Below are 110,746 nucleotides of genomic sequence, written 5' to 3' on the forward strand. Positions count from 1 at the left end.
CTGGGTTGATAGGCCGGAAATGTAAGCCCGGTAACGGGTTCAGTTGACCGGTACTAATAGGCCGAGGACTTGACTACCAAGCTGCTACGCGTCCACTGTGCAACTCTGAACGAGCGAACACCCGTGTTTTTGTGCCGGTGTTGTTTGATATGTTCATAGAGTTACGGCGGTCATGGCGGAGGGGAAACGCCCGGTTACATTCCGAACCCGGAAGCTAAGCCCTCCAGCGCCGATGGTACTGCACTCGTGAGGGTGTGGGAGAGTAGGACGCCGCCGGACAATCTTTCAGATAGGGCCACCCCCAACGGGGTGGCCCTATCTGCGTTCCCCTCTTCTGGTTGATCGACCCGGATTCCTGACCCGGGGCTACCCCGATGACGGTGGGCCGGGAACGGCGTGTCCAAGACGCCCAGGACCGGCAAGGTCACGCTCGATCCTGGTTGTAGTGGCCTCACCGCCGAGCGGAGACCCCTACAACCAGGATGTTGCACGGTCTGCGGATCGGCGACGCGGGGCTCGTAATCGACACGGAGCTCGTATCGGTTGCGTGTTGCGTGGCCGCACGTATCGGTTGATCGACTCGGGGTCACCGAACCGGCGGTATCCGCAGGCGCCAGACACCCCGATATCCAAGAACCCGAGTCGACCAAAAGACCCGCTGCGTTCGACCCGCGCTGTGCAGACCCGGACGATCCGGCCCGCGCCGCACGACCCGGGCAAGGCGCCAGGTCTGGGCCGGCGCGCGCCGGCACCGGGTCAGGTCTGGGCTGGCTCGCGCCGGCACCGGGTCAGGTCTGGACGGGGTCGCGCTGGCACCGGGTCAGGTCTGGACGGGGTCGCGCCGGCACCGGGTCAGGTCGATACTTCCGTGGTGACCTTCGGGACGTTGGAGCGCTCATGAGGCCGCCTGCCGGCGAGCCGGACGTTGCGTCGCGTACGTCGAATCAGCCCCGGCGTGGGCTGCAGGGCACGGCGCGGCTGGCAGCGGTCGCGCTGACCGTGTGGGCGGTCGTCGATGTGGTCCGCACCATCCTCATGGTGGGGCACTACGAGTCCCGCATCGAGATCGCCACCCATGGCAACGTCGACGTGGCGCCTGCCTTCTACGCGTACATGATCCTGAGCGAACCGTTCCCGTACGGATTCGTGCCGGCCGCGGCGGACTGGCTGTGGATACTCACCGCACTCGTCGCGGCGGCTGCCGTCGTCACCTGGCGGTACTACGCGCGGCGCACGGCGGAGTGGTTGGGAGATGCGGTGCGGTGGCCACCGGCCGGGACGATGTGGTCGTGGTTCGTGGCCGTTCTCGGCACCACCGTCCTCTACCTGCTCAGCTGGCTGTACCGCTGGGCAACCGCGGGTGACGGCAGGTTCCACGAGACGTCGTTGGACACCCGAACGGCGGCCTATCCGCTCTGGACCGCCGGGACGGTGCTTGTCGTGGTCACGGCGGTCCTGAGTGTTCGAGTCGTGCGGCGGACGGTCGAGGCTCAGGAGGGCTTCGGCCCGCAGACGTAGCGGGGCTCGGCGTCGTAGCGCCAGGTGAACTTCTCCCGCTTGAACACCGCGCCGCTCTTCTTGATGACCCGGAAGGCGTCCTGGGTGAAGCCGTTGATGCCGTTTGTCGCGATGCACGAGGGGCCGGGCTCCAGGTGGATCAGCTTCGGTGTGGTGATGTTGCGCCGCGGCCCGTACTCCGTCTTCACGCTGTCGTAGATCTTGGTGCTCCAGATCGACACGGTGATCGTGCTGGACGTGTACGACGTGTCGATGAGGACGCCGTACTCCGTGTTGTTGCGGAATTTGAAGTCCAGGTCCGGCCAGAAGATCGTCGACTCGATGACCGCCGGGTAGCGGTCGAACCAGTACGAGTGGGGCTTGTGCTCGACGTCCTCCAGTCCGGCGTAGTAGGTCGCGTTGAACAGCGTGGTGGTGAACTGTGAGGTGCCGCCGCCGACGCCCGGCACGAGCTTGCCGCCGAGGATGACCGGCGCGTCCCGGTAGCCCTGTGCGTAGCCGCGCTCGCCGGTGTGCCCGTTCAACGAGAACGTCTTGCCGGGCAGGACGACAGTGCCATCCACCTCCCTCGCGATTGTCGCGATGTTCTGGCTGCGCGACGAGGCCATGCCGCCGGTGAAACGGGTGGTGAAGGTGGACACCCGCTCCTTGATGCCCAGGCCGGCCAGCTTCTCCGCGGTCAGCTCCGGTGGCGTCGGCTTCAGCTCGCCGGTCACCTCGCGGCCGTCCGCCTTCGGGAGGACCGCCAGCAGGTTCTGACCCAGGGTCGCGGCGTCCAGTTGTTGCCCGGGTCGCCCGTCTTTGCTGGTGGGTCGGCCACCGACGATGGTCATCGTGGCGTCCTTCGGCGGCACCTCGATGGCGGCCAGGTTGTCGCCGAGCGCCGCCCGCAGTCGCTTGACGTCCACCGACGGGGTCAGCTTGCCGGCCTTGTCAGCGGTGAACCGCAGGCTCTTCGCGATGGCGGCGGGCGGGACCTGCACCGACCCCTTGTCGGTACGCAGGGTGACCGGTGCGGCGACCGCCGGCTTGGCCAGCTCGGTGACCAGCCGGTCCAGCTCCTCCGGGGTGGTCGCCGGGTGGCTCTCCACGAGCGGCACGGTGACCGGGGTGCCGGCCAGCCAGCCGGCGCGCACCACCTCGGCCGAGCGCTGCGGTTGCAGGGTCAACCCCGGCTTGGGCTGTACGACCTTCGGCGTGGTGCCCTGGTAGGTGATCGCCGGCATCGTCATTCCCTGGGCCTGGTCGCCGAGCACCTTACGGAGCGCGTCGTCCAACCGGTCCACGTCGACGGTGACCACCGGGTCGACCGTGCGGGAGCCGACCAGACGGCTGACCGGGTGCGCGTCGGCCGCGGCCGCTGCCGCGACTGTCGCCGGCACGTCGACGGCCAACCCCACCTCGGCCGGATTGATCTCGACGGTCCGCCCGTCGACAGTGATCTTCAACGGGCCGGCGAGAGCCGCCGCCCGCCGGTCCAGTTCGGCCCGCAACTCCCGGTCGGCGTCCGCGCGGCTCCGGCCGCCCAGCTCGGTGCCGAGCACGCTCGTGCCACGGGGAACGTCACCGGCGTACGCCCAGGCGCCGGCACCCGCCACCGCGGCGAGGACGCCACCGGTGACGCCTGCGGCGAGCAGCGTTCGTACGCGGCGGGGTCGGCTCGGGCCGCCCTCCGGCTCGCCCGGGGCGGGAGTCGTCACCGGTCCGTCGTCCGGCCAGGTGACAGCGGTGACCTGCACGGTGGGCCGGTCGTCGGCGGAGGGACTCGGTTCGCCGTACAGCGTCACTGCAACCTCGATCGCCAGGGTGCTGCGGGAGATACGCCTCCCGGAGGCACCTACGGTAACGAATGCCCGGCCCTGCCCATCCGGTGCTGCTACGCGTGTCGCTCGCGTGTCGTCGGAGCACGGGGGCGGTGCCGGCGGCGGACCGGAGACGTGGCACGGTGACCGGGTGGACACTGCGGAGCGGGTGTTGGCGTACGGCGGCGGTTGGTTGGACCGGGCGGGTCTTCTGCGTACCGATCCGGCCCGGTTGAGCGCACTGCTCGCCGAGTCGAGCACCGTGGTGTTGGCGTTGTGGCGCGACCGCTGTCTCGTCGACGCGGACGGGCCGGTCCGGCTCACCGCGGAGCGGGCGTCGCTCGTCCGGTCCGCCGCGGGTGAGACGGTCTTCCTGGGGCTCGACGGTGACGTCGCCGTGTTCGCCGTGGACCTGTCCGCACTCCCCGAACGAGCCGCCGTCGAGATGGCCGGTGCGGCACGTTCGGTCGACGTGCGGGCCCTGGTCGGGCGACTCGAACCGGGTGAGGCGGCCGTCCAGGCGTACGCCCGGGGTCTGCTGCACTGGCATCGGCAGCAGCGATACTGCGGGACGTGCGGGGCGCCGGCCGTCGCGGACGGCGGCGGGCACATGCGTACCTGCACCGGCGGTGAGTGTGGGCGTCTCCTCTTCCCCCGGATCGAACCGGCGATCATCGTGCTGGTCGAGGCACCCGGCACGCCGGACCGGTGCCTGCTGGCTCGGCACGCTGGCGCGGCCGAGGACGCGTTCTCGACACTTGCCGGCTTCGTGGAGATCGGCGAGAGCCTGGAGGACGCGGTCCGCCGGGAGATGGCCGAGGAGGCGGGCGTGACCGTCACCGACGTGACCTACCAGGGGTCGCAGGCCTGGCCGTTCCCCGCCGGCCTCATGGTGGGCTTCCGGGCCACCGCCACGTCCGACGAGGTACGCGTCGACGGTGAGGAGCTGCTGGAGGCGCGCTGGTTCACCCGGGCGGAGTTGCGGGACCGGGTGGCTTCCGGCCGTACGCTCGGGCGCGTCGACGCGATCGACCACCGCCTTCTCGAGGACTGGCTGGCCGCGTCCTGACCGGTGGGGCTGCGCGGGAAACCGCCCGCTTTACAGTCGTTACATTATTGTAATCCGACTATATGTCGTCACGCTCCGCAGTAGTTGCGGTCAATCGCCCGTACCTCCGTCGGTTTTGCCGTCTTTCGCCGGTAACTGCCGCGACCCTTCGTGACCTCGCGCTGGCGCTGGCCCGAGCTCCTGTTACTGCCGGGTAATCCGGGGGTTGTGACCTACGCCCCAACGGGTGCACCATCAACCCCGATCGTTACCCGCCGGTAACAGATGTCGGGCCCGCGCAGGGCCGCCAGACCGTCACCGGCGAGCCGCGCGCACCCACCTCGAGGAGGAACCCGTGCAGGATCGGTTGAACAATCAGGGTCGTACCCGGTGGCGGCGGTTCGCCGCCATGGCGGTGCCCGCCACCGCCGCCGCGGGCGCCATCCTGTTCGGAATGTCGACAGGCGCCATCGCGTCCGACATCACGGTCTCCGGTCAGACCTTCAAGATCGGCGCCGATCGCCTTGAGGGCGACGGCTTCAAGCAGTACGGCGGCATCGTCCGGGAGAAGGGCAAGGACGGAAAGGCCGGTCAGGTCCACCCGATCGCGCTCTCCGAGATCAGCAGCGCCGAGTTGTACAGCCTCTGCCAGTCCGTCCGCGCGGACCTGCCGGGCCTGCCGGTGGTGCTCACCATCAACGCCGGTGAGGGCAAGGAGCCCGCACGGGCCAAGGACCTGCTGATCGCCATGGACTCGCTGGACGGCAACGCGACCTTCACCAACATCAAGATCGGTCGGGACGCCACCGACCTGAACCCGACGGCGCAGGCCGGCTCGTTCGGCCAGAACTCCGACCACGTGACGATCACCAACCTGCAGCAGGTGTCCCGCTACACCACGGCGGCCACGTTCAACCTGGTCGGGCTTCGGCTGAAGGTGAACGTGGGCGAGGACGCCAAGGGCAAGGAGTGCTTCTGAGGTGAGCCGAGGCCCGCGGTGCGCCACCGCCGCGGGTCCGGCCCGTGTCCCTTTCCCCGCGTGGCCAGGAGGAGTACGTGACAACCGCGAACCCGTCCCACGCCCGGCCCGGTGGTCCGGCTCAGGCGTGGCGGCTCTTCCGCCGCTGGCGGCGCAGTCGGCCGTTCACCGGCGGCCTGCTCACCGCCCTGGCCGGGCTGGAGATGTTTGCGTCCACCCGGATGACCCTCAACGGCCTCAGCTTCCACAGTGGGGCGAGCGGCCTACTCTCGCTGCTGATCCCGGTCATCCTGGTCACCTGCGGTCTGCTGCTGTGGTTCACGCCGGCGCAGCGCCTGTTCTACTCGATCGTCGCGGCGGTCACCGCGGTCTACTCGCTGATCGGGCTCAACCTCGGCGGCTTCTTCGTCGGTCTGCTGCTCGGCATCGTCGGCAGTGCGCTGGCCTTCGCCTGGACACCGACCACGCCACAGGCAGGCGGTGAGCCTGCTGGCGTCGAGCCGGCTGGCGGTGCGGGGCCGATGGTCGAGCCGGCTGGTGTGGAGCGTTCGGGGGTCGAGTTGGCCGGTGTGGAGGGGTCGTTTGTCGAGCGGACTGGCGTCGACGGGGCTGCCTTTCCGACGGCCGCCCCGGCGTCCGACGGCGGCGAGCCGCCCGCGCGGCCGGGGCGAGCCGCCGATCCGCGCCGAGCGTTCGGCATCGTTCTGGTGGTGCTCGGCCTGGCCGCCGGTGTGCTTGCCGTCCAACCCCGAGTGGTGCGGGCCGCCCCGAGCCGGCTCGCCCCGACCGCCTGCCCCACCCCGTCCCGGGATGCCAGCCCGTCGCCCAGCCACAGCCCGGCCACGCCGGCCGCGAGCCCGGACCCGGCCGGCAACGTGGTCACCGACATCCTGGACGGAGTCGGCGATCTGCTCAGTGGCGGACGCCGTGCGGAGACCCCGACGCCGTCGACGAGCCCGGCCGGCACGCCCACCGCGGGACCGACCGGCACGCCGACGGACGGCAACTGTCCGCCGCCGGCCCCGGGAGAGCCGGGCACGGCGACCCCCGAAGGGCCGGGCGCACCAACCCCGGACCGGTCGGGTACGCCGACCCCCGCCGGGCCGGGCAGGGTGGAGCCGGGCAAGCCGCTGCCGCGCATCGCCGCCGATCCCACCCTGCCGACGGTGGCGCGGACGCCGTCCAAGCTCACCGGATCATCGGTCCGGATGACCGGGCTGCGGTTCGAAGGCGTCACCGATCTGCGTACCGTGACGGGCAACCTCAAGGTGCTGAAGTTCAGCATGCGTGAGGCGGTGACGGACGACTTCCTGCTCAGCGCCGACGGCCCCGCCGGGCGCAACCAGCGGTACGCGACGGACCGGCTGACCGTCAGCGGAAACGTGGCCTTCTACGCCACCAGGTTCGTCGGCCGGCTCATCGGCATCAAGATCACCCTGACGCCGGATCTGCCACTGCCCGACGGTCTGCCGGTCACCTCGCCCATCCCGATCACGTTCACCGACCCGGCCATCGACCTGGCGTACGTCACGAGTGACACGCTGACCGCCCGACCGGCGTTGGCGCTGACCCTCGGCTGAACCGCACCCGCCGTACGGTCGGGAGCGCCGGCGGTTGTCGTACCGCCGGCGCTCGGAACCGTCGCCAACTCGGAGCCGTCGTGACTCAGAGCCGTCGTCTCAGAGCCGAGCCAGCGCCTGACGCAGCGGGTCGAGGCCCAGGCTGCCCAGGTCCAGCGCCTGCCGGTGGAACTCCCGCAGGTTGAAATCCGCGCCCTTGCGGGCCTTGGCGTCCTCGCGGGCCTGGAGCCAGATCCGCTCACCCACCTTGTACGACGGCGCCTGCCCCGGCCAGCCGAGGTAGCGGTTCAGCTCGAAGCGCAGATTCTCGTCCGGCACCCGGCAGTGCGCCCGCATGAACTCCCAGCCCAGCTCGGGCGTCCACCGCTCGCCCGGGTGGAAGCCGAACGGATTGTCCTTGGGGATCTCCAGCTCCAGGTGCATCCCGATGTCGACGATCACCCGTGCGGCACGCATCGCCTGGCCGTCGAGCATGCCCAGTTTGTCGCCCGGATCATCCAGGTAGCCCAGCTCGTCCATCAGCCGCTCCGAGTAGAGCGCCCAGCCCTCGCCGTGCCCGGAGACCCAGCACAGCAGTCGCTGCCAGCGGTTGAGCAGGTCGGCCCGGACAGCGGTCTGCGCCACCTGGAGGTGATGACCGGGCACACCCTCGTGGAAGACGGTTGTCACCTCCCGCCAGGTGGAGAAGTCGGTGATGCTCTGCGGCACCGCCCACCACATCCGGCCCGGACGGGAGAAGTCCTCGCTGGGGCCGGTGTAGTAGATGGCGCCGTCGCTGGTCGGGGCGAGGCAGCACTCGATGCGGCGTACCTGCTCCGGGATGTCGAAGTGGGTGCCGTGCAGCTCGGCGATCGCCTTGTCGGCGAGGGCCTGCATCCAGTCCCGGAACGCCTCCTTGCCCTGGATGGTCCGGGCCGGGTCGGCGTCCAACCTGGCCACGGCCTCGTCGACGGTGGCACCGGAGCCGGCGATGCGCCCCGCGACGACACGCATCTCCGCCTCCAGGCGGGCCAACTCCGCGAAGCCCCAGGCGTACGTCTCGTCCAGGTCGATCTTGGCGCCGAGGAAGTACTGCGAGGCGAGCTCGTAGCGCTCCCGGCCGGCGGCCTGCTTGTCCCGCCCGTGCGGGGCCAACTCCGTCCGCAGGAACTGGCCGAACTCGGCGGTCGCCGCGGTCGCCGCCGCCGCGCCCCGCCGCAGCTCCGCGCCGAGCGAGCCCTCCGCGCCCAGCCGCTCGACCAGCCCGTGGAAGAAGTTGTCCTGGGTCGGGTCGACCCAGATGTCGCACTGCTTGGCCACCTCGACCAGCTGCACCTTCGAGCTGACCTGACCGGCGGCGAGGGCCTCCCGGAGGGTGACCTTGTAGTTCTCCAGCGCGCCGGCGAAGCCGTTGAGCCGGGCCGCGATGTTCGCCTGCTCGTCGCTGGTCGCGGTCGGCATCAGGTCGAACACCATGCGGATCTCGTGCAGCCCGCTCTCGATCACGCTGATGCCGCTCGTCGTCTCGCCGGCGTCGTACCGGGCCAGGTCCAGGCCGAGGCGTTCCTGCATGGACTCCTTGGCGATCCGCTCGGACTCGGTCTGCGGCTCGGTCACCTCAAGCTCGGCGAGCGTCCGGCGGGTGAGGTCGGCGCGCGCCTGGTAGCCCTCCGGTGAGAGGTCGTCGAGCTGGTCTTCATGGCCGGCAATGCCGACGAAGGTCGCGCCGGTGGGGCTCAACGGCGCCCACTCGGCCACGTAACGGTTGGCGATTTCATCGATTCGTCCCACGCTGCGACCCTACGTGACCGCCCCGCCTCCGTGTCGACGACGTTTGTCGTGTTCAGGCCACTGACGTGACGAGCGGCGCAAGGTCCGAAAGGCGCGCGACTTTGTCGGGGGGTTCCGGCAGAGTGTCAGGGGTGACTGCCGATACCACTCCTGACAAGGCGCCGGTTCGCGCCTGGTTGCCAGGCTTCGTCGCCCTCGCCGCGATCTGGGGTTCCAGCTTCCTGTTCATCAAGGTCGGGGTGGCCGAGTTGCACCCGGTCCAGCTCACCCTCTACCGGGTCGCCGCCGGCGCGTTGACCCTGCTCGTCGTCCTCGCCGTGCTGCGCGACCGGTTGCCCCGCGAGCCCCGGATCTGGGCGCACCTGACCGTCGTCGCCGCGTTCGGCGTGGCCGTGCCGTTCACCCTGTTCGGCTACGGCGAGCAGCGGGTCGAGTCGATGCTCGCCGGCATCTGGAACGCCACCACGCCCCTGATCGTGCTGCCGCTCGCGGTGCTGGTCTTCCGCACCGAGCGGCTGACCGTGCGGAGCGCGATCGGTCTCGGGCTCGGCTTCCTCGGGGTGCTTGTGGTGCTGGGGGTCTGGGAGGGCATCGGCGGAGCGCACTTCACCGGGCAGTTGATGTGCTTCGGCGCGGCCGCCTGCTACGGCGTCGCCATCCCGTACCAGAAGCGGTTCATCGCCGGTAGCGAGCACTCCGGCCTGTCGCTCTCCGCCGCCCAACTGCTGCTCGCCGCCGCGCAACTGGCAGTCGTCGCCCCGTTCGTCGCCGGCCTGCCGCCGCTGCCCACCGAGTTGTCGGCGGGTGTGGTCGCCAGCGTGCTGACCCTCGGCGCGCTCGGCACGGGGCTCGCCTTCGTCATCAACATGCGCAACATCCGGGTGGCCGGCGCGAGCACCGCGTCCACAGTCACGTACCTGATCCCAATCTTCGCGGTGCTGATCGGTGCCGTCGCGCTCGACGAGCGGCTCAACTGGCACCAGCCGGTCGGCGCGCTCATCGTGCTGCTGGGGGTCGCGGTCGCGCAGGGTGTGTTCGGGCGCCGGAAGGCCCGCCCGGTGGTCGGCGCCGCCGCTCCCGCTCCCGCCGCTCCCGTCGCCGAGCCCGCCCACCACTGAGGGGCGCCGGCCCGGCCCGGCTCGGCCCGAGACGTCGAGTCGGTCAGGACTTTTCGCGCGTCCAGGCGACCAGCTGGTCCGCCGGCCAGGTGTTGACCACCGAGTCGACGGGGACGCCGCAGAGGGCGGCCCGCTCGCAGCCGAACCGCTGCCAGTCGAGTTGGCCGGGCGCGTGCGCGTCGGTGTTGATGGCGAACCGGCAGCCAGCCTCCAGCGCTCGACGGATCAGGCGCTTCGGCGGATCCTGCCGCTCCGGCCGCGAGTTGATCTCGACGGCGGTGTCGTGCTCGGCGCAGGCGGCGAAGACGGCATCCGCGTCGAAGTCACTCTCCGCCCTGGTCCGGGCGCGGTGTCCCCGGTCGCCCGGACCGGTCACCCCGGCCGGGCGGGACGACACCATCCGGCCGGTGACGTGACCGAGGATGTCCAGGTGCGGGTTGGCGACCGCGGCCAACATGCGCCGGGTCATCTTCGGCCGCTCGTCCTTGAGGCCGCTGTGCACCGAGCCGACCACCACGTCCAGCCGGGCCAGTAGCTCGTCGTCCTGGTCGAGGGAGCCGTCGGCGAGGATGTCCACCTCGATGCCGGTGAGGATCCGGAACCCCTCCGGCAGCGCCGCGTTGACCTGCGCCACGTGGTCGAGCTGCCGACGCAGGCGGTCGGCGGTCAGCCCCCGGGCCACCGTCAGCCGCGGCGAGTGGTCGGTCAGCACCAGATATTCGTGGCCCAACTCGACAGCGGCCAGCGCCATCTCCTCGATCGGCGAGCCGCCGTCGGACCAGTCCGAGTGGGTGTGGCAGTCGCCCTTCAGGGCGGCGCGCAGCGCCGTGGCCTCGGCATCCAGGTCGCTGCCCTCGGTCGCCACCAGCCGGCGCAGGTAGACCGGCTCCTCCCCGGCCAGCGACTCCGCCACGCAGCGGGCCGTCACGTCGCCGACACCTACCAACTCGGTGAGCGTGCCGTTGCCGGCCCGCGCGGCCACCTCGGTCGCCGGCAGGCCCGCCAACGCCGTCGCCGCCGACCGGAACGCGCGTACCCGGTAGGTCGCCTCGTTGGCCCGCTCTAGCAGGAACGCGATGCGGCGCAGGTCGGCGATGGGGTCCCGGGCCTTCATCCCACCGAACCTAGTCGCTGCGGAACCGGTCAGGGAGCCTTCGGGCACCCGTTTTTGCGCTGCCACGTGACGACCTCGGCGGCCGGTTCACGATTGCCGCCGCCGCGCCAGGAATCCAGGTACCGCGCCGGCCAGAGCACGCCGCGCCGGATCCACCAGCCGTCCTTGCCCTTACACGGCGGCGAGATGCCGAAGTGCACGTGGCAGACGTTGTTGGCGTTGCCGGTGCGCCCCACCTTGCCGAGCTGCTGCCCGGCCCGGACCCGCACTCCGGCGTCGACGCCGCTGGACACGACGCTCAGGTGTGAACCGTAGTAACGCACGCCGTCGTCGCCGAGCAGGGAGACCGACAGGCCGCCGTTGTCCGGGCCCTGCGGTCCACCCTTGGTGTACCTGTCGACGCGACTGACCTCGAGCACCGTCCCGTCGGTCACGGCGACGAACGGTCCACCGCAGTTCGCGAAGAGATCCGTGGCGGGGTACGCGCCGTGGGTCGGGTGGTAGTCCACGTTGCCGGCGCGTACCGGAAAGACATGCCGCACCCCGGCGCGCGGTGCCGTCGCCGACGGGCTGGCCGGCGACGGCTTCGGGCGGGCCGGGACGGTCGCCGTCGGCGCGGCCGACGGCGACACCGGCTGGTCGCCGGTCTCCCAGACCGCCGACGGCGTCTGCGGGGCGCCGTCGGACGGCACCCCCGGCCGGGTGGTCGCGCAGCCGGCGGCCAGCACCGGGGCGAGAAGCAGCAGGATCGGGTACGCCGAACGCGCGCGGCGGCTGATCGTCGGCGAGGGCATCCGGTCATCCTGGCAGAACCGGTACCGTGAGCACGAGCGGCGCGCGTGAGGGAGGGCAGCGACGGTGACCATCGCCCGACCCGATCCTGGCCCGGACCCCGGTGTCGCCGCAGCGCAGGTGGCGCGTGTCCCGTCGGGGCTCTTCCCCGCCGGGCCCCCGTCCCGTCCCACCTACCGCGAGCCGCACCCGGTCACCGGTGGCGGCGTCGCGGCCGGCGGTGGCGCGGCGGCCACCTGGCTGCTGCTGTTCGGCCTGCTCGGCACCGATGTCACTAGCTACGCCTGGTGGACGGTGGTGGCGGGCCTGCTGGCGTGGCTGACCGCGTTGGTGCTGGTCCGCTTCGGCGACCGCGGGGTCGCCACCGGGGTGGCCATCGTCACGGCGGGTGGCTGGAGCATCGCCGCCGCCGTGGTGGCGGTCCGCTGGGCCACGAGTGGTGACTGGCCGCTGTGGTGATCGGGCGGTTGTCGACGACTGCGGCGTGTGCCCGGTTGGCTGCGTAGCGAACGCCGTCTTGACGTAGCCGCCGAGACTCGGCACGCTCGGGTCCATGGCCTGGACCACCCCGCGACAGGACCCCGATCGCAGTCGACGCCGCCTGCAGTTGCTCGCCGAGTTGGCGGGCGCCCGCGCGGTCCGTCAGCGCAGCCGACCCCAGCGGCAGCGCACCGAGCATCTGCGCCAGCTCATCGCTACCCGCCGTCGAGTAACCGGCTGATCCGACTTTGACACGAATGACCGGCCCTTCGGGGCGTTGACGAGTCGCCTGCCGACCCGACCGGCTAACGTGCACGCGTAACGAGTCGACGCTGTGTCGAGGGCTATTGGGGGGACCGTGTCGTACTTCGCTGCGGCCGTGGTGCGCGACGACAGTGGCTGGACCGCCGCCGAGGTCAGCCTGCGTGGCGCCACCGACATCGACGAGGTCGCCGAGCGGCTTCGTGACGTCGACCAGGAGGCCGACGTGTCGCTGCTCTTCGTCGAGGCCGATGACGCGTACCTGGTGATCCTGCGTCTCGACGAGGGCGAGGACCTGCGGGTGTTCGGTTCGGATTCCGCGTACGCCGAGGAGTCCCCGCTGGGCGCGCTGCTGGTCGGCGACCTGAAGACCTCGGTGACCGGGCTCGACGGCGACGAGGAGCCACGCCCGGTGACCACCGGTGACGAGGAGAGCGAGCAGCCCGTCGTCGACCCGGAGGCCGATCCGGTGGGTGAAGCCGATCTGCTGGCCAACCTGGGCATCTCCGCGCAGAAGCTGCTGACCCTGTGCACGCACGAGGGGATGCTGCCGGCGGATGTCACCGCCGAGATCTGCCAGGTGCTCGGCTGCGTCGACGAGGTCGAGGAGCTGCGTGAGGTCTGAGCCGGCCGACGCCACCGACCCGGCACTGGAAACGATCCGGCCGGGGCAGCCGACTCCCGGCGCGGTGGGGCGTGCCGGACCGGGCGCGCACGAGGGCCTGGCCGATCCGGGTGAGGTCGGCCGTCGGCAGCGACACGAGCTGTGGATGCGCCGTGCCCTGGAGGTCGCCGTCACCGGCGGCGCCGGTGCCGCCACAGGTGCCACGGATGTCGACGACGTGCCGGTGGGCGCGGTGCTCTACGCACCGGACGGGACCGAGCTGGCCATCGGGCGCAACGAGCGGGAGCTGACCGGCGATCCCACCGCTCACGCCGAGGTGCTGGCCCTGCGCCGGGGCGCCGAGCGGGCGGGCCAGTGGCGGCTGGACGGCTGCACCCTGGTGGTAACCCTGGAACCGTGCACCATGTGCGCGGGGGCGCTGGTGCTGGCCCGGGTCTCCACAGTCGTGTTCGGCGCGTGGGAGCCCAAGACCGGCGCGGCCGGTTCGCTCTGGGACGTGCTCCGCGACCGCCGGCTCAACCATCGACCCGAGGTCTACGGCGGCGTCCTGGAGGCCGAGACCGCGGCCGTCCTGCGCGCCTTCTTCCGCTGAGGACTCCCCGCCTGATCACTCCGGCGGTCCGGCCACGGGCAGCGTGACCGTGACGATCAGACCGCCCGCCGGGCGAGGTTGCGCGTCGGCTGTGCCACCGTGTGCGCGGGCCACCGCGCGGACGATGGACAACCCCAACCCGAAGCCCCGCGTACCGGCGACCCGCTCCCGCGACAGCCGGCGGAACGGCTGGAACATCGTCTCGATGTCGTAGCCGGCGATCGCCGGACCGGTGTTCGTCACCGTCAGGGTGGCCTGGCCGTCGATCAGGGCGGTGCGTACCTCGACCCAACCGTCGGCGGGCAGGTTGTGCCGCACCGCGTTCTCCACCAGGTTGACGGTGAGCCGTTCCACGAGCACCGGGTCACCGCTGATCGGGGCCGGTGCCAGCGACCGGCGCACCGGTACGTCGGGTGCCTGCTTCCCCACCTGGTCGATGACGTGCGCGCAGACCTCGGCCAGGTCGACGGGCGTACGCTCGGTCAGCTCGTTCTCGGAGTCGGCCAGGGTCAGCAGGCCGTCGATGAGCCGCTCGTGCCGCTCGTTGATCGCCAGCAACGACTCACCCAACCGGCGCGTCTCCGCCGACGCCTCGGGCCGGCTGACCGCCAGCTCCACCAGTGCCCTATTGAGTGCCAGCGGGGTACGCAGCTCGTGCGAGGCGTTCGCCACGAACCGGCGCTGTCCGTCGAAGGAGCGGTCCAACCGTTCCAGCATCTCGTCGAACGTGTCGGCGAGTTCGCGTACCTCGTCGGGCGGGCCGGTGAGCGCGATCCGCTCGTGCAGGCCCCGGCCGGCGGTGTCCGCACCGGCGATCCGCCGGGCCGTGTCGGTGACCTGGTGCAGCGGCTGCAACGCCCGGCCGGCGAGCAGCCAACCGAAGGCGATCGCCACCGCCGACACCACGATCAACGCGATGCCACCCTGGGTGAGCAGGGACTCCAGGGCGTTGCGCTTGGCCTCGTCCTGCGCGTCCTGCAACAGGGCGCGGACATTGTCGATGTTCTGCCCGCTGGGCGTCGTGGGGGCGGTCTTCGGCAGGTCGCTCAGTTTCACCCCGAACGGCTGGGGCATCCGCTGATCGACGAGCACGTACGTGACGGCCAGCAGGACCACGCCGGCCAGCAGGAAGAGCCCGCCGTAGATCAGGGTGAGTCGGGCACGGATGGTCAGGCGCTTCATCGGATCTGGTACCCCGCGCCGGGCACCGTCTCGATCACCGGCGGGTCGCCGAGCTTGCGGCGCAGCTTCATCACGGTGACCCGGACGACATTCGTGAACGGGTCGATGTGCTCGTCCCAGGCACGTTCCAGCAGATCCTCGGCGGAGACCACCGCGCCGTCGGCGCGCAGCAACTCGACGAGCACCGCGAACTCCTTGCGGGACAGCGCCACGTGCCGGTCGTCCCGGCGTACCTCGTGTCGGGCCGGGTCGAGCTGGATACCGGCGCGGCGCAGCGTCGGCGGGGCCGCCGGGCGGGCTCGCCGGGTCAGCGCGTGCACCCGCGCGGACAGCTCGACCAGGGCGAACGGCTTGGTCAGGTAGTCGTCGGCGCCGAGCGCCAACCCCGCCACCCGTTCCCGGACCGCTGCCGCCGCGGTCAGCATCAGGACCCGGGTCTCCCCGCCCGCGTCCACGATCGCCCGGCACACGTCGTCGCCGTGCACCACCGGCAGGTCCCGGTCCAGGACCACCACGGCGTACTCGTTGACGCCGAGCCGCTCCAGCGCCGCGTCACCGTCGTACGCCACGTCGACCGCGAACGACTCCCGCCGCAGCCACTCCGCGATGGCGTCCGCCAGCACGGTCTCGTCCTCGACAACCAGCACTCTCACCCCTCCATGGTCCTCGGGGTGCGGTAACGGCGGCATAACCGCCGACGGTAACGCCGGGGATACGCCCACTGCCGTGCACTGGGTGCCGACGTTCGACGAGTCGCGTCGGACCCACAGCGGAGGTGGACACCATGCGGCGACAGATGCTCGCGATACCCGTCCTGCTCGCCCTGGCGGTGGCCGGGTGCGGCGGGGGAGGCGACGACGGCGGCGGGGTGGCGACCGCCGGTGGGGCGACGACAAGCGCCACGGCAAGCGCCGCGCCGGTCAGCGATTCGGACAAACAGCTCGCCTTTGCCAGGTGCATGCGGGAGAACGGCGTGGACATGCCCGACCCGGAGGCGGGCGGCCGTCCCGGCTTCCGGTTCGGAGCGGACGTGGATCGGCAGAAGGTCCAGGCGGCCATGGAGAAGTGCCAGGACAAGCTGCCCAACGGTGGGCAGGGACCGCAGCTCAACCCCGAGCAGGCCGAGCAGATGCGCGCGCTCGCCAAGTGCATGCGGGAGAACGGGGTGCCGGACTTCCCCGACCCGGACGCCGACGGCAGGGTCCGCATCGGGCAGGGGGGCAACGCGATCGACATCAGCGACCCGGCCATGAAGGCCGCGATGGAGAAGTGCCGGCAGCACGCGCCACAGTTCGGGGGCGGCCGGTGACCGGCGTCTCCCGACGCGTGCGGCTGCGCGCCGCCGTCATCGGCGGCGTCGTCCTGCTGGTCGCCGCCGTGGGCGTGAGCGCCGCGGTGGGCGTCGGCGGCGGCGGAGACCGTGCCGAGGCCGGCGGCGCACCACCGGCCACCGCGACCGTCACCCGGCAGACCCTCGCCGACTCGGAGACCGCCGAGGGCGAGTTGGGGTACGGGGCGACGCGTACCGCCACGGCGAGGCTCAGCGGCACCATCACCGCGTTGCCGCCGACCGGGTCGACGGTACGGCGGGGCGGGGCGCTCTACTCGGTCGACAACGAGGAGGTGGTGCTCCTCTACGGCGGGTTGCCCGCGTACCGGACCCTCGCCCCCGGCGTGGAGGGTGCCGACGTCGCGCAGTTCGAGCGGAACCTCAGGGCATTGGGCCACACCGGTTTCACTGTCGACGACGAGTACACCGGGGCCACCGCCGACGCCGTCCGAGACTGGCAGGAGGACCTCGGTCAGGCCGAGACCGGTCGGGTCGAGCCGGGGCGGATCGTGTACGCCGACCGGGAGGTCCGGGTGGAGAGCCACCAGGCCGACGTCGGTGACCTCACCCAACCCGGCCAGGCGGTGCTCACCTACACCGGCACCAGCCGGGTGGTGAGCGTCGAGTTGGACGTGGACGACAAGCGGTTGGCCAAGCGCGACGCGACTGTCGGCGTGCGGCTGCCGGACGGCCGGACGGTGGCGGGCACGGTCAGCACCGTCGAAACCGTCATCCAGGCAGGTGCCGCCGGCGCGGACGGGCAGTCCGGCGACGCCGAGACCAAGATCGAGGTGACGGTCGCGGTCGCCGACCCGAAGGCCCTCGCCGGCTTCGACCAGGCCAGCGCCGACGTCGTGTTCACCGCCGCCGAGCGCCAGGGCGTCCTCACCGTGCCGGTGTCGGCGCTCCTCGCGCTCGCCGAGGGCGGGTACGGCGTCCAGATCGCCGAGGGGGAGGCGAGCCGGGTCGTCGCCGTGACCACGGGGCTGTTCGCCGGCGGCCGGGTGGAGGTCACCGGCGCGGACCTCACCGAGGGCACGACCGTGGTGGTGCCGAGATGACCGGCGAGGTGATCGTGCTCGACCGGGTCAGCAAACGGTACGCGGGAGACGTCGTCGCGTTGGACGACGTGTCGCTGCGGATCGGCCACGGCGAGCTGGTGGCGATCGTCGGCCCGTCCGGGTCGGGCAAGTCGACGATGCTGCACCTGATCGGCACCCTGGACCGGCCGTCGTCGGGAAGCGTGCTCATCGACGGGTACGACGCGGCGAAACTGACCGACCGGGAGTTGTCAGCCCTGCGGGCCACCCGGATCGGCTTCGTCTTCCAGCAGTTCCACCTGGCTCCCGGCGTCCCGATCGTGGACAACGTGGCCGACGGGTTGCTCTACTCCGGCGTACCCCTGCGTCGGCGGCGCGAACGCGCGGAGGCCGCGCTGGTCCGGGTTGGCCTGGGCCACCGACTCGGGCACCGGCCGCACGAGCTTTCCGGCGGGGAACGGCAGCGGGTGGCCGTGGCGCGGGCGGTGGTCGGCGAGCCGACGGTGCTGCTCGCCGACGAACCGACCGGCAACCTGGACTCGGCGTCCGGCGCCGGGGTGCTGGAGTTGCTGCACGAGCTGCACCGGTCCGGCACCACAGTCGTGGTGATCACCCACGACCGGGAGATCGCGGAGGGGCTGCCCCGGCAGGTGCGGATGCGCGACGGCGCGGTGCGGCACGACTCGGCCGGTACGCCGGGAGGGGTCCGCTGATGGCGACGTTGACCCCGGCCCGGCTGGGACCGGCGGACATCCTGCGGGTCGGCGGGGTGGGGCTGCGAACCCGTCCGCTGCGGGCGTTCCTCTCCGCGCTGGGCATCGCCATCGGGATCGCCGCGATGATCGCGGTCGTCGGGATCTCGTCGTCGTCCCGGGCGGAGCTGGACCGCGCGCTCGACGCGCTCGGCACCAACCTGCTCACCGTCGAGCCGGGCAACACCCTGTTCGGGGCGGACGCCCAACTGCCCGACGAGTCGATCGCCATGATCGGGCGGATCGGCCCGGTGACCGAGGTGTCCGCGACCGGGCAGGTCTCCGACGCCAAGGTCTACCGGTCGGATCGGATCCCGGCCGCGGAGACCGGTGGCATCGCCACCCGGGCCGCCCGGCTGGACCTGCTCGGCACCGTCGGGGCCGAGCTGGCGAGCGGCACCTGGCTCAACGAGGCGACCGCCCACTATCCGGCGGTGGTGCTCGGCGCCACCGCGGCGCAACGGCTCGGGATCATCGCGGCCGACCCGCAGGTGCAGGTGTGGCTGGGTGGGCGGACGTTCACGGTGGTCGGCATCCTCGCCGCCGCGCCACTGGCTCCGGAGCTGGACACCGCGGCGTTGGTCGGCTGGCCGGCGGCGACCGACTACCTGGGCTTCGACGGGCACCCCACGACCATCTACACCCGGGCGCGGGAGGCACAGGTCGAGGCGGTCCGCTCGGTGCTCGGCGCGACAGCCAACCCGGAGGCGCCCAACGAGGTCGAGGTGTCCCGTCCCTCGGACGCGCTCGCCGCCGCCCAGGCGACCGACGACGCGTTCACCGGGCTGCTGCTGGGCCTGGGCGCGGTCGCCCTGCTGGTCGGCGGGGTCGGCGTGGCGAACACCATGGTGATCTCGGTGCTGGAACGGCGGGCCGAGATCGGCCTGCGCCGCTCGCTCGGCGCGACCCGTGGCCAGGTACGGACCCAGTTCCTCGCCGAATCGCTGCTGCTCTCCGCGCTCGGCGGGGTCGGCGGGGTGGTGCTGGGCATCCTGGTCACCTCGGGGTACGCGTTCTCCCAGGGCTGGCCGACGGTGGTGCCGGCCTGGGCGATGCTCGGCGGGGTGGGCGCGACGGTGGTCATCGGCGGTTTCGCGGGCCTCTACCCGGCGGTACGCGCCGCCCGCCTCGCGCCGACGGAGGCGCTGGCCGCCGTCTGAGCTGCGCGCCTCGATGCGAAAGAGCGGGATGACGGATCGCGCCCCTCATCCCGCTCTTCGGGTCCTTCTCGTCCGAACGGTCAGGCGATGATGGTGTCGAGGGCGATCTCGACCATCTGGCTGAAGGTCTGCTCCCGCTCCTCGGAGGTGGTCTTCTCACCGGTCTTGATGTGGTCGCTGACGGTCAGCACGGTCAGCGCGCGGGCCTTGAACCGCGCGGCGATCGTGTAGAGCGCCGCCGACTCCATCTCCACCGCCAGCACGCCGTAGTCGGCGAGGGTGTCGTAGAGGTCCGGCCGGTCCGTGTAGAAGGCGTCCGCCGCGAGGATCGGCCCGACGTGCATGCTGATGCCGCGCCGCTCGGCCACCTCGACCGAGGTACGCAGCAGCCCGAAGTCGGCCACCGGCGCGTAGTCGATCAACCCGTCGAAGCGCATCCGGTTCATGTTCGAGTCGGTGGACGACCCGATCGCGGCCACCACGTCGCGCAACTGGAGGTCGGTGCTGAGGGCACCGCAGGAGCCGACCCGGATCAGCGTCTTCACGCCGTACTCGTTGATCAACTCGTGGGCGTAGATGGAGGCCGACGGCATGCCCATGCCGGAGCCCTGGACGGAAACCTCGACGCCGTTCCAGCGGCCGGTGAAGCCCAGCATGCCCCGAACCGTCGAGTAGCAGGTCGCGCCCTCGAGGTAGGTCTCCGCGATCCACTTGGCCCGCAGGGGGTCGCCCGGCATCAGGACCCGCTCGGCGATCTCGCCCGGCTTCGCGCCGATGTGCGTACTCATGACAAAGATCCTGCCAGGCCGGCGCGGGCGATACCGGTTCGGCGTCCGAACCGGCGGTCCTGTACCCTCGTCGGCGGTGGCGTGTCCGAGCGGCCTAAGGAGCACGCCTCGAAAGCGTGTGAGGGTTAACGCCCTCCGAGGGTTCAAATCCCTCCGCCACCGCTCATGGAATGCAGAAACGCCCGGTCGATCCGCGAGGATCGACCGGGCGTTTCTGCTTCCGGTCTCAATTCTGGTCTCGGTTGCCACTTGCCGGGCCTCTACGCACGTCGCTGCCGGATGAACCGATCCGCGTCAGCCCGGTCGGTTCGTGCGCCTCCGAATCGCTCTGGCCGAGGCAGCAGACAGGGCGAACGCGCTGCACGAGGTCCGCGAAACAAGCGGTGCCCGCCCAGGGGACTGGACGGGCACCGTAGTGCTTGGCCGAGCCTCAGCTAGGCCAGGTAGATCACTTGCCGGACTTGTTCTTGGTGGGGTCGACCAACTTGGATGGGCCGCCGTTCGGGGTCGGCGGGATCCGGTGCCCCTTCGGAACAGTCACCTCAGGACCGCCCTTGGTGGGCTTGTACTGGCCGCTCTTCGGGGCGGGCGTGCCAGGGTTCACAACGACCGGCTTGGGAGCCGGACGCCCGGCGGGCTTACTGCCCGCTCCAGACGGCTTTGCTGCCTTGCTTGCCAACGTGCGCTCCTTGTTGATCGAGCACGCCGGACGCCCCTGCGGAGGATCTCACTCCGCTGAAGTCTCGCGAAAGGCTTCATCCGATGCTAACGTCGCCGGTCTACTGCCACGTAGAAACGACGACCCGGTGGGGTGCCCGGAAACCCGGCACCTTGCTGGGTTTTCGTGCTGTCATGCTGCGGTCACGCTACTCGACGTCCTAGCCGGGAGCAAGGAGATCGGGTGGGGTGCGGACCCGCATATGTAGTGGCCAGATGGACCGACAATGGGCACATCTTGTGGATAGCGGTGTCGATGCCCTGTGGAGCGCGGGCGGTCGTGGGCGCGAGGGTTCTTCGAACGCATGTTCCAGTGGCGTGAACGGGCAGCTCAAGGTCATAAATGCGTCGATCAACCTCGATCGCCATGATCAAGCTCTCCTGTGGATATCGTGTGGATGGGTTGTGGATGACCCCTCACGACCTGCTGGTATCACAGACAGCGACGAGGGTAAAAGTTCACCCTTTCGGGTGACCTCCCGGCGTGTCGCCTGTCGACGAAGAGGGCTCGCCTGCTGGTGAAGCCGGCCTCTGGGACGCCCCACCGGGGCCGTTGTCGTCCACCACCATGTTCTGGCGGTCGTGAGTACCCCAGAGAAGTCCGCCGACCTGTTGAGCGATGTCGCGACGGACCTGTGCCGTGAGGTGCTGGTACCGGGCCGCCATGGCCGAGTTGGACCAGCCCATGATGCCCATCACCGCCCGCTCGGCCACGCCGAGAATGAGCAGCACCGTTGCGGCGGTGTGCCGGGCGTCATGCAACCGAGCGTCCCGTAGCCCGGCGAGCCGAAGCAGCCGCTTCCACTCGTCGTAGTCAGTCCGCGGATTGACCGGTCCGCCGGTCGGCGTGGCGAACAGCCAGTCGCCTCCCTCCCAGAGTTGGGCACCGGTCACGCGCTCCTGATCCTGCTCGCCCCGGTGCGTGCGTAGCAGCGACACCAACTCGTCGGGTAGCCCGATGCTGCGCCGGCCGGCCCGCGACTTGGTCTCCGCGGTAGCGGCCCGCACCTGGCGACGGTCGGGGCAGTGTCCGCCGTGCTTCCTACCGCACGGCGACTGGCACCCGTGTTTCCACCTCGGCCGTTGCCGGCCGCGCCGAACGGTCAGCGTCCCGGCGTCCAGGTCGACATCCGTCCAGCGCAGGCCGAGTGCTTCCCCCTGGCGCAGGCCGAGGGCGAGCGCGATAGCCCAACGCGCGCTGTTGCGCCGGCCGCGGGTGACGGCCATCAGCCGTTGCACCTCGGCGACTGAGTACGGCTCGATCTCGTTCTCCGGCAGACGTGGAGGCTTGGCGAGCGCGGCCGGGTTCTTCGCTAAGTGCCCCCGACGTACCGCCTCGTTGAGCGCAGTCCGGATCGTTCGGTGGGCCTGGTGGGCGGTTGCCGGGGCACTGCCATTCTCCTGCATTCGCCGGTAAAAGCGTTCCAGGTGCTCAGGCTCCAAGCGCTCGATTCGATGGGCACCGAGCCCGGGGATGAGGTGCCGGTTGACCGCCACCCGGTAGCCAGCAAGGGTGTTCTCTCGTACGGCCGGGCCGGCAATGTTCTCCACCCAGTGGGTCAGCCAGGTCTTCACCGTCCAGCGCTGGCCCGCCTTGCGGACGGAGCCGCTGTCCCGCTCCCGTTCCAAGAGTCGGACCTTCTTGATGACCGCAGCTTCCGTCTTGCCCCGGACGTGGCGGCGATCCGGCGATCCCTCGTCCTTTACCCCGACCGTGACCCGACCGTGCCACGAGCCATCCGCTCCCAGGTAGATGCTGGATGCGCCGTTCGGCTTGCGTCCCATTGGCTGTCTCCTTTCGTCAGGCTGCGCGGTCGAGGTCGGTCGGCTGGGCGAGCAGGTTCCGCACGTACTCGTCGAGGCAGAACGTCGGCACTCGGCGGAGACGGCCGATGGTGACGGTGCGAATCCGGCCGGTCTTGATGAGGGCGTACATGGTGGTGCGGCCGATCCCGAGTCGTTGGGCGGCTTCTTCGATGGTCAGGACGACGCGAGTTTCTGGCGTGGGCACGGCTTCTCCCCGTGGTTCCGATGGGTTGAGAGCGCCGGTGGTGGGCGTTCTCGTCGGGCGAGGGTCAGTTGCTAGGTGCGCAGGCGGATCGATGGCAGTCGTTAGAGCGGGCCGCTGAGTTCGCCGCAGGGCCAAGATTTCGAGCGGGCCGGGGTGACGGCATGCGCCGGTCCGGCTCAGGGGCTCTCAGCGGGCCGGTCTGCGCGGGTCGGTCGCGGTGGTCGGCGCTCGTTGCGGGAGGGGCTGAACCATCTCCGCATCTCCGCATCTCCGCAAACATGCCTGTGGGCTGGGAAAATGCTTGCGGAGATGGAGCGGGGCGGTGAGGGGTCATCTCCGCAGAGAGGTGGGATCTCCGCAGTTGGTTGCGGAGATGCGGAGATTGATGTTCCTCTTGGTTCTGATCTCCGCAGGGTGTTTTCCCTGGTAGAGGGGGGTTGGTGCGGCGTTGCGGAGATGCGGAGATGGTTCAGCGGGTTTTACCCCCCGTGCCGCTCCACCCAGAACACCGACCGGTCACCGCGGTCGTTTCGGCCGGCACGGACGACGTGCTCACCGCGCCACCGCCCGGCTTGCCCGGTGAGGAGTCGGCCGAGTTGCAGGGGGTTGGGTAGCCGGCCGTTGTGGGTGGTGATGAACTGCCCGTCCCACGGGTCGTTGACGTCGCTGCCCAGGTGCATGGGCTCGCCGTCTTGCCTGAGTTCGGCGGCGGTCATCGCACGGCCGCCGTGGCGGTCGTGCCAGCAGGTGAGGAACGCGCGCCAGCGCGTTTCGTCTTCATCGATCTCACGGATATCGGCGGCGTTGGTGAGGAACCCGTCGATGCCGTGGTGGGCGAGGAACCCACCGAGGGCTTGCGCCCACGGGGTGAACTGCCGCATCGACAACCCGCTTACCCGGGGTGCTCCCCGGCGGGTCCAGTCGAGCACCAGCACGAGCAGGTGCCACAGCACGGTGAGTTGGTTCGCGGGGTCGGTGATCCACTGGTCAAGCTGCGGGATGCCGAACCCGCGCTGGTCGCGCAGCTCGGGGCGGGGCATGTCCGGGTCGAGGCGCACCCGCACGGTGCGGGAGGCCATGTCCCCGCCAACCTGGAGGTTGTTGCCGGTGGCCATCCACAGCCGGTCGTTGACGGTGGCGACGTTGCGCGACGCCCCTAGCTGCCGGTCGGACCAGACGCCGGAGGTGACGAGCTGGGCGAGCACGGCGGAGTCGATGACGGTGCCCTCGGCCAGGTTGTCCCAGATGACCACGCCCACCTGCTCGGCCAGTACCGCCGTGATGGACTTGCGCAGTTCCTCATCGGAGTAGGCCCAGGTCATGACGCGCTGCCCGTAGAGCATCCCCGGTCCGGCCGTGAGGATCGTCTTACCGCTGGATGGCATGGTGGCGTCGATCAGCGCGAACGGGGTCAGGGATCGGGTGAAGTGCCGCAGGATCGGCGTGGCTAGCAGTGCCACGTAGTTGGCTCGGTCAGCGGCGCTGGCCCATGGGAAATCCCGCAGGAACCGGCCGAGCAGGAACGTCCGCGCCTCGTCGACCTGCTCCGGCGTCGGTTCATCCGGCACCGGGGGCAACGCCACCTTGGACGCCAGATAGAGGCCGGTCGCCGGGTCGTAGCCGGGTTGTTGGAGCAGGGTGCCGTCACGGCGCAGCACCGGGGCACCGATGATCCCGCGCAGCGGCGGCACGCCCGGCCACGTCTTCCCGGCCAGCACCGACGACAGAATGTCGCGAGGTGGGGTCACCTCGTCTTCGTAGACCTCGGGATCTCCGGTGTCGCTCTTGCGGGTCTTGAGCCGGTACACGTAGGCATGTTCCGCGAGCAGCCCGGCCAGGCCGGCGGGGTTGACCATGCTGGCCGACACCGGCAGCGGGGAGTCCTCGTCGGCGGCGGTGGCTAGGCCACCGGAGACGGCTTCCATGTGCACGAGAGAACCGGCCGATACGTAGGTGTCGGGTAGCAGCCCGCCGACCAGCGCGGCTTTGAGCACGCGGATCGTTTCGGGACCAGAGCCGATCTGCAACCGGGTGCTCATGCCGCCGCCCTCCCCACCCCGGCCAGGGTGCGCGGGTTGTTCGCCCCGGTCCGCAGACCGGACGCGATCGTGCGGGCGACTTCCCCGGCCGGCAGGCCGAGCGACAGCGCGGCGGGTTCCAGCACGGCGCTCACGTCGGCGTCGGTGAGCGCTCCCCCGGCGACGAGCTGCCCGAGCGCCACGGCTGAGGCGAACAGGGCGTGATTGCGCTGGCCCTCCGGGGTGGCGGTGAGGTGGGCGACTTGCCGGCGGATCGCTGCCGCGAGGTACGCGCCGCGCCGGTCCGGCGGCAGCGCCACCGGGGGCGGTCGGTGCGCGGGTCGTGGGACGGGTGCGAGCAGGCCGGCCACCCATGCGGGCAGTGGTGCCGGGTCGCAGTCCAGCGCCACCGCGTAGGGACGGCCGGCGGCGGTGCTTGCGGCGCCCACGACGTAGCCACCGTTAGCGCGGGTGTCGACCTTCCAGCCCAACCCGCCCCGGTCGCCGGTGGTGTTGCGCAGCTCCGGCCCGGCGGCGGGGTGGCGGTAGTAGAGGTGACTGCCGCCGCTGGCCGTGGTCACGGTGTACGTGGCGCCGATACCGCCGTGCCGGTTGGCGAGAGTGGCGAACACGTCCAGGCCGTCACACGCCCCGGCCCACTGCGGCGGCGGGATGTCGTCGGCGTGCTTGGGCACGTCGAGGTCGACCACAACCAGCCCGGACGGGCCGCAGGCAACGCCGATGCCGTAGGGGCGAGTCGACCACGCGCGGCGGATGCGGTCGGGGTCGGTGGTGGCGCGTTCCTCCCAGCCGACGTGACGGCCGGCGGCGCGGCAGCGCGGGTCGGTGCGGGGGCAGTGCTCGGCGGTGCAGCGGTTGGGAAACGCGGGCCGCTTGGCATGGTCCGGGTCGTCGGGCCGGTCGTCGGGACGCAGGGGAAAGACGTACCAGCCGCGCGCAGCGTGCGCGAGCGCGGCCGTCAACAGGTCAGGCATGGGGCATCTCCCAAAGGTTCGCGGGGATGGGTCAGGCCGGGCGGCGTGCGGCGCGGGCGGCAGCGAGGTCGATCAGCGCACCGCCGGAGGCGTCCGGGGTGCCGGCGGGCCGCCGCCGGTCGGCGGTGACGCTCAGACGCAGATAGAGCCGGTAGCGGCCGGCGTCGGCACTGGTCAGCGGCCGGCGGGTGCCGTGCTGCGTGAGGTGCCCGGCGTCGACCAGCGCGGCAGTGACGGCGTCCAGCTCGGCGGGCGTGCCGGTGAGCCACACCTCCAATCCGGACAACCTGGCGTCACGCGGGGATGGACCGTCGCGGCGCGCGGCGGGCATCAGGCGGCCCTCCGAGGTCGGGGGCGGCCCGCGATGGCGGCGCGGGTCACCGCTTCCCGCAGGTCACCCAACAGCCCTACCAACTGCCGCCGCGCCGCCAGCTCGGTCGGTGCGAGCGCGACCCTGACGCGCACCTCGGCGTGCTCGCGGCCGGCGGCGGTACGCACCCGCACGAGCACGGCGCGGGAGCGCCCGGCAACGTCGACCACGATCTCGCCGGATCGGTGTTCGCCGAGGCCGCAGCGGTGGTCTTTGCCGCACCACTCGGTGTGCCCGTCGCGGGGGCGGCGGCGGGTCATGGGTGGCCGTCGCGGTACTCGGCGCGGATGAAGTCGATCAGGCGTCGGCCGGCGCGGACGCGGATGCCGGTGCCGTCGCAGCGGCGGCAGTCGCGGCGGGTGCCGATCGTGGTGCGGTGGTAGCGGGCACCGTGGCAGCGTCGGCAGCGTCCCCACGGGGATGCGGCACACACCGCCAGGTAGCACGCTGCGTAACCGATGGTGGCGAGGCTAGCGAGCAGCAGGATGGGGGTCATGGAATGCCTCCACAGGCCGAAATATGGGTGCGGAGAGCCGACGCCGCTAGGAACTAGGGCGCTGGCCAGGATTGGGATTGGTTGCTAGCGGGGCCGCTAGGTCTAGCGGAGGGTGGTGCTAGACCTAGCGGCCGACCGCTGTCCGCCTTAGGCGGCTTTGTCGCCCCGGCGCTTGTTACGCTCCGCAACCGCGTCGGTGATGTCGGCGCGGTCGATGCCGCGCCGGTTCGCGCCCTTGCCGGTGGCCGGGTCGGTGCCCCACACCTGCCCGGTCGTGACGCCGTAGGGCTTGAGCGCGGCGGTGAGCTGATCCCGCGTCAGGTCCCCGTACGCCTCGCCGTTGAGGTCGGCCAGGCGCTCCGTCAGCGTCTCGGCCCACACCTTCGGCTCAGTCGAGGGAAGCACGGTCAGGATGTCGTCGAGCAGGGTGTCTCGCCGCGCCGCCGGGGTGGCCGGGGTCTGCCCAATCGCATGCCCGGTCAGGGTGCCGGCCGCTTCCCGCAGGGCGCGCGCCCGCTCGATGACCCTCTCAGCGGCCGGTCCGTCGACGTAGAACGTGCGCACGATCTGCGCGTCGTCGGCCGCGCCGACGAGGTAGCCGACGCCCTTGTCCTTCTTAGCGAACATCGTCGCCCGGATGCCGTTCTTGTACGCCGACGTCCCGAGGATCATGTCGTTCTCGATCTGCCCCATGACCCGCAGGCAGAACCGGGTACCCGCGTTCGCGCTGACCCCGGTAGGCAGGCTCTTGGCGTCCGGCCGCTGCGTGGCCACGACCAGGATCACGCCCAGCGCCCGGCCGAGCTTGATGATTTTCTCGGCCAGCTCTCCGGCTTCCTTGCCAAACTCCGGGTGGCTGAACAGCTCTTGCACCTCGTCCAGGGCCACCACCAGCCAGTGAAGGCCCAACTTCTTGCGCCGGGCCAGCTCCGGGGTGACCTTGTTGTCCGGGCACACCGCCTTGGGCAGGCCCTTGATGATCGCGGCACGGCGCTGGCACTCCTTGCGCAGCTCCCGCAACGCGATCAAGCCCTCTTCGGCGGTGTCGTCGTCCTGCCCCGACGCGTACCGCGCCGACACCTTCTCCAAGGGGTCGAGTCCGCCGGTGCCCTTGAAGTCGAAGCACCACAGCTCCGCGTACGGGTCGAGCGCGGCGGCCAGCATCGGAACCTGCGTCGCAGCCGTCTTCCCGTAGCCAGGAATCGACCCGATCAACACGTTGGTGTAGGGCAGCTCGAACGAGATGACCCGGCCGCGCGGGTCAGTGCCGAACGGCACTGGCCGACCGAGGTCGAACCCACCGGACGCCTTGAGCAGCGGCCAGACGGCCGGCTTGGTCGCGGCCATGTCCTGATCGCCCACCCAGAGCAGCAGCCGCCCGGGGTGCACCTCCGGCTGCCCCTCCGGCCACACGCACCCGAGGGGGCGGGTGAGGCCGGCGGCGAGCCGGTCGCGGCGCTCGATCACGTCCCCGGCCGTCACACCGGGGGGCAGGTCGATGTCCGCCCGCCAACCGGGGCCGTCACGCACGATCGGAGCGGTAAAGCCAATCGCCCGATGGCCCTGCTTCGCGATGGCCTGACTGATACCGGAGATGCCCAGCACGGCCAGGGCACGCACCACCACATCGGAGGTAAGCCGGGCGACCCGGGGCACCACCACGGCGGTATCCAACAACGGCTTGTCGGCCGGCTGCCCGAGCAGCCCGCACACCGTGACCAGCATCGCCAGCACCGCCCACCGCGCCCACAACGGAGCGAGCGCCACCGCGACCCCACCGGCCAGCATGACCGCGAGGGAGAACGTGACCACGATGCCGCGCCACCGCACCCGCCGATCCCGCTGCTTGGACAGCTTCAAGTACAGCTCCCCATCCTTGGCCGGGGAGGTGGCCTGCCGGTGCGGCTCACCCTCCCAGTCGAACAGCCACCGGGTAGCCCCAGACGCCAACCGCCAAGCGCCACCGGGGGCGCGGAACGCCAGCTTGCCGGCGTACTTCGGCAGCCGCGTCGCGTGGTAGCCGGTGGTGTGCAGCAGGTGCCCGACCGCCCAGCGCATCACATCGCGCAGCTCGGCGCGCGAACGCATCCACGCTGGCAGGATCGGACGCCGCTGGCCGGCGCGAACGCCGTCGAGGGTGAACCGCGGGGAGCGCTGCGCGTCTGGCGAGTCGACCAGCAGCGGCCCGCTGTCGTCGTCGGGGTCGGGGGTGCGGGCGGCGCGGGCCGCGTCGAGGTCGAGCACCTCGGCGTCCGGCGCGGCCGGGTCGGTCAGGTCACGCTCGGCGGCGCGCCAGTCGAAACGGTCGTCTCCGTTGGGGGAGGTCATGATGGGGGTTCCTCCATCTGATCCGTGAGGGTCGAGGGTTGAGGGCCGGCGGCGCGGCCGGGTTGTCGAGGCCTTGAGGCCGCGCCGCCGGGCGGGGTCAGGGTCGCGGCGGGCGGGTCGCGATGGCGGTCACCGCGAACGCGACCGTGCCGACCGCGTGCAGCGCACGGCTCGTGGTGTCGTCGGCGGTGAACATCAGCACGAGGTTGGCCAGAGCCAGGACGTTGAACAGGTGCCAGATACGCATCGGGCGGACAGTCCTTCCGGTGGGGAGGCGCGGGGTTAGCGGTTGGTGGTGGGCGGGCAGTCGTCGCAGGTCGTGGGTGGGTTGGCGTTGCCCCACAACGTGGCGTAGTGCTTGCCGCAGGGCAGTAGGACGGTTCGGGAGTGCGCGGCGGCCGCGCGGCGGGGGATCATGGATGTTCTCTCCCTGATGTCTGCAAGACGGACGGGGTGAGACCGGCGGCACGGCACAGGTTGCGAGCCAGGGGCCGTGCCGCCGGGCGGGGCTACTTGCGGTGGTTGGCCGCGATCCGGCCGCCCAGCTCCACCAGACAGATGGAGGCGACGACCACGAGGCCGTCGACGGACAGCGGGAGCAGATACTGCGCGCCGTTGGTTTCGCCGTAGCGGGCGGCGACGGCGGCCATGTGCCAGTAGGAGACCCACGCGGCGATGCCGGCGATGAGGGCGGTTGCGGCCCACCGGCCGACAGCGAGGCGGCGGGAGTGCACCGGGACTCGGGAGATGAGTTCGATGGTCAGCAGCAGCGCCAGCGGGGACCACGCGGAGATGACCTGACTGATGAGTTCGTCTCGGGCGTGCAGCACGTTGCCGGCGATGGAGGCGGCCACGCCGAGGGCGAGCACGAGGCGGACCGCCCACCGGATGCGCTTGAGCGACTTGAGCTGCGCGGCGTCGGCCGGGGCCGGCGCGGGCGCGATCTTCGGACCCGGGTGTCCGTCCGCCCGGACCTGCGGCGACTTCTCGGCGGCCGGGCGGCGGCGGAACAACCCTCGGCGCCGCTCGGTCGGCGCGGCCGGGACGGTGGGCTCAGGTGCGGTCGGCAGCGGGGCCGGGTCCGGGCCGATCGGCTCGGGGTAGTCCATCGCGACCAGCGCGGGGACGGCGGCCGGCTCGGTGCGGGTGAGCAACTTCTCGCGCAGCTCGGTTGCCTTGGGAGCGCCGATCTTGAATTCCTTCTGAAGCCGGTTGCGTGAGGGAACCTCGCCGAGCTGGTCGGTCAGGGCCAACGCGCCGGGGTACAGGTCGTCGATGCTGCGGGGGTGGATGCTTGCGGGGGCAGTCATGCTGCGTCCTCCTGGGGGAAGGCGCACGCGAGGCATTCGCCCAGCGAGCGCGGGATGAAGTACGGCCGCACCTGGCGGCAGGTGCGGCAGGTGCGGCGGGCCGTGAGCGCTTTGCCGATCGCGGTGCGCTGCGCGGGGGTCGCGGTGCGCTTCGGCGCGGCCAGGTCGACCCGGTAGAGGTATGCGGTGCGGGTGCCGCCGACGCCGCGCCAGAGCACCTGAGCGGCGATGGGCTGGCCGCCGGGGCGCAGGCCGGCGGCGGTCAGTTGACGGCGGGTGACGTAGCCGGGCGGGGCACCGCGCCACCAGTAGGTGGGGATGCCGTACCGCAGCCCGTCCGGGTCGAAGTAGGCGGCGCGGATGCGCGACATCAGGCCGCGCGGCGCGGGTCGGTGCGGGTAGCGGTGTCGGTGGCGGCGCGGGTGACGCGGGCCTCGGCCCGGCGCAGCCGCCGCCAGTCCAGCGGGGACGGTCCGCCGTGGTCCTCGGCGTAGATGAGCGTGATCTCGGCGTCCAGGACGTCCAGTTCGGCTGCGATCAGCGGCCATTCCGCGTCGATCGCGGCGAGGTTGGCGGCGGTCGGCTCGGCGGTGACGGGGGCAAGGTGCGTGCGCACGGGGGAACCTCCGGTGGAGTCGATGAAGTGAGGGAAGCCCGGGGTGCGACCAGATCGGCCGCACGCCGGGGCGAACAGGAACGAGGGGCAGAAGCAACCGCGCGCCAGATCCGGCCCGCTCGCCCCGCTCGCCCGGGATCTACCGGGGTCGGCCACCGTGTGGCTCAAGGCGGGGATGCCGCAGACGGATCTACGCGGCGCTTCTGCTGTTCAGTTCTCAATGAACGGCTGCGCGGCGGCTCGTGGGCGCGCAGCTCCGTGAGGGGCTGCCTTCCCCGGTTGCCTGCCGGCTGTGGTAGCTAATTTCAGCGCTAAAATTAGCGCTGATGTTGTGCGATGTCAACGAGGTGGGAGGACTAGGATCAGCGGATCAAGTAGTCAGACAGGGAGGCGTCGGGTGGAGGATTGGCAGGCTGTGGCCAGCGCAATCAACGGCCGGATGGCTGATTTGCCGCTGTCGCAGCAGGAGTTGGCCGAGCGGTCCAAGGTGTCGGTTGCCACCTTGCGTGAGCTGCAAAAGGCGACCGCGACCCGCAAGCGGTCGGCGCGCACGCTCGCCGCGATCTCTCAAGCTCTCGGTTGGCCGGACGACTACCTTCGCGCTGTGCTGACCGGGGCCACGCCGCCGAACGGCGGCGGGGGAGTAGGGCGGGAGGACAGTTCGTCGTTGGTGCTCGCGCGGCTGGATCAGCTCCACGCCGAGGTGCGGCGGCTCGCGGATGCCGTGGAACAAATCGCGGTCGATGTCGGTCATGGCGATAAGGACACCAGTTCTGGACGCGCATCCGAACGCCGTTCATCAGCCGGGTAACCGCCGTCCATTAGGCATCGACTAGGCGCGGTTGCGCATCGGCGGGTGCCTACGCCAGCAAAGGAGGGCCATCGTGCCTGCTCGCGCCAGCGATGCCAGCCCGAATCTCGCGCTCTACAACCTCCGCGATGCGGCGGGCGAGACTCAGCAGGACGTGGCGGATGGGTTGAACCGCCTCGGGGTGGTGCGCGGAAAGCGGCTGGCCGTGACCGCCAATCAGGTAAGTAGGTGGGAGCGGGGGATCACGTTTCCGTCGGCCCTCTACCGGCAGCTCCTTGCCGAGCACTTCGGCGTATCTGTGCAGGATCTTGGACTCACCAGGCAGCGGGTCACGCCGCAGCAGCGTGACACTCCCGAGAACGATTCCGGAGGTTTCGCGATCTACCAGGATCCTGTGCCCCTCCCGCAGGCCGAGGACAGCCAGAAAGAGTGGCGGGCGGTCCGGCGGAAGCTGAACGTTCACCGTGTGCAGCTGGCGCGCGAGGCGGCGCGCCTCTATGACGTGGAGCAGCGTGTAGGTGACAGCGGCTTGATTGCGGCGCCGCAATGGTTGCCGTCGACTCCGATCGAGTTGGCGCGGTTTGGGATTGGACTCGCTCCGGAGGGAGCCGTGCCCCTCGTCACCGGGACCGAAGACGCCGCGGCCGGCGTACGGCCGTTGGCGTCGGACGGGCGGCGGCACCAGCGCTACAGCCTTGCCCTGCGGGATGTTGAACAGCCTCGGCTCTTTGAGAACCGGCTCGCTTGGCACCTCGCGGGAGTCGATTGGAGCCAGCCTGAGAGTGCGCTCACGTTCACTACCGGCACGTACTTCGGCGGCGTTGATGTCTCGGAAGCGCTCGCGCACGAGATGGCTATGTACCACGTTGCTGGCGATGGGAGCGGCATCCTGCCGGCGTCGTGGCGACACCTGGGCTTCCGGCGGCTCGTGGGCGACCCTTTCACGCCCAGCCGTCGACCGACAGCGCCGTCAACTGACACGCTCACCCTGCGGGTAGACGACGACGGGGCGTCCTTCGTGCTGCACAACCGCGCTGCCGGCAACGTGGCCGTGGCCGGGGGGATGCTGCACATCATGCCGGCGGGAGTGTTTCAGCCGTCGAGCGTCCTGCCGGCCGCTCAGGTGGCCGACTTCGACCTGTGGCGCAACATGATGCGGGAGTACAGCGAGGAATTCCTCGGCAGTGCCGAGCATGGTGGCGACGGTGAGCCGGCGGACTACAGCGCGGAGCCGCTGGCAGCCTTCGACCGGGCGTATACGTCCGGTGGCGTGCGGGTTTTCTGCCTCGGAGTCGCGCTCGACGCACTCACCCTGTGGGGTGAGATTCTGACCGTCGCCGTGTACGACGGCCCCACCTACGATCACCTGTTCGCCGATATGGTCGACTCCAATGATGAGGGGACCGTGGTCAAGACCGGGCGGGTGCGGCCAACCTCGGCGTTGCCGTTCACCCGGCACACCATCGACGAACTGACCGCCAGCGGGCGGCTGGCTCCGGCCGCGGCCGGGTGCCTTGAACTCGCGTGGGAACACCGCCGCACGATCCTGGGGAGAAGCTGACGTGCAGGTACTGGTAACCGGCGGCCTGGGATTCCTCGGCCGCGCCGTAGCGCGCGACCTGCTCGCCTCCGGGTACCGGGTCACGGTTATGAGCCGGAGCCGCGGTGATCGCACCCCACCCCGGGGTGTCGAGCTGGTAACGGGAGACATCCGGGATCGCGCGCGCGTCTCCGAGATCGTTCAGGAGGGTGGGTACGACGGAGTCGTACACCTTGCGGCGTTGACCAGCGGGCGGGACTCGTTCGCTGACCCGTTGGGATACTTCGACGTCAACGCGACCGGCACCCTGAACCTACTCATGGCCCTCGACGGAGCGCAGGCGACCACCGCACCGGCCTCGCTGGTATTCGCCTCCACCAACATTGTCTACGGGTCGCAGCACCACGGCGCACTGTCCGAAGACCTCACCCCGCACCCCGAGAGCCCGTACGCGGCCTCTAAGGTCGCGGCTGAGCACATGGTCGCGGCGTATGCGGCGACCGGAGCAATCGGGGCGGTCATCCTCCGGCCCTTCAACATTGCTGGAGCCGTCGACGGCGTTACCGACACCGACCGCGCGCGGATCATTCCGAACGTCTTCCGCGCGATCACCGGAGAACTCGACCACGTAACCCTCAACGGCGACGGGGCGGCAGTGCGGGATTTTGTGCACGTGGCCGACGTTGCTGTAGCAGTTCGGCTCGCTCTGGCCCTCTGCGCGCCAGGGGTCAGCGAGACCATCAATCTTGGCTCAGGCATCGGAACGAGCATGGCCACCGTGGTAGCCACCGCCGAACAGGTCACCGGCCACCCGGTACCCGTCCACCGTCAACCGCCGAAGCCTGAACCGCCGGAGCTGATCGCCGACGTCAGGCGCGCCCACACCGTTCTCGGCTGGACTCCAGATTCCAATTTGAGCGAGGTCCTTGCCGATGCCTGGGAGGCATGGCCGCGTCGCTCGATTCTGCCGCTTGCCGCGCGGCGAAGCCTGCACTGATCAACCGGCTGCGGATATCATCATGATCGATGCTATTACCTCTGGACGGCGAGGCAGGGCCATCCTTTAGAAGAGCGACGGCGCGTCATCGCCAGGCTCACTTCTCCGCTGTCGCGTAAGGGTCGTAAGCTGGTCAAACACCTGCTTGGAGCGCCGCTCGTACGACACCGGTAGAGGTCCTTGGCTATGAAGGCTGCGGCTACGATCGCGGTAGAGGCTCCGCAAATCGCGCAGGAGGATAGACGGAAGGATTTCAGAATGACGGGCTTCGTCCAGCAGTCGTTCAACTGGCCAATCAGCCATAATCTTCCGCTCTGTTGGCCTCGTCGAATTGGTCAGCACCAGCTCTCGAAGAGCTGCCTCTACCTTGCCCCATAGCGCCATTGCTACCTGCAGGCGATCCTCGCTCCATGAGCCGGCATCTGCCCGATTCCTAGCCTGCAACCGCGATTGACGCAGCTGCTCGCGGAGCGCGGCAGTGAAGCTCGCCATCTGAGCCAGACTGCCCGTCTCGCAGATGCGTCGGACCGAATAACCGATAGCAGCATCGTCAAAATCACGGTCCGCGATCCATTGCAGGATGCCATCTAAATCAAGCTCGCGTCCCCGTGCCCCACCGAAACCGAAGCCTGCATGACCTGTCGATCGCGAGTCGAAATACAACTCGCGACCTTCACGAACGTGCGAGACGTCCATACGCGTTGAGGTGATATTTGCACTCACTTGGACTGCGTCGGGACGCGGCTTTAGCGACGGTTGTGCCAACTCGTCGGGCGGTTCGGCGTTGGCGGCTCGCCCCGGCGATGGGATTTGAGACTCCTTCAACACCGGCAGCTCCATTCGATGCTTAACGAGAAGTGTCTGACCAAAAGAGGTCGTTCCCCATGACCACGCGGAACTCTGCTTGTTGCCGACCTGCTCCAATGGCCTGACGAAACGCCCGAGGCCTGCTATCGCCGGTTGACCATCTACCAATCCGACCGCGTCAGACTGACTTTTGGGCGGCGACCAGCGCAATAGGTCTGGGTACGAAAAGCTGGAGCGCTCATGTACACCCATTGATAACGCTGCCAATCGCTCGGCTTCGGCAGTGATGTAAGCCTGATCCAGGACTTCACTCGGCGGCGCTTCATCGAGCGTGGCACCGAGTAACGCACCTGCCATCGTTGCAACGGTGTCAGTATCAGTGTCAACCGCGAGTGCACTGAGCTTCAAGAGTTCCGCAGCGTCATTGTTCCCCACCGCCGCGAGCGCCAAAGCGAGAACACTAGTGACAGTGCCGCTACCCCGAGTGTCGCGCGCGTAACCACCCAGTTGGCGAGCCAAGGTACGGTAACTATCGTGGGTCGGAGAATGATTTGCTGACTCCTCCACGAAACGAGAAGCAGTCTCTAATAGAAGCTCAATTTCATGAACTGTCGACTGCCACGCTCCGTGCCACTCTTGGCCTGTGGCTTCAGCCCATCCCTTCAACCAGAAGTCCTCGATTTCCACGCGCTCGTGGATAGCGCTAACTGCACCACTGGTCAACTTGAGCAGGCTGCCCCATTCAGACGGAATCGGAACCTGACCCGTCTCAAGTGCGATAGCCAGGGCGCTCGAATGAAAGACAGCACCAACCAATGCGCGCGGATGGCCGTGCGTTATCACAGCATCGGCGAGGAGGTCGCCAGTGAAATCGAGGCTCAAAGGATTGCGGGAGGCCCAGACGTGGGGCTGAATTCGCATGGCAACACCGTTGCCACCTGCCCGGTGCCATCCGTCGAAGAAGTTGGCGAACCAAGGGACACTCGCTGAAGCAATGTTTAAGGCGGCGGCTTTGCTCGCGCGGCCTCCACCTAACGCATATGTCGGCCAGACTGGCAATTCAACCTTCGCGAAAGCCTCTGCATCAAAGCCGGTGTGCCTGATGCAACGCCCGACCGATAGCCGGAGTTGCGTATCATCACTATAGGTGCCAGCGGGCAACTCGACTTCGACTCCGAACCTGCCACCGATGCGGCGGACCCAGTGGAAGGGACGATCCAATTCACGTCCCGCGAGTCGACGTGAGACCAGCGCCTCGCCAGCGAGTTCCGTAATGAAGCCAAGTGCATCGGCCCATGCTGCCCAAAGCGCCGAGTTGACGCGTCGCTGGCGGCGTAACGGTTCGTTCGGTAGGCTCACGTCTCGAATACCTCCGGCCTACATTCAATCTTAATGCGGTCCAAATTTGCTGCGTCCGGGATGCCGGCGATCATGCCATGTATCTCATCTACGTGTTCGCCATCCCGGACGTAGAGTGTCCTAAGGGAATCAAGCCCAAGAGGCCTTGGGTACAGCACCTCTGCTTGCCGATCCGTTGGCCAGTTCGGCTGATGAGTCGACGGCGACCGCTTGGTGATTTTGCTGTATTTGCCGGCTACCTGGTCATCGAAGAGAGCCGACAACCCGGCGATACCTGTCGCCCGCCTCGCTGCGGGATAAATGTTATTGGTCGTTACGAAGAGAACGTCCGGGTCTTGGAGGATGCTGGGGGCGAAGCTTAGCGCTACCCACCACACTCCATCGGCGCTGTGCCACCGTTCGGATGTCTCGAACATCCAGTCATTTATCCGCGAAATGCTCATGCTGATGTACCCGATATAGTGCGGATCTTTACGCGTCTCACAGTTTGGGCGGTAAACGTGTTCGATGTAGCGTTCTTCGGGAAGGTCTCTGCGACTAAAAACACGGCCAGTGCCGACAATGCCGAGTAAGCCGAGATTGGTGGTGAAATGTAGGACCTCAGTGATGCCTTGCTCGCGGACAAACCGCTCAATGCCTGCGGCGGTCGGAGAGTAGCCGGGTGGACTCACAGCGTCACCTCGTTGTACGCGGCCGGGTCGAGGAGCTGCACCAGCGCCGGGCGATCATCGGACTTGTATCCAATTGTCACGGTCTTGCGGGCGCGGCCCACCCCCATGGCGACTAGTCTACGCAGCGCACTACCTGCATCGTCGCCTTCATCGGAACCCTGCGGCACAACCTGACCGTTAAGGCCGAGCATGAAGACGTGGTCGAACTCAAGGCCTTTTGCTGAGTGGATGGTGCACAAGGCGACTGACTCCGAACCCGAGGGCCACATTTCCGCACGCGTGAGTTCGCACCACTGTATGCCTTCTTCGCGCAGCCTTCTCCGCAGGAAGCTAAACCATTGGCCGCCTTTGGGATGAAGGAATGCTATTGATTCATTGGGCATGCTAACGGTCGCCTTGATGGTCTGGAGAGCATAGTCCACTTGTTGACTGAAAGTGCCGACGAGCATCGTGGGGATATCCCCTTCGCGCTGGCAGGCTTCGAAGTCCGGCAGCATGCCATCGTCTTCGAGGGGTAGACCCTCGACCAACTTTCTGGCAAGAGCGGCGATTTCCTTGGTATTGCGATAGTTTCGCTTGAGCGGGAAGGTTGCGCCCGAAGGAATCCGGACCCCAACCTCCGTCCAGGCGAAGAATCGAGGGTAAATGCGCTGAGTCGCGTCGATAACAAAAGTCGTGCTGTGGTCTTCGGCGAGATGCCGAACAATGGCACGCATTTGATTTGCGGTGAAATCCTGCGCCTCGTCTACGATCACGACGTCTGATTGGAAATGAGGGTTGATTACTTCAGCCGCGTCCAGTGCCAAGTCATGCCAATCGCGGACCCCGTCCGACACCTTCCACTCAAGGTAAGGGGTGATTACCTCATCTAGAATTTTCTTGCGCAACTCGGTGTCCACGCGAGGGCTTTGTCCTCGGCCCTGCCGCTTCACAGCCAGGTAGCGGTCAATATCGCTCGGATGGAGCCTGCCCAAGGCATAGTCGACTTCGTTTACTAGGAAATCTGGGTCGAGGGGGATGCCTTGGCCTAGTTGTTTAATTTTCCGAGCCAATCTGGCATTGTCCGCTACGGGCGAGTAACCGACAAGGTCGGTCGCCCACTTGCCGAACGTGTTGACACGCAGAAAGAGCCCGGGACTGTCAGGCACCTGCTGGCGAGCCAACTCGGCGACGTAGCCCTCCAGCGTCCGGTTATAGGTGAGGACCAAGACTCGAACGGGTTCGATCAATTCCAGCCGCTCCCGGCGGCTGATCCGCGCCTTGCAGAGTTGGCGGAGCCTCAGTAGGGCCGCTGTAGTCTTCCCGCTTCCTGCAGCACCACGGATTAGAGTGAAGCCTGGCTTGTGGTGGGCGAGGATAGGTAGCTGATCCGGAGTGGGGTTGACGGGTTGCAGCAGACGCATCTCAGCTCCACGAGTGGGGGGACACCGTTGGTGGAGCGTATACCGGGCGAACACGCTGCGTAGGACACGCGACTCCGCGTGTCCGGCTTACGTCAGAGCGACTCCATCTCACTAGGACTCCCTCCCTCGTGTCAGCTCCCCCAGGAGATGACGAGTGAAGCTAAGAGGCAACGGCAGGACTCTATGCTGCTCGCCCGACAATCTTGAAGACCTGAACGTCCGATGCGCAGCCCTGATCCCTACCGAGATGCTGCCCGTGGCGTCCGCTACGAGGTCGAGCCGGCTGGCCTGGCGAGCGCGGGGTGGCTGCGGGGACGTCTTTGCTCTTGGGCGTTGCCTGCTCGGCGGGCGAGGGGCGGTCTCAGTTGCGGTCTCGTTCGCGTGGATACGTGGATGTTCGTTGAAGGCTGCCCGATGTCCCTGCCCATGCTCGCGACCTTCGGCGGGTACGGATGAACAGTTGGTCACAGACCTCGAAAGCGTGTGAGGGTTAACGCCCTCCGAGGGTTCAAATCCCTCCGCCACCGCTCTGTAGTGCAGAAACGCCCGGTTGATCCGCGAGGGTCAGCCGGGCGTTTTTTCGTGGGTCGCCCAGTCGACGACCCGTACCGCGCCCGTGCCTGGATCGCGCCGACGGCCACGCGGAGATCAACTCCGGCCCGCCGCGTACCGGCTCCCTTGCTGAGGGGACGTGACTGGCTCGCCTGAGGGATTCGGCCGCGTCGACGTGTGGTGATGCTGGACGTGTCAGCGACCGATGGTTGGGAAGGAGCGGCATGTTCAGATCTGGACGGCGTGTGACGGTGGGGCGCCGAGAACGGTCGCGACCGTGACCTGGCGTTTGTGGGCGCACTGGCCGACGTGGTCCGGTTACCTGGCCGCGGCCTTCTCGCTCGTGTACGGGGTGTTGGGGCTGTACTGGTGGGCCGGCGGGGACGGGTTCCCGTTCGCGCCGATCGACCCGGAGCGCGCGTCGGGGTCTTTCCTGGAAGGCAGTCGCGTCGAGGTCGTCGCCCCGGTCATCGCCGTACTCGGGCTGGCCGGCGCGGTCATCGCGCTGGTGATGACGCGACGTGCCCGGCCCGGTCGCCTGTCCGTGGGGCTGGCTGTCTTCGGATGGGTCATGGCGGGCGGGCTGATCCTGATCATTCCCGACTACACCCTGATCATTCTGGTGGCGTTCGCGCCGCTGTTGCTTGTCTTCGCCTTCACCGGCGTGCCCGGCGACCAGGGCGGTGTCGGCGACATCCTCTACTGGCACCGGACGAACCTGATCATCATCTTTGTCGGTGGCCTGCTCTGGGCCGCCGCCACCCTCGCCTACCGTCGGCGGGTCCGGGGCGCCTGCGTGCACTGTGGACGCCGTCACGGGGCGGGCGACGGGCCGTCCCGGCAGACTCTGCTGCGGTGGGGAAGGTGGGCCGTCGTGGTCGCCTGCCTCGCCCCGCTGCCCTACGAGATCACCAGGATCGCCTGGGCTCTCGGTGTCCCACTCGGCGTGACCTCGGGCTTCCTGCGGATGATGCAGGAAACGCCGGCGATGCTCGCGGTCGGGCTCGGCTGCGCGGTGGCGTCGGCGGTGGGTGGCGTACTCACCCATGGCCTGGTGGGACGGTGGGGGGAGGTGTATCCCCGCTGGATCTGGTTCCGGGCCGGCAGACGCGTCCCACCCGCCCTCGCCGTCATTCCCGCGTCGATCGTCGCGGTAACGATCATCCCGGCTGGACTGATGTTCCTCTGGACGCCCGAGGTCCGGGGCACCTGGGCCGTGCACATCCCGAGCATTTTCTGGATCGCCTGGGGGGTCGGGCTCGGTGCCGCCACCATCGCCTACCACCTGCGCCGACGCGGAGCCTGTCGCCGCTGCGGCCTGGGGATTGAGCACGCCTCGTCTGCGGTGCCCGTTCAGGCGACCGAGAAGGTGACGGTGCCGGAGTAGGCGCCCGCGACGGCGGTCGGCGGGATCTGGACCGAGACGACGGGATCCCAGGTCGCTGAGTTGTTGCCGATGCCGTTGGTCAGGGTGAACGCCGTCCGTTCGACATTGATGATCTCCGCGTCACCGGCGGTGGGTTGGCCCGAGGTGAAGGTGCCGATACCGCTGGTCGAGGTGGCCGAACCCGACCAGCAGGAGACGTTGGCGTTGGAGATCGTGTGCACCGGGATGCCGCTGGTGACGAAGTCCGTCGCGACGACTGTCGCGGTCCAGGTCGGCGCGGACAGCAGGCGGTCGTCCGTCACCGTGACCGGACCCAGGTTTCCGGACACGACTCCGCCCAGGCTGGCGCTGCCCAGGTCGGCTGTCGTCGGTGCGCTGATCGACAGATCCCCGGGTACCGCGCAGGTCGAGCGGGTGATCGTGGCGGTGTCCATGGTGACCGCGCCGTTCATCGCCAGGGTTCGGCCGTCGACCTCTAGCGCCGCGCCCACGGTGATCGAGGTGAACGCCAGCAGGTTGCCGCGAAGTGTGGAGTTGGCACCCAGCGTGGCAGAGCTACCGACCTGCCAGAAGACGTTGCACGCCTGGGCGCCGTTGGCCAGGTTCACCATGCTCGACGCGCCCGTGATCAGCGTGGTGGTGGTCTTGAAGATGAAGACCGCGTTCGGGTCACCCTCCGCGTCGAGGGTCAGGTCACCGGTGATGTTGAAGGTGCCGGCGACGGATTCGTACACGCCTGTGGTCTTGGTGGTCCCGCCGAGCTGATCCGAGACGACCTCGGTGGTGGTTCGTCCGACGGCGTCGTTGTAGGCGATGGCCAGATCGCTCTGACCCGCCACGGCGGCGGCGTCGTTGGAGTGCAGGGACCCGTTCAGCTGCCCGGGAGGAAAACCGGTCACGGCGGTACCCGGGCTCACGCCGATGTCACCGTTGACCTCGCTGAGCCCGGTGCTGGTGATCGTGGTGCCGGCGAGGACCGCGAAATTGGCGGCGGCGCCCAGCGGCACCGGCAGCTCGGCAGCGCTCGCGCTGCGGGGGACGGCCAGCACGGCCAGGGCGGCGATCGCGCCGACCAGGGTCAGGGCAGTAGCCATCCTGGACATCCCGGTGATCTTTCGGGACGTGCCCGTGCTGCCGGAGATCGCCATGTTTCCTCAGGACACTCGACGGTGAAAAGCCTCTTCGCGCCCCATGTTGGCATGAAACTCCACAAAGTGGACAAGATCCGTCAATGTTCGAGAAGTTCGGCCACCCCGGCGAGCAGGCGTTGCAGGCCGAACTCGAAGAGACTGTCGACGTTGAGATCGATCTCCGACCGGGACAGCCGCGCCAGGTGCGGAAACTCGCCGGCGGTGAGCAGTCCGGCGAAAACCTCGGCCTGCGTCACCATCCACTCGTCGTCGGTCAGGCCGGTGTCCTGCTCCGCCTCGGCCCCCTGTTGCAGGTTCACCGCCGTGCCGCGTACGTGATTGGCCAGGGCGGCCACCAGATGCAGCTGGGTGTGCTGGTCCACGCCGTGCCCGGCGAGGGCGCGCAGAGCCCACTCGGTGTGCGCGACGGCGTGCGGCGCCATCAGCGGACGGGTCACCGAGATCACCTGGGCCAGCCAGGGATGCCGGCGGTAGATCGACCACTGGAGTCGGCAGAGCAACTCCAACTGGGCACGCCACCCGACCGGAAGCGTGCGGGGCAGCCGGTGGGCGGCGAACGCGGCGTCCGCCATCAGCAGCAGAAGTTGCTCCTTGCCCCGCACCTGCCGGTACAGCGACATGGTCGGCACATCCAACTCGGTGGCGATGCGCCGCATGCTCAACCCGGCCAACCCCTCGGCGTCGGCGATCTCGGTGGCGGTGTGTACCACCTGGTCGCGGGTCACCCCTCTGCGCGGACGCTGACCTGCGTCGACCCGTGCGGCCCGACCGACCGGCGTCGAATCGGGACCGGTCACCACCATGCCGACGCCGGGCACCGCCCGGACCAGTTCCTCCTGCCGGAGCAGGGTGAGCGCCCGACTGGCGGTCGCCATGGCGACCCCCCACTCCCGGACGATCTGGCGGGTCGACGGCACCCGGTCGCCGGGGCTCAACTCGCCCGCGGTGATGCGCCGCCGCAACTCCCCGACGATGCGCAGATAGGGCGGAGTGGACTCGTCGAACTCGGTCACGGTGCGCCTCCCGACGGTCGCCAGTGACCGTAGCGCACTAGAGCACCGACGGCCGCCCCGTCGATGCTCGCCGGTCGTACGGCTCGGCGTACTAGAGCTCTCTGGGCGAACGATTGACGGATCGGCATGCTCACCGCAACACGGCTCGTACGCCGTACCGGCTTCGACCAGGAGGACAGTCATGACCAGGATCCCGTACCCCAGGTGGGCCGTCGTGATGGGCGCCGTCGCGCTCCTCGCGCCGGCGCTGACTGTCGGCCCGGCCGCGGCGACCGACCGCCGCAGCGCGGCCGTCGTCCGAACCGACCAGGGCGCGGTACGCGGCACCGTCTCGGCCGACCACCTGTCGTTCCAGGGCATCCCGTACGCCCGTCCGCCGCTGGGCCCGCTGCGGTGGGCCCCACCGCAGCCGAGTCTGGTCTGGACCGGCGTCCGCGACGCGACGAGGCCGGGCGCCGCCTGCGCCCAACTGCAGGGGCTGCCGATGGACAGTGCCTCGGCGGCCGAGGACTGCCTCCACCTGAACGTCACGACCCCACGTACCGCCGCGCGGAAACCCCGACCGGTCATGGTGTGGCTGCACGGCGGGGACTTCCGGTTCGGCAGGGGCGACGTGTACGACGGGCAGCGACTGGCCGCCGACGGTGACGTCGTCGTGGTCACGGTGAACTACCGGCTCGGCGCGCTCGGGTTCCTGGCGCATCCGGCCCTTGCCGGTCCCGGTGGGATCACCGGCAACTTCGGCCTGCAGGATCAGCAGGCCGCGCTGCGGTGGGTGCGGCACAACGCGGCGGCCTTCGGCGGCGACCCGGGCAATGTCACCCTGTTCGGCCAGTCCGCCGGGGCGACAAGCGTCTGCGCGCACCTCGCCGCACCCGGCTCCGCCGGCCTGTTCCACCGCGCGATCCTGCAGAGCAACTCGTGCGCCAACCCGGTCCAGACCCGGGTCGAGGCCGCCCGGGCGGCCGAGGAGTTCGCCCGGAACATCGGCTGCACCGACCCAGGTACGGTCGCCGCCTGCCTGCGCGGACGTGACCCCGCCCGGTTGGCCGAAACGGCCGGCTACCCGGGTGCCGGTGTCGACCTCGGCCCGGTCGTCGACGGCCGCACGTTGCCGGTGGACCCGGCCGCAGCCCTGGCCGCCGGGAGGCTGCATCCGGTGCCGGTGCTGACCGGCACGAACCGCGACGAGTCCCGCCTCGTGGTGTGGGGCATGGAGCACAGCGGCCTGAACTGCCCGGAGCCGCAGCCGGGGGACGAGTCCGAGTCGTGCCCGCTCACCGACGACCAGTACCGGGACCAGGTACGCGGCATGTTCGGTGACCGGGCGGAGGACGTGCTGGCCCGCTATCCCCGCAATGACAAGCAGGTCGCCAGCGAGACGCTGGGCGCCGTGTTGACCGACCACGACTACGCCGAGCCGATCTACTCCGCCGCGTTGGCGTTCGCTCGACGGGTGCCGACGTACCTGTACGAGTTCGCCGACGACGACGCGCCGTTCTTCACCAAGGGGCCGGAGCCGACCTTCCCCACCGGGGCGTACCACTGCGCCGAACTGCCGTACCTGTTCAGTGTCGACTACGCCGAGGCGTTCACGCCCGCCCAGCAGCGGCTCTCCGACGAGATGGTCCGGGTCTGGAGCGACTTCGCCCGGACGGGTCGGGCCGGTTGGCCCCGACTGCACGGTGCCGCCCCGTACGCGCGGGTGTTCGCGAACGGCACGGCATCGGGCACGACGACCTTCGCCGCAGACCACTCGTACGACTTCTGGCGGTCGTTGCGCTGATGTCGTCGCCTGACCAGGTGTGACGGACGGGCCGGTCCCCAGCGGACCGGCCCGCTCAGCGCTGCTCACCTGCCCGGGCCATTGAGGAAGGTGAGCACGGCGGCGACGCGGCGGTGCACGTCGGTGTCGGGCGGCAGGTCGAGTTTGGTGAAGATGTTGCCGATGTGCTTGCTCACCGCCCGCTCGGTGACCACGAGCTGGGTGGCGATGCCGGTGTTGGTGCTGCCTCCCGCCATCAACGCGAGCACCTGGCGCTCGCGTGGGGTGAGGCCGGCGAGCGGGCTACGCCGGGCGGCGACGAGTTGCGCCACGACCTGGGGATCCAGCACGGTGCCGCCAGCGGCGACCCGGCGCAGCGCGTCGAGGAACTCCTCGACCCGGGACACCCGGTCCTTGAGGAGGTAACCGACAGCGCCCTGCCCGTCGGCGAGCAACTCGGTCGCGTAGGCGCGCTCCACGTACTGGGACAGCAGCAGCACCGGCAGCCCCGGGTGCTGCCGGCGGGCGGTCAAGGCGGTCCGGAGCCCTTCGTCGCGGAACGTGGGTGGCAGTCGGATGTCCACGATGGCGACGTCGGGCCGCTGCCGGTCGATCGCCGCGAGGATGTCGGCAGGTGAATCCACCGCGGCCGTCACCTCGAAGCCGGCGGTGCTGAGCAGCAGGTTGAGCCCCTCCTGGAGGAGGATGTTGTCTTCGGCGATCAGGACGCGCACGGCAACTCCACGCGCAGCACCGTCGGCCCACCGACGGGGCTGCTCAGCTCGACCCTGCCGTCCAACGCCGCGACCCGACGGCGGATGCCGGTCAGGCCGGTGCCCGTCGATGTCCGTGCGCCACCGACGCCGTCGTCGCTCACGTTGACCACGAGCCGGCCCGCCCGGTGTTCGACCCGCAGGTCGCCGCCTGTCGCCCGGCTGTGTCGGGCGATGTTGGCCAGTGCCTCCGCGACGACGAAGTAGGCGGCGCTCTCCAGCGCCGCCGGTAGTCGTTGCAGCGGGGTGACCCGGACGGTGAGCGGCACCGGACAGTCGGCCGCGAGTGCGTGCACCGCACCGGGCAACCCCCGGTCGGCGAGAATCGGCGGATAGATGCCTCGCACCACGGCCCGTAGCTCGGTCAGCGCGGCCTCGACGTTCGTCCGGGCGCGGTCGATCAGTTGGTCGGCGAGCGCCGGGTCGACGGCTCGTTGACCCTGCGCGACACCGAGGTGGATGGCGATCGCCACCAACCGGGCCTGGGTGCCGTCGTGCAGGTCGCGCTCGATCCGTCGTAGCTCCGCCGCGTGCGCGTCGAGCGCGCCGGACCGGGTGGCGGTCAGTTCCGTGACCCGGCGCTCCAACCGGCTCCGCGACGACGGCGCGAGCGCTGTCCGGGCGGCCCGCGCGTACGCCACGCCGAAGGCCGGAACGGCCGACCGCAGGAGCGTCAACGCGGCGAGCGCGAGCAGGGGTGGCACCAGCAGTGCGTCGCCCCAGCTCGTGATCGGCACGACGAAGGTGAGTGGTGCCTCGTCCGGCGCGACCCACCACGTGAGCGGGACGATCGTCCCGCCGAGCGCGAACACCCAGAGCAGCAGCACGCCGGCCGTGAGCGGCACTCCGACGATGGCATGCGCGGCCAGCCAGGCCACGTTTCGGTAGGTGGCCACGTCACCCGCGGCGGCGCGTAGCCGTTCGACAGGTGTCGGCTCGGGCTCCCGGGGCTCGGCCCCGGCCAGCGCGACGAGCAGTCGGTGCGCGCGGCGTCGTTCCAGGCCGGCGAGCCATCCGAGGAAGCGCACGGCCGGGGCCAGCAGCGGGAGGCCGACCAGGACGAGGCTCAACCCGAGTGCCCCGGCCAGCGCGCCGATCGAGACCACCGCGACGAGCGCGGTGGAGCCGCCCGTCACCAGGTACGTCGTTGCGAACCATGCCCGCCGCATCGTCATATTCTGCGTCCACAACGGAGGCCCGGGCAGTGTAGCCAGCTACACCATTGGTTCGGGTCCCTGCTCCCTCGTCGGCGCACCCGGCCGTCCCTAGCGTCGATGACATGAGAAAACCGCAACGTCTCGGCGTGCTCGCCGGGGTCGTCCTGCTCGCCGTCGGTGCTGCGAGCGCGCCGGCTGCGGCCCACCGACCAGGGCAGGGGTGTTCCACCCGGCCGGCGACGACGGCCGCGCTGCACGACCTGACCACCATCCACCGGCTGGCCGGCGCGGCCATCGAGGTGCACGGGCCCGAGTGCGGCCGGTGGTCCGCCGTCGAGGGCCGGGCCGACCTGCGAACGGGCCGGCCGATGCAGGTCAACGAGCGGATCAGGATCGGCAGCTCCACCAAGACGTTCACCGCGACAGTGGTGCTGCAACTCGTCGCCGAGGGCCGTCTGGGGCTTGACGTCCCCATCGAGGCGTACCTGCCCGGCCTGATCCGGGGCATCGGGCACGACGGTCGACGGATCAGCGTGCGTGATCTGCTGCGGCACACAAGCGGCCTGCCCGACCATGTCGACGCGCTGGACTGGGACCGGGTGGACCGGTGGCGGTACCGGCACTATTCGTCGGCGGAGCTGGTCGCGATGGCACTGGCCCAGCCGTCGCCCGGTGCGGGCTGGCACTACTCGACCACAAACTACGTCCTTGCCGGCCTGATCGTGGAGCAGGTCACCGGCCGCGACATCGGCGAGGAGATCGGTCGGCGGATCATCGGTCCGCTGGGCCTGACCGATACCTACTGGCCGGGCGACTCGGTGCGGATCCGGGGGGCGCATCCGCGCGGCTACGCGTTGGCCGCTGCCGAGCGGCGGCGAGACGTCACGGAGTTCAATATGTCGTACGGCGGGGCCGGCGGGGCGCTGGTCTCGACCCTCGCCGACCAGAATCGCTTCTTCGCCGCGCTGCTCGGCGGTCAGCTACTCGACCCCGTCCGCCTCGCGGCGCTGACCGAGACCGTGTCGGCCGACCCGGACCGACTGTGGCCCGCCGCCCGATACGGCCTCGGGATCATCTCGACGCCGCTGGACGACTGTGGCGGAACCCTGTACTGGGGCCACGGCGGGACGACGCCGGGCTTCCGCACCCTGGGCGGCGTCACCGCCGACGGTCGACGGGCGCAGCTCGTCGTGAACGACGAACCGGCGTCGTACGAGAGCTGGCAGGCGCTGCGGACGACCCTCCACGCCGCGCTCTGTGAGGCCCGGTGACCCGCCGCCGGCCGGGCTCCCCGACGACGAATCCGACGACACATCCGACGACGAGGGAGACGAGAGCGATGACCTGGAATGCTGTGCTCACCAGCGCGACGCGAACGGTAGCGGTGCTGGCCGCCGTCACCATCACCGTCACGGCCGTGGCCGGCCCGGTTCGGGCCGATGCCAATGATCTGGGCGGCTACGAGCGACAACGATTGTTCTGGCACACCTGTCAGCGGGATTCGGCCGACCAGCCCGGTGCGGAGTTGGATCAGGCGGGCGCGAGCTGCACCGAGTTGACCGTGCCACTGGACTACGCCCGCCCGCGCGGCGCCACCATCACCCTCGCGTTGTCCCGGCTCGCGGCGACCGACACCGCGCGCCGGGTCGGCGTCCTGCTGCTGAACACCGGCGGTCCGGGGGCGCCGGGGATGTCGGATGTCCTGCCGATCCGGCAGTGGCTGGGTGACGTCGGGGCGACGTTCGACTTGATCGGGTTGGATCCCCGGTTCGTTGGTCGCAGCACCCCACTGGACTGCGGCTGGCCGACCGGCACCTTGAGCCGCTCGGCCGGGCCGGACCGCGCGTCCTTCGACCGGCTGATCGCCTTCGAGCGCGATCTCGCCGCCCGGTGCGCTCGTCGCGGCGGTGACCTGCTGCCGCACGTGACCACCCGAAACACGGCCCGCGACATGGATCTCCTGCGGGCCGTGCTCGGCGAGTCGAAGCTGTCCTACCTCGGCTACTCCTACGGCACGTACCTCGGTGCGGTCTACCTGCAGATGTTCCCCGAGCGTGCGGACCGGGTCGTCCTGGACAGCGCCGTCGACCCGGCGGGCTACGGCGCGCGGGTGCTGCGCGAGGCCGGGCCCGCCAACGAGGTCGCATTACGCGACTGGGCTGACTGGGTGGCACGCCACCATGACCGGTACGGCCTGGGCGGCACGGGCCAGCAGGTGCTGGCCGTCCTGGACGGGATCTGGGCCGCCGCGACCCGCCGTTCACTGCGGGTGGGCGAATACCGGGTCGACCGACAGTCGCTGCCGTTCCTGCTGCTCAACCGGCTCAGCGACGACCGGGACGAGTCCCACGCCGATCTCGCCCAGACGGTCCAGGTGCTTCGGCAGGCCGCGACGACGGGATCGGCGACGCCCACCGCGTCGATGGCGGACACGCTGTCGTTCCTGCTGACCGGCGCCGAGTCGGCAACGGGTAGCGCGCAGGCCGCGATCCTCTGCGGCGACGTGCCGGTGTCCCGCGACCCGGGGGACTACTGGCGGGACATCCGTCAGCATCACGCCAGCGAGCCGCGGTTCGGGGAGCTGACCAGGGCGATCAACCCGTGTGCATTCTGGCCGCAGGGGCCACGGGAGCGGCCGACAGTGGTGGGAAACGCGGTGCCCGCTCTGATCGTGCAGTCGACCGGCGACACTCGGACGATCTACCGGCACGGTCAGGCGATGCACCGAGCGCTGACCGGCTCCCGGCTGCTCACCCTGCGCGACGCGCGGATCCACGGAGTCTTCGGCAACTATGGCAACGCCTGCGTGGACGGGGCGGTCATCGCCTATCTCGCCGACGGCAGGTTGCCCGCGACCGACCTCGAGTGCGTCAGCACCGCGTCACGTTGATCCGTCTGCGCCGGTCAGCACGGGCCCGCACCCTCCTCGAAGAGGCGGCGGGCCCAGTCGGCGTACCCGGCGATGGTCTTTCGGACCGTGTGTCCGTCGTGCAGGAAGAGGTACGCGCGGTCGCCGCTGCGCGCGAGCAGCCCGTCGAGACGGTATGTCCCCTGTGGAGCGTGAAGGCGGCTGACCTGCGGGTAGCGGGCCCAGACCTCGTCGATGGGCGAGCCCGCGGTGATGCCCTCCGGTGTCCGCATCGGGTCGCCGACCCAGAGCAGCACCAGTTTGTCCTCCACGAAGACCGGGCTGACGGTGTCGTGGCCGGCGAGCGTCGGCCCGCAGGCGTCCATATTGGTCAGCAGGATGCCGCGTCGGGCCAGCTCCTGCTCCGTGTCACCGAACTCGATGTTGCGCAGGCCGTTCAGGTCGATGATCTCCACGCTGCCGGCGGGCCGGCCGTCCGGGATCGGCCCGGTCGGCGGCACTCCGCTGCCAGCAATCCAGGCAGCCGTCATCAGCGTGGCAATAAACGCGAATTGTCGCAATTTCATGGAATCCCCCAGTCCCCAACGGGACGGGAGCGTTCAGGTTGCTGCCGGTCCCCGTATTTCTCAGCGGCCTGCGGGACGCGTCTCGACGGTGCCGGCTTTCTGTCCGCGGATGATGGCTGCCGGGTGCAGGAATGCGAACGCGCGGTCAAGTAGCGCAGCCCGGTCGGCGGTGCCGTCAGAACGCAGCCATTCCTGCGAAACCGTGTCGAGGATCGCGGCCGCGGCGTTGGTGAGTAGCTCCGCGTCGAACGAGTCGAGCCGCACGCCCGGTCGATCGCGCAGCGCGTCGCTGACGTGTCGGCGCCACTGTGCCCGCTTCTGATACAGGCGGGCATGCAGCGACGGCGTCGATTCGATCAGGCGGAGGCTGGCGAGCGTCTGCTCAGACGTGTGGATCTGCCGTTCCCACCGGCTCAAGACCTGGTGCAGGGACTGCCACGGGTCCTCGTCGGCGGGCCGTGCGCGGATGTCCTCGACGACCTGCTCGCCGGTGACGTCCACCCCGCCGAACACGGCGTCTTCCTTCGCCGGAAAGTAGCGGAAGAAGCTCCGTTTGGTGAGCCCGGCGGCCTGGGCGATCTCGTCGACAGTCGTCTCGTCGAACCCGCGTTCGGCGAACAGGCCCAGCGCCACCCGAGCGATCTCTGCGCGAACCGCGCGCCGCGTACGTTCACGTAGTCCCTCAGCCACGCACCGGAGTCTACTTCACAACATCACATGCCTATCCTGTCACCCGGTGTCGTACATTGACGGCGATCTGAGTAGAGGGGAGGCGGCGGCGATGACGCTGAACGGCAAGACCGTCCTGGTGACCGGCGGCACGGGCGGAATTGGCAAGGAGACCGCCCGGGGACTGGCTCGGCTCGACGCCCGTGTCGTCCTCGTCGGACGCGACAGTGGTCGGGCAGGCGCCGCGGCCGTAGAGCTTCAGCGCGACACCGGCAACGGCAATGTCGACACGCTCACCGCCGATCTGACCCGGCGACGCGATCTGCACCGACTGGCCGACCAGGTGACCGCGCGGTACGGGAGCCTGGACGTGCTGATCAACAACGTCGGTGTGACCAGGGAACGACGCGAACTGACCGAGGACGGCATCGAGACCACCTTCGCCGCCAACGTCATCGCCCCATATCTACTGACCCACCTGCTGCTGCCGGCGCTGAAGGATGTCCCAGCGGCTCGGGTCATCAACATCACCGGCGGCATTCCGCGAGGATCTATTGACCTCGACAACCTGCAAGGCGAGAAGTCCTACGTCGGGTTGTCGTTCTACAACCAGACCAAGCTGGCGCTGATGGCGATGAGCCACACGTTCGCCGAACGCCTGACCGGGACCGGCGTGACCCTCAACGTGGCCTACCCCGGCCACGCGTACACGTCGCTGAACCAGGGCCTGACCACCAACACCTACCCGACGCTGGCGCGGCCCATCGTCCCGCTGCTACGTCTGGCGCTGCCGGTCCTCTACGGGCACCGAGCGGTGGTCAAGGCATCGACATCAAGCATCTACCTCGCCTCCAGCCAGCAGGCGCAGGGGATGCACCATACCTACGTCAACAGCCGGTGCCAGCGCACCCCATGGCCCGACGCGGTCCTCGACAGACGCAACCGCGACACCATCTGGGCGCTCTGCGAGAAGCTCGCCGGCTAGGCCGACCCGGTGGCGTCCTCAGCGCTCTTCCTCCCACTGTTCGACCAGCTCGTCCCAGTAGTCGGCGCTGAGCCGACGCCGTCCGTGCGCCAGCCAGCCGTCGGTGTTCCGTTCCAGGTGCAACCCCAGTTCGGCGAACGGGTCGATCCACGTACCCGGCTCCGCGCCGAGCCGCGTCAGGGCCGAGTTGATCGGCCACTGCTCGCGCGGGTCATCGAAGACGTCGGCGAAATGGGGGCCCCACGACAGAGTCCCGCCCAGCCACACCGCCGCCGACTGGTAGCCGTCACCGCCGAAGAACTCCGCCTCCAGGTACGCCACCGGCCCCGACGTGGACCAGGCCTCCAGCAACTCGACCAGCGGCGGCGACAGCACCAGCGCGAACGGCTGCTCGGCGCTGGGATCGTCCGCCGCGTAATCCGGCAGTGATCCGGTCAGCTCGACAATCAACTGCGGGGTGATCGGCAGCAGCGCGAAGTCCTGGCGCAGCTCGCCGAGGACCGCGTGATCCAGCTCGGCGGTGTGCTCCCGGAGCAGCTCGGCGTCCGCGACCACCGCGCTGAGCTGGTAACCCATCGATCCCTCCGCCATCCACAGCCTGTGGATAGAACATGTGTACGACGGTCGTGTGATCCGTCGATGCCTGGCACCGTACCGGTTGTGGTTGTGGTCAGACCCGCCCCGGCGGCACCGCGGCGGTCCGCACCGCATCGGCGAGCAGTTGCGGATGGGACAGCATCGGGTGGTGGCCGGCGGGTAGTTCGACGGTCCGGGTCGCGCGGGCGGCCTGGGACCGTTGCAGGGCGGGTGGGGTGGCCCGGTCCTCGGCGCAGACGATCGCCGTCGACGGCAGGTGACGCCACCCCGCGTACCGGACCGGGGCGGTGAGCACCGAAGCGGCCTGTCGGGTCAGGCGGGCGACCGCACCCTCGACCGCCTGCTCGTCGCAGTCCTGGAGAAACAGGTCGCGCACCGACTCGTGTCGCGCGCCAAATGTGCCATCCGGAAAGAATTCCAGGTGGGGGGCCGGCTCCGCCGGGCCGAGGTGGGCAAGGGCCTGCCCGACGTCCGGCAGGAAAGAGGAGACGTACACCAGATGAGCGACCTCGCCGGCGTCGGCGGCCTCGGTCGCGACCACCCCGCCGTAGGAGTGCCCCACCAGCACTGCCGGGCCGACCTCGCGCAGCACCCGTCGGGTCTCGGCGACGTCGGCCGCGAAGTCGGCTGCGGCACCCGCCACCTCGCCGCAGCTCGGCAGCCGGACCGCGACGCTGTCCAGCCCGTCGGCTCGCAGCGCGGCGGCGACCCGCGACCACCACCACTCGCCGTCGCGGACGCAGGCTCCGTGCACGAACACCACATTCATCGCTGTCTCCCGTCGGAGGATCGTCACCAGTTCGCTCCGTCCTCGACGTTAGACGTAGCAATCGTTACGTGAAAAAGTGGCGGCATGGGACGCCGTCTACAGCCGGAGATCCGTGAGCGGCTCCTCGACGGGTGCGTCGAACACCTGCTGGAGCACGGGCTCCCGGTCACCTCGTTGACGCCGGTCGCGGCGGCGGTTGGAGTCAGCCCCCGCATGCTGATCTATCACTTCAGCACGAAGGATCGGCTGGTCCGGTCGGCGCTGATCGAGGCCCGGCGGCGGCAGCGAGCGCTGTTCGAGAATGCCTTGCGGCATCGCCCCGGCACGCCCTACGTCGACACCCTGGCCGCGGCCTGGGCGACCCTCTCCGGGTCGGCTGCCCGACGCTACGTGCGCCTGTTCAGCGTCGTGCAAGCGCTGCCGCCGGCCGAGACGCCCTGGCAAAACTTCCCGGTGATGGCGGTGCATGACTGGCTGCCCACGATCGCCGGCGGGCTACGCGCCGACCGTCACCCCCAGGCGGATGTGCTGGCCACGTTGGTCCTCGGGGTGGCGCGTGGGCTCCTGCTCGACGATCGAGCGACAGGTGAACACGACCGCACCGGGGAGGCGTTCGCCGCCTTTCTCGGCATGCTGGCCGGCCACCGGAGTTGAACCCGGCTGAGGCCGCGAGCCCAACTCCGTGACCGGCTCAGATCTTGGACACTTTCCGTTCAGCCGAGGGAACGGAAAGTTTCCAAGATCTCGCTGGGCGCGCGGTCAGCCGGGCGGGTCACCGAGGCGTCGGGGGCGGTCAGGCTCGCCGGGCGAGCTGGCTGACGAACGCGCGCCAGGCCGTCGGCGCGAAGGCGAGCGCCGGGCCGTTCGGGTCCTTGGAATCCCGTACGCCGACCACGTCGGGCAGGTTGTCGGCGACCTCCACACAGTTGCCGCCGTTGCCGCTGCTGCGGCTGCTCTTGCGCCACCGGGTGCCGTTCAGCTCCATGACTCCGCCACTTCCCTGATGAGATCGACCGACTGCCAGTGGGACAGCGCCTCCCCGCGCACGTTCTCCCATGCCGCCATCATGGCCGCGATGTCCTCTGGGTCGCTAGCGACTTGGCCCTGGAGTTGGTTGTCGAGGTAGCCGGCGACCCGGTGGTCAGGACTGTGCGCGATCACGAACGGCCCGTTGAGGCCGGCGTAGGCGCCGACCGTGCTGGGCACGACATGCACCCGGATGTGCGGCTCGGCGCAGGCCGCTGCCACGGCCAGCAGTTGCTCGCGCATGGTCGACCGGCCACCCACCGGTCGGCGGAGGATCGCCTCGTCGATGACCGCCGTGAACTGCGGCGGGTCGTCGCGCTTGAGCACTCCCTGTCGGCCGAGTCGGACCGTGAGGTGCCGCTCGATCTCACCCCGGGGGATCAGGCCCGCGCCGCTCAACACGGCACGGGCGTACGCCTCGGTCTGCAGCAACCCCGGCAGGACGGTCGACTCGTATGACCGAAGCGACACCGCCTCCCGCTCGATCTCCTGCCACGAACGAAACCAAATGGGATCACGACGTCTTGAAGTGTCCGGCCAGATGTCCGGCACCTTCTTGCGGAGAGCCTCGGCTGCCGCCAGGCGGTGCCGAGGATGCGGGATGCGGTCCTCGGTTAACCACCGCCCCACGGTCTTCGGGTCGACGCCGACCGTCTCGGCGAGAGATTCGGTGGTGTGTCCGGTGTCGCTGAGCGCTACCCGCAACGCGTCGTTCACGGCCCCTCCATCGAGATGTCTCAAATATCTGAGGACCATATCGCTACGCGGTGTATCTGTCTGGTGACGCGCCCGAGGGTGGTCCACAGAAGACGGCGCGACCGGTGGAGGCGCAGCAGCCCGGCGGTCGGCGTCAGTCAGAGGGTCGCCCCGGCGGGGAGGGCGGGGTGACCCTCTTCCACCGCAAAGGAGGCTCGCCCATGCCCCGCCGCCCGCCCATGCCCCGCCGCCGCCACCGGGATCACGTACCGACTCGCCCCACCTGGCGTTGCGCGGCATGCGGCATCGCCTGGCCCTGCTCGGCGGCGAAGCTGCGGTTGCTCGGCGAGTATCGACACGATCGACTGGCGTTGACCGTCTACCTGGCGACGCTTCAGGCCGAGGCCGGCGAACAGTTGGCCGAGCTGGACCCCACCCGGCTGAGGGAACGCTTCCTCTCCTGGGCCCGCGCCCGTGCCTGACGGTGCTGCCGCGCCCGCGCCCGCGCCCGCGCCTGACCGTGCCCGCGCTCGCGCTCGCGCTCGCGCCCGGCCGAGCTGCCGCGCCTGACCGGGCCGCTGCCGCGCCCACGCCTGACGGGCTGCTTCCGCCTGGTCGGATCGGGCTGCCTCACCGGGTCCGCCTACCTGTAGAGCTGCCCCACAAATGGGGCAGCTCTACAGGCGCGCACTCGGGCACGCGCGACTGCGGCGACCGCGGCGTGACTGCGGCGACCGCGGCGCGACCGCAGCGACCGCGGCGACCGCGGCGTGACTGCGGCGACCCCGGTGGGACTGCGGCGACCCCCGGCGCGACCCCGGATGTCAGGGGTGCCAGATCGCCACTTCGATGTCGCTTCGCCTCTCGGCGAAGCGGCCGTCCCGTGCGGCAGTCGTCAAGAGCTGGCGCAGATCCGCCTCGAAGTCCGGGAGCCGGTCGCCGAACAGGTGCGGTGCCGAACTGGACAGCGAGAACACCGCCGAGGTGACCTCGTCCACGGAGCGTTCCACGACGACCCCCTGTTCGACGGTGATCCAGGTGGGGTCGGTGAAGCCCGCCTCGCGCATGATCTCGGCCTCGCCGGAGGGGGTGCCCCCTGGCAACAACGCCTGGCCGGCCCGACGGATCGGCCCCAGGTAACTTGCGACCAGCTCGTCGATCCGCGGCCAGGGTGCTCGGGGGTAGGGCAGCGGGTCGTCCCCGGCCACGCCCTGATGCGTGTTCGCGCCCACGTGGACCCAGGCCCCGTCGGGCGTGAGCATGTCGCGGACGCGCCGAGCCACGAGTGGGCGGTCCATCCAGTGGAACGACTGGGCGAACGTGGCCACCCGGAAGACGCCCAGGTCGGCCGGCAGGGCCTCGGCGCGTAGGTGTCGCCACTCGACGTTGAGCACCCCGACACCGTCAGCTCTGCGCCGCCCCTCGGCGAGCATGTCCTGGTCGGCGTCGACGCCCACCGCCGCCTCGAACAGGGGCGCGAGCAGCAGCGTCAACGATCCGGGCCCGCAGCCCACGTCCAGGAGTCGACCGGTGCCGTCGAGGTCGAGCGCGGTACGGATGGCGTCGGCGAGACCGGCGGGGTAGGGCAGCCGTCCGACGCTGTAGTGGCGGGCGCTGCCCGCGTACAAAGTCTCGTCCCACTGCCACGTCGTCTCGGTCACGACGTCGATGAGACCACGGGGCGGGTGGTGGCGTCTCGCGCGGCACGGTTGCGGACACAAAGCTCTACAAGACGGAGCTGCGCGACGCCAACCCGGAGTACGCCAGCCTGCGCTGGTGCACGCTCGGCGGCACGAGCATGCCGACGGTGCTGAGCGGCGCGCGGACGTTCGGCTGCCAGCTCGACGGCGCGAAGGGCGCGGTTATCGGCCCGGTCTTCGTGGACGAGGACGGGACCCGGTCCCTCGGGGGCGGCGACCTTGAGAGGTGGCTTTCGGCGCGGGGCGCGGAGAGTGTCCGGGTGATGGGCTGGCGCCACCCCGGAGACGACTCAGGGCCGGTCCCCGTGGGGGCCGGCCCTGTCGTTCGTGCAGCTCAGGCGAGCGGAGGATACGAGATTCGAACTCGTGAGGGTGTAAACCCAACACGCTTTCCAAGCGTGCGCCCTAGGCCTCTAGGCGAATCCTCCGCGAGCCAGGATACAGGCCCCCGCCGGCCGGGCCACCCCACCACCCCCTGAAGATCGACGGGCGGTCGGGTAGGCTTGGCGGCACCTCCCGTGCGGCGGTATCTCGTGAACCTCCCCAGGGCCGGAAGGCAGCAAGGATAAGCGAGCTCTGCCGGGTGCACGGGAGGCCTTTTCGTCTGTGGGCCGGTTGATCCACTCGACATCCGTGATGTCGGGGCATCCCGGGCATGCGGACACCCCGATTTCCCGGAAGCCGAGTCGATCAAGGCCGGAAGCCGAGTCGGTCAACGCGCGCCGACCATGCTGCCCGGCGGGGTGGGTGGTCACCCGCGCCCGACCGGCGCAGAATGGCTCGGTCGAGAGGAGGCGGGACGAGTGACGCTGGCGCTCTACCGCAAGTACCGGCCGCGTACCTTTGCTGAGGTCATCGGTCAGGAGCACGTGACCGAGCCGCTGTCGCAGGCGCTGCGCAGCGGCCGGCTCAACCACGCCTACCTCTTCTCCGGCCCCCGTGGCTGCGGCAAGACCACCAGCGCCCGGATCATGGCCCGCTCGCTCAACTGTGAGCAGGGCCCCACTCCCGAGCCGTGCGGCAAATGTGCCTCCTGCCGCTCGCTGGCCGCCGACGGTGCCGGCTCCATCGACGTGATCGAGATCGACGCGGCCAGCCACGGCGGTGTCGACGACGCCCGCGAGCTGCGCGAACGCGCGTTCTTCGCGCCGGCCAGCAGCCGTTTCAAGATCTACATCATCGACGAGGCGCACATGGTCTCGACCCAGGGCTTCAACGCCCTGCTCAAACTGGTCGAGGAGCCCCCGGAGTACGTCAAGTTCATCTTCGCCACCACCGAGCCGGAGAAGGTCCTCGGCACGATCCGGTCGCGGACCCACCACTACCCGTTCCGGCTGTTTCCGCCGAAGGTGGTCCGCCCGTACCTGGAGCAACTCACCCAGGCCGAGGGCGTCGCCGTCGAGCCGGCGGTCTTTCCTCTTGTGGTCCGCGCCGGTGGCGGCAGCATGCGGGACAGCCTCTCGGTGCTCGACCAGCTCATCGCCGGCGCCGGCGCGGAGGGGGTCAGCTACGCGCGGGCCGTCGCGCTGCTCGGAGTCACCGACTCGGCGCTGATCGACGAGATGTGCGACGCGCTTGCCGCCGGTGACGGCGCCGCCGCGTACGCCACCGTCGACCGGGTCGCCGAGGCCGGCCACGACATGCGCCGATTCGCCTCCGACCTGCTGGAACGGCTCCGCGACCTGATCGTCATCCAGCAGGTGCCGGACGCCGCCGCGAAGGGTCTGATCGACGGCCCGGGCGACCAGATCGAGCGGATGGCCGCCCAGGCCGCGCAGCTCGGCTCGGCCACGCTGTCGCGCTGCGCCGACATCGTGCACAACGGGCTGGTCGAGATGCGCGGCACCACCGCGCCCCGACTGCTGCTGGAGCTGATCTGCGCCCGGATGCTGCTGCCCGGCGCGGACGACTCCACAGGTGGCCTGCTCCAACGCCTCGAACGGATGGAACGCCGGCTCACCCTGAGCGGCACCGACGCGCCGCCGGCCGCCGCCGGCTCCGCGCCGACCAACCACCCGGGAGTACGCCCACAGCACGCCGCTCCGGTCCCGGCTGCCGCGAACCCAGCACCCGTCAACGCCCCGACCTCCGCACCGCCGTGGGCTGTCGACCCGGCCACGTCCCCGACCCGGAACGCCGCGACCTCGGGCGCTCCCGCCCCGGCTGCTTCGGTCTCCGGCGCACCTGCCTCGCACGGCCCGGCCTCCGGCGCGCCTGCCTCGCACGGTCCGGCCTCCGGCGCGCCTGCCTCGCACGCTCCGACCTCGGGCGCGCCTGCGTCATACGGTCCGACCTCGGGCGCGTCTGCCTCGCACGGTCCGACCTCGGGCGTGCCTGCCTCGCACGCTCCGACCTCCGGTGCGTCTGCCTCGCACGGTCCGACCTCGGGCGCACCTGCCTCGCACGTTTCGGCCGCCGACTCGCCGATCCCGGCGTCACCCGGTGCGTCGGCCGTCGCCGGGTCGGCACCCGTTTCGCCCGCCGGGTCGGCCCCCCGTCGTGTGGTGCCACCGTCGGCGGTGCTGCCCGACCCGGCCACGCCCCAGCCCCCCCGACCGGGTGCGCCGGCCGCAGCGTTGGACGCCGTCGCGGTCCGCCGGGTCTGGCCCGACGTGGTCGGCAAGGTCAACCGGACCAACAAGCGGATCGCCGCCCTGATGCGCGACGCCGTGGTGCGTGAACTCGACGGCGACACGCTGGTGCTGACGGTCAAGTCCACAGTGTTGGCCAAGATGATGGCCGACCACGCGGCGGTGCTCACCGACGCGCTCTACGAGGAGTTGGGCGGGCGCTGGCAGATCCGCTGCGAGGTGGCCGGCGAGCGCGGAGGCGTGTCGCTGTCCAGCCCACCGCGCTCGCAACCCGCCGCGCCGGCCCGACCAGCCGCGCCGGACATGCCGCCCGCCCCGACGAACGCCACGACCCCGACTGCCGCCGGCCCGACGAGCACGCCGCCAGCCGCGCCAAGCCCGAACCCCGCGCCCGGCTCGAATCCCGGGTCGGGCTCGAACCTCGGGTCGGGCTCGAACCTCGGGTCGGGCTCGAACCTCGGGTCGGGCTCGAACCTCGGGTCGGGCTCGAACCCCGGATCCGGCTCGAACCCCGGGTCCGGCTCGAACGCCAGGCCGAGTTCGAATGCAGCGCCTGGCTCGAATGCCGCGCCGGGTGCGACCGCCACACCAAGCTCGAACGCCGTGCCTGGCGTTGGCGCCGCGTCTGGTTCGAACCCCACGCCTGGCTCGACCCCCACGCCCGGTGCTGGTGGTCGGGGCGCGGTTCCGTCCGCCCCGGCGGCGGACGACGACTGGCCGGAGGCGGCCCGCCCCGGCGGCGGCGCTCCCGTCGCCGAGGCGACGGATGACGAGGACTGGCCGGAAGCGGCCCGCCCCGGCGGTGTGGCGGCCGGAAACGAGTCGAGTTCCCACTCCGCGCCGACCTCGGCCGGCGCGAACGGCAGCGCCGGGAACGGGAACGCCGGAAACGGTAGCGGCACCAACGGCGGTAACCCCACCAACGGCGGTAACCCCAACGGCGGCGGCGCGAACGGCACCGGACCGGGTGGTTCGGGTGGGGCAGCAGCAGGTGGCGGTAAGCCGGGCGGGCGGGGTAACCCGACACCGGCGGCCCGGCAGCCGGCGACAGCCGGTGGTGCGCCGGTGAGCAGCGCCATCGCCGCGGCTCGCGCGGCGGCGGCGGGGCGCGGTGCGCGTACCGGAGCGGCAGCCCGGCCCGTCGCGGACGCCGAGTGGGCCGGCGAGCCGCCCTACGACCCGGACTTCGACGGCCCCGCGCGGGCCGGCCGGCCCGGCGGCGCGGCACCGGCCCCGGCCTTCGAGGGGTTCGACCCGGGCGACGAGCCGCTGGACGAGATCATCGACGAGAAGACCGCGCGGGAGTCGAGCGAGGAGCAGGCGGTACGGCTGCTCCGGGACACCTTGGGCGCGGAGAAGATCAACGAAGTCGACGCTCGCTAGGCACGCCCCGGCTTGGCGATCTTGCACTTTCGGTCGCCGTTTTGTGGAGAATGCCCTCTTATTTCTGGGCAGGAAGTGCAAGATCGCGCACGGGGCGGGTTTCGGCTAGGAGGACGCCTAGGCAGCAGGCCCAGAGGGGGAAGGGGAGGACGGCTACTCGTTCCATGCCGCCCACTCCGATTCCCAGGCCCTGCTGGGCGAAGAACAGCACCGACCCGACCAGCGCGACGAGCCCGGCGGCGAGGGTGAGCCGTCGCCGCCGGCCGAGCGTCGTGGTGTCCGGTGCGAAGCCGGCGAGCAGCAGACCGACGTTGCCGATTCCCATGATCAGAAATGCGCCGAGGACGTGCAGGTTCTCGTCGATGTCGGCCGGGTAGAGGGCCGCCAGGGCGTAGCCGCCGCTGGCCAGCAGCAGGAGGACCTGCGCCGTGCGCACCACGCCACCGCGACCGAGGAGCCGCCAGGTCAGCAGGAGCCCGGCGGCGAGCAGGACGGCGGTGACAAGCATCGAGGCGTTCATCAGCGGGTGCCAGGGCGAGCAGACGTAGCGGGGTCTGGTGGTGTCCCAGATGCCGCAGTGGGCGTTGCCGAGATCGCTGATGTTGTGGGTGGCCCAACTGTAGGCCGGCTGCCGCCAGCGCAGTCCGGTGACCAGATTGGCGACGAGGAATACCGGTGCGGCTGCCGCCCAGCACAGCGCGCCGGCCCGGCCGGTGCGGTTGAGGTTCATGCCGTCGAGCACACCAGCGCGACGGGTCCCGGCGCACTACTGGCAGATGGCCGGTTCGGGGTAGTGATAGCCGTACCCGGAGGGCTCGGCGTGGGGCACGTACCGGACGGGGGCGTGGTCGGTCCCAGCGGATAGGCTGGGCGGCGGCCGAGCAGACGAGTGCGAGAAGGAGCCATCCGTGCGCCCAGGTGGACAGCCGAACATGCAGCAGATGCTGAAGCAGGCGCAGAAGATGCAGCAGCAGATCGCCGCCGCCCAGGCCGAGCTGGCCGAGGCCGAGCTGACCGGCACGGCCGGCGGAGGGCTGGTCACCGCGACCGTCTCCGGCTCCGGTGAGCTGAAGGCCATCAAGATCGACCCGAAGGCCGTCGACCCGGACGACGTGGAGACGCTTGAGGACCTGGTGGTCGCGGCCGTGCACAACGCCGCCGAGGCCGCCCGCGAGCTGACCGAGCGCAAGATGGGTCCGGTCGCCGGTGGCATGGGCGGCCTCGGCCTGCCCGGTTTCTGAGCCGGCAGATGTACGAAGGTGCCATCCAGGACCTGATCGACGAGCTGGGGCGGCTGCCGGGCGTGGGCCCGAAGAGCGCCCAGCGGATCGCCTTCCACGTCCTGTCGGCCGACCCGGCCGACGTCAACCGCCTGGCCGGCGCGCTGCGCAAGGTCAAGGAGCTGGTGCGCTTCTGCACGACCTGTTACAACGTGGCCGAGTCCGAGCAGTGCCGGATCTGCCGCGACCCGCGCCGCACCGACGAGGTGCTGTGCGTGGTGGAGGAGCCAAAGGACGTGGTGGCCATCGAGCGGACCGGTGAGTTCCGCGGTCGCTACCACGTGCTGGGCGGCGCGATCAATCCGCTGGAGGGGATCGGCCCGGACAATCTGCGTATCCGGGAGCTGCTGATCCGGCTCGGTGGGGGCGGCATCCGGGAGTTGATCCTGGCCACCGACCCGAACACCGAGGGCGAGGCGACCGCCACCTATCTGGCGCTGATGGTGAAGCCGATGGGGATCTCGGTGACCCGGCTGGCCAGCGGGCTGCCGGTCGGCGGCGACCTGGAGTACGCCGACGAGATCACCCTCGGCCGGGCCTTCGAGGGGCGCCGGGCCGTCTGATCCCTGGGCCGCCGGTCTGCCGGCGATGACGCCACGATGAGATACAACTGAGTGGATGCGATGGGCCCGCGTGTCGAGCGCGGGCCCACCGGCGTACCACTTGGAGGTGGCGAGTGGCGACACGGCAGCCGGTCCAGCAGTCCTGGACCCCGGCGGTGCTGGTGATCGTGCTGGCCCTGGTCATCGCGGTCCCCACCGTGGCGATCGAGGTGGGGTTCCGGCGAATGGCCACGGACGGCCGCGCGGAACAGGCCCGGGCCGAAGCCGACGTGACCCGCTTCACGCAGGCGTACGCCGACGCGGTGGTCGCCGACGGCGACCTGGCGCCGACCGACGACCGGTTGGCGGCGGTCGCGGAGGGCGCCCGGGTGCAGGTGCGGGAGGTGCGCAGGCTGCCCGATCTCACGGTGATCGTGTACGGAGAGGCCCTCTTCAGCGGAATGTACTCGGTGAGCAGGTCGGACGTCTGCTACCGCGTGACCTTCCACGACCTGGGTACGGCCGCGGCGGGTTCGGTTGCCGAGCGGCTGGCGGACTGCCCACCACCCGTGCCCGGGCCGACACCCTCCTGACGCGTCGCGACGTCGTCGACGGTGCCGCCCCCGTTCCGGTGTCCGGTCCGGCACGGATCGATGTGTCGCTCCCTGTCTGCGCCGTGCCGTCGACTGTCAGACCTCGGCGCAAGGTGTCGGCTTGGTAGCGATTGCCTAACGCCCGTTCCGCTTGACGTGTGACATGTCATAGCCTCCCGCACACGGACCGAGCCACAGCTCGGCGTGGTCATGCGCATGACAGAGGTGAGAGATGCAGGCGAGAAGGCTAAAAACGGCCGTGGCCATCGCGGCCGTTGCCGCTCTGGCGGTCGGCGCGGCCGGCTGCGCGGAGAGCGAGCGCGGCGACAGTGGCGAGGCCAAGACTGGCGGCACCTTCATCTTCGCGGGTGCCGGTGACCCGAAGAACTTCGACCCGATCTTCAACGATGACGGTGAGTCGTTCCGGCCGGTCCGGCAGATGTTCGACACCCTGGTGAGCCACAAGCCGGGCACGGCGGAGCTTCAGGGCGGTCTGGCGGAGAGCTGGGAGCACGACCCGGATGGCAAGGTCTGGACGTTCAAGCTCCGTCAGGGCGTGAAGTTCCACGACGGTACGCCGTTCAACGCCGCCGCGGTCTGCTTCAACTTCGACCGCTGGTACAACATGAAGGGCGCCGCCGCCCAGTCCCAGATGATCTACTACATGGACGTCTTCGGGGGCTTCGCCAAGAACGAGAGCGAGTCCGCCGGCAAGCCGGTCTACAACAAGTGTGAGGCGCAGGGCGACGGCACCGCGGTCGTCACGCTGAACCAGTACAAGGGCGCCTTCCCGGGGGCCTTCGCGCTGACCTCGCTGTCGATCGCGAGCCCGGAGGCGTTGAAGAAGTACGACGCCAACACGGTGAAGCAGAACGGCGACTCGTTCGAGTACAGCGCCTTCGCCACCACCAACCCGGTCGGCACCGGCCCGTTCACCTTCGGTGGCTGGGACAAGGCCAAGAACGAGATCACCTTGAACCGCAACCCGGACTACTTTGGCGACAAGGCCAAGGTGGACAAGATGATCATCAAGATCATCAAGGACGAGAGCACCCGTAAGCAGGAGCTTCGTGCCGGCACCGTCCAGGGCATCGACTTCCCGGCCCCGGCCGACCGCAAGGCGCTCGAGGGTGAGGGCTTCCAGGTCATCAACCGCCCGGCGTTCAACATCCTCTACCTCGGCCTCAACCAGAAGAACCCGAAGCTGAAGGACCTGCGGGTGCGCCAGGCGATCGCCTACGCCCTCAACCGCCAGCAGCTGGTGCAGACCAAGGGCCCGGGCGGCGCGAAGGTCGCCGACGAGTTCCTGCCGGACACCGTGCTCGGCTACGCCCCGGACGTGCAGAAGTACGAGTACAACCCGGAGAAGGCCAAGCAGCTCCTCAAGGACGCTGGCGCCGAGGGCCTGACGCTCAACTTCTACTACCCGCCGGACGTCACCCGGCCGTACATGCCGAACCCGCAGGAGATCTTCACCGTCCTCGCCAACGACCTGCAGGCCGTCGGCATCAAGGTCAACGGTGTGCCTCGCCCGTGGAACGGTGGCTTCAAGGACGACGTGCAGCAGTTCGGCAAGCAGGACCTGCACATCCTCGGCTGGACGGGTGACTACAACGACCCGGGCAACTTCGTCGGCACCTTCTTCGGCCGGGCCAAGGTCGAGTTCGGCGACCAGTCGATGACCGAGATGTTCGACGCCATCGCCAAGGCTGACGGCATCGTCGACGACGCGGGCAAGAAGGCGGCCTGGGAGCAGGTCAACCGGGACATCGCCGCCAAGTGGCTGCCGGCCGTGCCGGTCTGGCACGCTCCGCCGGCCATCGTCGTCACCAAGGATGTCAAGGGCGTGGTGGCCAGCCCGTTGACCGACGAGCGATTCAACACGGTCAGCATCAGCAAGTGACGTCCCTCGGCTGAGGCCGTAGGCGTGATCGGCCCGGGTCCGGGGTTCCTCCCGGCCCGGGCCGATCCGCGATCTTTGAGAGTCTGGTGTGTGAGAGATGTTGCGAGTCATAATCCGCCGCCTGTTGCAGTTGGTGGTGACCCTCATAGCGCTGTCGGCGCTGATCTTCGTCTGGCTGCGGAACCTGCCCGGTGGCCCGATCGAGGCACTGCTCGGCGAGCGGGCCACGCCCGAGCGTCGCGAGCTGCTGACCAAGGCGCTCGGCTACGACCAGCCGATCCTGGTGCAGTACGGCAAGTTCATGCAGCGGGTGGTCACCGGCGACTTCGGCAACTCGATCCGGACCGGTGACCCGGTCACCGAGGTCATCAGCCGCGCCTTCCCGGCCACCATCGAGCTGGCCATCGCCGCGATGATCATCGCCGTCGGACTCGGTGTGCCGCTCGGCTACCTCGCCGCCCGCTGGCGCGGACGGTGGCCGGACAACCTCACCATCGCCGGCACCCTGCTCGGCATCTCCATCCCGATCTTCTTCCTGGGCTACCTGCTCAAGGACGTCTTCACCCAGAACATCCACTGGTTCCCGCCGTCCGGGCGGCTCACCACCGGACTGGACAACACGAACGTCACCGGGTTCTTCGTGCTCGACGGCCTGTTGACCCGGGAGTTCGACGCCAGCGCGGACGCGTTGTGGCACCTGATCCTGCCGGCGATCACGCTCGCCACCATTCCGTTGGCGGTGATCGTGCGGATCACGCGGGCCAGCGTGCTCGACGTCCTGGACGAGGACTACGTACGGACCGCCGAGGCGAAGGGCCTGCGCCACCGTACGATCCGCGGCCGGCACATCCTGCGTAACGCGCTCCTGCCCGTGGTCACGACCATCGGCCTGCAGACCGGCGCGCTGCTCTCCGGTGCGGTACTCACCGAGAAGGTCTACAACTGGGGCGGCATCGGCACGCTGATCACCGACTCGATCAGCGGTGGCCGGGACTACCCGGTACTCCAGGCGATCATCCTGCTGGCCGCGCTGGTCTTCGTGGTGGTCAACCTGCTCGTCGACCTCTCCTACGCCTTCATCGACCCGAGGGTGCGTGTGCGATGAGTGACCCGATCACCCAGGCCGGCACGCCGGCGCCCCGCCCCGGGGACGACAAGCCACGTCCCGGCATGAGCGAGCGCAGCATCGGCCTGCTCGGCGACCGCAAGAAGGCACGACTCGACGAACTGGCCCAGGCGAGCGCCTCCGACCGGGGCGGGATCAGCCTCGTCCGCGACGCCCTGCGCCGGCTGCGGCGTAACCCGGTCGCCGTCGTCGGAGCCGTGATCGTGGGGCTGTTCGTCCTGGTGGCGATCTTCGCTCCGCTGATCGCACCGCACGACCCGGTGCAGCGCTTCGACGAGCTGACCAAGGGCCTCACCGTGGACACCATCCCGGGAGCCAGCAGTGGGTTCCCGTTCGGCTCCGACCCGCTCGGCCGGGACTTCCTGTCCCGCATGATCTACGGCGCCCGGCAGACGCTCTTCGTGGGCGTGCTCGCGACTCTCATCGGTCTCGCGCTCGGAGTGCTGATCGGCGCGATCGCCGGCGCGTTCGGCGGCTGGGTCGACGTGGTCCTGATGCGGCTCACCGACGTGATGCTTGCCCTGCCGAGCCTGCTGCTCGCGATCACCCTCGTCGCGATGGCCAGCCGGTCGAGCCAGTGGACCGTCATCTTCGCGGTGGCCATCGTGAGCGTGCCGATCTTCGCCCGGCTGCTGCGCGGCTCGATGCTGGCCCAGCGCGAGAGCGACCACGTGTTGGCCGCCCGCGCGCTCGGCGTCAAGGAGCGCAACATCGTGCTGCGGCACATGTTGCCCAACTCGTTGACCGCGGTGATCGTGCAGGCGACCCTGACCTTCGCGGTGGCCATCCTGGACGCCGCGGCGCTGTCCTTCCTGGGCCTCGGCGACCCGGACATCAACCGCGCCGAGTGGGGTCTGATGCTCGGCGTGGACGGCCAGCGCTACTTCGAGGTCCGCCCGGAGTTGGCGTACTACCCCGCGCTCGCGATCATCGTGGTCGCGCTCGGCTTCACCCTGCTGGGTGAGGCGATGCGCGACGCGATCGACCCGAAGAACCGGCGGTGACCACGGTGAACGCTGTCAGCGTGCCCGGACCCCGTCTCGGGCGAGCGCGAGGAGTGAGCTTGCGAGCCCCACAGTCGCGAGCGAAGGACCACAGCAGTGAGGAAGTGACTCGATGAGCCTGCTCGACGTCCGTGACCTGAGCGTCGTGTTCCAGCGGCGCGGCGAGCGGCCCTTCACCGCCGTGGACAAGGTCAGCTTCACCGTGGAGCCGGGGCAGACGGTCGGCCTGGTCGGCGAGTCCGGCTGCGGCAAGAGCGTGACCAGCCTGGCCATCATGGGCCTACTGCCCAAGCGCGGTAACAAGGTCACCGGTGAGGTGCTCTTCGACGGCACCGACCTGCTGAAACTGCGACCGGACGACATGCGCGACCGCCGCGGCCGGGAGATCAGCATGATCTTCCAGGACCCGCTCTCCTCGCTGAATCCCGTCATCCCGATCGGGGTCCAGGTGGCCGAGGTGTTGGAGCGCCACCAGGGCCGGGATCGCAAGCAGGCACTGCGCGAATCGCGGGACCTGCTGGACGCGGTCGGCATCCCCGACCCGCAGCGGCGGCTCAGCGAGTATCCGCACCAGATCTCCGGTGGGATGCGTCAGCGCGCGCTGATCGCCATCGCGCTGGCCTGCAAGCCTCGGCTGCTGATCGCCGACGAGCCGACCACCGCGCTCGACGTGACCATCCAGGCGCAGATCCTCACCCTGCTCAAGCAGTTGGTCGACGAGACCGGCACGGCGCTCGTCATGATCACGCACGATCTGGGCGTGGTGGCCGGGCTCTGTGACACCGTGAACGTCCTCTACGGCGGCAAGGTGGTCGAGCGGGAACGGCGGCACGAGCTGTTCGCGCACGCCCGGCACCCGTACACCCACGGGCTGCTCAGCTCGGTGCCCCGGCTGGACTCTCCGCGCGGTGAGCGACTGCACGCGATCCGCGGGTCGGTCGCCGACAACATCCCGTGGGCCGAGGGGTGCGCCTTCGCGCCGCGCTGCGACAACGTTGTGGACGCGTGTCTCGAAGGACCGCCGCCGCTCGAACCCACCGCCACCGGCGGCGACCTCCGCTGCAACAACCCCGTCTCCGAGGAGGTGGCGGTCCGATGACCGAACAGACCGAACCCCTGATCGAGCTGCGCGACGTCAAGGTCCACTTCCCGATCAAGAGCGGCCTGCTCTTCGACCGCACCATCGGGTACGTCTACGCGGTGGACGGGGTGTCGCTGAGCATCCGCAAGGGCGAGACGTACGGCCTGGTCGGCGAGTCGGGCTGCGGCAAGTCGACGTTGGGTCGTGGCCTGCTGCGGCTCGTCGAGCCGACCGAGGGCGAGATCGTCTTCGACGGCGTCGACGTGCGCTCGCTGAAGGGCGAGGCCATGCGGAAGGCCCGCCGCCGGATGCAGATGATCTTCCAGGATCCGCTCTCCAGCCTCGACCCCCGGCAGTCGGTGGAGTCGCTGCTGGTGGAAGGGCTCAAGGCGCACGGGTTGGCCGGCGACAAGGTCGAGACGAACCGGCGGCTGCGCGAGACGCTGGAGGCGGTCGGCCTGCCCGCGTCCGCCCTCGGCAAATACCCGCACGAGTTCTCCGGTGGCCAGCGCCAGCGGATCGGCATCGCCCGCGCGCTGGTGCTCAACCCGGACCTGATCGTCGCCGACGAGCCGGTCTCCGCGCTTGACGTGTCGATCCAGGCCCAGGTGCTCAACCTGCTGGAGGACCTGCAGAACGAGCGTGGCCTGACGTACCTGATCATCGCGCACGACCTCGCGGTGGTGCGGCACATCGCCGACACGGTGGGCGTCATGTACCTCGGCGGGCTGGTGGAGGAGGCGTCCAGCGACGACCTCTACCGCGAGCCGATGCACCCGTACACCCGGGCGCTGATGTCCGCGGTGCCGGTGCCCGACCCGCTCGTGGAGGACCGCCGGGAGCGGATCCTGCTCGCCGGTGACCTGCCGTCGCCGACCAACCCGCCGTCCGGCTGCCGGTTCCACACCCGGTGCCCGTGGGCGCAACCGACCCGGTGCTCCGACGAGCGGCCGGAGCTGCGCGACGTCGTCGGCGGCCACCGGGTCGCCTGCCACTTCGCCGAGGACATCGCCGCCGGCCGGATCCGGCCGCACGAGGTCGAGGTGGAGCTGGTCCGCCCGATCGAGGGCACCGGCCCCGTCGACCCGCCGGGCGAGCTGATCCCCACCCCGTGACGCCGCCAGGGGCCGTCCGGTGACGGACGGCCCCTGGACGGTACGTGGCGCGGGCGGCTCAACCGACGGTACGTGGCGCGGGCGGTTCAGCCCTCGGGGCGGTGCAGCAGGCCCACCGCGACGCCATGTACCGCGTCCAGCCCCGCCGGGTCGGCCAACGCGACAGACGCGCCGGTCACCGAATACCACTCGTCGGCGTCCTTGTACTGCACCCGCAGGGTGACCTTGCCGTCCGCGTACTCGGTGCGCAGCGTCAGGTCGCCGGTGACGACGCCGACCTCGTCGGTCATCACGCCGCCGGGGCCGGGCACGATGTCGCTGGTGCGGCTCTGCGGGTCGGCCGCGCCTCCCGAATCCGCGACCATGCCGGCGCCCGGCACGGCGGCGGGCGTCTCGGCGGTGCCGTCCGCGGTCATGCCGGCGGCGGCCGGGCCGCCCTCCCCGGCGGCGGTCACGAGTAGCTCCCCACTCAACAGCCCTCCAACATGTCGGTCAGGGCGGCCTTCTCGGCGCTTGTCACCGTCAGCCTCCAGTGGTGCTTGACCGTCACCCAGTCCTGGGCGTACTTGCACCAGTACGATCGGTTTGCCGGCTTCCACTGGGACGGGTCCTGGTCACCCTTTGCCCGATTGGAGGACGCGGAAACCGCGAAGAGCTGCGGACGGGTGGTGTCGTTGGCGAAATCACCGCGCTTTGCGTCGTCCCACTCGTCGGCGCCGGAGCGCCACGCGTTGGCCAACGGCACCATGTGGTCGATGTCCACGTCGGAGGGATCGGAGAAGCTGCGACCGTCGTACACGCTCTCCCAGCGCCCACCGACCACGTTGCAGCCGGAGAGCTTCACGTCCTTGCCGTCGCGCTGGAGGATGCTGTCCCGCACGTCGCAGTTCTTGCCGGTGTCCCGCCAGTGCGGGAAGCGGTCCCGGCTGTAGCCCTTCATCGAGCCGGCGGCGGCCACGGTGAGCTGGCTGAGCTGCTCTGCCGCGTTGCCGCCGTCGCTCGACGGCGGTGGCGTGACCGGCTCGTCCTGCGGGACACAACCGGCCACGCCGAGCGCCAGCGCCGCGGCGAGCGCGATCACCGCCGCTCGCGGTCCTGATCTGGTACGCACAGACGACACCTCTCCAGCTTGCGGTCTCCCGGCGATTGCGCACAGTACCCGGGAATGGTTTCGGCGTTTCGTGGCATCTCCCACATGACGCAGGGCAGATTGGTGGGATGACCGCACCCGTACCGGCGCCCGCCCTCCGGATGGGCACCGCCGCCGGCCGGGGCACGCTCCTCGCCGCCGTACTCGCCTCTGGCATGGTCTTCCTCGACAGCACTGTCGTCAACGTGGCGCTGCCGAAGCTCGGGCAGGACCTCGGGGCGAACGTGGCCGATCTCCAGTGGACCATCAACGGCTACCTGCTGATGCTGGCGGCGTTCGTGCTGCTCGGCGGCTCACTCGGGGACCGCTTCGGTCGTCGGCGGATCTTCCTCATCGGAGTGGTCTGGTTCACCGCCGCCTCGGTGCTGTGCGGGCTGGCCCAGGACACCGGAATGCTGATCGGTGCCCGGTTCCTCCAGGGCGCCGGCGGCGCGCTGCTCACCCCCGGGTCGCTCTCCGTGCTCCAGGCCAGCTTCCACCCGGACGACAGGGGTCGGGCGATCGGCGCCTGGGCCGGGCTGTCCGGGGTGTCCACCGCGCTGGGCCCGTTCATCGGCGGCTGGCTCATCGACGCGCTGTCCTGGCGCTGGATCTTCTTCCTCAACCTGCCGATCGCCGTGCTCGTGGTGTTGGCCGCGCTGCGCTGGGTGCCGGAGAGCCGGGACGAGAGCGCCTCCCGGACAGAGGGGCCGGGTCGGACCCGACGGCGGTTCGACGTCTCCGGCGCGCTGCTCGGCGCGCTCGCGTTGGCCGGCGTCACGTACGCCCTGGTGGACGCGCCGGCACGTGGCTTCGACTCGGCCCCGGTGCTGATCGCGGCGCTCGTCGGGGTGCTGTCCGCGGTGACCTTCGTGCTGCTGGAACGGCGGCGGGGCGACGCCGCGATGCTGCCCACCGGGCTGTTCGGTAGCCGGCTCTTCTCGGTGCTGAACATCTTCACGGTGGTCGTCTACGCGGCGCTCGGCGGCTTCACCTTCTTCTTCGCCGTCTACCTGCAGAACGTGGTGGGGTGGTCGGCCTTCCGCACCGGCATCGCCTTGCTGCCGATGACCCTGCTGCTGTTGGCCGGGTCGGCCCGCGCTGGAGCGCTGTCGGCGCGGATCGGCCCGCGCCTGCCGCTGACCATCGGGCCGGTGGTGGCCGCCGTCGGTCTGCTGCTGCTGCGCGGCGTCGACCCGGGCGCGTCGTACTGGACCGACGTGCTGCCCGGGGTGCTGCTCTTCGGCATCGGGCTGACCCTGGTGGTGGCACCGCTCACCGCGTCGGTGCTGGCCGCCGTGCAGGACCGGTTCTCCGGGGTGGCCAGCGGCTTCAACAACGCCGCGTCCCGGGCCGGCGGCCTGCTCGCGGTGGCGGCGCTGCCGCTGCTCGTCGGCCTCTCCGGCAGCGGCTACGCGCAGAAGGCCGAGCTGACCGACGCGTTCCGGGGCGCCCTGCTCTGGTGTGCGGGATTGTTGCTGGCCGGGGCCGTGTTGGCCCTCGTGCTCGTGCACCGGCCGCCCCGCCCGGCCCCACCGTCGCAGCCCTGTCACTCGCTGCCCGCGGCCACGCCCCCGAGATAGGAAACCACCCTCGGGGGCGCGGCGCGTGCGGTCAGCCGCGGGCGCGGTTGACGGCGCTGGTGACCGCCTTGATCGAGGCGGTGACGATGTTGGCGTCGGTGCCGACACCCCAGACCGTCCGGCCGTCGACCTCGCACTCCACGTACGCGGCGGCCTGTGCGTCCCCACCCGAGGAGAGCGCGTGCTCGTGGTAGTCGAGCACCCGTACGCCCACCCCGACCGACTGGAGCGCGTTGACGTACGCGTCGATCGGGCCGTTGCCGACCGCGGCGAGCGAGTGCCGCTCGGTGCCCGTGACGACCTGAGCCTCGATCTCGACCTTGCCGTCGGCGGTGCCGATCGTGTAGCCGCTCAGCCGGACCGCCGGGTCGGGCTGGTGGTCGAGCAGGTAGTGCGTCGCGAAGATCTCCCACATGGCGGCCGGGTCGACCTCGCCGCCGTCGTGATCGGTGACGTGCTGCACCACCCCGGAGAACTCGATCTGGAGCCGGCGCGGCAGGTCCAGTTGGTGCTCGCTCTTCATGATGTACGCGATGCCGCCCTTGCCGGACTGCGAGTTGACCCGGATGACCGCCTCGTAGGTGCGGCCCAGGTCCTTCGGGTCGATCGGCAGGTACGGCACGGCCCAGGTGTGCTCGTCCATCGGCACCCCGGCGGCCTTGGCATCGGCGGCGAGGGCGTCGAAGCCCTTCTTGATCGCGTCCTGGTGGGAGCCGGAGAAGGCGGTGTAGACCAGGTCGCCCGCGTACGGGTGGCGCTCGTGCACCGGCAGTTGGTTGCAGTATTCGACGGCGCGCCGGATCTCGTCGATGTTCGAGAAGTCGATCATCGGGTCGAGGCCCTGGGAGAACAGGTTGAGCCCCAGGGTCACCAGGTCGACGTTGCCGGTGCGCTCGCCGTTGCCGAACAGGCAGCCCTCGATGCGGTCCGCGCCGGCGAGCAGGCCCAGCTCGGCGGCGGCGACCCCGGTGCCCCGGTCGTTGTGGGGGTGCAGGCTCAGCACCACGCTGTCCCGGCGCGGCAGGTGCCTGTGCATCCACTCGATCGAGTCGGCGTACACGTTGGGGGTGGCCATCTCGACGGTGGCCGGCAGGTTGATGATCAGCGGCCGGTCCGGCGTCGGGTCGATCACGTCGATCACCCGGGAACAGACCTCCAGCGCGTACTCCAGCTCGGTGCCCGTGTACGACTCCGGCGAGTACTCGTAGAAGATCTCCGTGTCCGGGGTGTGGATCTCCGCGTACTTCTGGCAGAGCCGCGCGCCGGTCGTGGCGATGTCGGCGATGCCGTCCCGGTCCAGCCCGAAGACCACCCGCCGCTGGAGGGTGGAGGTCGAGTTGTAGAAGTGCACGATGGCCCGCTTCGCGCCGCGCAGCGACTCGAACGTCCGCTCGATGAGGTGCTCCCGGCACTGCGTGAGCACCTGGATCGTCACGTCGTCCGGGATCATGTCCTGCTCGATGAGCTGCCGGACGAAGTCGAAGTCGGTCTGGCTGGCCGACGGGAAGCCGACCTCGATCTCCTTGTAGCCCATCTGGACCAGCAGCTGGAACATCCGCCGCTTGCGCTCGGGCGACATCGGGTCGATGAGTGCCTGGTTGCCGTCGCGGAGATCCACGGCGCACCAGCGGGGGGCGGCCTCGACGGTGCGGGTGGGCCAGGTGCGATCCGGCAGGTCGATCCGGAACTGATCCCGGTACGGCTGGTAACGGTGGTACGGCATCCGACTCGGGCGTTGCCGGGCGATCGGATCGGACTCGGCGTCGGTGACAGGTTGAGCCATCTCGGAGTGCTCCCTGGAACATGTGGCGTCAGCAGATCGGAAGGTGTCGGCGAGTTGCCGGGCGACGATGCGCGGCGGTGCCGAGAAGAAGATCGGATGTGCTGGACGGCGCGATGCGACACCGCGACGAGGTGCCGGCCGGTCAGGCCTCGTCGCGGCGGCTAAGGAGGAGAAGCGCCCGCCACATGACCACGTCACCCTACGTGATGGAACGGAGGGTGGAAAGGCAGGTCCGGACTATGGGACCGGTGTCCGGGCCGGCTCGGGGACCTCGGCGCCCAGCCGTGGCGTCCGTACGGCCCAGGCCACGACGGGTACGACAGCCAGCCCGACCAGCACGAAGATCGCCGCCGCCGGCAACCAGCCCCACCCGCCGGTGCTCACCCCGAGCGCGGTCAGTCCGGCCGGGGCGAGGAGATACTGCAACTGCGTGCCGAGCCGGAACGCCCCCACGTACGCGCCGCGCTGGGCGGCCGGCGGCAGGGTGGCGGTGAGCCCCCAGGACCCCGCCGATTCGATCAACTCGGCCAGGATCAGCAACGTCGCGGCGGCCACCAGCACCACCACCGTGAGCAGGCCCCGGGTGGCCCCGGAGATCGGCAGGACCAGACAGAACAGGGCGATCAGCAGGGCACCCCGTCGCGAGGCCCGCGCCGCGCCCGGCGCGGTGTCGGCGCCCCGGCTCACGCGTACCTGGAGCACCACGATCAGGACCGTGTTGAGCAGCACCAGCCCGGCGATCACGGTTTTCGGGGCATCGGTGTGGCTGAGGATCCAGAGCGGCAGCACCGTCAGGTAGAGCGTCTGGTGCGCGGTGAGCAACCCGGACAGCAGGGTGACGGCCAGGAACGGGCGGTCGCGGAGCACGGCGAGCCGACTCATCGGCTCCGTTGGCCGGGTCACCTGCGGCAGTCGGGGCAGTCGCCGCACGAAGAGCGCCGTCACCAGGAAGACCGTCGAGATGAACCAGACCATCCCGTGGTACGCCTCGATCGTGTCCACCGCCAGCACCAGGCCACTGATCACCGCGCCCAACCCGAACCCGACGTTCAGTGACGAACGCTGGTACGCCATCGCCGTGACCCGCTCGGCCGGGGGCAGTGCGTTGATCGAGTAGACCTGCTGGGCCACGCCGGTCGAGGCGTCCACGGCGGCCAGTGCCACCACCACGGCGAGGAATCCGGCGAAGCCGCCCACGAACGGGTAGGTCGCGAAGAGCGCCGCGTCCAGCACCAGCCCCACCACCCAGACCCGTTGTGGTCCGTACCTGTCGGTGAGCCCGCCCAGCGGCACGGTGCCCAGCAGCGACACCCCCGCCGCGATGGACAGCCCCAGCCCGACCTGGGCGGCGCTGAGCCCGAGCGCCCGGGTGAAGAAGACGGCGCTGCCGGCGTGGAACAGGCCACTGCCGACGGCGTAGACCATCGCCTGCACGGCCAGGGCGCGGGTCAACCCGGCCGGCGGCACGACGTTTCGGACAGCGGTGCGGATGGTTTCTCTGGCCCCCATGGCCGGGAGTGAACCGTGCCCCCACGACCTCGGTCGAGCCTTTTAGGCTGGACCAAATCCTGCCCCGGGGGTGGCCCATGTCCGAGTTGCGGTTCAGCCTGGCCGACGTGGCGGGTGTGCGGCTCGCCGTGTCGCCGGTCAACGAGACGGTCATGAGCATGTGGGCGGTCGGCAGCCCGGTGCACCACCCGGTTCACCTGCCCTGGATCGACCGCGCCCGGGTGACCCTGCGTCGTCCGGAGGTGGCCGACCGGGTCCGACCGCTTGTGGAGCTGGCCCGGCCGCGTTGCTGGCTGCCCGACTTCCTCACCCCGGCGCCCCGGCCGAACGTGGAGATGGCCGAGCAACTCGACCAGATCGCCACGACACCGCCGGACGTGGTGGTCCGGGATCTGCTGGCGACCACCCCGCGCCGGCCGTTGGGCGCGTTCGGGCGGGCGTTGCTCACCGATCCCCGCGGGCTGCTGCCGCAGCTCGTCGACGCGGTGCGGGTCTGGCACGAGGAGGCGATCGCCCCGGACTGGCCACGGATGCGCGCGCTGCTCGACGCCGACGTGTCGTACCGTGCCGCCCAGCTCGCCGGGGGCGGTGCCGGCGGGCTCTTCGAGCAGCTCCACCCGACCCTGCGCTGGCTCGGCGACCGGGTGGTGACCGACGACCCGTTCGGGCGGGACTTCGACCTGCGCGGGCGCGGGCTGGCGCTGAATCCGACGGTGTTCTCCAACCAGCGGGTGCTGTGGAATCTGCTGGAGGACTCGTTGCCGGTCGGGGCGTACCCGGTCCGTGCGGTCGGGACGCTCTGGGAGGCGACCGGGCCGCCACCCGGCGACCCGCTGGCCCGGGTGATCGGCCCCGGCCGGGCCGCGCTGCTGCACCTGCTCGACACGGCGACGACCACCACCGACCTCGCCCGACTCGCCGGGATGTCCGCCGGAAACGTCTCCCAGCACCTGGCCGCCCTGCACGCCGCCGGCCTGGTCTCCCGGTCCCGGCAGGGTCGACACGTGCTCTACCGCAACACCGACGCCGCGCGGGTCCTGCTCCGGGCCAGTGGTGGCGGCGGGTGAGCCGCCGACCGATCAGCGCAGCAGCAGGTCGGCGACCGGGCGGCGGTGCCGCAGGCCGGTCTCCCGGGCGCGCAGGTCGGCCGGCAGGGTGAACGGGTCGCCGAGCCGGCCGACGGCGGCGACCACCAGCGGGCGAACGCCGCCGGGGAGGTCGAGTTCGGTGGCGAGGCCGGTCTGGTCGAAGCGGGTCAGTTGACGCACGTGCAGGCCGAGCGCGGTGGCCTGGAGGGTCAGGTGGGCCACGGCCTGACCGAGGTCGTACGCGGCCCGCTCGGCGTCGCCGCCGGTGTGCGCGCCGACCACGAGGGTCGACGCGAGTCGGGCCCAGCCCTGGTCACCGCCCGGCAGGTTGATCAGGATCCGCTTCCAGGTGTCGTCGTCGCGGTGGCCGACGGCGAACCGCCAGGGCTGGCGGTTGTCGGCCGACGGCGCCCAGCGTGCGGCCTCCAGCAGCGAGGCCGCCTCGTCCGGGGTCAACTCGGCGCTCGGGTCGAAGGCCCGGGGGCTCCAGCGGAAGGCGAGCAGCGACGTCAGATCGGCCATGGGTGAAGTGTGCCCGATGGGTGATTCGTCCCCTTGTTCGGGTGCGCCAAATGTGGTCAAGAGCACCCGTAACGGGACGATGATCAGGGCGTTCCCGCGCTGGGGCTGCCGGACGGATCGGGGGTCGGCGGCGCGGCGGTGTCGAGCGGGTCCCGGTCCACCACCACCGGGCCGGCCAACTGCACGGTGGCCGGCGCCGGACCCGGCGGTGCGGCCAGCCGCAGTGTCCCCGCCCCGGTCCGCACCCCGGTCGGCGTGCCGTCCCCCTCGTAGCAGTAGATGCCCACCTCCACCGGAGCGTTGAGCGACGCCGAGGTGGAGTCCACCGAGTAGCAGGTCCCGGTGAGGCCCTCGGGTGGGCTGGCGGGGGCCACCGCCAGCGCCGCGCGCCGGTCGGTGAGCACGTCCAGCCAGTCGGTGAGCGGATGCTGGACGCGGGGGTCCGACCGGCGTGGGATCGCGTCGTCGCGCTCACCGAGGCGTACGCAGCTCGCCGACTCGGGTCGCCCGGCCGACGGCAGGGCGCACTGGAACAGCCCGTCGTTCGTGGCGGCTATCGAGATGTCGGCGGCGCCGCCCAGCGCGCCGCCCGGCACGTCGACCCGCCAGCTCCCGTCGTTCGCGCTCGTGAACGTGATGGTGCGAGCCGGTTGACCGGTCTGGCTGTAGACGTACTGCGCCACCAGGTGGCGATCCTGGGCAGCCGCGGCGAGAGCGGCCAGCTCGTCCCGCGCGGCGTCCACCGCCACCGGGCCCGGCTCGGCGGGCGGCGGGGCCGGAGGCTGCGCGTCGGTGCAGGCGACCAGGAGAGCTGGCAGGGCGATCACGAGTGGCCCGAGCACGCGGACGGCCGAGCGGGTGAGGACGGGCACCGGCCCATTCTGGTGGGTGCGGACTGTTGGTGGGCGCCAGCGGGTGAAGGCTCGTTCCGGCGTGTCGGACGTGTCGTCGCCGCGTACCGCCGGAGCTGGTGGGAGCGGCCCGGCCGCCCCGCGCGGGCCGGATGGTGGGATCACCTGACCCGCCGTCGTTACCCGCCGGATACCCTGAAGGGGACTGACACGCGCCGCCGGCCCCGGTTCCGGCGGCGTCGGCACGCTCAGGGTCGCTGGGAGGGAGTGCACCGTCGTGGCACTCGTGGTGCAGAAGTACGGCGGGTCCTCCGTCGCCAACGCCGAGCGGATCAAGCGGGTGGCCGAGCGCATCGTCGCCGCCCGCAAGGCCGGCGACGACGTGGTGGTGGTGGTCTCCGCGATGGGGGACACCACCGACGAGCTGCTGGACCTGGCCAACCAGGTCAGCCCGCTGCCGCCGGGCCGCGAGTTGGACATGCTGCTCACCGCCGGGGAGCGGATCTCCATGGCGTTGCTCGCCATGGCCATCCACAACCTGGGGTACGAAGCCCGCTCGTTCACCGGCTCGCAGGCCGGCGTGATCACCACCTCGGTGCACGGCCGCGCGCGGATCATCGACGTCACCCCGGGGCGGCTCAAGGGCGCGCTCGACGAGGGGTCGGTGGTCATCGTCGCCGGCTTCCAGGGCGTCTCGCAGGACACCAAGGACGTCACGACGCTGGGCCGGGGTGGCTCGGACACCACAGCCGTGGCGCTCGCCGCCGCCCTGCACGCCGACGTCTGCGAGATCTACACCGACGTGGACGGCATCTTCACCGCCGACCCGCGGATCGTGCCCAACGCCCGGCACATCCGGCACATCACCTACGAGGAGACGCTGGAGCTGGCCGCGTGCGGCGCGAAGGTACTGCACCTGCGTAGCGTGGAATACGCCCGTCGGGCGGGGTTGCCGATCCACGTCCGTTCGTCATACTCGACCAACACCGGCACGATGGTCACCGGATCGATGGAGGACCTTTCCGTGGAGCAGGCACTGATCACCGGGGTCGCGCACGACCGCAGCGAGGCCAAGATCACGATTGTCGGGGTGCCCGACGAGCCGGGTGCCGCCGCGGCGATCTTCGACACCGTCGCCGGTGCCGAGATCAACATCGACATGATCGTGCAGAACGTCTCCACCGAGGGCACCGGCCGGACGGACATCTCGTTCACCCTGCCCAAGGCCGACGGCCCCACCGCGATGGCCGCGCTCAGCAAGATCCAGGAGCCGGTCAAGTTCAAGGGCCTGCTCTACGACGACCACGTCGGCAAGGTCTCGCTGATCGGTGCCGGCATGCGCTCGCACCCCGGTGTGGCCGCCGGCTTCTTCGCCGCGCTCGGCGCTGCCGGGGTCAACATCGAGATGATCTCCACCTCCGAGATTCGGGTCTCCGTGGTCTGCCGGGACACCGACCTCGACGCCGCCGTCCGCGCCATCCACGACGCGTTCGAGCTTGGCGGCGATACCGAAGCCGTGGTCTACGCGGGGACGGGTAGGTAGCGCCGATGACGGCGCTGCCCACCCTCGCCGTGGTCGGAGCGACAGGTGCCGTCGGCACCGTGATGTGTGAGCTGCTCACGGGGCGCCGCAACGTCTGGGGTGAGATCCGGCTGCTCGCCTCCGAGCGCTCGGTCGGCAAGCGGGTGCGCTGCCGAGGTGAGGACGTCGTCGTCCAGGCGCTGACCCCGGAGGCGTTCGACGGGGTCGACGTGGCGATGTTCGACGTCCCCGACGAGGTCTCCGCCGAGTGGGCGCCGATCGCCGTCGCCCGCGGCGCGATCGCCGTCGACAACTCCGGCGCGTTCCGGATGGACCGGGACGTCCCGCTCGTCGTTCCGGAGATCAACCCCGAGCAGGTCCGCAGCCGGCCCCGGGGCATCATCGCGAACGCCAACTGCACCACCCTCGCGATGATCGTCGCGGTGGCGCCCCTGCACCGCGAGTACGGCCTGCGGGAGCTGGTGCTCGCCTCCTACCAGGCGGTCTCCGGCGCCGGCCAGGCCGGCGTGGACATCCTGCACGACCAGCTCACGAAGGTCGCCGGGGACCGCGCGCTCGGCTCGCGCACCGGCGACGTCCGCCAGGCGGTCGGCGACGACCTGGGCCCGTTCCCCGCCCCGCTGGCGCTCAACGTGGTGCCCTGGGCCGGCTCGTCGGCCGACGGCGGCTGGTCGTCGGAGGAGATGAAGATCCGCAACGAGTCGCGGAAGATCCTCGGCCTGCCCGACCTCAAGGTGTCCGCCACCTGCGTCCGGGTGCCGGTGGTCACCGCCCACTCGGTGGCCGTGCACGCGGTCTTCGGCACCGAGGTCGATGCCGAGGGCGCCCGCGAGGCGCTGCGCAACGCGCCCGGGGTGATCGTGGTCGACGACCCCGAGGCGGGGGAGTTCCCGATGCCGATCGACGCGGTCGGCACCGACCCGTCCTGGGTCGGCCGGATCCGCCGCTCCCTGGACGACCCCCGGGCCCTGGACTTCTTCGTCACCGGCGACAACCTCCGCAAGGGCGCCGCTCTCAACACCGCCCAAATCGCCGAACTCCTAGCAAAAGAACTCCGCACCCCCTAACTCGGAAGTAGACCTACTTCCTCCCGATTAGGGCCGCTTCGCGCAGCGGAGCGGAGCGACTAATCCCCCCACCCCACGGTGCCCCCGCGCGCCCCCACCCCGCCCCCCGTGCCCTCCCCGCCCCGCACCCCCTCGCGCCGCACCCCCTCGCGCCGCACGCCCTCGCGCCGCACCCCCTCGCGCCGCGATCTTGCACTTTCTGTCGCGGCGAAAGGGGCGAAAGTAGACGAATCGGCGACAGAAAGTGCAAGATCGCGGTCGTGTGAGGGTGTGAGGGTGTGAGGGTGTGAGGGTGTGAGGGTGTGAGGGTGTGAGGGTGTGAGGTTAGGCGGCGGAGAGTAGGACTCCGTCTCGGCCTTGGCGTTTTACCGCGTAGAGGGCCTGGTCGGCTCTGCGCAGGGTGCGGTCGGGGGTTTCGCCGGGGCGGGGGAGCGCGACGCCCACGCTGATCGTGCGGCCGACGCGCCGGGCCGCCTCGGTCAGCCGTTCGGCGATCCGGACCGCCTCCTCGGGGCGACTCACCTCGATCACCGCGACGAACTCGTCGCCGCCGATCCGGTACAGCTCGTCGCCGTGCCGGAGCGCCTCCTCCAGAGCGCGGGCCAACCCGACGAGCACCCGATCGCCGGCCTGGTGGCCGTACGTGTCGTTGACGGTCTTGAAGCCGTCCACGTCGATCGCCAGCAGGGCCGTACGCCCCGGGGTGGCCGCCGCGATCCGCTGCCCGAACGGGCCGGTGTGCCGCAACCCGGTCAGCGGGTCGGAGCTGGCCTGCTCGCGTAGTCGGGCCAGCGTGCGGAGCCGGTCCAGGTTGGTCCAGGCCTGCCCGGCGAGCAGTTCCATCAGGCTGACGGTGGTCGGGTCCGGGCGCAGGGCGCGTTCGTCGGCGACCAGCAGCACGCCGTCGGCCTCCGGTGGCCCAACCGGTACGGCGACCAACGTCTGCGCCCCCGCCCGGGTCAGCGGCCGGTAGTCCTCGGTCGGGGGGTGCCCCGCCTCCCCGAGCGTGTAGCCGGCGCCGTAGCGGTGTGCCCGGTCGACCATCCGGGCCAGGGCCGCCGGGCCAGCCTCGGTCAGCTCGGCACGGATCCGGGTCTCCAGGTCGCTCGGCGTCGCCGGGGGCGGACCGAGCTGGCCGGTGACCAGGAGGACCGCGGTGGAGAGGGTGGAGACCTCCCGGGCGGCGCGGGCCGCCGCGTCCATCAGCTCTGCCTCGGTGAGCGCGGAGGAGAGCGCGGCGGTGTGCCGGAGCAGCTTCTCGCTGCGGCTCTCCTCGGGTGGGCCGCCGAGCGCGGTGATTCGCGCGCCGAGTCGGTCGGCCAGCCGCTGTGCCGTCTCCCGCCACAGCTCCAGGTCGGCTGGCTCACTCCACTGGAGGTCGAGCACGCCGATGGCCCGGCCCGTCGGGTCCAGCACCGGTACGCACAGCTCGGCGGTCACGTCGGGGCGTACCGGAAGGTAGTCCGGGTCGGCGGTGACGTCCGGGACTACGGCGGGGGCGCCGGTGGCGTACACCCGCCCGACGATGCCGGTGCGCGCCGGCACGGTCGCGAAGACCTGCCAGGCCCCGGTCGCCGCGACGCAGCGCAAACGGTCGTGGGCCGCGAGCAGCACGGAGATCGTCGCGGTCGTGTGGCGGGACAGCGCGGTGACCGTCCATCGACAGGCCTCCGGCACGCTCGACGCCATCGGGAGGCGGACGATGACGTCACGGCTGACTCGCTGATGATCCACTCGCACGTCGTTCCAGGTAGGGGAGGGGCCCGGCCGGCGCCGAGCCGCACGATCAAGCGTACTCACGATGACGCGACGGCCGGGCTTCGTACACACGTGCTATCCACAGGCTGTGGACACAGCCTGTGGGCGGTGCCACCGGGCATCGGAGTTGACGATCGCGTTTGCGCCTGCCAATAATAGTTGGCATGAGCCAAGGTGAGCTATGGGAGAGCTGAGCGGCGACCGGCTGGTCGAGGTCCTTGCCACGCTGGCCAGCCCGCACCGACTGCGGGTGCTCGCCGCACTGACCGGCGGACGCGTGTACGTCTCACAGCTCGCCCGCGATCTGGGCATCAGCCGCGCACTGCTGCAGGTGCACCTCAAGAAGTTGGAAAAAGCCGGGCTGGTCACCGCGCACCTGGAGTTGTCCGAGGACGGCAAGGCACTCAAGTACTACGAGACCGCGCCTTTCTCGTTGCACCTCACGCCCGACGTGGTGGCGGCCGCCGTCACCACCCTGAGCAACGCCGGAGACGGCAATGCCGTACCGAAAGGAACACGTTAGATGGACGTCACCGCCTCGGTCTTCCTCGTCGTCGTCGCCGCCCTGCTCATCTCGGGCGTCTGGTACGCGGGCGTCCGCACGCGGACCGCGCTGGCGGGCGAACTGCAGCGGCAGTACGCCGAGCAGGCCGCCGAGACCCAGCGCCTACTCGCCGACGTGAGCGCGCAGTTGGCCGACCTGAACCGGCGCACCGCCGACATGCAACGCATCCTCAAGGACGCCGAATGACAGCCGTCGGCCTCAGTCCGCCGGTCACGCTGCTCAACGTCCCCAACGCCATCACCGCCGTACGCACGGCCGGTGCCGTCGGGCTCGCCGTGGCGGCGCTGACCCAGCGCAGCGCGCATCTGCTGGTCGCCGCCTACCTGCTCTACTGGATCGGAGACATCCTCGACGGTGCCGCCGCCCGGAGCCTGGGGCAGGAGACGCGTACCGGCGCGGTCTTCGACATCGTCGCGGACCGTGCCTGCACGTCGGCCTGCGCCGCCGCGCTGATGGTGCTGCGGCCGGCCACGGCCCTGCCGATCGCGGTGTTCCTGGTCCAGTTCATGGTCGTCGACCAGTTGCTGAGCCTGATGTTCCTGCGCTGGCCGCTGCTCAGCCCGAACTACTTCGCCCGCGTCGACAGGCGCATCTACCTGTGGAACTGGTCTCCACCGGCCAAGGCGCTGAACACCGCCGCGGTGGTGCTGCTGGCGATCTTCGCGCCGATGACCGTGGCCGTCACGTTCGCCCTCGCGGTCGCCGCGGTGAAGGTCGTCTCGTTGGCCTGCGCCGCCAAGCTGCCGGCGGGCCTCCCGCGCACCCAACCATGATCGCCGTCCTGGTGGCCGCAGCCGTCGGGCTGCTGTCGGCCTTCCTGCCGTTCACCCCGGCCGAGCCGTACCTGATCGCGACCGTCGCGACGACAAGCGCGCCGCCCGTGGCGCTCGGCGTGGCCGCCGCTGCCGGTCAGACCGTCGGCAAGGTCCTGATCTTCCTCGGTGCGCGCGGCGCGATCCGCTCGACGTGGCTGCAACGGCGGCTGCGCAGAGACGCGCCCGCCGTGCCGGCGCGGCCGGGTCGACTGGGCACGATCCTGGCGCGTCCGAAGGCGGCCGGCGCGCGACTCGTCGAGGTGCTGGAACGCCCCCACCAGTCGACCGGGATGCTGCTGGTCAGCGCCGTCACCGGCCTGCCGCCGCTGCTGGCCGCCAGTGTCTACCTGGGACGCACACCCATGCGCCCGGCCGCCTTCGCCGTGACGTGCCTGCTGGGCCGGGCGATCCGCTTCGTCACTGTCGCGCTGGCCCCGCAGCTCGCCGGCTACTGAGACGGTGCCGGGCCGAGCGCGGACTGCCGCGTCTGGTCGCCCCCGCAACCGCGCGCCCGGCGATAGCGTGAAGCCCTCGACACCGAGGAGGCGAGCCGCCCATGCTCATCGCTCAGCTCAGTGATCCGCACCTGACCACCGGTCTGCTCGCCGCCGCACCGGCCGCCGGGCTGCACCGCGCGCTCGGCCGGGTGCTGGCGGTGCGGCCGCGGCCGGACTGCGTGGTGATCACCGGTGACCTGGTCGACCACGGCCGGCCGGACGAGTACGAGGCGCTGCGCGAGCTGATCGGCCGGTTCCCGCTGCCGGTGTACCTGGCCCCCGGCAACCACGACGACCGTGAGGCGCTGCTCGACGCCTTCGGCGGCACACCGTGGCTCGGCGGCGGCTTCTCGACCCACTACCACGTCGACCACGAGGCGGCGACGATCGTCGTGCTCGACTCGCTCGTCGCCGGCAGCGACGGTGGCCAACTCGGCGAGGAGCAGCTCGGCTGGCTGGACGGGGTGCTGGCCGGGCGACCCGAGGTGCCCGCCGTGCTCTGCCTGCACCATCCGCCAGTGGCGGTCGGTATCCCCGTGGCCGACTCCATCCAGCTCGCCGACGGTGCCGCGCTCGCCGAGGTGGTCGGGCGGCACCCGCACGTCGTCCGGGTCGCCGCCGGCCACCTGCACCGCCCGGTCACCACGGCCTACGCGGGGACGGTGCTCACCGTGGCGCCCAGCACGTGGAGGCAGGCCACGCTCACCATGAGCGCCGACGACCAGATCGGCTGGGTCGACGAGCCGACGGCCTTCCTGCTGCACCTGGTCGAGGCGGGTGGCTGCGTGACACACACCGTGCAGGTGAGCCACTCGGCCGGTCAGACCTGTAGCTCCTGAGCGAGCCCGGCGTGGTGCTCTGGTACGTCGCGTACGGCTCGAACATGCACGCCGCCCGCCTGGCCTGGTACATCGGCGGCGGCTGCCCGCCGGGTGGGAGGCGGACGTACCCGGGCTGCCGGGACCGGCGTCCACCGAGCCGGTCGGTCCCGGTGTGGCTGCCCGGCGGGATCTACTTCGCCGGTGAGTCCCGGGCCTGGACCGGGGGCATGGCCTTCTACGACCCGCGGTTGCCGGGCGAGGCCGCGGCCCGCGCCTACCTGGTCACCGAGGAGCAGTTCGCCGACATCGCCGCCCAGGAGATGTATCGCCCGGCCGGTGCCGACGCCGACCTGGTCCCCGCCACCGGGGCGGCGGTCGAGGCGGCCATCGCCGCTGGACGGGCGACGCTCGGCCCCGGCCGGTACGAGACGTTGATCTGCCCCGGCAGCCACAGCGGCGTGCCCCTGCTCACCTTCACCGCGCCCGAGGGGGCGTCGGCCACCCGGTGCCGGCCGCCCGCGCCGATCTACCTCGGCATGATCGCCCGCGGCCTACGGGAGGCACACGGCTGGCCGACCGAGCGGATCACCAGCTATCTGGCGGCTCGACCCGGCGTGGCCGACGGGTGGCGCCCCGACGACGTTGCCGCCCTGGTCACCGAGGCGCTGGCCGCCGGGTGACCCGCTGCGCCGGTGCCGTCAACCGAGCAGGAACTCGCGCAGCGCGGGAGCCAGCGTCGCCGGCGGCACGTCGTGGTAACCACCGTCGAGGCTGATGGACCGGCCGCCCGGGACCGCCTCGGCGGCGGCCCCGCTCGCGTCCCGCAGCCACTGTGGACTGCCGGTGCTGTGCACCGCGAGAGTCGGCACGGTGATGGCCGCCAGCCGGCCGGTGGGCAGTCGCCCACCGGCGGTGACGATCGAGTCGTACACCAGTGTGTGCGCGATTGCCGTGAGCCCGCCCCACATCGGTTGCGACCGCATCCTGGTGATCTCCTCCGCCGGCAGCCCCACCGAGTCGCCGAGGAAGAGCTGCACCGCGCCGTCCCTGTCGTCGGCGGCGATCAGCTCGATGAGGCGCGCGGTGAGATCCCGCCAGACGCCCACGTGCGGACCGACCTGGAACGGTGGCTCGAACAGGGCCAACCTGGTCACCGGAAGCCCCTGCGCGGTGGCGAGGGCGGACAGGACCGCGCCGGAGGAGATCCCGTAGACGGCGGCGGAACCACCTGCCGCCGCGATCAGGGCGGCCAGGTCGTCGATCTCGCGACCGATCTCGTAGGGCGCGTTGTCGCCGCTGAAGCCCCGCCCGCGGCGGTCATAGCCCAGAACTGTGAAATCCGGTGCCAACGCCTCGGCCAGCGCACGGGTCGCGGTGCGGTCGCTGAACGCCCCGCCGACCAGGACGATCGCCGGCCCGGCGCCGGACCGCTCGAACGCGATGGGTGTGCCGTCCGCCGATCGCACCTGCTCCACCTGCGGTGTCGTCTCGCTCACGATGCTGCCTCCGTCCGCGCCGACCGTCAGGTCCTTTCTAGACCCTGGGTACGACGATGTCTGGCAAACGCTCCTCCGAGGTGCGGGCGTACCCGCAGCTCCGGGTCGACCCGGCGGCGTCCGGATGAGAGGCTGTCGGTGCAGGCGGCCATCCCCAACCGCCGCCAACCGCGACCCTGACGACGGCGTCGCTCGGCGGCCCGGTCGACCCAGAGGCCAGGCCCCGCAGGCGCCGATTCTTCCAAGGAGATCCATGTCCATGACCGGGATGCGACGGGCCGCTGTCGGCCTGACCGCGCTCGCGGTGGCCGCGTTCGGCGCGGTCGCCACCAGCCCAGAACAGGCCGACGCGCGACCGAAGCCGGTCGACGTCACCCTGCTGGCCCTCAACGACCTCCACGGCAACCTCGAACCGCCGAGCGGCTCCAGCGGCACGATCGCCGGGCAGGCCGCGGGCGGCGTCGAATACCTGGCGACCCACCTGGCCGAGTTGCGCGCCGCCGCCAAGAAGAAGAACACCATCACGGTGGCCGCCGGTGACCTGATCGGCGCGTCCCCGCTGCTCTCCGCCGCGTTCCACGACGAGCCGACGATCGAGGCGCTGAACATGGCCGGGCTGGACTACGCCAGCGTCGGCAACCACGAGTTCGACGAGGGCGCCGCCGAGCTGCTGCGGATCCAGAACGGCGGCTGCCACCCGGTGGACGGCTGCGCCGACGGCACCCCGTTCCGGGGCGCCGACTTCAGGTACCTGTCCGCGAACGCCTTCAAGACCGCCACCGGCAAGCCGCTGCTGGCACCGTACGCGATCCACAAGGTGCAGGGCGTCAAGGTCGGCTTCATCGGCATGACCCTGGAGGGCACCCCGCAGATCGTCAGCCAGCAGGGCGTCGCCGGCCTCACCTTCGCCGACGAGGCGGACACCGCCAACCGGTACGCGCGCGAGCTGCGCCGCAAGGGCGTACAGGCCATCGTCGTGCTGCTGCACGAGGGCGGCACCCAGGCGGCGACCGGTGGCATCAACGACTGCGTCGGCATGACCGGGCCCATCGTGGACATCGCCAACCGGATGGACCCGTCGATCGACGTGGTGGTCAGCGGGCACACCCACCAGGCGTACAACTGCGACATCAACGGCAAGCTGGTCACCAGTGCCAGCTCGTTCGGACGCCTGGTCACCGACATCGACCTGAAGATCGACCGCCGGAGCGGGGACGTCATCTCCGCCGCCGCGAACAACGTCGTGGTCACCCGTGACGTGGCCAAGGACCCGAGGCAGACCGCCCTGATTGACAGGTACAAGACGGTGCTCGGCCCGGTCGCCGGCCGCCAGGTCGGCGTGACCAGCCAGGCCATCACCCGGAGCCAGGAAACCCTCTTCGGTACGAGTCTCGGTGAGTCCCCGCTCGGCAACCTGATCGCCGACGCCCAACTCGCCGCCACCGACGACGAAGAGGGCGCGGTCGCCGCCTTCATGAACCCGGGCGGAGTACGGGCCGACCTCGACGCCGGCCCGGTCACCTACGAGGAGGCGTTCACGGTGCAGCCGTTCGCCAACAACCTGGTGACGCTCGACCTGACCGGCGCACAGCTCTACTGCGTGCTGGAGCAACAGTTCGTCACCAACCGGACGCTGTACCCGTCGGCGACCGTGGGCTACGTGGTCGACCCCAACGGCACCACCGGCACGGTGGCCGACCCGTGCGCCGGCACCCGGGTGGTCCGGGGCAGCCTCACCCTCGGCGGGACCGCCGTCGACACCACCGCCACCTACCGGGTGACGGTGAACAACTTCCTGGCCGGCGGCGGCGACGGCTTCAGCGCCCTCACCGGCGGGACCAACCAGGTCACCGGCCAGATCGACCTGGACGCGTTCGTGGCGTACCTGACCGCGCAGTCGCCGGTCTCCGCCCCGACGCTGGACCGCATCCGCACCACCGCCGAGGTCCCCGCCGCCTGACGGCCGACCCCGCGACACCGGGCCCCGGAGCAGCCGCTCCGGGGCCCGACCCGTCCATTGCCCGCGTCCGTGCGCCCGTGCTCGCGCGTGTCCGTGCTTCCGTGCTCGTGCGTGTCCGTGCTTCCGTCCGCGCTTCCGTGCTCGTGCGTGTCCGTGCTTCCGTGCTCGTGCGTGTCTGTGCTTCCGTGCTCGTGCGTGTCTGTGCTTCCGTGCTCGTGCGTGTCTGTGCTTCCGTGCTCGTGCGTGTCCGTGCTCCCGTGCTCGCTCCCGCGCCCGTGCTTCCGTGCTCGCGCGCGTCCGCCCTCCCGTGCTCGCTCCCGCGCCCGTGCCCGACGTCCCCTGCGTGTGCCCGCCCCAGAGGCCCGTGCCTGCGCGCGCCTGGGCCTACCTGCGCCCGCGCGGACAAGATCGCGCTCGAACATGGATGTAGTGGCATCGGCGTTCGGAGATGCCACTACATCCCGGATCCAGCACGATCTTGGTCTGCGTCGAGATCAAGGCGGGCTTAACCTCGACGCCATAGCCACCCCAAGGAAGACCACCGAAGGGTGTTGCAACCACCGGCTGAGCCTGCCCAATGGGGAAATCCCCCGCAACATCAGGGATGTTGCTGCCTCCCGCGTGCCCGAGGCAGCAACATCCCTGATGTTGCTCAGATCTTGGCGCGGGGCGCGGGGCGCGGGGCGCGGGGCGCGGAGTGCGGGGCGCGGGGCGCGGAGTGCGGGGGCGCGGGAGTGCGGGAGTGCGGGGGCGCGGAGTGCGGGGGCGCGGAGTGCGGGGCGCGGAGTGCGGGGGCGCGGGAGTGCGGGAGTGCGGGGGCGCGGGAGTGCGGGAGCGCGGGGGGTGCCGGACGCGGGGAGGCGGGGCGCGGGGGTGCGGGGAGTGCGGGAGTACGCGGGCCGCGGGCTGCGGGGGTATGGGACGGGGGGACACGGGCCACGGGGGTATGGGACGGGGGGAGGCAGGGAGCGGGAAGGGCGGGGCGCGGGCGCGGGGTGCCTGGGATGGGTGTCGAGGTCAGGCGGGGGTGGGGGTCGGGGCGGGAGATGTCGCGACGGCCGTGGTGCGGCCGTCCTGCTCGGCGCTGAGCAGCCGGCGCAGCGAGAGCGCGATCAACGACGCGACCAGGCAACCGCCGACCACCGTCGCCACCCAGACTCGGCCGTCGGCGGCGCCGATCAGTGGCCCCGCGGTCACCGGACCGATCACACCGCTGATTCCGAAGATCATCGAACTCATCGCGTTGTACCGGCCGCGAAGCTCGTCAGTGGCCAGGGCGTTGGTCAGCGCGGGCATCACCGGCGACAGCATCGTCTCGCCGAAGCCGAAGATCGCCGAGCAGGCCACCACGCACAGGGCGGCCAGCACCGCGCTCTCCCCGGTGACCAGGCCGGCCGCGCCGAGGACCAACCAGGCGGCGGCGAACACCGCCCCCACCACCGCCAGTGCCCTAGTGCGGCTGCGGCCCTCGATCCGACGGATCACCAGCAGTTGCGCGAGCACGATCATCACGGTGTTGGCCGCGAGCGCCCAGGCCACCACCCGGGGGTTCACCTCGACCACCCGCACCGCGTACGCGGCGAAGCCCACCTCGATCTGCGCGTACCCGCAGGTGGTGAGAACCAGCCCGAAGACCACCAGCCGTCGGAACGGGCGGTCCCGCAGCACGGTCAGGTAGCCGCCGGGCGACGGCTCGTCGACACCTCGACGGTTGCCGAGTCGGTGACCCACGGCGGGCAGGGAGAGCAGGATCAGCGCCGGCAGCAGGTACGTCAGCGCGTCCAGCAGGTAGATCGTCTGGAAGCTGCCGGGCCGGGCGGTGTCGACGATCGCGCCGGAGGTCATGCCGCCAACGCCGATACCGAGATTGAGCAGGGCGAAGTTCAGCCCGAACACGCGTTGCCGCTCGTCGTCGTCGGTCAACGACGCGAGGATCGTGTTCTGCCCGGACCAGATCGCCGAGCTGCCGATGGCGATCACTGTCATCACCAGCAGTGCCGAACCGGTCGAGTGGACCAGCGCGAGCGAGCCCGTGCCGATCGCCTCGATCACCAGGCAGGTCACCACCACCCAGCGGGCGCCGATCCGGTCGATGAGCGTCCCGCCCAGCGGCGACAGCGCCAGGGTGACCGCGCCATACCAGCCGATCACGAGGCCGGCGCGGGCGTCGGTGAGACCGCGTACGTCGGTCAGGTAGATGAACAGGAACGGCAGGGTCAGACCGCGCCCGATCGCCGACAGCAGAGTGCCGAGCATGATCCGGCGGGCGTCCGATCGGCGGGGCAGGGCGCGACGCAGCATGTCCGGCATTCTGTTCGTCAGGTGTGACACGGCGCGAACCGTTTTGGTCGCACCCCGCCGTCGCCGAGGCCATCGGGTGACCAATCCCACGATGATCCACTCGGCTCGGTGGTGGTCGGTAGGTGTCCGCCGGGTCTGCGATGCTGGCCCGATGACCGGCACCTGGCGACATCTGCCCGCTACCGCCCGCGCCATCGCGGTGACCGCCACCGCGGCCGTCGCCGCCGCCCAGGCACGCGACGGTCAGGCGTACGACGAGGCGGTCGGTGGCCTGGCCGCCGACGAGCGCTCCGGCCTGGTGCTCGGCGCGGTGGTCCGGCTGCTGCTGGAGGAGGGCCATCCGGAGGGGCTGGCCGGCGACGACATCCGCCAGGTGTTGACCCGTTGCGTGCAGAGCGCGACGCGGTGGCGGTCGGACGTGGACCCGCACGTGGTGCTCGTCCTGCTGGCGGGCGCGCTCGGCGTGTACGACCCCGACGGCGACGAGTCGCCCCCGGACGCGTCGGCGCTGGCCCGGCATGCCCCGCTCCTGGTGGCCGACCTGTTGGCGACGACAGGCGTGTCGTTCGACGACTACCTCGCCGCCGCGTTCGCCGAGATCGAACGCACCGAACGACAGGACTGACCGGCGGGGCGGCCACCTCGGTGTGTGGCCGCCCCGCCGTTCAGGTCAGGCGGCGGGGGTCGCCACCTCGAACGAGTACCAGTTGGCGTCGTATCCGACCGAGCCGTCGGCGTGGACGCCGTAGACGGTAAGCGTCACGTACCCGCTGGCCGTCGGCGTCCAGGTGATCGTGGCGCGACCGTTCTCGTCGGCCGCCACCTCGGTCGGCTCGGCGTCGTCGAAGCTGTAGCGGAAGGCCTTGGTGTCCGTCCAACCCACCGGCGGGGAGAAGGTGAAGGTGCCCTCGACTCCCACGCCGCCGACCGGCGAGCCGTCACGCGAGTAGTAGACCTCGGACCTCACCCCGGGGCCGGGGCTGTAGTACCCGGACCAGGAGGCCGCCTGTGACACGAACCCGTTGTCGCTGCGGCTGCGTACCGTGATCTGGGGTCCGTCCGGCTTGGTGGAGACGAAGCGGAAGTAGGCCGTCCCGTCCTCCTCCGCGGACCTGATCTCCGGGTCTCGCCCGTCCAGGGTGATCTCGTACTCGCGGACGCCTGTGACCCCGGGCGCCGGGACGAACCTCAGCAGCACTTCCTGCCCCCACTGCGGCGGACCGTTCTCCTCCCGCACCTCGGGGGCGGTCCACGGCACGAGGGTGCGGTACTCGACGGTCCCGGAGACGTTGCCGGCGAGGTCGATGGAGCGGACGGTGAGCGTCTGCGTTCCGAAATCGCTCGGATTGATCGTCACGGTCGCCGAACCGCCCGGCTTGTCCGCCCGGACCGCTCCCGGCTGGTCGAGCGGGTTCGGGCACTCCAGCTGACCGTAGTCACCGCTGGTCGAGCAGCTGCGGACGCCCAGACCGCGCCAGGAGTACTCGAAGCCGGCGACGTCCTTGTTGCCGTTGCCGGAGAAGGTGAAGGTCCCGGGCACACCTGCCGGTGCCCACTCGCCGGTGCTGTCCGCCGGGTAGTTGGCCGAGGTGACGGTGGGCGCGCCGGGCGCGGTGCCGTCGTGGGTGAAGAAGCACTTCTTCGACCACGCCGAGGCGTCGGTGCCGTCGGTCACCCGGGCCTGCCAGACGTACGACTCGCCGTCGGCGAGGAAACCGTCGGGCAGGTTGACGGTGTTGGCCCGGCCGGAGATGCCGTGCTCTCCGGTGAACACCTGCCGGGCGTCCGGCGTGGCCTTCGGCCAGATGGCGACCTCGGTCCGGACGGCCCACTCGTCGTTGGCGTCCGCGTCGGAGCCGACCGCCTGCAGCACGTTGGCGAACCCGCCGATGCGCGGGTACGGCTTCAGTTGGGTGCAGGGGAGACCACCGTTGTAGAGGTGGGCACCGTCGATCTGCGGCACCGAGTTGTACGTGGTGCTCATCCGGACGCCCTGGTAGGCGTCGAGTCGTCGACCGTAGGAGGCGTCGCTCTCGAACTGCTCGGGCACCCGGATCTCGAAGGTGATGTGGCGCTGCCGGTGTGCCACCGCATCCTGCACCGCCGGGGTCACGTCGAGGGCGATGCCACGGGGGCAGTACTGCGTGGGCGTCACGTCCTCGGCGACCTTGACGATGGGCGCCGGCGGCCGGTTCCAGGTGGGCGTCGTGGTCACCGGCTTCGTCCGCCAGATCTCGACGGCACGCTTACCGCAGTCGGCGACGCTGTCCTCGTCGACGAAGACCTTGCCGGAGTAGATCTTCTTGCCCTCGTACGCGGCGAGGTCGAAGGTGACGTACACCCGCGAGGTGTGGCTCTTGCCCGCGTCGTCCTGCCAGGTGCCGAGCGGAAGAGGGGTGTCGTCCTCCGACGGGTACGCCTTCTTCGGCGTCGCCGAGTCGGTCCAGCCCACGGCGACGGTCGGCGTGCGCTCGGGCTGCGGTGCCGCGAGGGCCGCGCTCGTGGTGGACATGAGACTGAGCCCGCTGACGCCCATCGTCAGCGCGAGGGCGCCAAGGGCGGCGCGGCGCGGCCTGGATCTGATCACAGTGGATGTTCCTCCCCGTGTGCCATCCGCCTACTGAACGGATGATCAGGCGCATCAAATCCTGGATGGTGCGGGGCGGCAACCGCCTTTCGGCCGGCTTGGTAGCCGGCCGAAAGGATCGGTGATCTTTGAGCCGTGCCGACGGGACGGCAGACCCGGACCAGCTCGGCGCGCTCAGTCCTGGTTCCAGGTGTCCGTCTCGAATATCGACTGCGCACCCTCCCCGGCCACCTGGCCGCTGGCGAGCGTCCGGCCGGACGCGTCGAGCGCCTCGACGACGAGACCCGTCATGGAGTCGGGCACGGGCACCACCGCCCCGGAGCCGCTGACCGCAGCCGTCGCGACCTCGCGTCCGTCCTGCGCCACCCGCACCCGGGTGGCTGCCGCCGGCGTCACCACGAGCAGGGCCCTCGGGGCCTCGTCTCCGATGATGTCACTGTCGATCGACACAGCCAGGACGCCGGCGGGGTCGGTCGGGTCCGTCGCGACGGTGAAGGAGGCGCCGGTGCCGATCACGCCGTTTGCCCTCGGTTGGTCGAGGTCGATCGTCACCTCGCCGACCCAACCGCCGCCGCCGGCCGCGGGAGCGGCCAGGATCGTCGTCCTGCCGCTCTCCGTCGACCCGCCGGCGGCCGGTGATCCGTCGGCGGAGCGGGCGGGGAGGCCGGTGACGTGCCCGCCCCACACCACGCTCGGCAGGGCGGTCAGCTGGTATCCCGCCGACTTGGCGTACCCCGACACCAGCAGTCGGGCGCGCTGCTCCGGAACACTCCCGCGTACGCGGGACATCGCGGTCGCGAGTTGCGCGTCGGTCAGCGGTCCCGGCAACAGCGAACCCGGGCCCGGGGTCATCTTGCGTGTCACCGTGCCGCAGTCGACCCGCCACCACTCGGGCCGCTGGGTCTCCGGGGTACGGATCAGGTAGGAGCCGGTCGGCTCCGGGGTCCACTGGAACGCTGTGCCGGTGGGCAACGGTGAGGTGAGGAAGACGCACCCGGCGGGTGCGACAGCCACGTGGATGGTCTTGCCCGGCCCGGACGGGTCGCCCAGGGCGAGACTCTCGTACGGTTCCAGGCCGTCGCCGACGCCCCGACCGGCGTTGGTACTGGCCAGCTTCTCGGCGCTGGCCCCCTCGTCGGCGGACAGCCACATCGCGGCGCTCGGCCAGCCGGTGGCCGGATCGGGCTGGTCGCGGACGAAGGCGGCGAGCGCGATCCGCTGGCCGCCGACGTCGTCGACGAACAGCACCTTCACCGCGGTCACCGGCACGGCCAGCCGGGGGATGTCGCCCCGGCGCTGCGCGGCCAACAGGAGTTCGGAGAGCTGGCGGACATAGCCGCTGTCCTGGCCGATGACGCCCCGCGGCGGTGACTGGAGGAGTCTGTCCGACCAGGCCAGCACGGGTGCGATGGACTCGGTCGAGTCCACCGGTGGTGGTGGGGTGGTCCGGCCCGGGTCGGCGATCGCGAAGGCCGCTCCGCCCACTGAGACCACAAGTGCGAGGGCCAACCCACCCATCCGACGCTGCCGGCTCCGTCGATAGCGGGCCCTGGCCCGGCCGTACGGATCCGGCTGTGGGGTCAGGTTCCTGCTCAGCTCGGCCAGCGCCTGGCCCACTTCCTCGTCGACAGTCATGGTGTAGCCCCCGTCATCGTCGTCGTCCCGGTCGGTGCTGGACTGGCTGCCGGTGAGGCCGGTATCGGTGGCGGCGCGTCCGACGCCAGTGCGAGACGCAGGCGTGCCAGACCTCGCGACGCACGGCTCTTGACCGACCCCACGGAGCAGCCCAGGGCGGCAGCGACCGCCACCTCCGGCAGATCGACCACGTACCGGAGCACGATCACGGCCCGGGTGCGGGGCGTCAGCTCCCGCATCGCCTCGTACAGGGCGTGCCGTTCGGTCACCGCCTCCGTCATGTCCCGGCCGGACCGGTCCGGCAGGATCGACGTCACCACCTCGTGCACGCGGTGGCGGCGCCAGCTGCTGATGTGGTGATTGACCATGACCCGTCGCAGGTACGCCATCGGATCGTCGACCCGACGCCACCTGCGCATCACCTTCACCAGCGCCGTCTGGACCAGATCCTCGGCATCCTGGGCCGACCCGGTGAGGTGGTACGCCACGCGCAGAAGATCCATGTAGCGCGTCTCGACGAACTCTCGAAAATGCTCGTCGTCCACTGCCATAAGCCCCCGCCTCGGTTGGTTACCCATCACGACTCCGTCGGGGGCCAATAGGTTGAAGCCGGCCGCAGGGCACATCGTGCAGTTCCAGCGCGTCCCGTCGGCGTGCGGCGCGCTGTCGACCGCTGCGCTACTGTGCCCGGGATGAGCGCCGACGGCTGGCTGGCCGACACCCGGACGTCCTACGACACGGTGGCCGCAAGTTACGCCGAGATGCTGCGCGACGCACTCGCCGCCGCGCCGTACGAACGGGCGGTCCTGGCGTTGTTCGCCGAGCTGACCCGCCTTGGCGGCGAGGGACCCGTGGCAGACATCGGCTGTGGGCCGGGACGGATCACCGCCCACCTGCACAGCCTCGGTGTCGACGCCTTCGGCATCGACCTCTCGCCCGCGATGATCGACATCGCCCGACGCGACAATCCTGACCTGCGGTTCGCTGTGGGTTCCATGACTGACCTCGACCTCACCGACTCCTGCGTCGCCGGCATCCTGGCCTGGTTCTCACTCATCCACGTCCCGGACGACGACGTGCCCACGGTGCTGGCCCACTTCCACCGGGTGCTGCGTCCCGGTGGCACCCTGCTGCTCGCCTTCCACGTCGGTGACGGGCACCGGCTGAAGACCGAGGGCTACGGCGGTCACCCGATGAACGTGTACGTGCACCGCCGCCCACCCGACCGGGTCGCCGCCTGGCTCGGCGACGCCGGGTTCACTGTCGAGGCCCAACTGCTGTACCGCCCCGACGAGACCAGGTACGGGGCGTTTCTCTTCGCACGCCGGGGGTCTGACAAGGAATGACAGTGTTCGCGTGCCCCCGATGCGGGCCTCGGAGATCAGGGCCGGCTTGCGCGGAGGAACAGCGTCACGGTGTCTTCCCTGTCGAGGTCCGCAAGCAGGCGGCGGTAGGTGCCGTTGGGTCCCGGTGTTTCTTCGTCCAGTCCGGAGACCCGGACAGCCGTCTCGGGGTGCCAGCTGTTTCCTCCGCCGACGTCGTCCTGCTTACTCACGACGCGTAGCCCGGGGGTCAAGGTGGCGGCGAAATCTCCGTCAGTCAGGAAGGTGTCGAGGGCCGCGCGAGGAATCCGGAACCTGGCCGAGAGGTAGGTCTCCAGCCCGTTACTCTGGGCGGCCGACAGGAGGACCGTGCCGGGCGGAAAGGTCACGTGGGCGAAGGCTTCGACCTCCGATGCGCTTGCTGGCTGAGGCGCTGACTGAAGAGAGTCATCCAAGTCCTCAAGCGCGCCAACGGCCACGTAGCCGCACGAGACCAGAGACAGCACGAGGCTCAAGCTGGCCAGGACGAGAGCGGCCGTGGCCCTGCGGCTGGGCTTCGGCGCCGGCTGGTCAGACACCTGCCGCACGATACGCGACTCATAGCGTGGTGTTGATCTCCGGCACCGCCGTTGAAGCACCAGAGGGCACATCCATGGATCGGATGTGCCCTCTGACCTCTGGTCGGGGTGGCCGGATTCGAACCGACGACCTCTTCGTCCCGAACGAAGCGCGCTACCAAGCTGCGCCACACCCCGAGGCGTGCCGACAAATAGTAGCCCACCCGCCCGGATGGTCAAACTCGGTACCCCCGCCGCCCTGGCCAGCGGGCGACGGGGTTCGTCAGCGGGGGATGAGGGTGAGGATGCTGGCCTCCGGGGGGCAGGCGAAGCGGATCGGGGCGGTCGGGTGGGTGCCGAGGCCGGCGGAGACGTGCAGCCAGGAGTCCGAGCCCGGCCAGCGGTGCAGACCACGCGCCATCGAGCGGGGCAGGCCGCAGTTGGTCACCAGGGCCCCGTAGCCCGGTACGCAGACCTGACCGCCGTGGGTGTGCCCGGCGAGCAGCAGCCCGAAGCCGTCCGCGGCCATCTGGTCGAGCACCCGCGGCTCCGGGGAGTGCGTCAGCGCGATGGACAGATCCGCGGAGGACGAGACCGCCCCGGCCACGGTGGGGTAGTCGTCCCGGTCGATGTGCGGGTCGTCCACGCCGACCAGGTCGAGCTGCCGGCCGCCGGCCTTCAGCGTGGTCCGGGCGTTGTTGAGGTCCGCCCAGCCGGCGCCCGTGAACACCTGGCGCAACTCCTCGTAGGGCAGCTCGACGCCCTCGGTGTACTCCCGGTCGGGCAGGAAGTAGGTGAAGGGGTTCTTCAACACCGGGCCGGTGTAGTCGTTGGAGCCGAACACGAACGCCCCGGGATAGTCCAGCAGCGGCTGGAGGGCCCGCAGCACTCCGGGCACCGCTCCCGGGTGGGCCATGTTGTCGCCGGTCACCACCACCAGGTCGGGGTCGAGGGCGGCCAGCGACGCCACCCAGCGCTGCTTGCGCGCCTGGTCGGGCATCATGTGCAGGTCCGACAGGTGCAGCACGCGCAGCGGCTCCGCGTCGGCCGGCAGCACCGGCACGTCGTACCGCCGCAGGGTGAACATGTTGCGCTCGATGAGCGACGCGTACGCGAGGGTGGCCGCGCCGACCGTGGCGGTTCCGGCGGCAAGCCGGAATAGTGTGCGCTTTCGCATGGCGTTCAGGGTAGTTTGACCGTCCATGAGCACGCTGAAGGACCGCCTCACCGCCGACATGCGTTCCGCGCTCAAGGCGCGCGACGAGCTGACCACCTCCACGCTGCGGATGGCCCTGGCCGCCGTCGGCACCGCCGAGGTCGCCGGCAAGGCCAAGCGCGAGCTCACCGATGACGAGGTGCTCGCCGTGTTGACCAAGGAGGCCAAGAAGCGCCGGGAGGCGGCCACCGCCTTCGCCGACGCCGGCCGCGCCGAGCAGGCCGCGAAGGAGACCGCCGAGGGCGAGGTGCTGGACCGCTACCTGCCCAAGCAGCTCTCCGACGCCGAGTTGGCCGAGCTGGTGTCGGGGGCGCTCGCCGCGGGCGGCTTCACCGGGAAGACCCAGATGGGCCCGGCCATGAAGGCGGCCCAGGCCGCGGTGGCGGGCCAGGCCGAGGGTGGTCGGGTGGCCGCCGAGGTACGCCGACAGCTCGGCCTCTGACAGTCGGCGGTGTGACACTTGGCCCCCGCCGATCTTGTGGTTCGACGGGGCACACCGAAGGGCATGTCACTGATATATGGAGGCCTGGCTTGCCCTGATCCGGTCCGCATTGTGATCCGGGAGCGAGGGAGTCGGCCGTAGGTATCCTCTGGTTTGAATGGCCGTACCTGGCGGTGACGTCCACGGTGCTGGTCGCGATCTGGATCGTTCTCGTGATCCGCAATCGCCGCGTGGGCTGGCGCTTCTTCGCCTTTGGCGGAGGGCTGGTCGTCCTGTGCTTTGTCGGGGGGCCGTTGGTGGGCAGGTTGGCGGCACCAGAAATTGCGTGCCGAGCTCAGGAGGGGTTGGCCTGCGGCATGGGGGGTGTCACCGCAGCAGCCTGGGCGAACGGCGCAGTGGCGCTGTGCTGCCTGGTCGTGCTCCTGATCCTGACCCCTCTGGTCAGGCTCGCCGCCCGCGGCGGCTCGACGCCGTTGCCCAGGTCCGGTGACGGTTCATAGGGCCGCCGCCTGAGTCCGGTCTAGACGAAACGGGCGGGCACCCGGTGTGGGTGCCCGCCCGTCGTGTCCTGATCGTCGACTCAGCCGCCGGGACGGCCACCGGGTCGACCGGTGTTGCCGGGTTGCCCGCCGCCGGTGTTGCCCGGCGTGGCGCCACCGCCGCCGTTACTGACCTGGATGGTGACCACGCCACCCTTGATGGTGCGGCCGTCGGGGCTGGTGCCGTGGGCGGTGCCCGCCGGGCAGGACGACGGCACCTTGGCCTCGGAGACCACCGGCTCGAAGCCCGCGTCCTTGAGCCGGGACTTCGCCTGCTCCACCGAAATGCAGCTCACGCCGGGGATGCTGCGCTGGTCACCCTCGGAGATCTTCTGGCCCGGTGGCTCGAACTGGATGCGCTCCTTGTTCTTCATGGCATCCCGCAGCGTCTCGTACACCGGCGGGTTGATGCCGTTCTTTTCCTTGTGCAGCATCCTGACGTTCGTCTGCGGCCAGTCCGGGTCGGCCATGATGCCGGCCACCGCGTACTGCCTGGTCATCGCGACCAGTGCGGCGGTCTTCTCCGAGTCGGTGGTGCCGGACTTGCCGGCCACCGGCGCGTCGACGATGCCCTTCACGACGGCGGCGGTGCGGCTGCTGCCGCACTTGCTGGTGCTGGAGTTGTCGCCGACCGGGCAGCGGGCGGCGTCCACGGCGGCTCGGGCCACCTCGGTGCTGAACCGCTTCTCACAGCGCGGGTTGGCGATGTCCAGCTTGTTGCCGTCCGGGTCGCGGATCTCCTGCACCGGGATCGGCTCGCAGTACTTACCGTCCGCCGCCAGGGTCGCGTACGCGTTGGCCAGGTCCAGCGGGGTGGTCTGCGAGACACCGAGGGTGAAGGCGCCCCACTGGTGCGCCCCCTTCTCCAGGGTCAGATCCTCCTCGGTGCGGAACTGGATGCCGGCCCGCTTGGCGGCGCTGACCACGTTCTCCGCGCCGACCTGCTGCTGGAGCGGGACGAAGAACGTGTTCACCGACTGGGCGAAGGCGGTCCACATGTTCTGGACGCCACCGGGCTTCAGACCGGAGTTGGTCGGGCAGTACAGGTTGGTGCCGGGGCAGGCGGCGGGGCCGGGCTGGATCTTGTATTCCGACCGGAACTGCTGCGGCGCGTTCATGCTGAAGCTGAGCGGGATGCCCTTCTCCAGCGCCGCCACGATGGTGAAGATCTTGAAGGTCGAGCCGGCCTGGTAGCCGGTGATGCCGTCGCCACCGGTCAGCAGCGGGTTGACCGTCGCCGGATAGTTGCCCCGGATGCCCTTCCTGCTCTTCGCCGGATCGCTGGAGATCTTGTTCCTGGGCTTCTTCGGGTCGTCCAGCTTGAACTGCCTGTTGACCGCAAGGGCCCGGACCCGGCCGGAGCCGGGCTCGACCACCGCGACCATGGCGGCTTCCTTGCTGTTCTCGCTCTTGGCCTTACGGACCGCCTTGTCCGCGCCGCGCTGCGCCTGGACGTCGATCGAGGTCACCACTGTGTAGCCGCCGCTCTTGAGCCGCCGCTCCCGGTCGTACGTGGTGGAACCGAACGTCTCCTGCTGCATCCACCAGCGGTAGAAGTAGTCGCAGAAGAAGCCCCAGCTGTTGACGTTCGCGGCGACGCAGCCGTTCGGGGTGCGCTTGTCCAGCACCTTGAGCTCGACGGCCTTGGCGGCGTCGGCCTCCTGCTGGGTGATGGCCTTGATGTCGACCATGTTCTGGATGACGTAGTCGCGACGGTCCTTGGCGAGCGGGTAACCCGCCTCGGTGGTCGGGTCGTTCGTGGTGGGCGCCTTGACCATGCCGGCCAGCAGCGCCGCCTCCTCGATCTTGAGCTTGCTCGGCGGCTTACCGAAGTAGACCTGGCTGGCGGCGTAGATGCCGTACGCGCCGTTGCCGAACGAGGCGAGGTTGAGGTAGCGCGTGAGGATCTCGTCCTTGGAGAATTCCTTGTCGACCTGGAGGGCCAGCCGCATCTCCCGAAGCTTGCGGGCGCTGGTGTCCTCGGTCGCCGCGACCACGTCGGCCGGGTGGGTGGCCGAGTAGGCGATGGCCAGCCGGACGTACTGCATGGTCAGCGTCGAGGCTCCCTGCCGGCCGCCGTCGCCCTGGTTGTTGACGAACGCGCGGGCGACACCGTTGATGTCGACGCCGTTGTGCTTGTAGAAGTCGTGGTCCTCGGCCGCGATGATGGCCTTCTGCATCCACGGAGAGATGTCGGCCTGCTTCACGTCGCGCCGGTTCTCGTCGTACATGGTCGCGAGCGGTGTCTTGCCGTCCGAGGCCAGCAGATAACTGATCTGTGGCGCGCGGGCCACCGTCAGCTCCGTGGGCAGGGCGCCGAATGTCTCGGCGCCGGCCTTCGCGGCCAGGCCGGACATCGCCACCGCGGGGAAGGCCGCCGCAGCGACCACCACGCCAGCCAGCAGGCCGCACACCAGCAGCGATGCGGCGTTGGTCAGCACATTGTGGTCACGTTTCCGCATCCAGGTCACCTCGGCATGGTACGCGAGTAGGGAACGAGGGGCGCCTGGGAGTTCTTTCCCCATTTCCTGCGCGCGCTGCCCTCGTTGTGCTAAACGCACGACCCCCGGTGCTTGGTTGCGTGTGACCCGGCGTGAGTCTCCTCCGATTCAGGTGGGCGGCGCAGAGTTATCGCCGACCTCAGCGGGGTAACCGGCGGTCGAAGGCCCGGGAAGCCGGGAAAGTCCGGAATGATGGATTTCGTCGACAACGTTGCGTAATCAGTCGACTACAGAGCATGATGGGGGCGGCGACAGCGCCACATGTCGTCCGTGCCGCCTTGGGGAAGGCGAGCCGGGCGATCGGGGGGAATTGCCGGCTGGCGTGCATCGACGAGGTCGGTAGGTACTGCAAGGGGGGACGTGTACACATGGGCATGATCACTGACTGGCCGTCGCTGGCGGCGTGTCAGAACGGGGACCCGGACGCGTTGTTCGTACAGGGTGCCGAACAGAACGTGGCGAAGCGGATCTGCCGAAGCTGCCCCGTTCGGTACGAGTGCCTGGCCGACGCACTGGACAACCGGATCGAGTTCGGTGTGTGGGGCGGCATGACCGAACGCGAACGGCGGGCGCTGCTGCGTCGACACCCGCAGGTGACGAGCTGGCGCAAGATGTTCGAGGCCGCGATGAAGAAGAACAGCAAGGAAAAGGCCGAAAAGGACAAGATCCTCGTCAGTGCGGCCAACTGACGACGGTCACGGCCGGCTGATCGCCGCGCCGATCGTCCGTAGCCCGTCGACGTCGTGGACGTCGGCGGGCTGCGCCGTCACCGACACCGCCGGCACCGCCGGGAACTCCTCGGTGAACCGCGCGGCGACCTGCTGCTCGCGTGCCGCCTGACGGGCCAGCGCCGCGTGCGCCCGCAGCACGTCGGCGGTGGCCTCGTGCCCGCCCAGCTCGGTCAACCGCTCGGCGGCGACCCGACTCTGCTCGGCGTCCAGCTCCGGCACCGCGAGTCGGTGCACCCGGTTGAGCACCAGGCCGGCCAGCGGCATCCGCTCCTCCCGCAGGCGGCCCGCGAAGTAGGCGGCCTCCCGGACCGCGTCCGGCTCCGGTGTCGCGATCAGGAGGAAGGCCGTCTCCCGTGCCTGGAGGATCCGGTACGTCTGCTCGGCGCGCTGCCGGAAACCGCCGAACATCGAGTCCAGTGCGGCCACGAAGCCGGACAGGTCGGTGAGCAGTTGCGCGCCGAGGACCTTCTGCACCACCTTCGAGAACATCCCGAACGAGGCGGTGACCAGGCTGAACATGCTCCGTCCGCCGCTGCGCGCCGGGGCCAGCAACAGGCGCAGCATCCGGCCGTCGAGGAAGCGGGAGAGCCGGGCCGGGGCGTCCAGGAAATCAAGTGCCGAGCGGGACGGTGGGGTGTCCACCACGATCAGGTCCCACTCGCCCCGGGCGTGCAGTTGGCCGAGCTTCTCCATCGCCATGTATTCCTGCGTGCCCGCGAATGTCGAACTCATCGCCTGGTAGAACGGGTTCGAGAAGATCTCGGCGGCCTTCGTCGGATCGGTGTGCTGCAACACCACGTCGTCGAAGGTGCGCTTCATGTCCAGCATCATGGCGTGCAGCTCGCCGCCGCTGCTCTCGACGTCGATCCCCTTGACCTGCCGGGGTGTGTTGTCCAGCTCGGTCAGGCCCAGCGACTGGGCCAGCCGGCGCGCCGGGTCGATGGTGAGCACCACCGTGCGTCGGCCATGGTGCTCGGCGGCCCGCAGCGCCAGCGCCGCGGCCGTTGTCGTCTTTCCCACTCCGCCGGCACCGCAGCACACGACGATCCGTACGCCGGGGTCGGCGAGGATCTGGTCGACGTCCAGCTGCGGCGCCGCGTCTTCGGAAGGCACCAATCGAGCGTATCGGGCCGCGTGGTCAACGCGCCCGTGCTGCGCTCAGGTGTGAGTCAATCGGCGCGGACGAGGGCCTGGGCCAGTGCCGCCAGCCCCGCCCGGTCCACCCCGTCGGGCAGCAACGGCAGCTCGACCATCGGCAGCCCCAACTCCACCAGGTCGGCGCGGAGCGAATCCTCCAGTTCGCGCCGGATGAGCTGGTCACGCGCCTCGTCGTGCAAACCGGCCACGGTGTCCCGATCGGCTGGCAACCCGGCGGCGACAAGCCCTCGCCGCAGCTCCGCGGCGGTGACCGCCGAGCCGGCGGGCAGTGGCGGTCGGGTGCCGTTGACGATCACCTTTCCGGTGCCGAAGCCGAGCGCGGTCAGGTCGGCGATCGCGTCCACCGTCTCCTGCACCGGCATCTCCTCCAGCAGCGTGACCACGTGGACCGCGGTCATCGGGGAGCGCAACAGCGCGGCGACCCCCTCGCTCTGGGTCTTGATCGGGCCCACCTTCGCCAGCCGGGCCGTCTCCGCCGTGACGTTGAGGAACCGACCGATCCGCCCGGTCGGTGGGGCGTCCAGCACCACCGCGTCGTACGCCCGCCGCTGCCCGGAGGTGCGGGTGGTGGCCTCCTTCACCTTGCCGGTGAGCAGCACGTCCCGCAGACCCGGCGCGATCGTGGTGGCGAAGTCGATGGCGCCGAGTTTGCGCAGCGCCCGGCCCGCCGCGCCCAGCTTGTAGAACATGTCCAGGTATTCGAGCAGCGCCTCCTCGGCGTCCACCGCGAGCGCGCGCACCTCACCGCCGTCCGGCGCGTCGGCGAGGTGTCGCTCCTCGTACGGCAGCGGGTCGATGCCGAAGAGTTGGGCGATGCCCTGCCGCCCCTCGACCTCGACCAGCAGGGTGCGCCGGCCACCGGCGGCAAGCGCGAGGGCCAGGGCCGCCGCCACGCTGGTCTTGCCGGTGCCACCCTTGCCGGTCACCACGTGGAGGCGGGCCGACCATCCGGTACCGGCCGAGTCGAACGGCCGCTCAGCTGCACACACCCGACGAGCCTATCCACGCCCGGTGGTCAGGCGACCTCGCAGACCCACCAACCCGTCTTCTGCACCACCGTGAAGCGCAGGTCCTGGTCGGCGACCTTCTCGTCGGCGGTGGTCATGGTGACCCGGGTGGAGACGGTGGCCCGGTCGCCGGTCTGGTTGTCCACCTTCGGGGTGGTCCACCGGAACCGGGGGTTCTGGTACTCGGAGGCGTACTTCTGCACCTCGGCCACCTTCGCGGCGATCTTCTTGTCGTCGCGGGAGGCGGCGCACACCCGGTTTGTCGCCTTTGTCGCGTCGCGATCCTTGTAGACCGCGGTGAGGAACTCGTCGACGGCGACGGCCGGCTCCTTGGCGCCCTCGCCGGTCTCGGCGTTGCGCAGGGTCAGGAACGCCAGTACGCCACCGCCCACGCAGAGCACCATGATCACGACGAGTGCGATCGCCGCGATCAACAGGCCGCGCTTCTTCTTCGGCTCGGCCGTCCCGGGATACGGCGGGTACGCCGGTGGGGGTGGCGGGATGGCCGCGGAGCCCGGCGTGCCGGGTGCTGTCGGGGCCGGCGTGCCGGCCGCCTCAGCCCCACCGGTCGGCGCGGGGAAGGCCTGCTGGCTGGGGATCGTCGGTGGGGCGGGGAGCGCCGCCGGTGCGGGCGGCGCGGGGAGCGCGAGCTGCCCGGACGGCACGGTGGGGGCCGGTTGGGCGGGGGCGGCCGCGACGCCGGGCTGATCGGTGGGTTCCGGCTGGGCCGGCGGGAGGGCGGGTGGCCCGGCCTGGTCGCCGCTGGGCGGTTGGGTCATCGTCTTCCCCCGGGGGTCCGGCGCCCGCCGCCACCCCTGGCGTCGAGCGTGATCGAGCGGGCTGCCGGGCGCTGCGCGACCGCCCGACCGGAAGGGTAGCGGTCGATGACGCGAGCGGTGTCGCCCGTGCCGCGCGGCTGCCCGCCGATCGGCCGGCGGGACCCAGTGCCGGGAGCGCAATCGGGCCTCTCACCTGCCATGTGTCGCATATGTGACTGTAGGTGGCCATTCGGGCGCGTCTTGTTGGCGGGACTGCGGCCCCGGACCTACCTTTCGTCCCGGCGCGGGGGCCGGAACGGACGAATGGGTCCGGACCGGAAGAGCGATCCGAGCGGTACTACCGGAGGCAGTGCATGCGCGACGTGGACAACATCCCTCGCACCCAGTTCCCGACCAACGAACGGCCGCACCGGTCCGGGTCCATGTTCACGGCCGGTGGACAGATCGGCGGCCAGCCGATCAACGAACGGTCGTACCGCCGGATGCCGGAGCAGACGGAGGTGGGCCAGGCGCCGGGCCACGCCGCCGAGCGGGCCCGCGACGACGACGAGTCGGGTTTCGTCATCCACCTGCCGATCCGGGTGCCGAGTCTGGCGGCGGCGACGGTGCTGGCCGGCCGGGTCGCCGTGTCGCTGGGCTTCCTGCCCGAGCTGGACGCGGGCGAGACCACCGTGTCCAACGCCGACGATCAGAACAACAGGCACCGGGTCTTCTGCGACCTGCTGCTGCCCGACCGGTCCCGCTGCCCCCAGGGGTACGAGCACGAAGGGCTCTGCGGGGAGCTGCCGACCGCGCCGGAGCAACGTCCCGCGCCTCGTCCGGCCAGCGGAACGTAGGCTGTCCCTCGAACAAATTCCGCACCGAGAGGGAGCCCTTCAGCGATGCAGAAGTGGGAATACTCCACGGTCCCGCTGCTGGTCCACGCGACCAAGCAGATCCTCGACAACTGGGGCGAGGACGGGTGGGAGCTCGTCGCCGTGGTCCCCGGGCCGAACCCCGACCAGCTGGTCGCCTACCTGAAGCGACCGAAGGCGTGAGCAACGGTCCGCACGCGAAGCTCGCCGAGCTGGGGCTCGACCTGCCCGAGGTCGTACCGCCGGTGGCCAGTTACGTGCCGGCGGTGCAGTCCGGGCAGCACGTGTACGTCTCCGGCCAGTTGCCGATCGCCGAGGGCAAGCTGCTCGCGACCGGCAAGGTCGGCGCGGGGATCTCCGCCGAGCAGGCGAAGGACCTGGCCCAGCGGTGCGCGCTCAACGCGCTGGCCGCGGTCGACTCGCTTGTCGGCCTGGAAAATGTGGTCAAGGTGGTCAAGGTGACCGGTTTCGTGGCCTCCGCGCCCGGCTTCACCGGTCAACCCGCGGTGATCAACGGCGCCTCCGACCTCTTCGGCACCGTCTTCGGCGAGGCCGGCCGCCACGCCCGCAGCGCCGTGGGGGTGGCCGAGTTGCCCCTCGACGCCCCGGTGGAGGTCGAGCTGATCGTCGAGGTCGCCTGACCCATCCCTCTCGCGATCTTGCACTCTCCGCCCGGACGAAAGCCCTGAACAGGGACGAACCAGGGGCGGAAAGTGCAAGATCGCGGAGGGTGGCGAGCGGGGTCGTACGATCGCAGCCATGAGCGGGCACGTGACGGGGGCGGTGGCGGCGCTTGCCGACGAACTGCCCCGCTGGGTGACACTTCTGCGCGCACCGAACCCGGGGCCGATGACCCTCGACGGCACCAACACCTGGGTGCTGCGGGCCCCGGCAGCCGAGTTCGCCATCGTGGTCGACCCCGGCCCGGCGGACGAGGGGCACCTGACCCGGATCGCCGCGCACGGCCCGATCGGGCTGATCCTGATCACCCACGGCCACCCCGACCACACCGAGGGCGCGGCCCGGCTGAGTGAGCTGCTCGACGGTGTGCACGTCCTCGCCGTCGACCCGGCGCACACCATCGGCGGCGAACCGCTGACCGAGCCGGGTGAGCACCTCGACGGCTTCGGCCTGGCGGTCCGCCCGCTGAGCACCCCGGGGCACACCGCCGACTCGGTCTGCTTCCTGGTCGAGCACGGCGACGAGCGGGTGGTGCTCACCGGTGACACCATCCTCGGCCGGGGCACCACAGTCGTCGCCCACCCGGACGGGCACCTCGGTGACTACCTGACAAGCCTGGAGTTGCTGTCCGCGTACCGGGGGATTCCGGCGCTGCCCGGGCACGGCCCGGCGCTTGCCGACTGCGCCGCCGCCGCCGACTTCTACCTCGCGCACCGCCGGGCCCGCCTCGACCAGGTCCGGGCCGCGGTCGCGGCCGGCGCCGCCACGCCCGCCGACGTGGTCGCGGTGGTCTACGCGGACGTGGACCGCTCGCTCTGGTGGGCGGCTGAGTGGTCGGTCCGCGCGCAGTTGGAGTATCTGGGTGTCGGCACCGGGGAATCCGCGCCCGGGGTCAGTGGGTTGGAGCACATGTGACCTGCCCCGTGTGCGGAACCGTAGCCGTTCCCGGCGCGCGGTTCTGCCACAACTGCGGCGCCGCGTTGCCGGCCGCCGCCACGTTGCCGGCGGCCGAGCGCCGGGTGGTCACCGTGCTCTTCGGCGACCTCTCCGAGTTCACCTCCTGGTCGGAGGATCTCGACCCGGAACGCGTCGGCGCGGTCACCGACCGGGTGCTGGCCGCCCTCGCCGGTGCCGTGAAGACCTTCGGTGGGCACGTCGACAAGTTGACCGGCGACGGGATCATGGCGGTCTTCGGTGCGCCGGTGGCCCACGAGGACGACGCCGAACGCGCGGTCCGGGCCGCCCTGTCCATGCAGCGGGCCGTCCGCCGGGTGCTCGACGACGAGCGGGGCGGCGGCGCGCCGCTCGGGCTGCGGGTCGGGCTGAACACCGGCGACGTCATCGCCGGCATCCAGGCCGCCATCGAATACACGGTCATCGGCGACACGGTGAACACCGCCGCCCGGCTGGCCGACGCCGCCGCGGTCGGCGCGGTCTACGCCGGCGGGCGGACCGCCGCCGCCACCCGGCACGTGTCCTCCTGGCGGGCACTGCGCCCGCTGCGGCTCAAGGGCAAGCGTGAGCCGGTCGAGGCGTACGAGCTGCTGGGTCTGCTGGACGCGCCGGGCACCCGCTCGGGGCTCGGCGACGAGGCGCCGTACGTGGGGCGGGAGACGGAGATCGGCCGGATCGCCGGGCGGCTCGCCGAGGTTATCGACCAGGGTGACCCGCGGGTGCTGCTGATGACCGCCGAGGCGGGCATCGGCAAGTCCCGGTTCGCCGCGGAGGTGGAGCGTCTCGCCGCCGGGTACGACGTGGGCGCCGGCCGGTACGCGGCGCACACCGGCGCACGGGTGCTCTCGGTGCGCTGCGCCGCGTTCGGTGAACGACGCCGGCTCGCGCCCCTCGCCGACCTGGTGCGGGCCGCCGTCGGCCTGCCCAGTGACGCGTCCACCGCGCTGACCCGACCGGCGGTGGAGGAGCGGCTGCGGCGACTCGGGCAGCGGCTCGCCCGATCCGCTGGGGAGACCCCGCCGATCGCCACCGAGCAGCTGCTCGCCCTGCTCGGCTACGCCGAGATGTCCGCCCACGGCGGCACCGACGCCGGCGAGTGGGGCGGCTCGGGCACGCCGACCGCGGATGCCGAGGTGCTGCCGAACGCGGTCGCCGACCTGCTCAGTGGGCTCGCCTCGGAGGCGCCGCTGGTGATCGTGGTGGACGACCTGCACGACGCCACCGCCGAGACCATCGGTGCCCTCGGGCTGACCCTGTCCAGGCTCACCGGCCCGGTGCTGGTGCTGCTGCTCGGCCGCCCCGAGTTGGTGCGTACCGCCGGCGCGCTGACCCGGGTCGCGGACGCCGAGGTGCACTCCCTGCCCCCGCTGCGGGGTGCCGACGCGGCGCGGCTGCTCACCAGCTACCTCGGCGGCGGCAAGTTGCCACCGGCCGACGCGGACCGGCTGCTCGCCACCGCCCAGGGCAACCCCTTCTACCTGGCCGAGTTGGTCACCCTGCTCATCGAGCGCGGGGCGCTCACCACGGAGACCGCGCGCGGCGTCCGCGCCGCGAAGGAACGGCCCGGTTCCGGCGAGCGGGACCAGAGCACCTCGGCCGGCTGGCGGTTGGTGCCCGGTTCGCTGGGCAGCCGGCTGCTCTCCCGTGACCTCGCCGCCGTCCTCGCCGCCCGGATCGACGCGCTGCCGCCGGACGCCCGCTCGGTGCTGCGCGACGCCGCGGTGATCGGAGACACGGTGCCGACCGGTGCGTTGGAGGCGATGCGTGAGCAGCGCGCCGGCCGCGACGGTCGGCCTTCGGCGGTGGTCGCCGTGGAACTCGACCGAGCTGTCGAGGAGCTGCTGCAACGTCGGATGCTGCACCGCTCCCGGGTCGGCTACGCGTTCGCGACCCCGCTGATGCGGGAGGCCGCGTACGCCGGGGTGAGCAAGGCGGAGCTGGCCGAGCGGCACGCCGCGTTGGCCCGCTGGGCGGCGCCGGCGGACGGGACCGCGGCCTCGGCGCCGGGCGGGTTCACCGACGAGGCCCGCGACGACTTCGTGGCGACGCACGTCGAGCGGGCCGCCACGCTCGCCGACGCGGTGAAGCTGCGCCCGGACGCGCCGGCCCGGGCGGTGGTGCCGCTCGGCGTCGCCGCGCTCGGCCGGGCCGCCCGCCGGTCACTGGCCGCCGGTGAGCCGGTGCTGGCCATCGAGTACGCCGAACGCGCCACCGAGTTGGCCCGCGACGGGCTGTCGGCGGCCGATCGGGTGGTGCACGCGCGGGCACTGCTCCAGGTCGGCCGCGTCGCCGACGCGCTGGCGTACGCGGAGAAGATCGCCGCGAACGCCGGGGACGAGGCCACCCGGGTCGGCGCCCTGCTGCTCGCGGGACAGGCCCAGGAGACCCTCGGTGACCAGGGCCGGGCGATGACCGCCTGGCACGAGGCGTTGCAGGTCGCCACGGCCGGTGGGTTGCCGGTGCAGCGGGCGACGGCGATGCGCCGGCTCGGCATGGCCGACTTCGTGGCCGGGCGGCTGAGCCAGGCGAGCAGCCGGTTGGCTGCCGCGTACCAGGTCAGCCTCGGTGCGCAGGACCGGCGGGGGCAGGCCTGGTCGCTACAGAACCTGGCCTGGGTGACCACCACCCGGGGTGACTTCGCCGGCACCGACGCGGTCCTCGGCCGGGCCGCCCGGCTCTTCGCCGAGCTGAAGGACCCGTACGGGCGGGCCTGGCTGCGCGGCACCACGGCGTTCGCCCGGCTGCTCGCCGGCCGACTGCGCGAGGCGTGTCGGATGGCCCAGGTGTTCCTGCCCTTCGGTGAGCGGGTCGGCGAGGCGTGGGCGGTCGGCACGCTGCGCGCGGTGGCGGCGTTCGCCACCGCCGAGTTGGGTGACCTGGCCGAGGCGGACCGGGAGGCCCGGCGGGCGTACCGGGAGTTCGCCGCCGCCTCCGACGACTGGGGGCGCGGCTTCGCGCTCGTGGTCCGGGCGGTGGTGGCGCGCGGGCTGGGTGAGCCGGAGCACGCGGCGGACCTGCTCACCGACGCCCTGGCGTACGCCGAGCGCACCTCGCACCCGCTGCTCACCGGAATGGCCGGCACGCTGCGCGGCTTCGTGGCGTTGGACATGGGTGACTGCGAGACCGCCGAGCGGGTGGCCCGCTCGGTGCTGACGGCCGTGGAGCCGCACAATCCGCAGGCCCCGGCGCAGGTGGCACCCCGGGTGCTGCTGGCGACGGCGCGGCTGGCAGCCGGTGACTCGGCGACCGCCGTCGGGCTGCTCGCCCCGGTGGCGACGGCCGCCGCGAACGCGCCCTCGCTGCTCTTCTCCCGCCGCCAGACGATGGCCCAGTACGCGGCGGCCCTGCTCGCGCACGGTCAGCGGGAGCAGGCGTTGGACTGGGCCCGGCGGGCGGTCACCGCGCCGGCCGAGGACGTGCGCAGTCAGGTGATCGCGGCCAGTGTGCTGGCCGAGGCGCTGGCCGCCTGCGGTCAGCCGACGGAGGCCCGGTCCTCTGCGGACGAGGCGGTCCGCCTGGCGTACGCGACCGAGCAGCGCAGCGAACGCGCCGCCGCCAACGCCCTCCGCGCCCGCCTGACAACCGCCCAGCCCTAGCCCCACCCGACCCCCCGTTGATCATGAAGTTATTGCCCCGACACGCCGACGCGCAGGGCAATAACTTCATGATCAACGCGACCCTCGGGGTGCGGGCAGGGTTTTTGCCGGTTCTGGGGATGTGGCGGTCGGGGTGAGGGGCTAGCGTGTCAGCACCGTGTGCCGGTCCACAGTGCTGACCGTCGCCGTGCCTGGGGAGGCCCTTCATGAAGCTGCCGCGTTCCAT

The 110,746-nt window shown here is 70.6% G+C and carries 107 protein-coding genes, 3 tRNA genes, 2 rRNA genes and 1 other RNA gene (1 of these 113 cut by a window edge); 58 read left to right on the plus strand and 55 right to left on the minus strand.

The genetic code is table 11. From position 1 onward, the window contains the following. The 3 genes from ACPXBU_RS22165 to ACPXBU_RS22175 all read left to right on the plus strand — a co-directional run. Window positions 1-77: ribosomal RNA gene (locus ACPXBU_RS22165) — 23S ribosomal RNA — on the plus strand; the annotation flags it as partial. A gap of 85 nt (window positions 78-162) precedes the next feature. Continuing rightward, window positions 163-279 (plus strand): 5S ribosomal RNA (gene rrf / locus ACPXBU_RS22170). A gap of 618 nt (window positions 280-897) precedes the next feature. Further along, a complete protein-coding gene (locus ACPXBU_RS22175) occupies window positions 898-1,518 on the plus strand; it encodes a hypothetical protein (RefSeq protein ID WP_425759500.1) in 621 nt (206 codons plus the stop codon). Here the strand turns inward: ACPXBU_RS22175 and ACPXBU_RS22180 are convergent. Further along, window positions 1,491-3,305, minus strand: coding sequence for a VanW family protein (locus ACPXBU_RS22180; RefSeq protein WP_425759501.1), 1,815 nt, complete (start codon window positions 3,303-3,305; stop codon window positions 1,491-1,493). The two genes, ACPXBU_RS22175 and ACPXBU_RS22180, sit on opposite strands and share 28 nt — an antisense overlap. A gap of 166 nt (window positions 3,306-3,471) precedes the next feature. Here ACPXBU_RS22180 and nudC point away from each other — a divergent pair, with 166 nt between their 5' ends. The 3 genes from nudC (at window position 3,472) to ACPXBU_RS22195 (ending at window position 6,927) form a co-directional block, all read left to right on the plus strand. Beyond that, window positions 3,472-4,389, plus strand: coding sequence for an NAD(+) diphosphatase (gene nudC, locus ACPXBU_RS22185; RefSeq protein WP_425759502.1), 918 nt, complete (start codon window positions 3,472-3,474; stop codon window positions 4,387-4,389). A gap of 334 nt (window positions 4,390-4,723) precedes the next feature. After that, complete coding sequence (locus tag ACPXBU_RS22190; RefSeq protein WP_393369146.1) at window positions 4,724-5,347, plus strand: DUF6230 family protein; 624 nt, start codon at window positions 4,724-4,726, stop codon at window positions 5,345-5,347. 77 nt (window positions 5,348-5,424) lie between these two features. Continuing rightward, window positions 5,425-6,927 (plus strand): DUF6114 domain-containing protein, encoded by a 1,503-nt coding sequence (locus ACPXBU_RS22195; RefSeq protein WP_425759504.1) that lies wholly within the window; start codon window positions 5,425-5,427, stop codon window positions 6,925-6,927. A gap of 99 nt (window positions 6,928-7,026) precedes the next feature. On the opposite strand, the gene ACPXBU_RS22200 is transcribed toward ACPXBU_RS22195, so the two are convergent. Continuing rightward, window positions 7,027-8,697, minus strand: a complete 1,671-nt coding sequence (locus tag ACPXBU_RS22200) for a DUF885 domain-containing protein (protein WP_425759505.1) — start codon at window positions 8,695-8,697, stop codon at window positions 7,027-7,029. A 131-nt stretch (window positions 8,698-8,828) separates the two neighbouring features. Between ACPXBU_RS22200 and ACPXBU_RS22205 the strand changes: the two genes are divergently transcribed. Next, window positions 8,829-9,815 (plus strand): DMT family transporter, encoded by a 987-nt coding sequence (locus ACPXBU_RS22205; RefSeq protein WP_425759506.1) that lies wholly within the window; start codon window positions 8,829-8,831, stop codon window positions 9,813-9,815. Between the two features lie 43 nt (window positions 9,816-9,858). Here ACPXBU_RS22205 and ACPXBU_RS22210 read toward each other — a convergent pair whose 3' ends face one another. Together ACPXBU_RS22210 and ACPXBU_RS22215 are read right to left on the minus strand one after the other, a co-directional pair. Then, on the minus strand, window positions 9,859-10,929 hold the full coding sequence (locus ACPXBU_RS22210; RefSeq protein ID WP_425759507.1) for a PHP domain-containing protein: 1,071 nt from the start codon (window positions 10,927-10,929) through the stop codon (window positions 9,859-9,861). Window positions 10,930-10,958: 29 nt separating this feature from the next. Beyond that, window positions 10,959-11,723, minus strand: coding sequence for a M23 family metallopeptidase (locus ACPXBU_RS22215; RefSeq protein WP_425759508.1), 765 nt, complete (start codon window positions 11,721-11,723; stop codon window positions 10,959-10,961). Between the two features lie 70 nt (window positions 11,724-11,793). On the opposite strand from ACPXBU_RS22215, the gene ACPXBU_RS22220 reads away from it, so the two are divergent. The 4 genes from ACPXBU_RS22220 (at window position 11,794) to ACPXBU_RS22235 (ending at window position 13,679) form a co-directional block, all read left to right on the plus strand. Next, window positions 11,794-12,180, plus strand: coding sequence for a hypothetical protein (locus ACPXBU_RS22220; RefSeq protein ID WP_393370421.1), 387 nt, complete (start codon window positions 11,794-11,796; stop codon window positions 12,178-12,180). A gap of 94 nt (window positions 12,181-12,274) precedes the next feature. Next, window positions 12,275-12,442, plus strand: coding sequence for a hypothetical protein (locus tag ACPXBU_RS22225; protein WP_393369162.1), 168 nt, complete (start codon window positions 12,275-12,277; stop codon window positions 12,440-12,442). Between the two features lie 117 nt (window positions 12,443-12,559). Continuing rightward, complete coding sequence (locus ACPXBU_RS22230; RefSeq protein WP_393369163.1) at window positions 12,560-13,087, plus strand: tRNA adenosine deaminase-associated protein; 528 nt, start codon at window positions 12,560-12,562, stop codon at window positions 13,085-13,087. Between the two features lie 145 nt (window positions 13,088-13,232). Next, window positions 13,233-13,679: a nucleoside deaminase gene (locus ACPXBU_RS22235; RefSeq protein WP_393370424.1), complete on the plus strand. Its 447-nt coding sequence runs from the start codon at window positions 13,233-13,235 to the stop codon at window positions 13,677-13,679. Window positions 13,680-13,694: 15 nt separating this feature from the next. Here the strand turns inward: ACPXBU_RS22235 and ACPXBU_RS22240 are convergent, their stop codons facing one another. After that, window positions 13,695-14,861: a sensor histidine kinase gene (locus tag ACPXBU_RS22240; RefSeq protein WP_425759509.1), complete on the minus strand. Its 1,167-nt coding sequence runs from the start codon at window positions 14,859-14,861 to the stop codon at window positions 13,695-13,697. Beyond that, window positions 14,858-15,514, minus strand: coding sequence for a response regulator transcription factor (locus tag ACPXBU_RS22245; RefSeq protein ID WP_357255565.1), 657 nt, complete (start codon window positions 15,512-15,514; stop codon window positions 14,858-14,860). Before ACPXBU_RS22245 ends, ACPXBU_RS22240 begins: the two co-directional genes overlap by 4 nt. A gap of 131 nt (window positions 15,515-15,645) precedes the next feature. Between ACPXBU_RS22245 and ACPXBU_RS22250 the strand changes: the two genes are divergently transcribed. Genes ACPXBU_RS22250 through ACPXBU_RS22265 form a run of 4 tightly spaced genes read left to right on the plus strand, consistent with a single transcriptional unit; the run spans window position 15,646 to window position 19,143 of the window. After that, window positions 15,646-16,170, plus strand: a complete 525-nt coding sequence (locus ACPXBU_RS22250) for a hypothetical protein (RefSeq protein WP_425759510.1) — start codon at window positions 15,646-15,648, stop codon at window positions 16,168-16,170. Continuing rightward, window positions 16,167-17,252 (plus strand): peptidoglycan-binding protein, encoded by a 1,086-nt coding sequence (locus ACPXBU_RS22255; protein ID WP_425759511.1) that lies wholly within the window; start codon window positions 16,167-16,169, stop codon window positions 17,250-17,252. Before ACPXBU_RS22250 ends, ACPXBU_RS22255 begins: the two co-directional genes overlap by 4 nt. Next, entirely contained in the window at window positions 17,249-17,944 is a 696-nt protein-coding gene (locus ACPXBU_RS22260; RefSeq protein WP_393369172.1) for an ABC transporter ATP-binding protein, read from the plus strand. The genes ACPXBU_RS22255 and ACPXBU_RS22260 overlap by 4 nt, the downstream gene beginning before the upstream one ends. After that, window positions 17,944-19,143 carry an ABC transporter permease gene (locus ACPXBU_RS22265; RefSeq protein ID WP_425759513.1) on the plus strand — a complete coding sequence of 400 codons (1,200 nt, stop codon included), beginning with the start codon at window positions 17,944-17,946 and terminating at the stop codon, window positions 19,141-19,143. The genes ACPXBU_RS22260 and ACPXBU_RS22265 overlap by 1 nt, the downstream gene beginning before the upstream one ends. Window positions 19,144-19,223: 80 nt before the next feature. Here the strand turns inward: ACPXBU_RS22265 and deoD are convergent, their stop codons facing one another. Then, window positions 19,224-19,931: a purine-nucleoside phosphorylase gene (gene deoD / locus ACPXBU_RS22270; protein WP_030328147.1), complete on the minus strand. Its 708-nt coding sequence runs from the start codon at window positions 19,929-19,931 to the stop codon at window positions 19,224-19,226. A 75-nt stretch (window positions 19,932-20,006) separates the two neighbouring features. Between deoD and ACPXBU_RS22275 the strand changes: the two genes are divergently transcribed. Then, window positions 20,007-20,093 (plus strand) — tRNA-Ser (locus ACPXBU_RS22275). Between the two features lie 1,014 nt (window positions 20,094-21,107). Here ACPXBU_RS22275 and ACPXBU_RS22280 read toward each other — a convergent pair. The 13 genes from ACPXBU_RS22280 to ACPXBU_RS22340 form a co-directional block, all read right to left on the minus strand. Next, window positions 21,108-22,433, minus strand: a complete 1,326-nt coding sequence (locus tag ACPXBU_RS22280; protein WP_425759514.1) for a tyrosine-type recombinase/integrase — start codon at window positions 22,431-22,433, stop codon at window positions 21,108-21,110. Between the two features lie 16 nt (window positions 22,434-22,449). Next, a complete protein-coding gene (locus ACPXBU_RS22285; protein WP_425759515.1) occupies window positions 22,450-22,659 on the minus strand; it encodes a helix-turn-helix domain-containing protein in 210 nt (69 codons plus the stop codon). A 479-nt stretch (window positions 22,660-23,138) separates the two neighbouring features. Continuing rightward, window positions 23,139-24,698: a hypothetical protein gene (locus ACPXBU_RS22290; RefSeq protein WP_425759516.1), complete on the minus strand. Its 1,560-nt coding sequence runs from the start codon at window positions 24,696-24,698 to the stop codon at window positions 23,139-23,141. Then, window positions 24,695-25,672: a bifunctional DNA primase/polymerase gene (locus tag ACPXBU_RS22295; RefSeq protein WP_425759517.1), complete on the minus strand. Its 978-nt coding sequence runs from the start codon at window positions 25,670-25,672 to the stop codon at window positions 24,695-24,697. Before ACPXBU_RS22295 ends, ACPXBU_RS22290 begins: the two co-directional genes overlap by 4 nt. A gap of 31 nt (window positions 25,673-25,703) precedes the next feature. Further along, window positions 25,704-26,003 (minus strand): hypothetical protein, encoded by a 300-nt coding sequence (locus tag ACPXBU_RS22300; RefSeq protein ID WP_425759518.1) that lies wholly within the window; start codon window positions 26,001-26,003, stop codon window positions 25,704-25,706. Further along, window positions 26,003-26,302, minus strand: coding sequence for a hypothetical protein (locus tag ACPXBU_RS22305; protein WP_425759519.1), 300 nt, complete (start codon window positions 26,300-26,302; stop codon window positions 26,003-26,005). The genes ACPXBU_RS22300 and ACPXBU_RS22305 overlap by 1 nt, the downstream gene beginning before the upstream one ends. Then, window positions 26,299-26,538 carry a hypothetical protein gene (locus ACPXBU_RS22310; protein ID WP_425759520.1) on the minus strand — a complete coding sequence of 80 codons (240 nt, stop codon included), beginning with the start codon at window positions 26,536-26,538 and terminating at the stop codon, window positions 26,299-26,301. The genes ACPXBU_RS22305 and ACPXBU_RS22310 overlap by 4 nt, the downstream gene beginning before the upstream one ends. A gap of 147 nt (window positions 26,539-26,685) precedes the next feature. Next, complete coding sequence (locus ACPXBU_RS22315; protein WP_425759521.1) at window positions 26,686-28,866, minus strand: cell division protein FtsK; 2,181 nt, start codon at window positions 28,864-28,866, stop codon at window positions 26,686-26,688. Window positions 28,867-28,963: 97 nt separating this feature from the next. Continuing rightward, the gene (locus ACPXBU_RS22320; RefSeq protein WP_425759522.1) at window positions 28,964-29,113 is read right to left on the minus strand and encodes a hypothetical protein; all 150 of its coding nucleotides are present in this window, start codon (window positions 29,111-29,113) and stop codon (window positions 28,964-28,966) included. Window positions 29,114-29,148: 35 nt separating this feature from the next. After that, the gene (locus tag ACPXBU_RS22325; RefSeq protein ID WP_425759523.1) at window positions 29,149-29,283 is read right to left on the minus strand and encodes a hypothetical protein; all 135 of its coding nucleotides are present in this window, start codon (window positions 29,281-29,283) and stop codon (window positions 29,149-29,151) included. A gap of 92 nt (window positions 29,284-29,375) precedes the next feature. Beyond that, a complete protein-coding gene (locus ACPXBU_RS22330; protein ID WP_425759524.1) occupies window positions 29,376-30,176 on the minus strand; it encodes a DUF2637 domain-containing protein in 801 nt (266 codons plus the stop codon). Beyond that, window positions 30,173-30,547 carry an RRQRL motif-containing zinc-binding protein gene (locus tag ACPXBU_RS22335; RefSeq protein WP_425759525.1) on the minus strand — a complete coding sequence of 125 codons (375 nt, stop codon included), beginning with the start codon at window positions 30,545-30,547 and terminating at the stop codon, window positions 30,173-30,175. The genes ACPXBU_RS22330 and ACPXBU_RS22335 overlap by 4 nt, the downstream gene beginning before the upstream one ends. Further along, window positions 30,547-30,792, minus strand: coding sequence for a DUF6284 family protein (locus ACPXBU_RS22340; RefSeq protein WP_425759526.1), 246 nt, complete (start codon window positions 30,790-30,792; stop codon window positions 30,547-30,549). The genes ACPXBU_RS22335 and ACPXBU_RS22340 overlap by 1 nt, the downstream gene beginning before the upstream one ends. 397 nt (window positions 30,793-31,189) lie before the next feature. On the opposite strand from ACPXBU_RS22340, the gene ACPXBU_RS22345 reads away from it, so the two are divergent. The 3 genes from ACPXBU_RS22345 (at window position 31,190) to ACPXBU_RS22355 (ending at window position 34,140) form a co-directional block, all read left to right on the plus strand. Then, the gene (locus tag ACPXBU_RS22345) at window positions 31,190-31,603 is read left to right on the plus strand and encodes a hypothetical protein (protein ID WP_425759527.1); all 414 of its coding nucleotides are present in this window, start codon (window positions 31,190-31,192) and stop codon (window positions 31,601-31,603) included. A 73-nt stretch (window positions 31,604-31,676) separates the two neighbouring features. After that, complete coding sequence (locus tag ACPXBU_RS22350; protein ID WP_425759528.1) at window positions 31,677-33,164, plus strand: helix-turn-helix domain-containing protein; 1,488 nt, start codon at window positions 31,677-31,679, stop codon at window positions 33,162-33,164. A 1-nt stretch (window position 33,165) separates the two neighbouring features. Next, entirely contained in the window at window positions 33,166-34,140 is a 975-nt protein-coding gene (locus tag ACPXBU_RS22355; RefSeq protein WP_425759529.1) for an NAD-dependent epimerase/dehydratase family protein, read from the plus strand. 66 nt (window positions 34,141-34,206) lie between these two features. Here the strand turns inward: ACPXBU_RS22355 and ACPXBU_RS22360 are convergent, their stop codons facing one another. Genes ACPXBU_RS22360 through ACPXBU_RS22370 form a run of 3 tightly spaced genes read right to left on the minus strand, consistent with a single transcriptional unit; the run spans window position 34,207 to window position 38,380 of the window. Continuing rightward, window positions 34,207-36,306 (minus strand): ADP-ribosylglycohydrolase family protein, encoded by a 2,100-nt coding sequence (locus tag ACPXBU_RS22360; protein WP_425759530.1) that lies wholly within the window; start codon window positions 36,304-36,306, stop codon window positions 34,207-34,209. Further along, window positions 36,303-36,977 (minus strand): DarT ssDNA thymidine ADP-ribosyltransferase family protein, encoded by a 675-nt coding sequence (locus ACPXBU_RS22365; protein WP_425759531.1) that lies wholly within the window; start codon window positions 36,975-36,977, stop codon window positions 36,303-36,305. Before ACPXBU_RS22365 ends, ACPXBU_RS22360 begins: the two co-directional genes overlap by 4 nt. Continuing rightward, window positions 36,974-38,380, minus strand: a complete 1,407-nt coding sequence (locus tag ACPXBU_RS22370) for a 3'-5' exonuclease (RefSeq protein ID WP_425759532.1) — start codon at window positions 38,378-38,380, stop codon at window positions 36,974-36,976. The genes ACPXBU_RS22365 and ACPXBU_RS22370 overlap by 4 nt, the downstream gene beginning before the upstream one ends. Window positions 38,381-39,209: 829 nt before the next feature. Here ACPXBU_RS22370 and ACPXBU_RS22375 point away from each other — a divergent pair. Next, window positions 39,210-40,319 (plus strand): NYN domain-containing protein, encoded by a 1,110-nt coding sequence (locus ACPXBU_RS22375; RefSeq protein WP_425759533.1) that lies wholly within the window; start codon window positions 39,210-39,212, stop codon window positions 40,317-40,319. Here the strand turns inward: ACPXBU_RS22375 and ACPXBU_RS22380 are convergent. Next, window positions 40,286-41,413, minus strand: coding sequence for an ice-binding family protein (locus ACPXBU_RS22380; protein ID WP_425759534.1), 1,128 nt, complete (start codon window positions 41,411-41,413; stop codon window positions 40,286-40,288). The genes ACPXBU_RS22375 and ACPXBU_RS22380 overlap by 34 nt on opposite strands. A gap of 134 nt (window positions 41,414-41,547) precedes the next feature. Continuing rightward, window positions 41,548-42,483, minus strand: coding sequence for a TetR/AcrR family transcriptional regulator C-terminal domain-containing protein (locus tag ACPXBU_RS22385; RefSeq protein ID WP_425759535.1), 936 nt, complete (start codon window positions 42,481-42,483; stop codon window positions 41,548-41,550). 181 nt (window positions 42,484-42,664) lie between these two features. On the opposite strand from ACPXBU_RS22385, the gene ACPXBU_RS22390 reads away from it, so the two are divergent. Beyond that, window positions 42,665-44,269, plus strand: coding sequence for a carboxylesterase/lipase family protein (locus tag ACPXBU_RS22390; protein ID WP_425759536.1), 1,605 nt, complete (start codon window positions 42,665-42,667; stop codon window positions 44,267-44,269). 65 nt (window positions 44,270-44,334) lie between these two features. On the opposite strand, the gene ACPXBU_RS22395 is transcribed toward ACPXBU_RS22390, so the two are convergent. Then, a complete protein-coding gene (locus ACPXBU_RS22395; protein ID WP_425759537.1) occupies window positions 44,335-44,982 on the minus strand; it encodes a response regulator in 648 nt (215 codons plus the stop codon). Continuing rightward, the gene (locus ACPXBU_RS22400; RefSeq protein ID WP_425759538.1) at window positions 44,970-46,190 is read right to left on the minus strand and encodes a sensor domain-containing protein; all 1,221 of its coding nucleotides are present in this window, start codon (window positions 46,188-46,190) and stop codon (window positions 44,970-44,972) included. Before ACPXBU_RS22400 ends, ACPXBU_RS22395 begins: the two co-directional genes overlap by 13 nt. A gap of 110 nt (window positions 46,191-46,300) precedes the next feature. Between ACPXBU_RS22400 and ACPXBU_RS22405 the strand changes: the two genes are divergently transcribed. Together ACPXBU_RS22405 and ACPXBU_RS22410 are read left to right on the plus strand one after the other, a co-directional pair. Further along, entirely contained in the window at window positions 46,301-47,449 is a 1,149-nt protein-coding gene (locus ACPXBU_RS22405; protein ID WP_425759540.1) for a serine hydrolase domain-containing protein, read from the plus strand. 68 nt (window positions 47,450-47,517) lie between these two features. Next, window positions 47,518-49,068, plus strand: coding sequence for an alpha/beta hydrolase (locus tag ACPXBU_RS22410; protein WP_425759541.1), 1,551 nt, complete (start codon window positions 47,518-47,520; stop codon window positions 49,066-49,068). A 14-nt stretch (window positions 49,069-49,082) separates the two neighbouring features. On the opposite strand, the gene ACPXBU_RS22415 is transcribed toward ACPXBU_RS22410, so the two are convergent. Next, window positions 49,083-49,577 carry a hypothetical protein gene (locus ACPXBU_RS22415; RefSeq protein WP_425759542.1) on the minus strand — a complete coding sequence of 165 codons (495 nt, stop codon included), beginning with the start codon at window positions 49,575-49,577 and terminating at the stop codon, window positions 49,083-49,085. Window positions 49,578-49,673: 96 nt separating this feature from the next. After that, window positions 49,674-50,303: a TetR family transcriptional regulator gene (locus ACPXBU_RS22420; RefSeq protein ID WP_425759543.1), complete on the minus strand. Its 630-nt coding sequence runs from the start codon at window positions 50,301-50,303 to the stop codon at window positions 49,674-49,676. A 46-nt stretch (window positions 50,304-50,349) separates the two neighbouring features. On the opposite strand from ACPXBU_RS22420, the gene ACPXBU_RS22425 reads away from it, so the two are divergent. Further along, the gene (locus tag ACPXBU_RS22425) at window positions 50,350-51,267 is read left to right on the plus strand and encodes an SDR family NAD(P)-dependent oxidoreductase (protein ID WP_425759544.1); all 918 of its coding nucleotides are present in this window, start codon (window positions 50,350-50,352) and stop codon (window positions 51,265-51,267) included. Between the two features lie 18 nt (window positions 51,268-51,285). On the opposite strand, the gene ACPXBU_RS22430 is transcribed toward ACPXBU_RS22425, so the two are convergent. Both ACPXBU_RS22430 and ACPXBU_RS22435 read right to left on the minus strand, forming a co-directional pair. After that, window positions 51,286-51,843 carry a hypothetical protein gene (locus tag ACPXBU_RS22430; RefSeq protein WP_425759545.1) on the minus strand — a complete coding sequence of 186 codons (558 nt, stop codon included), beginning with the start codon at window positions 51,841-51,843 and terminating at the stop codon, window positions 51,286-51,288. Between the two features lie 94 nt (window positions 51,844-51,937). Then, window positions 51,938-52,660: an alpha/beta hydrolase gene (locus ACPXBU_RS22435; RefSeq protein ID WP_425759546.1), complete on the minus strand. Its 723-nt coding sequence runs from the start codon at window positions 52,658-52,660 to the stop codon at window positions 51,938-51,940. 57 nt (window positions 52,661-52,717) lie between these two features. Between ACPXBU_RS22435 and ACPXBU_RS22440 the strand changes: the two genes are divergently transcribed. After that, window positions 52,718-53,287 (plus strand): TetR/AcrR family transcriptional regulator, encoded by a 570-nt coding sequence (locus ACPXBU_RS22440; RefSeq protein WP_393369205.1) that lies wholly within the window; start codon window positions 52,718-52,720, stop codon window positions 53,285-53,287. A 139-nt stretch (window positions 53,288-53,426) separates the two neighbouring features. Here ACPXBU_RS22440 and ACPXBU_RS22445 read toward each other — a convergent pair whose 3' ends face one another. Both ACPXBU_RS22445 and ACPXBU_RS22450 read right to left on the minus strand, forming a co-directional pair. Further along, window positions 53,427-53,618, minus strand: coding sequence for a DUF397 domain-containing protein (locus tag ACPXBU_RS22445; RefSeq protein WP_393369208.1), 192 nt, complete (start codon window positions 53,616-53,618; stop codon window positions 53,427-53,429). Further along, window positions 53,609-54,376, minus strand: a complete 768-nt coding sequence (locus ACPXBU_RS22450) for a Scr1 family TA system antitoxin-like transcriptional regulator (RefSeq protein ID WP_425759547.1) — start codon at window positions 54,374-54,376, stop codon at window positions 53,609-53,611. The genes ACPXBU_RS22445 and ACPXBU_RS22450 overlap by 10 nt, the downstream gene beginning before the upstream one ends. Before the next feature lie 200 nt (window positions 54,377-54,576). On the opposite strand from ACPXBU_RS22450, the gene ACPXBU_RS22455 reads away from it, so the two are divergent. After that, on the plus strand, window positions 54,577-54,837 hold the full coding sequence (locus tag ACPXBU_RS22455) for a flavin reductase (protein ID WP_425759548.1): 261 nt from the start codon (window positions 54,577-54,579) through the stop codon (window positions 54,835-54,837). A 342-nt stretch (window positions 54,838-55,179) separates the two neighbouring features. On the opposite strand, the gene ACPXBU_RS22460 is transcribed toward ACPXBU_RS22455, so the two are convergent. Together ACPXBU_RS22460 and ACPXBU_RS22465 are read right to left on the minus strand one after the other, a co-directional pair. Beyond that, window positions 55,180-56,016 (minus strand): class I SAM-dependent methyltransferase, encoded by an 837-nt coding sequence (locus ACPXBU_RS22460; RefSeq protein WP_425759549.1) that lies wholly within the window; start codon window positions 56,014-56,016, stop codon window positions 55,180-55,182. A 382-nt stretch (window positions 56,017-56,398) separates the two neighbouring features. Continuing rightward, window positions 56,399-56,483: transfer RNA gene (locus ACPXBU_RS22465), tRNA-Ser, on the minus strand. A gap of 82 nt (window positions 56,484-56,565) precedes the next feature. Between ACPXBU_RS22465 and ffs the strand changes: the two genes are divergently transcribed. Beyond that, window positions 56,566-56,655: signal recognition particle sRNA small type (ffs, locus tag ACPXBU_RS22470), an RNA gene on the plus strand. A 203-nt stretch (window positions 56,656-56,858) separates the two neighbouring features. Beyond that, complete coding sequence (locus tag ACPXBU_RS22475; RefSeq protein ID WP_425759550.1) at window positions 56,859-60,029, plus strand: DNA polymerase III subunit gamma and tau; 3,171 nt, start codon at window positions 56,859-56,861, stop codon at window positions 60,027-60,029. Window positions 60,030-60,087: 58 nt separating this feature from the next. Here ACPXBU_RS22475 and ACPXBU_RS22480 read toward each other — a convergent pair whose 3' ends face one another. Beyond that, complete coding sequence (locus ACPXBU_RS22480; protein ID WP_425759551.1) at window positions 60,088-60,759, minus strand: DUF998 domain-containing protein; 672 nt, start codon at window positions 60,757-60,759, stop codon at window positions 60,088-60,090. Window positions 60,760-60,961: 202 nt separating this feature from the next. Here ACPXBU_RS22480 and ACPXBU_RS22485 point away from each other — a divergent pair, with 202 nt between their 5' ends. The 8 genes from ACPXBU_RS22485 (at window position 60,962) to ACPXBU_RS22520 (ending at window position 68,673) form a co-directional block, all read left to right on the plus strand. Beyond that, on the plus strand, window positions 60,962-61,270 hold the full coding sequence (locus ACPXBU_RS22485) for a YbaB/EbfC family nucleoid-associated protein (RefSeq protein ID WP_007466279.1): 309 nt from the start codon (window positions 60,962-60,964) through the stop codon (window positions 61,268-61,270). A gap of 8 nt (window positions 61,271-61,278) precedes the next feature. Next, the gene (gene recR / locus ACPXBU_RS22490; RefSeq protein WP_393369223.1) at window positions 61,279-61,872 is read left to right on the plus strand and encodes a recombination mediator RecR; all 594 of its coding nucleotides are present in this window, start codon (window positions 61,279-61,281) and stop codon (window positions 61,870-61,872) included. 113 nt (window positions 61,873-61,985) lie between these two features. Then, window positions 61,986-62,444 (plus strand): hypothetical protein, encoded by a 459-nt coding sequence (locus ACPXBU_RS22495; protein WP_425759552.1) that lies wholly within the window; start codon window positions 61,986-61,988, stop codon window positions 62,442-62,444. 232 nt (window positions 62,445-62,676) lie between these two features. Beyond that, window positions 62,677-64,347, plus strand: coding sequence for an ABC transporter substrate-binding protein (locus ACPXBU_RS22500; protein ID WP_393369226.1), 1,671 nt, complete (start codon window positions 62,677-62,679; stop codon window positions 64,345-64,347). 97 nt (window positions 64,348-64,444) lie between these two features. Further along, complete coding sequence (locus ACPXBU_RS22505; protein ID WP_393369229.1) at window positions 64,445-65,452, plus strand: ABC transporter permease; 1,008 nt, start codon at window positions 64,445-64,447, stop codon at window positions 65,450-65,452. Between the two features lie 65 nt (window positions 65,453-65,517). Beyond that, complete coding sequence (locus tag ACPXBU_RS22510) at window positions 65,518-66,477, plus strand: ABC transporter permease (protein WP_357255591.1); 960 nt, start codon at window positions 65,518-65,520, stop codon at window positions 66,475-66,477. A gap of 112 nt (window positions 66,478-66,589) precedes the next feature. Further along, on the plus strand, window positions 66,590-67,576 hold the full coding sequence (locus tag ACPXBU_RS22515) for an ABC transporter ATP-binding protein (RefSeq protein WP_393369230.1): 987 nt from the start codon (window positions 66,590-66,592) through the stop codon (window positions 67,574-67,576). Beyond that, window positions 67,573-68,673: an ABC transporter ATP-binding protein gene (locus tag ACPXBU_RS22520; RefSeq protein WP_425759553.1), complete on the plus strand. Its 1,101-nt coding sequence runs from the start codon at window positions 67,573-67,575 to the stop codon at window positions 68,671-68,673. Before ACPXBU_RS22515 ends, ACPXBU_RS22520 begins: the two co-directional genes overlap by 4 nt. Before the next feature lie 86 nt (window positions 68,674-68,759). Here the strand turns inward: ACPXBU_RS22520 and ACPXBU_RS22525 are convergent, their stop codons facing one another. Then, complete coding sequence (locus ACPXBU_RS22525; RefSeq protein WP_393370427.1) at window positions 68,760-69,149, minus strand: hypothetical protein; 390 nt, start codon at window positions 69,147-69,149, stop codon at window positions 68,760-68,762. Next, a complete protein-coding gene (locus tag ACPXBU_RS22530) occupies window positions 69,143-69,784 on the minus strand; it encodes an HNH endonuclease family protein (protein ID WP_393369235.1) in 642 nt (213 codons plus the stop codon). The genes ACPXBU_RS22525 and ACPXBU_RS22530 overlap by 7 nt, the downstream gene beginning before the upstream one ends. Window positions 69,785-69,891: 107 nt before the next feature. On the opposite strand from ACPXBU_RS22530, the gene ACPXBU_RS22535 reads away from it, so the two are divergent. Then, entirely contained in the window at window positions 69,892-71,385 is a 1,494-nt protein-coding gene (locus tag ACPXBU_RS22535) for an MFS transporter (protein WP_425759554.1), read from the plus strand. Window positions 71,386-71,416: 31 nt separating this feature from the next. On the opposite strand, the gene leuA is transcribed toward ACPXBU_RS22535, so the two are convergent. Both leuA and ACPXBU_RS22545 read right to left on the minus strand, forming a co-directional pair. Further along, window positions 71,417-73,168, minus strand: coding sequence for a 2-isopropylmalate synthase (gene leuA, locus ACPXBU_RS22540; protein WP_425759555.1), 1,752 nt, complete (start codon window positions 73,166-73,168; stop codon window positions 71,417-71,419). Window positions 73,169-73,405: 237 nt separating this feature from the next. Beyond that, on the minus strand, window positions 73,406-74,677 hold the full coding sequence (locus ACPXBU_RS22545; protein WP_393369242.1) for an MFS transporter: 1,272 nt from the start codon (window positions 74,675-74,677) through the stop codon (window positions 73,406-73,408). Between the two features lie 77 nt (window positions 74,678-74,754). Here ACPXBU_RS22545 and ACPXBU_RS22550 point away from each other — a divergent pair, with 77 nt between their 5' ends. Beyond that, window positions 74,755-75,744 carry a DUF5937 family protein gene (locus ACPXBU_RS22550; protein ID WP_425759556.1) on the plus strand — a complete coding sequence of 330 codons (990 nt, stop codon included), beginning with the start codon at window positions 74,755-74,757 and terminating at the stop codon, window positions 75,742-75,744. A 12-nt stretch (window positions 75,745-75,756) separates the two neighbouring features. Here ACPXBU_RS22550 and ACPXBU_RS22555 read toward each other — a convergent pair whose 3' ends face one another. Continuing rightward, a complete protein-coding gene (locus ACPXBU_RS22555) occupies window positions 75,757-76,287 on the minus strand; it encodes a nitroreductase family protein (protein WP_393369246.1) in 531 nt (176 codons plus the stop codon). 83 nt (window positions 76,288-76,370) lie between these two features. Then, complete coding sequence (locus ACPXBU_RS22560) at window positions 76,371-77,159, minus strand: hypothetical protein (protein ID WP_425759557.1); 789 nt, start codon at window positions 77,157-77,159, stop codon at window positions 76,371-76,373. Window positions 77,160-77,415: 256 nt separating this feature from the next. Here ACPXBU_RS22560 and ACPXBU_RS22565 point away from each other — a divergent pair, with 256 nt between their 5' ends. Next, the gene (locus tag ACPXBU_RS22565; protein WP_357803330.1) at window positions 77,416-78,681 is read left to right on the plus strand and encodes an aspartate kinase; all 1,266 of its coding nucleotides are present in this window, start codon (window positions 77,416-77,418) and stop codon (window positions 78,679-78,681) included. A gap of 5 nt (window positions 78,682-78,686) precedes the next feature. Beyond that, window positions 78,687-79,748, plus strand: coding sequence for an aspartate-semialdehyde dehydrogenase (locus tag ACPXBU_RS22570; protein ID WP_425759558.1), 1,062 nt, complete (start codon window positions 78,687-78,689; stop codon window positions 79,746-79,748). Window positions 79,749-80,072: 324 nt separating this feature from the next. On the opposite strand, the gene ACPXBU_RS22575 is transcribed toward ACPXBU_RS22570, so the two are convergent. Further along, a complete protein-coding gene (locus ACPXBU_RS22575) occupies window positions 80,073-81,437 on the minus strand; it encodes a diguanylate cyclase (protein ID WP_425759696.1) in 1,365 nt (454 codons plus the stop codon). A 250-nt stretch (window positions 81,438-81,687) separates the two neighbouring features. Between ACPXBU_RS22575 and ACPXBU_RS22580 the strand changes: the two genes are divergently transcribed. The 6 genes from ACPXBU_RS22580 to ACPXBU_RS22605 all read left to right on the plus strand — a co-directional run bounded on the left by ACPXBU_RS22580 (window position 81,688) and on the right by ACPXBU_RS22605 (window position 84,884). After that, window positions 81,688-82,029: an ArsR/SmtB family transcription factor gene (locus ACPXBU_RS22580; protein ID WP_425759559.1), complete on the plus strand. Its 342-nt coding sequence runs from the start codon at window positions 81,688-81,690 to the stop codon at window positions 82,027-82,029. Beyond that, a complete protein-coding gene (locus tag ACPXBU_RS22585) occupies window positions 82,030-82,257 on the plus strand; it encodes a hypothetical protein (protein WP_393369257.1) in 228 nt (75 codons plus the stop codon). Continuing rightward, the gene (locus ACPXBU_RS22590; RefSeq protein ID WP_425759560.1) at window positions 82,254-82,844 is read left to right on the plus strand and encodes a CDP-alcohol phosphatidyltransferase family protein; all 591 of its coding nucleotides are present in this window, start codon (window positions 82,254-82,256) and stop codon (window positions 82,842-82,844) included. Before ACPXBU_RS22585 ends, ACPXBU_RS22590 begins: the two co-directional genes overlap by 4 nt. Further along, window positions 82,841-83,341, plus strand: a complete 501-nt coding sequence (locus tag ACPXBU_RS22595; RefSeq protein ID WP_425759561.1) for a hypothetical protein — start codon at window positions 82,841-82,843, stop codon at window positions 83,339-83,341. The genes ACPXBU_RS22590 and ACPXBU_RS22595 overlap by 4 nt, the downstream gene beginning before the upstream one ends. A 101-nt stretch (window positions 83,342-83,442) precedes the next feature. Then, window positions 83,443-84,222 (plus strand): phosphodiesterase, encoded by a 780-nt coding sequence (locus tag ACPXBU_RS22600; protein WP_393369265.1) that lies wholly within the window; start codon window positions 83,443-83,445, stop codon window positions 84,220-84,222. An 11-nt stretch (window positions 84,223-84,233) separates the two neighbouring features. Next, window positions 84,234-84,884 (plus strand): histone deacetylase, encoded by a 651-nt coding sequence (locus ACPXBU_RS22605; protein ID WP_425759563.1) that lies wholly within the window; start codon window positions 84,234-84,236, stop codon window positions 84,882-84,884. A gap of 18 nt (window positions 84,885-84,902) precedes the next feature. On the opposite strand, the gene ACPXBU_RS22610 is transcribed toward ACPXBU_RS22605, so the two are convergent. Beyond that, a complete protein-coding gene (locus tag ACPXBU_RS22610) occupies window positions 84,903-85,700 on the minus strand; it encodes an alpha/beta fold hydrolase (protein WP_425759564.1) in 798 nt (265 codons plus the stop codon). A 253-nt stretch (window positions 85,701-85,953) separates the two neighbouring features. Between ACPXBU_RS22610 and ACPXBU_RS22615 the strand changes: the two genes are divergently transcribed. Continuing rightward, complete coding sequence (locus tag ACPXBU_RS22615; protein WP_425759565.1) at window positions 85,954-87,660, plus strand: bifunctional metallophosphatase/5'-nucleotidase; 1,707 nt, start codon at window positions 85,954-85,956, stop codon at window positions 87,658-87,660. Window positions 87,661-88,677: 1,017 nt separating this feature from the next. On the opposite strand, the gene ACPXBU_RS22620 is transcribed toward ACPXBU_RS22615, so the two are convergent. Beyond that, window positions 88,678-89,961 (minus strand): MFS transporter, encoded by a 1,284-nt coding sequence (locus ACPXBU_RS22620; RefSeq protein WP_425759566.1) that lies wholly within the window; start codon window positions 89,959-89,961, stop codon window positions 88,678-88,680. 151 nt (window positions 89,962-90,112) lie between these two features. Here ACPXBU_RS22620 and ACPXBU_RS22625 point away from each other — a divergent pair, with 151 nt between their 5' ends. Then, complete coding sequence (locus ACPXBU_RS22625) at window positions 90,113-90,586, plus strand: hypothetical protein (protein WP_425759567.1); 474 nt, start codon at window positions 90,113-90,115, stop codon at window positions 90,584-90,586. 45 nt (window positions 90,587-90,631) lie between these two features. On the opposite strand, the gene ACPXBU_RS22630 is transcribed toward ACPXBU_RS22625, so the two are convergent. The 3 genes from ACPXBU_RS22630 to ACPXBU_RS22640 all read right to left on the minus strand — a co-directional run bounded on the left by ACPXBU_RS22630 (window position 90,632) and on the right by ACPXBU_RS22640 (window position 94,734). Beyond that, entirely contained in the window at window positions 90,632-92,548 is a 1,917-nt protein-coding gene (locus ACPXBU_RS22630) for a hypothetical protein (RefSeq protein ID WP_425759568.1), read from the minus strand. A 174-nt stretch (window positions 92,549-92,722) separates the two neighbouring features. Then, window positions 92,723-94,183, minus strand: coding sequence for a hypothetical protein (locus ACPXBU_RS22635; RefSeq protein ID WP_425759569.1), 1,461 nt, complete (start codon window positions 94,181-94,183; stop codon window positions 92,723-92,725). Further along, a complete protein-coding gene (locus ACPXBU_RS22640; protein WP_425759570.1) occupies window positions 94,180-94,734 on the minus strand; it encodes a SigE family RNA polymerase sigma factor in 555 nt (184 codons plus the stop codon). The genes ACPXBU_RS22635 and ACPXBU_RS22640 overlap by 4 nt, the downstream gene beginning before the upstream one ends. 141 nt (window positions 94,735-94,875) lie before the next feature. Here ACPXBU_RS22640 and ACPXBU_RS22645 point away from each other — a divergent pair, with 141 nt between their 5' ends. Beyond that, the gene (locus tag ACPXBU_RS22645) at window positions 94,876-95,529 is read left to right on the plus strand and encodes a class I SAM-dependent DNA methyltransferase (RefSeq protein WP_425759572.1); all 654 of its coding nucleotides are present in this window, start codon (window positions 94,876-94,878) and stop codon (window positions 95,527-95,529) included. A 35-nt stretch (window positions 95,530-95,564) separates the two neighbouring features. Here ACPXBU_RS22645 and ACPXBU_RS22650 read toward each other — a convergent pair whose 3' ends face one another. The 3 genes from ACPXBU_RS22650 to ACPXBU_RS22660 all read right to left on the minus strand — a co-directional run bounded on the left by ACPXBU_RS22650 (window position 95,565) and on the right by ACPXBU_RS22660 (window position 97,239). Continuing rightward, window positions 95,565-96,083, minus strand: a complete 519-nt coding sequence (locus ACPXBU_RS22650) for a hypothetical protein (protein WP_425759573.1) — start codon at window positions 96,081-96,083, stop codon at window positions 95,565-95,567. A gap of 100 nt (window positions 96,084-96,183) precedes the next feature. Next, window positions 96,184-96,260, minus strand: a tRNA-Pro gene (locus ACPXBU_RS22655). An 85-nt stretch (window positions 96,261-96,345) separates the two neighbouring features. Continuing rightward, window positions 96,346-97,239 carry a metallophosphoesterase gene (locus ACPXBU_RS22660; RefSeq protein WP_357075460.1) on the minus strand — a complete coding sequence of 298 codons (894 nt, stop codon included), beginning with the start codon at window positions 97,237-97,239 and terminating at the stop codon, window positions 96,346-96,348. Window positions 97,240-97,264: 25 nt separating this feature from the next. On the opposite strand from ACPXBU_RS22660, the gene ACPXBU_RS22665 reads away from it, so the two are divergent. Together ACPXBU_RS22665 and ACPXBU_RS22670 are read left to right on the plus strand one after the other, a co-directional pair. Then, a complete protein-coding gene (locus ACPXBU_RS22665) occupies window positions 97,265-97,720 on the plus strand; it encodes a GatB/YqeY domain-containing protein (RefSeq protein WP_393369297.1) in 456 nt (151 codons plus the stop codon). 185 nt (window positions 97,721-97,905) lie between these two features. Continuing rightward, window positions 97,906-98,220 (plus strand): hypothetical protein, encoded by a 315-nt coding sequence (locus ACPXBU_RS22670; protein ID WP_425759574.1) that lies wholly within the window; start codon window positions 97,906-97,908, stop codon window positions 98,218-98,220. Window positions 98,221-98,300: 80 nt separating this feature from the next. On the opposite strand, the gene ACPXBU_RS22675 is transcribed toward ACPXBU_RS22670, so the two are convergent. Beyond that, complete coding sequence (locus ACPXBU_RS22675) at window positions 98,301-100,721, minus strand: penicillin-binding protein (protein WP_425759697.1); 2,421 nt, start codon at window positions 100,719-100,721, stop codon at window positions 98,301-98,303. Window positions 100,722-101,128: 407 nt separating this feature from the next. On the opposite strand from ACPXBU_RS22675, the gene ACPXBU_RS22680 reads away from it, so the two are divergent. Continuing rightward, window positions 101,129-101,449, plus strand: coding sequence for a WhiB family transcriptional regulator (locus ACPXBU_RS22680; protein ID WP_393369305.1), 321 nt, complete (start codon window positions 101,129-101,131; stop codon window positions 101,447-101,449). 6 nt (window positions 101,450-101,455) lie between these two features. Here ACPXBU_RS22680 and ACPXBU_RS22685 read toward each other — a convergent pair whose 3' ends face one another. The 3 genes from ACPXBU_RS22685 to ACPXBU_RS22695 are packed head-to-tail and all read right to left on the minus strand — an operon-like array spanning window position 101,456 to window position 104,255. Continuing rightward, on the minus strand, window positions 101,456-102,607 hold the full coding sequence (locus ACPXBU_RS22685; protein ID WP_393369308.1) for an ArsA family ATPase: 1,152 nt from the start codon (window positions 102,605-102,607) through the stop codon (window positions 101,456-101,458). Window positions 102,608-102,660: 53 nt separating this feature from the next. Next, entirely contained in the window at window positions 102,661-103,638 is a 978-nt protein-coding gene (locus ACPXBU_RS22690) for an ArsA-related P-loop ATPase (RefSeq protein WP_393369311.1), read from the minus strand. Between the two features lie 26 nt (window positions 103,639-103,664). Further along, complete coding sequence (locus ACPXBU_RS22695; protein ID WP_393370433.1) at window positions 103,665-104,255, minus strand: hypothetical protein; 591 nt, start codon at window positions 104,253-104,255, stop codon at window positions 103,665-103,667. Window positions 104,256-104,788: 533 nt separating this feature from the next. On the opposite strand from ACPXBU_RS22695, the gene ACPXBU_RS22700 reads away from it, so the two are divergent. From ACPXBU_RS22700 to ACPXBU_RS22725, 6 genes are all read left to right on the plus strand, one after another. Further along, window positions 104,789-105,271, plus strand: coding sequence for a hypothetical protein (locus tag ACPXBU_RS22700; RefSeq protein WP_393369313.1), 483 nt, complete (start codon window positions 104,789-104,791; stop codon window positions 105,269-105,271). A gap of 45 nt (window positions 105,272-105,316) precedes the next feature. Next, window positions 105,317-105,472 carry a DUF4177 domain-containing protein gene (locus ACPXBU_RS22705; RefSeq protein WP_007466198.1) on the plus strand — a complete coding sequence of 52 codons (156 nt, stop codon included), beginning with the start codon at window positions 105,317-105,319 and terminating at the stop codon, window positions 105,470-105,472. After that, window positions 105,469-105,930 (plus strand): RidA family protein, encoded by a 462-nt coding sequence (locus tag ACPXBU_RS22710; protein WP_357252990.1) that lies wholly within the window; start codon window positions 105,469-105,471, stop codon window positions 105,928-105,930. The genes ACPXBU_RS22705 and ACPXBU_RS22710 overlap by 4 nt, the downstream gene beginning before the upstream one ends. Window positions 105,931-106,048: 118 nt before the next feature. Further along, window positions 106,049-106,885 carry an MBL fold metallo-hydrolase gene (locus tag ACPXBU_RS22715; protein ID WP_425759576.1) on the plus strand — a complete coding sequence of 279 codons (837 nt, stop codon included), beginning with the start codon at window positions 106,049-106,051 and terminating at the stop codon, window positions 106,883-106,885. Beyond that, entirely contained in the window at window positions 106,882-110,520 is a 3,639-nt protein-coding gene (locus tag ACPXBU_RS22720; protein ID WP_425759578.1) for an adenylate/guanylate cyclase domain-containing protein, read from the plus strand. The genes ACPXBU_RS22715 and ACPXBU_RS22720 overlap by 4 nt, the downstream gene beginning before the upstream one ends. 206 nt (window positions 110,521-110,726) lie before the next feature. Continuing rightward, a protein-coding gene (locus ACPXBU_RS22725; protein WP_393369321.1) for a hypothetical protein crosses the window boundary here: on the plus strand, window positions 110,727-110,746 show its 5' portion. It continues 484 nt past the right edge of the window; the window shows 20 of its 504 coding nt (coding positions 1-20); it begins with the start codon at window positions 110,727-110,729; its stop codon lies beyond the right edge, outside the window.

It is taken from the genome of Micromonospora sp. DT231 (assembly GCF_049847025.1).
In the GTDB taxonomy this organism is placed as follows: Bacteria; Actinomycetota; Actinomycetes; order Mycobacteriales; family Micromonosporaceae; genus Micromonospora.

What these genes read in the sequence shown, in the direction of transcription:
- ACPXBU_RS22175 (WP_425759500.1), top strand. Translation starts at nt 898, where the DNA reads ATGAGGCCGCCTGCCGGCGAGCCGGACGTTGCGTCGCGTACGTCGAAT.
- ACPXBU_RS22210 (WP_425759507.1), bottom strand. Translation starts at nt 10,929, where the DNA reads ATGAAGGCCCGGGACCCCATCGCCGACCTGCGCCGCATCGCGTTCCTG.
- ACPXBU_RS22215 (WP_425759508.1), bottom strand. Translation starts at nt 11,723, where the DNA reads ATGCCCTCGCCGACGATCAGCCGCCGCGCGCGTTCGGCGTACCCGATC.
- ACPXBU_RS22225 (WP_393369162.1), top strand. Translation starts at nt 12,275, where the DNA reads ATGGCCTGGACCACCCCGCGACAGGACCCCGATCGCAGTCGACGCCGC.
- ACPXBU_RS22235 (WP_393370424.1), top strand. Translation starts at nt 13,233, where the DNA reads ATGCGCCGTGCCCTGGAGGTCGCCGTCACCGGCGGCGCCGGTGCCGCC.
- ACPXBU_RS22240 (WP_425759509.1), bottom strand. Translation starts at nt 14,861, where the DNA reads ATGAAGCGCCTGACCATCCGTGCCCGACTCACCCTGATCTACGGCGGG.
- ACPXBU_RS22250 (WP_425759510.1), top strand. Translation starts at nt 15,646, where the DNA reads ATGCGGCGACAGATGCTCGCGATACCCGTCCTGCTCGCCCTGGCGGTG.
- ACPXBU_RS22260 (WP_393369172.1), top strand. Translation starts at nt 17,249, where the DNA reads ATGACCGGCGAGGTGATCGTGCTCGACCGGGTCAGCAAACGGTACGCG.
- ACPXBU_RS22265 (WP_425759513.1), top strand. Translation starts at nt 17,944, where the DNA reads ATGGCGACGTTGACCCCGGCCCGGCTGGGACCGGCGGACATCCTGCGG.
- deoD (WP_030328147.1), bottom strand. Translation starts at nt 19,931, where the DNA reads ATGAGTACGCACATCGGCGCGAAGCCGGGCGAGATCGCCGAGCGGGTC.
- ACPXBU_RS22280 (WP_425759514.1), bottom strand. Translation starts at nt 22,433, where the DNA reads ATGGGACGCAAGCCGAACGGCGCATCCAGCATCTACCTGGGAGCGGAT.
- ACPXBU_RS22290 (WP_425759516.1), bottom strand. Translation starts at nt 24,698, where the DNA reads ATGAGCACCCGGTTGCAGATCGGCTCTGGTCCCGAAACGATCCGCGTG.
- ACPXBU_RS22295 (WP_425759517.1), bottom strand. Translation starts at nt 25,672, where the DNA reads ATGCCTGACCTGTTGACGGCCGCGCTCGCGCACGCTGCGCGCGGCTGG.
- ACPXBU_RS22300 (WP_425759518.1), bottom strand. Translation starts at nt 26,003, where the DNA reads ATGCCCGCCGCGCGCCGCGACGGTCCATCCCCGCGTGACGCCAGGTTG.
- ACPXBU_RS22305 (WP_425759519.1), bottom strand. Translation starts at nt 26,302, where the DNA reads ATGACCCGCCGCCGCCCCCGCGACGGGCACACCGAGTGGTGCGGCAAA.
- ACPXBU_RS22310 (WP_425759520.1), bottom strand. Translation starts at nt 26,538, where the DNA reads ATGACCCCCATCCTGCTGCTCGCTAGCCTCGCCACCATCGGTTACGCA.
- ACPXBU_RS22315 (WP_425759521.1), bottom strand. Translation starts at nt 28,866, where the DNA reads ATGACCTCCCCCAACGGAGACGACCGTTTCGACTGGCGCGCCGCCGAG.
- ACPXBU_RS22320 (WP_425759522.1), bottom strand. Translation starts at nt 29,113, where the DNA reads ATGCGTATCTGGCACCTGTTCAACGTCCTGGCTCTGGCCAACCTCGTG.
- ACPXBU_RS22325 (WP_425759523.1), bottom strand. Translation starts at nt 29,283, where the DNA reads ATGATCCCCCGCCGCGCGGCCGCCGCGCACTCCCGAACCGTCCTACTG.
- ACPXBU_RS22330 (WP_425759524.1), bottom strand. Translation starts at nt 30,176, where the DNA reads ATGACTGCCCCCGCAAGCATCCACCCCCGCAGCATCGACGACCTGTAC.
- ACPXBU_RS22335 (WP_425759525.1), bottom strand. Translation starts at nt 30,547, where the DNA reads ATGTCGCGCATCCGCGCCGCCTACTTCGACCCGGACGGGCTGCGGTAC.
- ACPXBU_RS22370 (WP_425759532.1), bottom strand. Translation starts at nt 38,380, where the DNA reads ATGCGTCTGCTGCAACCCGTCAACCCCACTCCGGATCAGCTACCTATC.
- ACPXBU_RS22380 (WP_425759534.1), bottom strand. Translation starts at nt 41,413, where the DNA reads ATGGCTACTGCCCTGACCCTGGTCGGCGCGATCGCCGCCCTGGCCGTG.
- ACPXBU_RS22390 (WP_425759536.1), top strand. Translation starts at nt 42,665, where the DNA reads ATGACCAGGATCCCGTACCCCAGGTGGGCCGTCGTGATGGGCGCCGTC.
- ACPXBU_RS22400 (WP_425759538.1), bottom strand. Translation starts at nt 46,190, where the DNA reads ATGCGGCGGGCATGGTTCGCAACGACGTACCTGGTGACGGGCGGCTCC.
- ACPXBU_RS22405 (WP_425759540.1), top strand. Translation starts at nt 46,301, where the DNA reads ATGAGAAAACCGCAACGTCTCGGCGTGCTCGCCGGGGTCGTCCTGCTC.
- ACPXBU_RS22410 (WP_425759541.1), top strand. Translation starts at nt 47,518, where the DNA reads ATGACCTGGAATGCTGTGCTCACCAGCGCGACGCGAACGGTAGCGGTG.
- ACPXBU_RS22415 (WP_425759542.1), bottom strand. Translation starts at nt 49,577, where the DNA reads ATGACGGCTGCCTGGATTGCTGGCAGCGGAGTGCCGCCGACCGGGCCG.
- ACPXBU_RS22430 (WP_425759545.1), bottom strand. Translation starts at nt 51,843, where the DNA reads ATGGGTTACCAGCTCAGCGCGGTGGTCGCGGACGCCGAGCTGCTCCGG.
- ACPXBU_RS22440 (WP_393369205.1), top strand. Translation starts at nt 52,718, where the DNA reads ATGGGACGCCGTCTACAGCCGGAGATCCGTGAGCGGCTCCTCGACGGG.
- ACPXBU_RS22445 (WP_393369208.1), bottom strand. Translation starts at nt 53,618, where the DNA reads ATGGAGCTGAACGGCACCCGGTGGCGCAAGAGCAGCCGCAGCAGCGGC.
- ACPXBU_RS22455 (WP_425759548.1), top strand. Translation starts at nt 54,577, where the DNA reads ATGCCCCGCCGCCCGCCCATGCCCCGCCGCCGCCACCGGGATCACGTA.
- ACPXBU_RS22480 (WP_425759551.1), bottom strand. Translation starts at nt 60,759, where the DNA reads ATGAACCTCAACCGCACCGGCCGGGCCGGCGCGCTGTGCTGGGCGGCA.
- ACPXBU_RS22485 (WP_007466279.1), top strand. Translation starts at nt 60,962, where the DNA reads ATGCAGCAGATGCTGAAGCAGGCGCAGAAGATGCAGCAGCAGATCGCC.
- recR (WP_393369223.1), top strand. Translation starts at nt 61,279, where the DNA reads ATGTACGAAGGTGCCATCCAGGACCTGATCGACGAGCTGGGGCGGCTG.
- ACPXBU_RS22500 (WP_393369226.1), top strand. Translation starts at nt 62,677, where the DNA reads ATGCAGGCGAGAAGGCTAAAAACGGCCGTGGCCATCGCGGCCGTTGCC.
- ACPXBU_RS22505 (WP_393369229.1), top strand. Translation starts at nt 64,445, where the DNA reads ATGTTGCGAGTCATAATCCGCCGCCTGTTGCAGTTGGTGGTGACCCTC.
- ACPXBU_RS22510 (WP_357255591.1), top strand. Translation starts at nt 65,518, where the DNA reads ATGAGCGAGCGCAGCATCGGCCTGCTCGGCGACCGCAAGAAGGCACGA.
- ACPXBU_RS22515 (WP_393369230.1), top strand. Translation starts at nt 66,590, where the DNA reads ATGAGCCTGCTCGACGTCCGTGACCTGAGCGTCGTGTTCCAGCGGCGC.
- ACPXBU_RS22520 (WP_425759553.1), top strand. Translation starts at nt 67,573, where the DNA reads ATGACCGAACAGACCGAACCCCTGATCGAGCTGCGCGACGTCAAGGTC.
- ACPXBU_RS22535 (WP_425759554.1), top strand. Translation starts at nt 69,892, where the DNA reads ATGACCGCACCCGTACCGGCGCCCGCCCTCCGGATGGGCACCGCCGCC.
- leuA (WP_425759555.1), bottom strand. Translation starts at nt 73,168, where the DNA reads ATGGCTCAACCTGTCACCGACGCCGAGTCCGATCCGATCGCCCGGCAA.
- ACPXBU_RS22545 (WP_393369242.1), bottom strand. Translation starts at nt 74,677, where the DNA reads ATGGGGGCCAGAGAAACCATCCGCACCGCTGTCCGAAACGTCGTGCCG.
- ACPXBU_RS22550 (WP_425759556.1), top strand. Translation starts at nt 74,755, where the DNA reads ATGTCCGAGTTGCGGTTCAGCCTGGCCGACGTGGCGGGTGTGCGGCTC.
- ACPXBU_RS22555 (WP_393369246.1), bottom strand. Translation starts at nt 76,287, where the DNA reads ATGGCCGATCTGACGTCGCTGCTCGCCTTCCGCTGGAGCCCCCGGGCC.
- ACPXBU_RS22570 (WP_425759558.1), top strand. Translation starts at nt 78,687, where the DNA reads ATGACGGCGCTGCCCACCCTCGCCGTGGTCGGAGCGACAGGTGCCGTC.
- ACPXBU_RS22575 (WP_425759696.1), bottom strand. Translation starts at nt 81,437, where the DNA reads ATGGCGTCGAGCGTGCCGGAGGCCTGTCGATGGACGGTCACCGCGCTG.
- ACPXBU_RS22580 (WP_425759559.1), top strand. Translation starts at nt 81,688, where the DNA reads ATGGGAGAGCTGAGCGGCGACCGGCTGGTCGAGGTCCTTGCCACGCTG.
- ACPXBU_RS22585 (WP_393369257.1), top strand. Translation starts at nt 82,030, where the DNA reads ATGGACGTCACCGCCTCGGTCTTCCTCGTCGTCGTCGCCGCCCTGCTC.
- ACPXBU_RS22590 (WP_425759560.1), top strand. Translation starts at nt 82,254, where the DNA reads ATGACAGCCGTCGGCCTCAGTCCGCCGGTCACGCTGCTCAACGTCCCC.
- ACPXBU_RS22595 (WP_425759561.1), top strand. Translation starts at nt 82,841, where the DNA reads ATGATCGCCGTCCTGGTGGCCGCAGCCGTCGGGCTGCTGTCGGCCTTC.
- ACPXBU_RS22600 (WP_393369265.1), top strand. Translation starts at nt 83,443, where the DNA reads ATGCTCATCGCTCAGCTCAGTGATCCGCACCTGACCACCGGTCTGCTC.
- ACPXBU_RS22615 (WP_425759565.1), top strand. Translation starts at nt 85,954, where the DNA reads ATGTCCATGACCGGGATGCGACGGGCCGCTGTCGGCCTGACCGCGCTC.
- ACPXBU_RS22620 (WP_425759566.1), bottom strand. Translation starts at nt 89,961, where the DNA reads ATGCTGCGTCGCGCCCTGCCCCGCCGATCGGACGCCCGCCGGATCATG.
- ACPXBU_RS22625 (WP_425759567.1), top strand. Translation starts at nt 90,113, where the DNA reads ATGACCGGCACCTGGCGACATCTGCCCGCTACCGCCCGCGCCATCGCG.
- ACPXBU_RS22635 (WP_425759569.1), bottom strand. Translation starts at nt 94,183, where the DNA reads ATGACTGTCGACGAGGAAGTGGGCCAGGCGCTGGCCGAGCTGAGCAGG.
- ACPXBU_RS22640 (WP_425759570.1), bottom strand. Translation starts at nt 94,734, where the DNA reads ATGGCAGTGGACGACGAGCATTTTCGAGAGTTCGTCGAGACGCGCTAC.
- ACPXBU_RS22645 (WP_425759572.1), top strand. Translation starts at nt 94,876, where the DNA reads ATGAGCGCCGACGGCTGGCTGGCCGACACCCGGACGTCCTACGACACG.
- ACPXBU_RS22660 (WP_357075460.1), bottom strand. Translation starts at nt 97,239, where the DNA reads ATGCGAAAGCGCACACTATTCCGGCTTGCCGCCGGAACCGCCACGGTC.
- ACPXBU_RS22665 (WP_393369297.1), top strand. Translation starts at nt 97,265, where the DNA reads ATGAGCACGCTGAAGGACCGCCTCACCGCCGACATGCGTTCCGCGCTC.
- ACPXBU_RS22675 (WP_425759697.1), bottom strand. Translation starts at nt 100,721, where the DNA reads ATGCGGAAACGTGACCACAATGTGCTGACCAACGCCGCATCGCTGCTG.
- ACPXBU_RS22680 (WP_393369305.1), top strand. Translation starts at nt 101,129, where the DNA reads ATGGGCATGATCACTGACTGGCCGTCGCTGGCGGCGTGTCAGAACGGG.
- ACPXBU_RS22700 (WP_393369313.1), top strand. Translation starts at nt 104,789, where the DNA reads ATGCGCGACGTGGACAACATCCCTCGCACCCAGTTCCCGACCAACGAA.
- ACPXBU_RS22705 (WP_007466198.1), top strand. Translation starts at nt 105,317, where the DNA reads ATGCAGAAGTGGGAATACTCCACGGTCCCGCTGCTGGTCCACGCGACC.
- ACPXBU_RS22715 (WP_425759576.1), top strand. Translation starts at nt 106,049, where the DNA reads ATGAGCGGGCACGTGACGGGGGCGGTGGCGGCGCTTGCCGACGAACTG.